The sequence below is a fragment of the Helicobacter trogontum genome (assembly GCF_000765905.2).
Lineage (GTDB): Bacteria > Campylobacterota > Campylobacteria > Campylobacterales > Helicobacteraceae > Helicobacter_A > Helicobacter_A trogontum.
In genome coordinates this window covers 1-115,343 of sequence record NZ_JRPL02000001.1, presented here as the reverse complement: position 1 = coordinate 115,343, position 115,343 = coordinate 1, and the positions used below count along the sequence as shown (strand labels likewise).

Here is a 115,343-nt window from a genome sequence, read left to right as displayed (position 1 = left end):
ATACTAAGACTTAGTCGTCTTTTATCATTTAGAAGCGTATGTTCGACATAATTATTTAATCTTTGAAAGAGGTTTTTTTGTGTATTTTGCGTTGTTTTTTCCGTAATTTTTGTAGATTCTGTATCGGTTGTTTTAGTGGAATTGGGTATTTTTGTATTTTGCAATGTATCTATACTTGCAGAATTTTGAAAAGAAATTTTATTCACAGAATCTGCATGTGGTGGTTTTAGTGTAAAACTCCCCTTTATTTGATTAGAATTGTTAGATATACTAGTGTTATTTGCTAGGCTAAAAGTTGGCTTTGAAGCAGGTGTCGCTTTGAACCCCAAAGATTCTATACATGAGATAATAGAATCAACATCACATTGTTCTTTATTAAATTTTATTACCGCCGTATTGTTTAATATATATACATTTGCTTCTTGTATACCATCTTTTTTTCTCAATTCATTTTCAATACTTGCAGAACAACTTGCACAACGCATGCCAGAAATTCCTAATCGCACAGAATCAAAATTAATATCTTTTGTATGGGTTTCTTTGGATTGCATACTATTCCTTTTTAAATTAATCCTATTTTTTCTCATCAAACTTTATTTTAAAATCCCTATATGGTGTTTGCAATTTATAGATATGAATATATTGCGGGATAAACGTCTCAAGCTCTTTTATCTTTTTCATAATATCTATATAATAAGCTTGAGCTTGCTTGTTTGCACTTTCTTTATTCCGCCATGCAAAGCCTTTATTATATGACTTTATAATTTTTTGCAAATCACCTTTATGGACTTTATGCCAATATCGCAGATTATCAAGTGCAATAGATGATGCAAGTAAGGGATCTGAAATGAGCATTTGCCCTACAACATTACGCAAAAAAGATGAGTCTGCGTATTTTGTATATTTTCTAATAACATTTGGAATATGCGCGTGATAAATTCCTGCAGAAGGATCAGAGAAGTTTATTAAATATTCACCTGCACAAGATTCTCGCCATGCAATTGCTGCCATTAGATAACCAAAACCATGATCCCTACCATAATAGTAAGCATACATGAGTATATCTTTTTGCTCTTGAGTAAAATCTTGCAGTGTTATGCAAGTACCCTCTATTTTTATTGATATTTTTGACTTAGCAGCTAGATTCTGATAGAGCAGCATAGAAACAACATAGCACCAAAATGTAGTGATAAATATTCTCTGCATGCTTAAGCCTTTTTCACTTTTATTTGCTAAAATTATACAATCAATTTACAAAGGCACGAGTATAATGGCAGAGTTATTTATTGAAATTTTCACGGAAGAATTACCCGCAATTCCACTATTAAAAAATCTAAGTAATATCGAAGAAAATTGGAAAAATATCTTAAAAGAAAATCGACTTGAAGCAGAATTTGACTTCTTCTATACACCCCGAAGATTAAGTTTTTTACATAAGGATTTTGCATTAAAACAACCTGATACAAAACTAGAAATCTATGGACCACCACTTGCTATTGCCTATGATTTAAATAATATACCAACAAAAGCTATGCAAAGCTTTCTACAAAAAAATAATATTACGAGTGATATGGTAAAAACAGCCCTTAAAGACGGTAAGGAAGTGCTGTTTTATGAAAAAGAAGTGCTAGGGGTAGAATCAAGTAAGCTCTTAGAAAATATGGTGATTACTTTGCTTTGCTCATTGCAGTTTGGTAAAAGTATGCGTTGGGGAAATTGCAAGGAAAGTTTTATACGACCTATACGAAATATTTGTATTATGCTTGATAATAAAAATATTGCTTGCAATGCTTATGGCATAAAGGGAAATAATCTTATTTTTGCACACAGACAAGCAAAAGATACAGATAACAAACAAAAAAGTTGCTATGTCACAAGTATAGAAACCTATCGTATTTTTTTAGCACAAAATGGTGTGATACTAGAGCAAGATAAGCGTAAGGAGCTGATATTACAAGAAATAAAAGAACTTGAGAATAGACATAATATAAAAGTGGAAATTGATGCTGACTTATTACAAGAGATTGTAGCGATTACAGAATGTCCACATGCAATGCTTGGAATCTTTGATGAAAAGTTTTTAAAGATTCCACAAGAGATGATTATAACTTCTATGAAAGAGAACCAAAGGTATTTTGCAGTATATAAAGATTCAAAACTTTTTCATGGCTTTATAGTGGTAAGCAATTCCTTTGGTGGCGATTTCTCTCTTATTGTAAAAGGTAATGAAAAGGTATTGAGAGCAAGACTTGAAGATGCAATGTTTTTCTACACACAAGATATAAATTCTAAAATGGAGTTTGGAAGCCTTGGATCTATCAGCTTTATGGAGGGTGCAGGAAGCCTTTGTGATAAAATTGCACGAGAGCAAGACATAGCAAATGATCTTATAGCATTACTGAATACAAAATATATAAAATGCGATGAAAGCGAAAAAAATCTTATCATACAAGCCTTAAAATATGCAAAGTGCGATCTATTATCTCAAAGCGTTGGTGAGTTTCCAGAATTACAGGGTATTATGGGATCATATTTTGCAAAAGATAATGGAATGGATTCTGAAGTATGTCTTGCAATAAGAGAGCAATATCTGCCTAATGGACTACAAGCGGCATTACCTAGCAGCAAAATAAGTGCTATTGTCAACATGTCTAATAAGCTTGATACTATTTTTACACTTTTTAATATCAATAAGATTCCAAGTGGTTCAAAAGATCCATTTGCATTGCGGAGACAAGTTGCTGCCATCTTGCGAATAGCACATCAATTTGGGTTTGATTTGAGTATAAAAGAGATATGCAATCTTGCAAGTAAATCTTACACAAATGCAAAGCAAGACATGCTTGTAGAATTTATGATGGAGAGAGTGTATGGAATCTTTCCGGGTGTAAATCCAAGCATTGTGCGTTGTGTATTACTTATGGGATTTGGTGTTGCACAAAGTTTTGATAAAATACTGGCACTTGCATCTTATTTTGAGAGTGCGGATATAAGATCTGTGATAAGCACTTTTAAACGTGTAGCAAATATTTTAGATGATAAGAATCTAGCACAAGATATAGTACTAAATACAGAGCTATTTGAGACAAGTGAAGCAACACTTTATGATAATCTTATGGCATATGAGCGTAAAAAGAATGTAGAAATTATAAATAATACTCTAGATTCCGAGTCATATCTAGCGCAGATAGAAGCACTATTCTCACTTAAAGATGATTTAGATTCTGTATTTGATAGTGTTTTGATTTTAACGGAAGATATGACATTGAGGAAAAATCGCATTGGTCTAATCACACTCGCATTTAAAGCGTTTATGGAGTTTGGTGATATGCGTGAAATCGCAGTGTAGGGTTAGCTTTAGAATCTTAATCTTATTGTGATAGTTGTTCTTTAAAATACAAGTTTGATAGCCAGTTGAAAAGGACGAATCATGTCGTTAAAAAGTGTGCTGGTAGTTTTTTTCTCATTTTATACTTTAGATACAAATATGCTAAAAGAATGCAAAAATGATGCAGACAAAATAAGCGGTTGTGTAGAGAGAAGTTATCATACAAATGGGGTACTTTGAATGCAACACCATATAAAAATGGTAAAGTAGAAGGTATAGGAAAATGGTATCATGAAAATGGCAATATAAGTCTAGAAGTGAGATATAAAAGCGGTAGGCAAGAAGGCGTAATAAAAAAGTATCATGAAAATGGAAACTTACTGGCAGAAGCGCTAGCTTTAGATAATAAAACATATGGAGACATGAAGCTTTACGCTGAAGATGGGAAGTTGCTAGTCTTGATTGAGGTTGAAAATGACATACCTATAAGCGGCAAATGTTTTAATGGTAAAGTTTTAGCAAATAAAGAGTTATCAAATATATGGGAAAACATGCGAGACCACCCTGATGCTTTAACTACCCTGTTAAATGAAATATGTTCGCTTAATCCTTAGATTCTATTTTAATCTTTAGAATCTACTCTTACAATAAGACTATCTGGCAAACATAGAGATTTTATAATTGTTTGCTCAACTAGTCTCTGTTCTCCATTGTCCTCTTCGTGATCAAAACCTAACAAGTGTAAGAATGCATGGATAAAGAGAAGTGAAAGCTCTGCATAAAGATTATGTTGATACAATATTGCTTTATCGCATACTTCACATACGTTAATAATGATGCTGCCTAAACATTGCGATGGTGTATCTTCAGATTCTATTATGTCTTGCGTTATCAAAGGAAAGCTTAATACATCTGTGGGATAATCTTTAGCCATATATTGTTTATTAAGATCTTGCATGGTTTCATTATCTACAAGAATTAGTTCAATATAGAGATCTTGTTTATATAAAGACTCTATGTGTTTATAGAAATTCTCTTGTAATTTTAGAGACTGCTTTATAGTATCTATTTGTATTGTCTGCAAAATAAAGTCTGCTAAAGACTCTATGTAGCCAATTGCTTCTATATTAGACTTTTGAGTAACATTATTATGAGAATCTTGCCATGCTTTTAGTAGTGCTGTGTATATTTGTTGATCTACTTTGCTATATAATTCATTTGAGTTAGATTCTGGTGTATGTTGTATGTAATGTAGATTTTTTAGTTTTTCATACATGTGCGGAAAGATATGTGCTATTTTAAAATGATTCCATATATTTCTACATGGCTCTAGCATAAAAAAATCATCATCATATTCTATTCGCATATTTGCACCTCGCATTCAAGCTGTATACCACTTGTTTCATAAACTTTTTTTCTAGCGAGATGTATGACTTTTATCGCATCATCATAACTTGCCCCACCAAGATTCACTAAAAAATTTGCATGTTTATTGCTAAAGCCTATATTATTAATGAAATAGCCTTTCATACCTGCTAACTCTAGTAATCTACCTGCATAATCATTTGGAGGATTCTTAAAGCAACTTCCACAGCTAGGTTCATGCGGATGAGTGTTTCTCATTTGCGTGAAAAGTGGCAATAAATCATGGCGAAATCCTTTTATTTTATGAAATCTTGCTGCAAAAATGACACCACCACTCTCTCGGTTCCTATATAAGAGTTTTGCCTCTTTTACTCCAACCCATCTACCATTAATATTTAGACTTTGTAGAGTTTCTGCTATCTCATATTGCTTCATGCCTGCATTCATATTGCATAATGCACCAATATTGCCTGGGAGGTTTTTAAGAAATTCAAGCCCACTTAAATCATGCTTTTTAAAAAATAAAAATGCTTGCAAACTTGATACACTTGCCCCCATTTCAATGCAATCATCATTTAAGGCAATATAATTAAAACTATCGCCTAAGATTGCTAGATTCTTTGCATTTGGTGACACAAGTACATTGTTTGCTTTACCTATGATACGCCATTGTGTAGAATCTTTTTCCAACAATGATCGTGTGGTGTGTGTTAAGGATATATCGCAATTTAATGTGGTATTTTTATATAAAATGGGTTTCTTACTTGCCTGCATATTACATTCTACTAGATTTTTAGAATCTTGATGGTAAAAATATGCTCCTATATCAGTTATATCAAAGACTTTCACAAATAATTTTGTGCCAATCTTAAGGCTTGAATATTTTTGAAAATCAATTAGTATATCTTGCATAATAGTTAAGAGATGATGCTAGGAATCATATTAATTACCATTTTGGTAAAGTCCATAAGCATATTTAACATCCATGGCATTGTAAAAATAATCATAGCAACAACTGCTAAAATCTTTGGAACAAAAGCGAGTGTCATTTCATTAATCTGTGTTGTCGCTTGAAAAATACTGATTAAAAGACCCATGATGAGAGCGACAAGCAGGACAGGCAGGGATAAAAAAAGTGTGATTTTATAAGTTTGTATGGCAAGCGACATGAGTTGTTGTTCCATAGAATATACCTTGTGACATTAATATAGCAATTACACTAGCATTCTAGCATGTTTAGGAAAATATGAGAACGTCATACACATGGAATATATCTTTTAATGTAAGCTAATTCGTATTATTAAACTCTATATAAAATCATTTCATACACATAAAATTGAGATTTATCGCATTTTTTATAAAATTTATACAAAAAATTAATAAAAATGCAAAAATATATTGACTTTATTGAAAAAAAAAGATAGAATTGTGTCTTTATTTTAAGTCGCTTTTAGAAAGACCCGTTAGCTCAGCTGGTAGAGCAATTCCCTTTTAAGGAATGGGCCGTTGGTTCGAATCCAACACGGGTCACCATTTAGTCTAAGCTGTGGCCCCTTCATCTAACGGTTAGGATACCACCCTTTCACGGTGGCTACAGGGGTTCGAATCCCCTAGGGGTCACCAAGCTTTAAGATATTGCACTACATTATACAATAATTTCTTTAGGTCGCTTAGCTCAGTTGGTAGAGCGCCACCCTTACAAGGTGGATGTCACAAGTTCGAGTCTTGTAGCGACCACCATGGAGCGGTAGTTCAGTTGGTTAGAATACCTGCCTGTCACGCAGGGGGTCGCGGGTTCGAGCCCCGTCCGTTCCGCCACTTCTATATATAATCATAACTTATTCTGTTTTTACTCATCCTAAAACTGCAATTATTTTTACATTTTTACCTTTATAGATAAGCATGAGTTCTAATATTCCCTCAAGTTGATTAAGGTTTATTTTTTAATTTCTTTAGAGCTTAATGCGTTTAATTGCTTAAAATAAAGCATTGTCGTTCAAAAAAAACTACATACCTATCATTAAATATTAAATTTTATGATAGGAAAAAATTCTTACACGCTTAGTCTTTATAAAACTATAAAAGTTAATTTCTTGGATTAACCTGTGTAAAAAGTCCTGGATTATCCTTGAAGTCTTGTATTGCCTCTTCATATACTTTTTCAATTTTTTCTATACTTAAATCTAGGGCATATTGTTTTGCAGATTCTTTATATTTATCATGCATAGTTGCAAGCTCTTCTTTATGCTCAATCCAATATTCAATCTTGGCACACAAATCATCAATATTATTTGTTTGAAATAAGCTTCTCTCATCAAGGGCGAATTGATTTGTAGCAGAAATTTTGGAATCTGCTATCACGGGCACGATACCAAACGATATTGCTTCAAGACAAGAAATTGCTTCACTTTCAACTTGTGCAGGGTGCACATATAAATCCATTTTAGCAATTTTTTCCATTAATAAACTATTTTCAATATATCCAAACTCATAAGGGCCTTTTAATAGTTTTTCGCATAGCCCTTTGAGATAAGATTCCTTAGGTCCCAATCCATGTAAATGCAGTTTGATAATGTCTGCATACTTACTTTTTGCAATTGCTTTAATAAGTATATCTTGTCTTTTTTCTTTAGAGAGTCTGCCAACAGATGCGATATGGAAGTAGGAATCACTAAGGCGTTCTTCTTTTTCAAGAGTTTGTTTAAATTTAAAACCATTGCTAATAACATATTTTTTACCACCATATCCAACACGATTAAGCTCAGTTTCCATAAGCTTACTAGGGCAGTGAATATGGTGCGAGTAACGATAAAATGCACGATAAAAACGCATATATAAATAGTCATTAAACCATTCAAAATCCATATTCATATTGTAGCTTATATGTTGTGGTTGTGCATGAAATGCGGTAATGTATGGTATACGCATTTTTCTACAAAGATGTAAAGCGACAATCTCAAGCCTAAAAGGCAGATATAAATGCACAATATCTGCACCTTTAAATGCTTCTTTTAATACTGCAGTATCTGCTGATCCAAATATCATGTGTTGTCTTTTAGATGCTTCAGTCACAAGAGGGATATAGCGCTCTTTTACTCCATAAAGCTTCTCACCCTCTTCCCTCATTATTCCTCTTGCCATCTCCCCTTTATCATCAGTAATATTGGTAGCTACTATGCGAACTTCATGCCCTTTTGCAACAAGCTCCCGTGCAAAACGAAATGCCGTCATAGAAGTGCCATTACTTCTATTTCTATAACTATCAACAACAAAGACGATAATCATTGGTCAAACCTTAGTTTAAAGATTTTTTTATCAAATACAGCAATATAAAACATGCCATAAAAGACCTTGATATCAAGTAAGAAACCTTCAACTTTTACCTCACACTTCTTCGTATCATCTTGCAGAGCTTCTGCCTTAAAGATAACTTCGTGTCCTAATTCTATTGGTGCAAGAAACTTAATGTCTGCACCAATAACAAGACTATTTTTCTTATTTAAAGCGGTTAAAGCACAGTGTGAAGCTGCACTAAAGATAAAGCCACTATGAATAAGCCTAGAGTCTACACACATATCTTCAGTTGGGGTAAAGCGAACTTGTGAGATATTATGTCCTAAACCAATAAGTTCACCAGACAATCTAAAGTTAATATCTTGTGCGATACTTCTATCTTCTAAGTGATTGCTTAAAGTAGCACGTACCTCTTTTTCTTCCGTCATACCTTCTCCTTTACAAACTTTAGTTAAGAATATTTGCAGTTGCAAATATTCTATAAAACCTAACTTAATATAAAAATTAAAAACCTAAACAATGTAAAATGATCGGCCGTAGCCATGTTTGTATGAATCCCTAAGTATTATAGCGACTATTTTGCTTTTAAGGGTACTTCTCTTTCTAGCAATGTTTGATAATCATTACATGCTTTTTGATCCCCTTCTCTACAATGTTTAGCCAAAACATCAAGCTTTTTTGCAGCATCTTCATCATGACTTTTAGCAACATTTTGTATGGTAAAATATTGACTTGCAAAAATAAAAACTACCGCTAGGACAAACACTATAAAGCTTTTTGGTCGCAACTTGAACTTTAAGAACTTCACACAACCCCACTTATTTTGTAATAACAGCGAAAGGCGTATTCTAGCATATTTTTTGTTGAGAAAAGAACTTTTACAATGTTGAATAGAAAATTTTAGATTTTTCTTTGTAACTTTAATTGTATTGAAGAAGTGAAAGAGGAATATTTATACTTATTTTTATTTATTAGAATATGAAATAGATAGATGGTATATATTTTGCTTATATTGACATTGTACTAGAACCATACGAAAACTAAAGAAAACTATAAAGCTATATTTTCTTAGAGAAGATTCTATAAATGCAGGAGGCATACAATGAATGACACGATGTTAAATGCTGTAAGCGGAATTAAGACGCATCAATTTGGACTTGATAGTATCTCCAATAATATCGCCAATGTGAATACAGTTGGCTATAAAGCAAATGATCCAGAGTTTAAAACGTTATTTTCGCGTAGCATGGATTCCATGAATGCCTCGACAGTTACAAACAACGATTTTAGCTATGGTGTAACAGGTGCTAGCAACAATGTGATTACAAAAATGGGGAATCTAAAAAAAGCAGATAGTGATACAAGCGTAGCCTATACAGGTAAGGGGTGGTTTGTTGTTGGAAAAAATAAAGAAGGGCAATTTGAGATAGGGGAAGATGATTTTAATGCAAGTGATGAAAACTTCTTTACAAAAAATGGGGATTTTACAATAGATTCTGATGGATATTTGGTAAATTCTGAAGGGTATTATCTCTATGGCGTAAATCTTGGAAAAATCAATGGAAATAATTTCAAAGCTTCACAAGACCCAGAAAAAGACTATAAAGAACTCGCAAAAGGCGTGATGAAGCCAATTTCTATACCACCACAAATTAGTTATCAGCCCGTAGAGACAACAAAAGTAGATTTAAGTGTAAATCTAAATCGCACAGGTGAGCTTAAAAATGTGGTGTTAGCATATACAACCAATGGAATTTTTGATGAAGTGGGCTTCTTTAATCAAGATTTTAATGCACTCGCAAATCGCGATGGCGATATGATACGCCCCAATACTTTTCCAAAAGCAGATATTGAAGTAACAATGCCAGATGGCACGGTGCAAATCGCACATTATGAATATGGTGATGGGACTTCATCGCAGGGTAAATTTCATACAATAGGGCAGTTGCAATACCTTATCAAGAGAGATACAGGACTTGATTTAGAATTAAATAGAAATCCAAATGGATCAATCGATCCAAAAGGTGTGCTTGTGCTAAAAAATAATACAAATACGCCGGTAAAAGTTAAGCTAAGTGGGAATTTCTTTGAGCGACTGCATCTAAGCGGTGAAATGGATAATATGGGTAAAAACGACTATCTAGCAGGCACAAATCTCAGTGTGCCAAGTTTTACAAATACAACTGAAATCTTTGATGAAGGTGGTAAAAAATATGCTATGCATAATGAATACTTCCTTGTAAATGCGGGAGATTCTGAAGGCACACAGCAAATGCCAGAGACTTGGAATGTGCGTAGCTATATACATGAATTTTCAGGTAATCGCATGCTTATTAGCAGTGAGGTAAAAGAGGGTAAAATTTTCTTTGACCCAAGCGGTAAGGCAGAAGCTGATGATATGGAGATTCCATTCTTAGGCAAAAAAAGTGTTAAGCTAACGCTATCAAGAAGCACGAATAAAGTCTATAAAGATTCTGGTGTGAATGATACAGAGCAAGATGGTAAGAATAGGGGCGAAATGTCTAATATTAGAATCAATAATGAGGGCATTATCTCTGTTGCTTTCACAAATGGACAAACAGAAGCGATCGGTCGTGTGGGGCTTGCTATGTTTGCAAACGATCAAGGGTTAAAAAAGGTCGGCGGGAATCTTTTTGCCCTAAATCCTAGCACGATTAATGGCGAAGTAACGCAACTTAGTGGGAATCCAAAGCTTGTGTGGGGGGAAGATTCTAACCTTAAGCAAGGGAAAGTATTGCAAGGCTATGTTGAGACAAGCAATGTTGATGTCGCAGATGCCCTAACAAATCTCATCTTGATGCAAAGAGGCTATTCTATGAACGCAAAAGCTTTTACAACTTCTGATGATTTGATTAAAGAGGCTATCAATCTTAAACGTGCTTAATATATGATATAAATTAATGACTTATCAATATGAAATGCGAAGTCATTAAAAGTTCTTCCTATTACTTCTAGAGTTTCTATCGTATGCAATCCGAAAAGCAACGAGTAGATATTGCTCCTTTGTGTATAGAGTTTATTGTATAGTTATGAAACAAGATAGTAAAATATAAAACTGGGCAATTGAATTAATGAAAAATGATAATAAGTAAAGATTGAGTAATACTTGAATATATACATAATTGAATAATACAATATTGAAATGTTTCAATAGGAATAAAAGAAGTTGTGAAGTTTGGCATATAAATAACGTGTAACCTATTTTAGCTTTAGTATTAAACTAGAGCGATGGAATCTTGCAACTATTTTTTGTATTTATATGTGCTTATAGATGCAATCTTTTGTATGTAAAATTTTTATATATTTTTATATGAGATCTTAAAAAAGATTTTAAATAATAAAAGCTTTTTTGTAGTGCACTAATAAACATTCTTTATATGTCTAGCATATAGGTTTTGTAGTTATGCAAGATTCTTTAGTTTTTTATTATATTGTGGATCTACATATAAAGTAATTTTAAAAGAAATATTATAGACTAAATTAAGACTATGTATAAGCTGGTTAAAGATATAATAAAACAGATGGAGGAAATGGTCGGAGTAGCGGGATTCAAACCCACGACCTCACCCACCCCAAGGGTGCACGCTATCAGGCTGCGCTATACTCCGCAGAATTAGATTCTAACATATTGAGTTTAATATATAGCCTAGAATATTTTTTACATACTAACTATTTTAATCGTTATATTAAGTCATCATAGCTCATAATAATATGATAGCAAATCTCAAGGCTACATATTAAATAAGAAGCTGAGCTTATTATACTCAATAAATAATCTTTTTTAAAACAAATAAACCGAGTGATACAACTAAAATGCAATATTAGTAGTGGCGGACAGGGAGGGATTCGAACCCTCGGTAATCTTGCGACTACGCATCCTTAGCAGGGATGTGGTTTCAGCCAACTCACCCACCTGTCCTCTTGTAGTTTTTATAATAATAAATATTTCCATAAAACAAGTTTTTGGATTAGGGATTCTAACCAATAGAAGCTTAAATTTTACTTAAAATAAAAGGTTGGTTTTCAATTTGTAGTGTAGATATATGTTCTCACAGAAGTTTAGCTTATAAAAGTCTGTTTTATTTGTAGTTATTTAGAGAATCTCTTCAAAGAAATTGAAAAAGATTCAAATTTTTCTTTAGAGACTTTTTGGAATCATAAAGATATGCAAAAATTACGCATACTTCATAAGCAAGGTGCGTATAAAAATCATGATATTTGTAAAAAATGCGTTGAAGATTCTCAATATTAATATGATTTAATTTAATAAGCTCTATATTATCATGATATTAGAATAATTTTGTTTCTATTAATCATAAAGCGAGTTTAGGTTACTTGTTGTTTCACTTTATGTGATGTATGCTTGTACACTTCAGCAAATAGAATGGGTAAGATATTTTAGGGTAGGGTAGGTCAATATATAATTTCAATAATAGTAACTTTTTCTTATTTGCTTCTGCTAATGTGTAAAATTTTAAATAAATAGTTTTCATTATCAAGATTATTACCCATAAAATATAAAAGGTATATTATTTGCTTAAGTTTGGTTATGGTAGTTTAGATGACTGGTATCTGGCCATTTATTGCCATGTGATTTTTTTTAAGGAGCAACGTATGAAAAAAATGTTAGCCTTAGGTCTCTTAAGTCTTTCTCTTGCACAAGCAAAGGTGTTTGTAGGTATTGATGGTGGTTATGTCATGGCAGGTAGTGCCCCATCTGGTAAGACTAACTCTAGCGTATGGAATGGTCACTATCAAGATGCGTGGAGTGTGAGTGCAAATTTTGGTTATGAATCTTTATTTAGTAACCATTTTGGTGCAAGAGCATTTATTAGTGCGGGTTATGGCAATGTGCTTGATAGTGCGTTAACAAATCAATTTATTACAGTTGATGGTAATATTGATTTGATGATAAATTTTGTGCCTAGCTTTGGTATATTTGCTGGTGTTGGTGCGGGTTATCAATACCATTCATTTGGTAATGTATACAAAGAGCATGGCATTCCATTATTTGGTAGAGCAGGTGTAACCTTTGGTATAACAGAGCATTTGCGACTTGACTTAACAGCTAGATTACCAATTATTACATGGGACGCAAAAGATTCTCTAGTTGGGTTACCAATGTTTTCACCACTTACAGTTCAAGCTGGTATTAAATTCTTATTCTAAAAGGTTATATGGCCTTTAGGAGTTTTTACACGTCATGTTATTTGATAATGACATACGTGTGAGTGTGATGTATAGATTCTAGGGTATTCTATAATTTGGGATTTATCTTAGAATCTTATGTTTATTTATGATTTTTTCTTCCATGGCTAAACTTTATATTGAAGCAATTGATATAAACAATATAACAAAGGAAGAGCTATATATCTCTTACACCAATTCAATTATTGCCAACAATAAAAGCCCTTTAATGCTGTATAAATAGTTGTTTAAAGCAGCGATAAATTCTATATTTGAGAAATTGGGCCTTGCTAATCATAAGAGTTAAATGCGGAGTTTTATATTTCAATGAACCAAACTTATTTCTAAATCTAAAGCATATTCTCCTAATCAAATTTTTGACTTTTTATTTTTTTGTATTATAATCCTGACTTCGTCTTTAAGCGATATATCTACATAAAAAAAGGAAAAATATGAAAAAAGTGTTAATTGGTGCTAGTAGTGTATTGTCCCTTGTTTTGCTTAGTGGTTGTTCATCACTTGTTGCTACAAAAGTGGATTCTAATGTGGGTTATTTAGTGCAGTTTAGTGGGAGTGATTTTAATATTGGTGATGTTGTAAGTGCAGAGATGCCTTATGATGCTAAAAATCCAGATATGACTGCTATGGTATTAAATAAAGCTATTGTCGATAATAAATGTGATACTTTATTATTACCTCGTTACGAGATTGTATCAAAAACTTTTGGTGAAAATCTTATAAGAGTTACAGGAAGAGCCGCTACATTTAAAACAAAATAAGTTTGTTACCCCCCCCCTTTTTTTTATTTTTTTGCAAGTTTTAGCCAATGCTAATTCTTGCAATTGATTTGATATTACAACACATTTTAATTCTTATAAGTTTATTAAGGAAATTAAGATGAGTTAGCCATCTTTAGACAGATTCTAAGTTTTAAGCATAGTGATATAAATCAGTGTTAACTACTTACCTTATAAATTCATATTATTTAAATCAAGACTATATTGAAGATTGCATGATATCCTAGAGACAATACTTTTTTGAGATATCTCTTAGATATAATGTAATGAGTTTTATGACTATTCTTTGCAACCTTAGTCCTATTTTCATAGGCTGCTAAGATTACAGTGTATAATGGATAGCAAGCAAATACTAAAATAACAATAAAAGTACATCTTTAATTACAATTGCATTAATGATGTCAATGAAGAACGCTCCACAAAGTGGCACTATAATGAATGCCATATGACTTGGTCCATAATGTGAGGTAACTGTTTGCATATTTACCATAGCAGTAGGTGTAGCACCTAGCCCGAAACCACAATGTCCAGCCGCAAGAACTGCTGCATCATAATCTCTACCACAGAATCTAAATGTAACAAAAACAGCATAAAGGATCATTAACACAGCTTGTGATATAAGTATGACAACCAATGGTAATGCAAGGGCTAGTAGTTGCCAAAGATTTAGTGTCATCATCGCAAATGCAAGGAATAAAGAAAGTGAGACATTTCCCAATACAGAAACCTCTCTATCAAACACTTGGTGAATATTTAGTATTGATAACGCGTTGCGTAGCACTACGCCTGTAAAAAGACAATATACAAATGTTGGGAGATTAAGACCAGGAGCTACATCCTTCATAACATCCTCTAATACCTTGCCTATTAATAAACATGCTGCAATCAATGCAAGACTTTCTATGAAGCTAATAGGTGTAATTAGTCTTTCTTTTGTTGGTGTTTCAAATCCATGCACATTCTCATCATTGTTATTATGTTCTACATCTGGTAATTTAAGGTTGTGTCTTTTAATAAGAAAGCGTGCAACTGGACCACCGATGAGCCCACCCATAACAAGCCCAAAAGTCGCACATGCCATGGCAACACCTGTTGCAGCAGAGAAGTTATAAGGATCTGCCTCAAAAACCTTAGCCCATGCAGCACCTGTACCATGTCCACCACTCATAGTAATAGAGCCACCAAGCATACCAAGTAATGGATCAACGCCCATGATATATGATATACCAACGCCAACAATATTTTGCAAGAAAAGTGCTCCAACAATGATAATAAGGAATATAACAAGCATTTTACCCCCTTTTTTCAATGAGGAGAAATCTGCACTAAGCCCAATTGATGCAAAGAAAGCAAGCATTAAGGGCTCTGATAATGAAGTATCGAATTTAAATTCAAGCTGTAGAGTTTTATAAATTAATAAAATGACAACCGCAGTGATGACACCGCCCACAACAGGTTCTGGTATATTATAATCTTTTAATACCTTTACACGCTCAATAATAAATCTACCAAGCAATAAAATAGCCACCATACACACAAGTGTGAAGTAGAAATTAAAATCAATACTGCTTAAACTTGCATTTTGTGCATCAATGTAGCCTTGCAATGTTTGTTTATTGTGTGTATAGGTTACAGAATAATAATCGCCTACTTTACCAAGCACCTTTAGTTTTGTGTCTATGGGTAGAGTTGCATCAAGTTTACATTGCTCATTTGGCGCGGCATAAAGCGTAGCATTTTGCGTGTTAATTCTGTATTCATCACGCCATGTAGCCATTTTTTCTAGTTTTATATTATTTGTACCACATTTGGTTGCGTAATCTTGTGCGGTTTCAGCTCCATAAAGTGGAAATAATCCGCATAAAAACAAGAAAAGGCATAAAATATGTCTCATAAGAAATCCTTACTATTAAGATTGCGATATCTAGGTTAAATCCTAAATCCTACATTTGTCTATCTTAGAATCAGAAGTTAGATTCTTCATATTACTACACTAAAACTTTATAGCCATCTACATAATGGAGAATTTAACACGAACATAACAGCTTGTTTTAAACAAGAGCAATATTCAAGTAATCTCTATACTAAGACTTACATAAATTTAGAAAGGCTTTTGCAAATTTGGATATATAGTTTTTGCTATTGTGCACCAAAACTTACAAAAACAATAGATAGTAAAATCCAAAAAAGACATATTGTTATAACTCCGGTGTGACAATGTATATAACTATCTTGCCATATTAAGTTAACAAAATATCTAAAATCTAACTATCTACCTTTACGTATTTACTATAAAGCCCATGCACCTCATATAGATTTAACGAATATCTAACATCCATTTAGTTTATATAACCTGAAGTTTAAATTATATAAACTAAATTTTAAATTTAAAGATATAAGCATGTAAAATCTAAAATTTTAAACAAATAAAATATCAGCCAAAGCTTACTTTCATTATAAATCAGTCCTCTATAATCTTATAAAAATAATTACTAAACTACCACTTATATTTCAATAAACTTACAAAAAAGTAACATTCTATATCTTATCACACAACATCTTATTTCAAAAATAAACAAAAGATATAATAAGCATATTAAGCTTTAGCAAATACTAAAGATTTTTGCCATAGATACGGATTTATTTCACACCAAATTTGCTCACCTACTCTGTAGTCACTCTCCTTTTTATTACATACTTTTGTGATGAGGGCTTGTAAATCTTTTGGGTTTCTTACTAAGCTGCATTCTAGAAAATCCTTAGAGTGTGCTATATCCAAAAACCATTCCTTTAATCCATTTTCTTTTTTATCTCTCTGCATCCATTGCACAATAGGTGAAACAAACCCCATTTTACTTTTACGCCAAATAACAGATTCTGGCATAATATCATGCAAGGCATCGCGAATCAATGCTTTTGTATAACCATTTCTAATTTTATATGTGTAGGGTAGGCTAAAAACAAGCTCTACAATCCTATGATCTAAAAAAGGCATACGCACTTCTACGCCATTAATCATAGAATACCGATCGTAATTTCTTAAAAGTGTTTGCAATACGCTTTGATCAAATAATTCGAAAAGCCATTTTGAGAAATAATCAAGTTTTTTAAAGTTCGGATGAGAGTCATAGGGTGCATATAGCTTATTTCTTATCTTTTTGTTAAATTTTGATAAAAGAAATTTGATTCCATCTTTATAAAGTTCTAGTATTTGTTTTGGTTTTTCACTCGAATCATTTAAAGTATATAAGATATTTCTTACTTGTTTCATGTTGTATTTTGCATCCCATAAAGCATGCATTATGTGTCCATAACCACTAAAAAGTTCATCCGCACCATGTCCATCAAGGGTTACTGTGACGCCTTTTTGTTTTATAGCGTGATATGTTGCGATCATTGGAACAGGACTTGTAGTATATAAATCTTCAAAAAGATAGAAATAATATTCTATTTTATCCCAATGAGCTATGGGATTAATCTCTAAAAATTCACCTTGTATATTAATATGGTCGCATACTGCTTTAGCATATTGACTTTCATCAAATGGCGTGTCCTTAAAACAAGCAATACACGCATGTTGCCAATTATTAGATTGCCTTGTATGTTGCGCCATATATTTACTTACATGTGACATGGTGCATATTGTAGCACTAGAATCAATTCCACCACTAAGAGCTGTCCCTAGATTTACATCCGAACGCATTCTTAATGCAACAGAATCAAAGAATAAATGACGAAACTCTGCAACAACTTCTTTGTAAGATTTTGGTGCTCGTGGGTTGTATAACATATTATCAAGTATGTGATAGTATCTTTGTAATTTAAGATCATTTATACCATTTTGTATAGAATCTAAATTAATGGTTGCAAAATGTGCATGTGGAAAGCGTTTAATGCCATCTACTAGCGTATGTTTGCCACATTCATAGCTATATATCCTATTGTGTATCATATCATTAAAATGATTAGAAGGTTTTATTTCTTGTAAAAATGGATAAATTGCTTTCATTTCAGAAGCAAAAATAAAGCTAGTTTCACCACTTTCATTAGTAGTAAATGTATAGAAGAGTGGTTTCTTTCCAAACCTATCACGTGATAGAAAAAGTTCTTTTGTTTCATGATTAAATATAGCAAATGCCCACATGCCATTAAATTTATTTAAACATGCACTACCATAAGCATCATAACTAGCAAGTAAGACTTCACTATCAGATTCTGTGTGAAATATGTATCCCTTTGCTATTAGTTCATCACGTAGTTCTAAAAAGTTATAAATCTCTCCATTAAATATTAGACTATACTTTATGTGAAGATGCGTTGCATTTTTATACGATATGTCCCCCCCCCCCCACATCATTAGTATTTAGAGGAAAGTGCATTGGTTGTGTTGCCCTGTTGCTCAAATCAACAATTTTTAATCGCACATGACCAAGACTTACGTTTCCATTATGAAATACTGCACTACTATCTGGACCTCTATGATTTATCGTCTTTAATGCTTTCTCAAACATCTTTGTATTGCTTGATGGAATTGTGCCTAAAATACCACACATAATTTACCTTTTTATGGATTGAGGGATAAATTATACATTAAAAACAATAACCTTACTATAAGTCAAGGTTTTATGATATTGCAACCTATAAGCTTTGGAAGCAAATGAGTCTAGGTACATACACCTAGCAATTAAAATTAATAAATATAGAATATCAGTCCCAGAGTTATTTTTCTGTAGAATTTAGACGTGAAAGCACTGAGAGTTTATGTACCTCAAGCCCTTCCATTTCTGCGAGGGTAGCACAAGGTGTCGCAAGTTTTTCAATACCTTGTTTTGAAAAAGAAATGAGCGAGCTATGCGTACAAAAGTGTTCTACTCCAAGTGGCGAGAAGAATCTTGCACTACCGCCAGTTGGCAGTGTGTGATTTGGTCCCGCGAGATAATCACCAATTGCCTCTGGCGTGTAGTGTCCTAAGAATACCGCACCCGCAGTTTTAATTTCACCTAGAAGTGAAAAGGGCTCTTTTGTCACAATTTCCAAATGTTCTGGTGCTATAGCATTCATTAATGCTACTGCTTGCTTTAGATTCTCAACAATAATAATCGCTCCTCTTTCTTGTATACTTTTTTGTGCAATAGCTTTGCGTGCTAAACTAGTTAGTTTTACATCAATTTTTTGTGCGACTTCATAAGCTAATTGCCTATCATCTGTGATCAATATAGCACTTGCCATTGCATCATGCTCTGCCTGTGAAAGCATGTCTATTGCAAGGTGATCACTATTTGCATGAGAATCTGCAATAATTCCAATTTCGCTAGGACCTGCTATCATGTCAATATTGACTTCCCCAAATACGAGTTTTTTTGCAGTTGCTACATAAATGTTTCCTGGACCAGTGATAACATCAACTTTTTTAAAGCCTTTACTTGTTGTTTGTGTGTCAGAAAAAAGAGAATCTTTACTCCATTTTGTATCTCCAAAACCATATGCAAACATACCAATAGCACCGATTCCACCAATTTTATAACCCTCTTTGATACCACAAAGATACATTGCCGCAAGTACAAGTTCGTTAATGTGGTTGTGTGGTGTTGGACTTGCCATAATAATTTCTCTCACACCTGCTACTTTTGCAGGGATTGCATTCATTAGAAGTGAACTTGGATAAAAGGCTTTACCGCCAGGGATATAGATACCAGCACGCTCAACAGGCATGATATTTTGTCCCAACATATTTGCATATTCATCATGATAAATAAAACCTTTTGGGGCGTTCTTTGCATGAAACGTATAGATTCTATCATAGGCAATTTGCAATGCATCCTTGGTTTTTGGATCAAGGTTTTTATAGGCACTCAATGTATCTTCCTTTGTGATTTTTAGATCATCAAAAGTCTTTGGATTCCAATCATCATACTTTTTTACAATGTCTAATAGAGCCGCTTCACCTCGCTGCTTAATATCTTGTAATGTCTGTAACACCTGGGGAATAATATTATCCATATCTATATTTGCTCGTTCCAAGAGTATGTTAAATTGAGTTTCAAAATCTTTTTCATGTATGTCTAATATCTTAATCATTTTACATTCCTTTATACTAGTGTTTATCATTTGTTTTCATTATAGCAAACAAACTATAAAGTAGGCTGTTTTTGTAATAATCTTAGCGAAACTTTGATAGAATTTTGCTTTTACTCTGTTATAAAAAAGGCATTATATATATGGAAAAACAAGCTATCGTATTTCAAGACATTACTTTACAAGATAAGACAATAATTAATACATATCTAAAACAAGAAAATTTTATGATTTCTGATATATCTTTTGGGAATCTCTTTATTTGGCGTTTAGCAAGGAAGATAGCTTTTTGTATTCTTTATGATTGTCTTGTTATAGAAACAACTTATACTAATCAAGAACCATTTTGTTTTTTTCCTATTGGTAGTGGAGATAAAAAAGCCGCATTGTTTGCACTTTACAGTTATTATAAACAAAAAGGGCAAAAATTAGTATTCCATTCAGTAGAGAAACAAAATTTAGATGTATTATATGAGGTATTTGGCGATACAATAATGCCTGTTTTAAATCGTGATAGGAGTGATTATATCTATAAAACACAAGATTTAATTGAGCTTACTGGACGAAAATACCATAAAAAAAAGAATCATTTGAATAGATTTTTTGATGAATATCGTGGTTTTACTTTTGAAAATATTGATGAAAATAATACGAATGAGCTCTTAGAGACTTGGAAAAAATGGGATAATTCTGGAAGTGATATTGGACTACAAAATGAGTCAAAAGGTATCATAAGTGTATTTGAAAATTATTCAAACCTGGGGCTTTTAGGTGGACTTTTACGTTTTAATGATAACATTATTGCATTTAGCTTTGGTGAGATAATTTCACAGAATCTTTGTATTATTCATATAGAAAAAGCAGATATTAATTATCGTGGTGCATATCAAGCGATTAATCAGCAACTTCTCTTGCATTGTTTTAGCGATATTACATACGTAAATCGTGAGGAGGATTTAGGGATAGAAGGGCTACGTAAAGCCAAACTATCTTATAATCCAGAATTTATCCTAGAAAAATATGAACTAAGTATTGTGTAAAATATGTGCTTTTAATTGTAAGTTTTATATGAGGTATTTTAGAAGTTAGGTGGTATGATGTTTATTTGTGCAGGTGAGAGTGAGCAATTTGTATTTGCAAAAAATATTGGTATCGGTTTGATTGATAGTGCTATAGGGCTTACAAAAATTTGTTTGCAGTATGCACCAAAAGAGCTCGTATTTTTAGGTAGTGCAGGGTGTTATAATCCTAATTGGAATATAGGCTCTATGGCGTATAGCTATACTGCCACACAAATTGAGCTTAGCTTTTTGGACGATCATGCTTATACCCCAATTGACAATAGTATAGGGCTTGAGATAAACAATAATGTTTCACATGAAACATTTATACAAGGTTTGCATGATGAAATTCAAAAGCTACCACAAGTAGTTGTGAATTCGAGCAACTATATTACCAATACAGATCAATATAATATCATGATGTATCATGCAAACATTACACTTGAAAATATGGAGTTTTTTAGCGTTCTAAAGGTTGCACAATATTTTCAGATTCCATGTATTGGAATCTTTTGTGTGAGTAACTTTGTTGGCAAAAATGCACATAATGAATTTATACAAAATCATAGTTTTGTAAAAACAAAGTTGCATGATTTTATAGCTAACCTTGTTTAAAACCACCATAAGGTTTTTATATACCATGAATTATATAGAATTATTTTAGGCAATTCTATATAAAGAATGAGTAACGATCTATTGATAATATTTTTCTTCTTATCTGTTTGATTAGATGCTGATATACAAATAGTGGAGTGAAGTTAAATAAAAATATTTATTTGCAGGTTGAGCCTATTTACCTAGCTTGGTTAATATCTTAGGCTCTGTGAAAGTCTATATACTTAAGAAGATCATAAACCCTGTAATAACAAGTCCACCGAAAAAAGCAAGTAAAGCAGGTTTTCTTTTATTTTTACAAAATGTAGTGATAATAAGCCCACTGAAATAAAATAAAAGTAATGATACAGAAAAGCTGACTGCTATAATGTCAAAATAAAATCCGCCTTTACCTTTATGCATCAAGAGTAAGATACCATACAATCCACGCTCAATCGCACGCAAAACAGTTGAACCATCTTTTGCTTTTGTTACTGTAATGCTATATTGTATTGAACCCATGCTAGGATTCCCACGTGCCATTCTTAAAGTCGTATTGCTTGGGATCTTGAGATTATTCTCTTTTAGAATCTGTAATATAGTCTCTTGCTCTTTTCCTTTTGGTAGAGGCTGTATTTTTATCTCATGGATAGTAGCCCCTGCTTCTTCTTTAATACCAAAAAGATAAAGCGAACCAGTTATTGCATAAAGTAATGCTGCTGGAAGAAAAAATAAACTAAGATATAAATGCACATTCATCCAAATTTTCTTTTTTTTAAACAAGCGAACCCCTTTGTATAATATTATTGCAATAATGCTGATAAATAGTGAGATGAAAATTCGCGTATTATAGCAAAATTTCAGCATATTAAGCCATTGCCATCATATAAAATTTCATAAATAGTAATATAACTCTGTGTTTCAAATAATCATAATAATTGGATTCTATGATAATTTTGTAATATATACTCTTGCTATATTTTCTAGCGAATCATATGTATTTATAATCTCTTCTTCTATAACTGCATGTAGTAGCTTTGTTAAAAGTATGCCAATTTGCTTTCCTTCCATTGAAATGCCTAGAGATTTCGCAATATCTTGCAATGCGTTGCCATTGATGTTTAATTGTGATAATTTATAACACTCTTTTGTAATAATAATTTCATTTAAATCTTGTGTTAGGGCACATATTTTTTTCATGTTATATGGCGGAGTTTCTACAGAATCTTTCAGACTAGATTCTCTAAAGTTACGTTCATATGTTGTTTGTAAGATTGTGTATAGCAATATTAGTCGTGATATTATCTGTATATCATGTTGTAGTAATAAGTATTTTAATGTTATTTTTCTTTTTTGCGTTGTAAATATATTTGTATCACAAAGAAGCTGTAATAATGTGTGGCTTATTTGTATAGTTTTATTGTCAAAATGTAACTGTTTGCAGATAGCTTTATATCTTTGCAGGTATTCTTGTAATTTTTCTTTATTTTTATATATATCTTTTGAATATGGTGTGGGGCAAAATAGTAAAGAAAGCCGTAGAATAGTGTTTTTTGGTGCAATTTTCAGTGTGTTGTAATTGTGGAGTAATTGCATTGGACTTAAATTCTTTAGATGTGGCAAGATAAATAGAACTATACTTTGATATTCAGGCAATATTTTATATGCATATTGTCCGCATAAGAGTTTTGTGAATTCAGCAAGAATACGTTCATTAGCAATATAGGAAAGTCGTGGAGTAAGCAATAGGGCTGCTTGTTTTGTTTCATTATGAAGTGTAAAGGCAAAGGGCAACACAGAAGTAAAGCGAATAGATCGCATGATACGTAGCGAATCCTCTAAAAATCTTTTTTTTGCGTTGCCTACACATACGATTTTTCTTTCTTGTAAATGCTTGATTCCATTGTGGTAATCAAGTAGTTGTATAAGGCATGATGTGTGTGTGGAATCTAAGATTTTATTATTTAAATCCAATTTCTTGTAATCATTTAAACTAAGTGTAGAGTTTTGCTTCCATGGCACATGTTGTGAGAGTAGTGGATTTAGGATATAATTGTTAGGGTGTATGTTCCATTGTAAAGGCGGTATAACCTTAGCATCTCCTTTTGTTAATATATTGTTATGTATTATTTTACATGCGAGTGCATTTATTGTAAAATCTCTACGAGATATATCTTCTTGCAATGTCTGTGCAAATTGTATAGTTTCTGGTCGTCTTCCATCTTTATATACACCATCTGTACGATATGTTGTAATCTCTACAATATCTCCTGTATTTTTGTCTTTAATTCCTAGAGTGCCATACTTTAAACCAATGGGAATGATTTCAAAGTCTTGATGTAAGTCAAAAATTTGTTGAGTTTGCGTGGGTGTTGCATTACTTGTGATATCCCAATCTTTAGGTTGCAAACCAAGCAAACTATCACGCACACAACCACCTATAATATACGCTTCAAAGTGATGAGCTTCTAGAATCTTTAAAATATTGATCACATGATTTGGTATCTGTATGGATAAAATATAGCTTTGCATACTTACTCAAATTTAAAGAGCATGATGTAAAAATCTAACGAAGCTGCAAAAAATTACGCATGAGTTTAAATCCCATCTCATGGCTGCGTTCTGGGTGTGGTTGTATACCTAGAATATTATCTTGTCCAATAATGCTAGGAAATGAGATTCCATAATCACAAGTTGCAATGATGAAACTAGGATTACAGCACACATGATAGCTATGCACGAAATATAAATAAAAAGAATCTCCCAGCGAAGTACATAAATCATGTGGCTTTTTGATAAAGTTTTTATTCCAGCCAATATGTGGTATTTTTAAATGTGTGCCTTTTGTGGCATTTTCTTTAGCATTACTTTTTGTATAAAGTGTTTGTATGTTTTTATAAACATCAGAATCTAAACTTTCACTATTATACATTTCTGAATCACATGTTGTATTTGCACAAGATGTAAAACTTAGGTTTTTAGATTCTGTATTTTTTGAATCTATATTTGTTTGCATATGCCATTTTATTGAAGCCTCTGAACCAAAAGGTGTAACAAACCCTTTCACTAATCCAAGCCCTTTATATTCACCAAATTCATAACTTTTCTCAAAGAGCAATTGCATTCCAACGCAGATCCCAAGCATATAGCGACCACGCTTTGCATACTCACATAAAGATTCATCTAAACCTCTTACAACCAAGTGCTCCATGGCACTACCAAATGCTCCAACGCCAGGCAGCACGATCTTATCGCATGCTTGTATGTCTTTATGTGAGCTAACACGCACAATAGATTCTGTTGTGGCTACATGCTCCAAGCAGCGTATAACATTTGCGATATTACCTACACCATAATCAACTATTCCAATTCGCAAAACTATAGATCCTCCTCTATGATATAAGGTGTGCCTTCAGCTTTTCCCTTGCCCATAAGAGAGCGAACAACTTCTTGCACTTTTGTTAGTGTTGCGTTTTTTGCAGTTGGTGCTTTATAGTTTTTATCATAAACTTTTTTGAGTAGCGCTATTTTTTCGGAATCTGTTTTTAGATTCTTCATTTTTTCATAAAGTTCGGCTACTTTATTTGCAGATTCTGCACCCATCCAGCCAACAGGTATCATTTTGACATCACCTTGTTTTAGTCGCTCATCTAAGTGTTTTAGCTCTTCTTGGCAATGTGGGCAAAGTGGATCGGATATAATATAAAATACTTTTTTACTTGTTTTACCCTTTAAGCTTACAATAAAATCTTGTGGCAATTTTGCAATCTCTTTCTTTACCGCAGCTTGTGTTTTGAAAGTCATATTGTAATTAGTTATTGATCCAAACTCTTGGACGACTAGCTCTCTATCCTTATCATTACTTGTAAAAAAAGCCTGTGTAATAGGTAAGAAAATGCTTTCTTGGCTATTTGTGACAGCAAGCACTTTATATCCGCTTGAGTTATCCTTGAGTGTTAATAATTTAAGGTTACTATCTTGACTCATTTGTTGTTCTTTTAGAATCGTTGTCACTTGCCCTGTTTGTTTTTGTATCATATCAGTAATTTTACTTGCGTTTGCTAGATTTATACTGATACCTAATATCATCAATGTTGTAATTTTCCTTTTCATACTCATATTATATGCTCCAAAATAAAATATGCTAGTATTCTAGCACGTAAATCATAATAACATAATAATACAATAAAAGCTTACTAAAAACCATAGAAACCTAACTTAGTATCATAAATAAACCTTAATTTCATAGCTTATTAGAGGAATTCTATAAAAATAAAACGAGATTTACCTATATCATACAACATTAGGTGGAATCAAGATATGGTTTTGATCCTCTAAACAATATATATTTATAAAAAATACAAAATACTTTTTATTTTTACATAAAATTTTATTTTGGCACATATTTTGCTTCATACGTTTCAAGTGCGAGGTTTGCACAAATACTCTTTAATAAGGACATTAAATATGAAAAAGACAATTTTGGCGGCTTCAGTTATTTCTGTAGCTTTTTTAACTGGTTGTGTAGATAGCGGTTCAAGTGTAGATAATGCTGCGTTAGTTCCACCTGCGGCAGGTCCAGCTTTAGCACCTTTATCTGTGCCTACTTATCCACCTGTTGGTTACAATGCAAATCCTAGTCTTATGGCTTCAACACCTGTTGGCAATAGTGGCATTGTAGCACAGCCAACAACACCACCAATGGCAGCTCCATCAGTGCAAACCGCATATCCAATGGCAATGCAAGCAGGTCCAGCAGTCCCACCTTCACAGTATGATTATAACCCAGCTCCTCGCTATGATAGAGGTGATTATTCACGTAATACAAGAAGTGGTAGTGGTGGTTATGAGCAAGGGTTTGATAGATCAAATGCAAACAGCTTTAGCGATATGAGAAGAGGAGTAAGCGATAGCGATGTGTCTGTTGGGATTCAGAATTCTCCATTGCTAACTCCAAATAACGTTATTGAAATTCAAGCAGTTGGTATGGGTGTAGCACCAGAATCTACGATTTCTCCTGCACAAGCTTTAGCCTTGGCAAAGCGTGCAGCAATCGTTGATGCATATAGACAAATTGGTGAAAAAATGTATGGTATTAGAATCAATGCAAACGATACAATTCGCGATGCAATTGCACAAAACTCCACTATTAAAGGTAGAGTACAAGCGTTAATTAAAAATGCAGAAATTACAGAGACAGCATATAAAGATGGTTTATGTCAAGTAAATATGGAAGTAAAACTTGATGGTAGAATTTGGCATCGTGTTTTGAATAATGGTTAATTTTTATAAGATAATTGCCAATTTCAATAGAATGTGTTAATATTACGGAATGTAAAAAACAAAAAGGCTTAGAATGTGTAAATTGCGAAGCAGTTGTGCTTATATCGCTAAAGGTTTTAGCGTATGTGTCTTAGGATTGTTTATAGCGGCGTGTTCGTGGAAGAGCGACCACGAGCTTACCAATCCAAAGAATCCAGATGGCATTTATGACCCTATGATGAATGGAGGCACAGCAAGTGCACAAGCTGAAAATGTATTTACTCCGCAAGAGCAAGAACCACAAAACCTTATTACAAGTAGTGTAAAATTACTCTATATTAATACTGCACCTTTCAAGTTCTATGATTATGGAAGGCTTAATACTTATAAAAGCGGACTTGTAAAACTAGAACTTTTTAAGTATGCACAGACTATTGGCAGCATTCGCATTAAGGCAGGGAGAATGTGTGTGCTTACAGAGTGTAGTTATAAATGGCCTATCTCTAAGAAGTTTTTTGGAAAAGTGAGTTATGGCGATTTGTTTGAAGACATTCTATTTGGGCGAGATATTTTTGGTGGCAAAGGGAAGCAGGTAGGTCCCAATGGAGTTTCGGTGCAAAGATTCCAACAATCAGGTGAAATGATTTATTATGAAAGAAAGCCGGGCCACACTTTGTTTAAAAATATGTCCACAGGAGTAACCATTGGGGTTGATGACTATATACCTTTGTCTCCAGATAATGGCATACAAAACACACTTAAACTCCCACAATAATTCCTTTTAAACGACCATTGTAGATCTTATTTTATCTAACATAAAATAAGGTTGTTATTTTTATCTTCCTAACTATTAACATTTTTGTATAAATATGATGAGTTCTATAAACCATCAGACTTGAGTCTAGAGTGATTGCTTTATAACATAAAGGGCATAATCGTATATGCTTTTATGCTAGAATTGCGACATATAGAACTTAACTATATCAAGGAAAAAAATGCTTTCACGAGATATTGTAACTTATTCAAAGGTGCGTTATGAAGTGCGCGCATATATGGTATATCTTTTTACACAAAATATTAAGAATTTTATGCCAAATCCTAGCTTTGAGAACACACTAGAAGGGCTTACACGTATTAAAGATGAGATTAAAGTTTTTGATTCTATGTATATTTTAGACAAAAATGGCACACAACTAAGTGATATTTTGCAGCCCAATGGCTCATTGCCGAATGAAAATAGGAATTTTTCTAATCGTGCATATTTTTATGAAGCCATAGAAGAGAAGCGATGTATTATTACAAACCCCTATCCATCAAGGATTGATGGCGATCTTGTCGTAACCGCTGCTTACCCAGTGTATAATGATATGCATGAATTACTTTTTGTGGTGTGTATTGACATTCATTTGCGTGATGCAATAAAGATTAGTTCGCCCAGTTTATTTTTTGGGATCTTTTCTAATTTTAGTATTGCTATGTATTTTTTATGCTCTGTTTCACTCGCTTTTGTTTCAATTATTTTGATTGTAAAAGGTATAATCAAACTATGGTCAGAAGACTTGTTGCAATTTAATGACTTTAGAGTAGAAGATATTTTTGAATCCACCATACTTTTAACCTTAGCTCTTGCTATATTTGATTTGGTGAAAGCTATTTTTGAAGAGGAAGTATTGGGAAAAAATACTGGGCAGAAAACTTATACAGTGCATAGGACAATGATACGATTTTTGGGCTCTATTATCGTGGCCTTAGCGATTGAGGCTTTAATGCTTGTATTTAAATTTAGTATTGATTCTCCAGAGAAGCTTATGTATGCAGTATGGCTTATTTTGGGTGTTGCAGTGCTTCTTATCGCATTAGCAATATATGTAAAACTTTCTTTTGCAGCACAACAAAATAAAGATTAATAATATGAAGGATAAGATATGTTTCCATTTAGCGATAGTGAACTTTTAGCTCCAGTTACACAAAGTATTAATAGTGTGCGTCCTATGCTTGTAAAAGATGGTGGAGATATTGAAATTGTAGAAATCAAGAATGCATGTGTTTTTGTGCGTTTTCGTGGTGCATGTAGTGGCTGTTCAAGTAAGAATGTAACTCTACATAATGCGATTTTAGCTACTTTACAAAGAGATATTCACCCCGATATTAAAGTCAGTGAGGTTTGATGATAGACTTTTAATACAAGAGTGCAACATTAAAGGTGAGTTAGTCTTCATCGTTTTAGTCAAGAAGTATGCTTTTTTGTGCTTTACAAGTTTATGAATATCTTAGATAGATGAGCAATAAGGCTAAAAAGAATAAACTAAATCTAATGACTTTTTTAAAATTTTTGTTTGAAATCCCTGTGAATCTGCATAAAAGATATAATCTAGGAATTATTTCTTGCAGTTTTTAAGAATCTTCATTGAAATGATAGAAAGATCTGTTTTTATGAGTCAATATAACTTGTCATGTTTTGTATGATGAGGCGTAGTGGAATCTAAGCCTATATTTCTGTAAGTAGTGCTGATATATTAATATAACAATATCAGATTTCCTCTAATAGAATCTAAAACCTTTAATGCAGCACTTTAGTTAAAATATATAGAACTTCCTATTTTATCTATAAAAACCTCGAATGCCCACTGCAAGTTTAAGGTAGCTTGGCAAGCTCATCTAATAATTCTTGCTTAGTGAGCCACTGTGTATTTGTGTTGCTTGCATAGGTAAAATGTGGTGGGAGCTTTTTACCCTTTTCATTTAAGAGCGTTGTTGTATAATCAATTGGCGTTTGAAACATAATGCTGGGTGATATTATAAAAAAGTCATCAAACTCATAAGAAAGATGAGAATCATCCTCGCCTATCATAACTTCGTGGAGTTTTTCTCCCGCTCTTTTACCTATAATTTTAAATGTTGCATGTGGTGCGATAGCATGTGCTAAGTCAGTGATTTTAATACTTTTGATTTTTGGGATAAAGATTTCTCCGCCGTGCATACGGGATAGATTTTTGATTACAAAATAAACACCCATATCAAGCGAGATAAAAAAGCGTGTCATATCTACATCAGTGATTGGCAATTCTGTTGCCCCTTCGCTAACAAGCTTACGAAAAAATGGTACAACACTGCCGCGACTACCAATAACATTGCCATAACGAACAACGCTAAATTTTGCAGCACTATCACCCTTAATATTGTTTGCACTTACAAAAAGCTTATCACTACAAAGCTTTGTCGCACCATAGAGATTGATCGGGTTTGCGGCTTTATCAGTTGAGAGAGCAATAATATGCTTCACGCCTGTTTTCAAACATGCCTCAATGACATTACTTGCACCATGAATGTTTGTCTTAATGCATTCCATAGGATTATATTCAGCAATTGGGACATGCTTTAGGGCGGCTGCATGTATACAGATGTCTACATCTTTTAGAGCAGATTCTAGACGTTGCAAATCACGCACATCACCTAGAAAGTATCGCATACACTTATCATTATAAACCTGTGCCATTTCATATTGTTTCAATTCATCACGACTATATACAATTAGCCTTTTTGGCTTATAATGTTTTAGTGCGATTTCGACAAATTTTTTACCAAAACTACCAGTACCACCCGTGATAAGTATGCTTTTGTTGTTTAACATAGTAAGCCCCTTGCATTAATATTGAGTTTTGCAGAATCTCATAACGTCATTATGATTTTGAAATAATGCTCGTTTGTTCCACTCCAGTGTAAAAAGAATTTTTTGTTCCTTATTGCTAAGATTCTGAAAATCTTTACAAAACTTTTTCATATTATTATTTAGCGTGTGGTATGCCTGAAATGTCATTATGACAATATCGTTTTTTTGCATATCTTTAGCCTCTTTTATATGTATGTTCATATTTTCTTGCGTTTGCTTTTTTATTCGTTGCTGTATAAGTTTAAAATTGTGGCTTTGTATGCTTGCGAGTGCTGTGAGTGCTTTGTGTAAATTTTTTACACATGTGCACAAGTTTGTATCCATATCATTACACGATGCTTCTTGTATATATGATTCAATATCTTTTGCAGTGCTTACATGGCAAGTCATAATAAAAATGCCAAACAAAAAGAAAGCAAAAAGTTTTTTATGCATATCTTGTCACATTAAACCTTATTAAGATTACAAAAACTCATTATAAGCATCACAAGCATCTGAATTTCCCAAATCACATGATTTACTATAAAGTTCTTTTGCTTTTTTTAGATTAAGCTCTGCTCCAACGCCTGTGCGATAGTATCCAGCAAGTTGATAACATGCCTGTGCATTTTTGAAATCACACGAACGAGTAAGTAATCCAAACCCTTGTTTTGGATTTTTCTTAACACCCTTACCGCTTTCATAGAGTTTCCATGCTTCAAAACATGCAGTAGCGTTATCCCCATTACATGCGATTTGTCTTGCGTTTAGAGCTTTTTGTCGTTGATTATGTAGTAAATAGATTTGCGCATAGGCACGACATACCTCGGTGCTATTAAGGTTGCATTGCTTTGAATTTTTATCCGCAAAAGCTAAAGCTTGAGAGCACATCGCTTTGTCATTATTCATACATTGTGTGAGCATTTCTCTAAACTTATCATCGATCTTGTAGATTTGCTGACGGCTTTTAGAGACAACTAATTGCTCATTGTGTGGTGGTGTATCTTGCACCCCTGTTAGTTCATCTACGCGAAGTTCATCTAGGGTATCAAAGCTTTTTTCTTTTTTGGAATCTGTAGTTTTTATACCGCCACTTGGTGTATCTGGACCTATGCGTATTACTTCAACAGGTGGTAAATTATCTGTATTTTGTGCATTTGCAATACAAAAACCAAAGCAACATAGAAATATACTATACATTAGAGCTTTCATATACACCTCGCATCGCAGAATAGCACGAATTATAACATAAAAAACGGATATATAAAAACAATGCCTTGTGAATTCTAGATTCTGATTATTTTATAGATATAAAATGCGTTGTGGAATATGGATGAACCTTTCATTAGATCTTGTGAGTACAGAGTCTATATAATCTAAAAGAGATTCTATAAACAATATAAAAGATACAATACAGCCATAAATAGGGACAAATAAAACATTCTAATAAGCTAACATTTTCACCGCCAAATATATTAAATAACATTAATGTAAAAAGCCCTAAGATCCCAATCCCTTTATTACTTATATAAAGCAAAATAAGAAGCATAAAGCCAATTAAAGCTTGATGAGGTAATGAGGCATGAAATATGTCAAATGCTTGTGCATTGAATGTGTGTAAGAGCGGTATTTGTAGCTCAAATAGTTGTGATACAAAATCTTGTATATTAAAAGCTTGTAGATAAAAATCTATCATGCCAAGAGAGCCACCATATAAAATCACACCATATATAAAGAGGATAAAAGCAACATAGATATTAAATTGTATATTGTTTAAAAATATTAATTTAGGCTTGTTTGGGTGGAGCATAGTGTTTTTAAGAATAAGATTATTATCTACTTGGAAAAGTGCAGGGCGTTTTGATACAGATTGTATAGAATCTAGATTCTTGGTTACTTGAGTGGGTTGAGAAGTGTGAGAGTAGAGATTAATTTGGGCAAGATTGTGTATGGAATCTTTTGGCTGTTGTGCCATATAGTCTGTATTTGCCTCTAAATGCATAGGTTTTAAGCTTGTGTTATTTTTGGTTATTGCTGGAGTTTTAGTCTTAGAGCTTATATGCTTCAAGCACATAACACAGATAAGCACCATTGCAAAGAGGCTTGGTGCATCAAAATATGAGTATATATGTTTTGCAATGCTAATGCCCTCTATTATGGGTAAAAAACATAAAAGACTTAATATCACAAATATACTCATTATTTTTAGATTCAATATATTATGTTTGAGATACTCCTTAGAGGTTTTACATTGTTGTGTTCTGCTATATATGCAACTTGAAAATAAAAATAAGATTGCAAGTATGCAAATACTTGTAATGATCATCTGCTTTCCTTCTTTGTATTGTGTTGCATAGAATCTTTTTTAATGGAATTTATCTTCTGAAGTATTGCTTGAGTGTTTAATGCTGTGTGTTTGATGGTTTTTCTATTATAGGTATAAGTAACATGTAATAAATTATCATTTAGTACCGCAGCAGGATAGCTTACTTCACCACTCTTTTTGGCTGTATCAATCGTGTCTATATAGACAAATTGCCCTCTTATTTTGTCTTGTAAATAATAGAGACTAAGACTTTGCCTATCACCTTTTTTTACATTATCGCCCCACATTGGATTATGTTTGCCATCATTTGTTATAAGTATGATCTCATCACCTACATTCACAAGTAAGATTGAGCTATCATAGTTTTTCATGTTGCTTGTTTCTACATCATGCCATGTTTTTGCATAATCAGTGCAAGTTTGATAATATGTGTTTGTGTTATAGCGATTATTTGTACGATAAAATGCAGCACACTCTTTTTCATTTAGAGCTACAATACTTGGTTGCAATTGTGCTTTTAAATGATTGATGGTTTGAGTAGAGAGCATCTTTGCATTTTTATCAAATATAGCAATGAGTGGAAATTTATGCCACATTTCATGAGAAAAAGCGAGTATAAAGCCACCATCTTTGAGTGGCAAGGCTGGTGTGCGAACTAGATGAGAGTAATTGCCAAATGGGTTTAGGTGGAGCTCTCTTATGAAATGTATTTGTGTTAAATCATCACTAAAATAGAACTGATAGATTCTAGAAGTAGCCCACCCACCAAGACTAACTCCTACTACAAATAAATGTATCTTGCCTTTAGAATCTTTAAAGACTATTGGATTACCTAGCTTTTTGACATATCTACCGCTAACCTTTGTAAGCATTTCTGGTGTCAATAAAACTAATGGATCACTCCATTTAGAATCTTTATTTGATGGTGTTATATCTAAAAAGCTTTGATAGATTTTTACATCCTCTGCCCCCTCTCTTGAACCCGCATAAAAAAGTGTCATAAGCTTAGAATCTTTTGCGACTATTGCACTTGCATGTGCACTTATCTCTTTATTTGGGAGTAGGGATTGTGTGGCTATGAGTGGTAAATTTGCATCACATGAGGAATTTTTGGTTTTGGCAATGAGAAATGGAGTGTATATTTCATGCTTTATATGTTTATGTTTTATAGTCGCACACAGCACAATCACCACAGCACAACAAAAAGTATAAAGGTTTAGAATCTTTAACACTCAAGCCCTTTTTATCTATTGCAATAAGCTATTGAACTTTACTGCTTTTGTATCTTTCATGCAATACTTCAGCACTCTATACTGTTTCTTGTAAGATCCAATGATTAACAAAAGCGATATCAACTTGTTTCACTTGTCCATAATATTTATTTTATTGCAACTATAAATAATACAAAAATTATGACACATGTTTGTAAAAGTTTGAATGTTTAGAAGATTATTTTCCTTTGATTAAAATATTTTTAAAAACATAAATTTTCTACAATTATTTATAATTGCCTCTCATAATCCTTGTTTTGCATTTGCAAATATTGTAAAATTTCTCTTTAAAATTGGATATCAAAATATTAAAAACATTCAACTATTTTTTATAATATCTAATTTTTCTGTATTAAGCAGCACTAATTCTTCCAAGCTTTGCATATTGTTTCGCATTGCACGATTAAGTGCTATGACTTGTTTTCTTCTCTCTATGTTATCTATATCAAATTTAATACGCAAGGACTTAGCAAACATTTCTAAAAAGATCCCTGAAACTCTACCATTGCCCTCACGAAATGGATGCAAGAAATTAAGTTCGTGCCAAAGATTTGCTAATTTCTTTGGTATATCTTCACATTGCATAAAATTATCATTTAAGCCATAAAATATAGAATCTGCATAATCCAAAAGGCAATTTCCGCGACAAAACTGAATCATATATTTACTCATTCTGCCATGAAACCCCAATTCATATCTATCTTTTCCCGCCCATTCAAAAATATCTTGAAATATATAAAAGTGTATATGCTTATATTGTGTATAGTTGAAATCTTTAAAATCCCAAAAAGCAGTATTGCTTTTTAACTCCAAAGCTCTAAATGTCGTGAGTTCTCGCATTTTAGATTCTAAGTCTTTATTATAAAGCCCAAGCTTATTGTGCGTTATAAGACCATCAAAGTTCATATTTAACTCACATAAGCACTTACATTATTAAGTTTAACCGATTTTAGCCGCATAAGCTCGCATTTGCTCTTTTAGTTCTTCCCATTCATCAAGAGGCATTATTTCTCGTATCCACTCATCAGGATCAGTTTCATAGCGATAGTCCTCTTCACCATCCTCATTTGTGCTAGTATATGAAGTAGGTTCATCCCAAATCTCACTTTCCCATCGCTCCATATACCTATCAAAGCCTTCTATTAGCATTTCCACATCCCCATTAGCTTTATCAATGAGTATTTCAACTACAGGAGGCATTTTCTTATCAATAAAGCTAAGATTCCAAGCATGTAAAACAGATTGCAATATAATAGATCCATCACCATAAGAAATATCTAGTAGGCTTTCATCATTGATTTGTTCTTCAAGTTGCTTTAAAATAGATTCCTTACTACCTGTTAAATAAAATGGAATATCCATCTCCTCATCTTCATCCTCACAGTCATCTTCATCGCTATCGCCATATTTACTCTCCCAACTATTTTTAGTCATCTCAAGCATTCTGGCGATACATTCATTATCATTCTCATAAGCTATATTAAAGGCAGTTTTACCATCGTTATTACGAATAAAAGGATTACAATCAATAAGCATTGCCACACCGCCTTCACTACCTAGCCTTGCTGCATGGTGGAGCAGTGTATTGCCATCTTTATCTTGCATATTTACAAACTCTTGATCATCAATGGCTAAAAAGATTTCAAGCTCTTTAATATTGCCATTTTCCATTGCATTTAAGTAGTATTCAAAACTTTGTTTTTCCATCACTATCTTTCCTTAGTAAAATATTTTGCTATTCAATTCCTTCAATTAAAACGAATAGTGCATGAAGGCATAGCATTCTAGTTTAAATTGATATATTATATATACATGTATATACTAAAAATATAACAATATTTTCTTGAATATTTCAAAAAGTAACAAGGTGGACAATCTTTTTCGTCTATGTGGTAGCATTATCTTGCATTTTTTCTCAATCTAATTTGGCACTATGGAGTTTTTTCTCGCGGTTTTTTGGAGGGAGAAAATAATCAAACCTATTATTATTGTGTAAATTGTAATTAAAAAATTCTCAAAGCCATGATATTTAATATTTCCAAGAAGATTTGCTATACCAAATATTAGTTGTGGTTTATAGCAAATTATCCATAAAGTTATCACAGCATTAATACTAGCAAAAAAATCAAGCCTTTCAATATATCCAAACCAATATAAAATAAGTGCAATAAAAGCACAAGCTATACTAAAACATATTCCAAATGGGTTTAGGCTCTCTAATATGCTAATATCTTGAATCAACCTTGAGATAAAATATAATGAGGCAAATAAACCTATGGCAATAATCAACCACTTTAGATTCAAAAGTAAATCTGTATGATGATCACATAGCTTTCTATAAAAGTACAATTGCCATTTTTCTATATGTTCTTTTATAGTTTTGTTGCCTTTATGTTTTAGCTCTAGTTCTTTACTATAGAGTTCATATTTATGAAAATTTGAAGCATCTAGTAAATTATTATCTTTTATCAAAGTGTTTTTAAAAATCCTAAAAGAATCTCTAAAATCATTTGCAAATTTATCTCGTGATTTTTTATTTTCATTTTTCTCTATGTTTTTATTATAATCTTCGTGTTCGTGTTTAATTGTTGATTCTAAATCATCAAAATCAAAATTTAGATTCGCATTGACTATATTTAAATTACCTTTGAATATAGCTTGAGAGAAGCTTGGTGTCTTATAAAATGTTACTTCATAAAAGCTTGCAGTTTTTTCAAACTCGCATTCATGAAAATCGGCATAATCTTGAAAAGTAGAGTTATTGAAATAAATGTTGTCTTTAAAAGCACATGTATTGAAAGTTATTTCCTTAAAATTGCAGTATTTTAGATCTAGTTTGTTTAAAAATACACATTTTTGAAAAATCATATAGTTTGGCAAAGGTTCTTTTTTCATTATAAAGTCGCTAAATATGGTTTCTATAAATCCAATTTTCTTAGTATGCGTTATCATTAGACCTAATTCTTTTTTGAAATCACATCTTTCAAATCCTGCCACATTCTGAAATTTAGTTCCTATGAAGTGTGCCCGTTTTTCACATGTGATATTAAAGACTGCTTGATTACAATTAAATTCAGCTCTATCGAAAATTAATTCTTTTTTAAAAGTGAGGTTCGTAAATCTTATATTTTGATTAAAAGTAGCATTATGAAAACCAACGCGATCTAGAAAAGTGGTATTTGATAAATTTATGATTGTCGTATTTTTTGTGTTCCCAAAAATAGTATGAAGAAATGACGCTGCCCTCTTAAATGTATTGTATGCAAATAGAATATCATTAAAACTAGCCTCGTTGAAATTTACTTCTTGTTCAAAAATACAATTAGCAAACTCAAATTTACCATGAAAGTTAGAATTAGATCGAATCCTATCTGCAAAAGTTATACCTCCAAAATGTACGTTTAATGCAATATCTTTTGTAAAAATAATATCTCTAACTTTACTCTTTCTTATATCAAGCATCTTGATACCACTATTTTGCAGAGTATTGAAATTTATCTCGTCTATAATAGCCCCATCAATACTTATTTTCTCTTCTGTAATAGACATTTTAGCATTTTTAGCCCAGATTCCATATCGTGCCAACTCTTTATTATGTGATATTCTCAAGCCTTCTAGCATTCCTTCATCAATATAATTCACTATTTACCTCTATGATTTTTATTTCATCTTCATTTAGGTTATAAAGGGTATAGACTAGATTATCAATTTTAGATTCTAGTTCTTTGAAAAAATCTTTTATCTTAGATTCTAAGATCTGATCTAATGGCTTTATTATCTTCATAGTATAAAGATTTATTTGTAGAATCATTATGCAGTTAATCCCTTTCTTATATCCTTTAGTTTAGTGCCATAGAGTTTCTATTTTTTTGATACCATTCTTGGCTGATTTTACAATTGCTACTATTTGGCTCTGGATCAGCTTTTTGAATTTTGACATGCATTGGCATAGGAACAAAATCTCCAAATATAAGCGCTTCCCCTGGAACAGATTGCTTAATTTTACTTACAAAATCTTCGGAAAAATATGGAAGAACAGCGTTAATATGTCGCATATCATTTTCATTTTGAATTCTATGTATAATAAAATTTGCACATTGTGATAACACGGTTTCAGAAAGTTCTGAAGGTCTTTGAGAAGAAATAAGCAAATAAAGGGAGTATTTCCTGCCTTCTCTTGCGATTCGATCAAATACATTATCTTTTAATAAATACTTTTGATCTTTTTTGATATATCTATGAGCCTCATCTAAGACAATATGCACTGGATTTTTTCGTCGATTTCCCTCTTCTTGCTTTTTACGATATTCAAAAATTAATCTTGAAATCACACTTGTTAGTGTTTCTAGGGTGTCCCTGCCTAATTCACTTGTATCAATGATGATTAGTTGGGTTTCCCCCCATAGGTAATCAAGATATTGATCCACCCCTTTAATATTTTTATTGTTTATTTCACGCATAAATGAGCATTCTGGATTATTGATAAAATAATCAAGTCGAGTTAGCATCGTTCCCACATAACCTCTTGTTGTTTTAATTCCTCTTGCCTCTTCATCCACAAGAATCATTTCTGCTGCTATTTTAAGAAAAGTGTAATCAAAAAATTCTCCATCTTTGCATTTATGCGTAGATATTTCATTTACATCATCAAAATCAATTCGTTTTTTGATCTTTTCAAGAGTAGTAGATATTGTTTCGTCTTTTGTTCCATAGCTCAAATTACATTTTTTAAGTAGTTTATCTACATCTTCTTTCAAACTTTCTGCCTTGCTATCATCTTTGATTACAGTTGTTATAATCTCTTGAACTTTAAGAATTACAGATTGAAGTGTAGTTATTTTTGCAGTATCAGTTTCTGTTTGCACCAAAATATTATTAGCAAATGAATAAAGTTTATATCTTAGATAACTAATAAATTTTTTCTGTTCCTCTGCTTTATTTGAAGATAATATTTTATGAAATCTATAAACCTCTTGCAATACTTGATCCCAAAATGGCTTTTGTGTAGCATCTGTAGCCATTAAAAAAGCACACCATTCATCCAAAGAAAGTAAAAAATGTGGCATATAAAAAGGCTCGGCGCCATTTTCATTTCCTTCGATATTTGGTTTAAATAGCTTTACTTTTACATCAGGGTGATCAAGTTTAGAAAAAGCTTGTCTATATTCTCCATTCACATCAAAAATAATAACTTTTGATCCAGTAGCAGGCTGCTCTTTTTTATAAATTTCTTGAAGTAAATGTGCGATTGTATTAGATTTTCCACTTCCAGAATTTCCCAATACAGCAGAATGCATACCAAAAAACTTATCCTCTTGAATGTAAATAGGGTGATTGATTTGGTTTTTGCTAACTCCTAAATAAACCCCTTGACCCTCTGTTTTATACTCTTCTTTAGGTATAAGTATATTTTTTAAATCTTCATTGGTTAATAAGCTTACATCGCTATACAAACTGGGATAAATACTTATGCCAAGAGTAAAATTATCATCTTTGTATATGCCTATGGGTTTTAATAATAACTCTCTATTGCTATTAAGGTTAAAATCTTGTCCATTATCTTGCCTATCGGAATCAAAAATTGCAATAACTTCACAAACTATATCTTCTCCCAATGCATTTGATGTTTTTAAATAGCTTCCAATATTTCCAAAGTAATATATCTCACCTTTAATATTAAGCCCACCACCCTTAACATTAGAAAAAATTCTTACTCTAAATTGATTAAATTGAATAGAAACTATTTTACCCACAATCATTTTTATCTCCTGTTACCCCATTCGCTAAACTTGCAAATTTTTTATAAATTTCATCTTCTTCATTTTGTTTGTGTTCTGGAATTAATTCATTTACAAAATAGTTAAAATAATGTATCGTTTTACCCTCATATTTTCCATAAATGACATAAATTCTCTTGTCGTTGATACTAAAAAGCGGAATCTTCCTTGCAAGTTTGTCTTTATCTGCAAATATAACCACAGAAAGAGAGCTATTGGAAGCAAGAGCCCTGTAGATAATAGTATTTATATGCTCATCACTAAAACTATATCCGATGATAAAAAGAACACTATTTGGAAGTGATAGCTTTTTTTAAAATTCTCTGATAAGGTCAGTATAAGGAGATGTAAGGCTCTTGCCTTCTTTAAGTGGGGTTGGATAAATCAAGCAAGTTTCTTTTGGTTTTTGCTCTCCTGGTTTAAGATAAATTTCTTCTATATCAAAAAAAGAGTTATGGTTTTTAGTTTCTACCCAATTTATTGAGCCGTGCAATTTATAGAGATAAATCATATGATTAAGAGGCTCATATTTTTCAATCCCTTCATCCATTTTCTTTGCAAAAACATATTCAAATCTTGCAGGATTGAAGCTACGCTTAAGCCCACCTCCAAAGCCATTGTTGTAATCAATATTGAGATAATCTAAAACATACTCATTAAATAAATCATTATTTGTTGTAAAAACATTTACTCTATTTAAATCTTTGTTGCGATAAGTAACCTTTTTGTAAAATTTCATATAGTTTTCAAAAACTTCTTTTTGATCATCACTTCCACAATTAATGCCAATTTCAATATTAATTTTTTTAAAAATAATTTCTTCAATTTTTTCAATCAAGCTTTTCAAAGTGTTAAATTCTCTATTATCTTTATCTTTATCTTGTAGATTGTTTTTAAGATATGTTTTTCCAGAATAAAGTATTTCCAAGATTTCTTCTAGATTCCTCTCTTTAATTTCATCAAAAATCTTTTTTTCATTATCATTTAAAGTATTTTTTTTATCATCATTTTCTCGAAAAATAGTTTTTTCAATTTTTTCAATCAAGCTGTTTAAAGTGTTAAATTCACTATTATCTTTATCTTGAGGATTGTTTTTAAGATATGTTTTTCCAGAACAAAGTATTTCCAAGATTTCTTCTAGATTCCTCTTTTTAATTTCATCAAAAAACTTTTTTTCATCTTCGCTTAATTTTTTGACAACACACTCTTGTAACTTTTTCATAGTTGGAATTGCACCATTGCTTGTTCCAGCACCAAAAAGAAAATTTACATTTTTGATATTAAACAAATCAAAAAGAATTGCCTTGACCTTTTCTTTCTTGTCTGTATCGTTAATATTTTTTAATAAGTCCTCGGTGCCTTGAAAGCAATGAATAGTGGTAGCTTCAGATTCATTTTCTTGTGCTTTGTCATTTGTTTGATTACTCATATTTCCTCCATTTGTATTTTTAAGTTTATTGTAAAATATTCATTTATAATGCTAACTATTCTTTCCCCTCGATGATTTTTATTTCTTCTTCATTGGTTAAATTATACAATAATACACTAGATTATCGATTTTGGATTCTAGTTCTTTAGTTTCTTTTGCTAGGTATTTAGCTTGAGATTCCAAGATTTGCACTAACAGATAATCAATCATTTATATACCCCCTCATCTTTATAATAATTTCTAATTTGGCACTATAGAGCTTTTTCTAATTGTTTTAATAAAAGAATATAGAACAAAACCAAATGCTATAGTATAGATACCACCAAGAGTGCTTAGCGGGTCTAAAAGCGCTCTTTTGTCTGTGAAGATTCCCATTGCTGGGATAAGAATCTTTGGTGAGATGAGCAAGATACCAATAACGATAAAATACGACATAAATATAAGAATATACCTTATGTACTTTGTGCATAATCCAAGAATAGCTATAAGATAAACAAGTAGTATTATAAGATTTATACCAAGCATATATGATGTATTATTTTCTATAATAGATCTGATATGAATATCATAAAAATCTTTTGCTAGATAGAGATGAGAACATATCGGCTTATATCCTAGATAATAGTCAAAGCCTATAATCACTCCCAAACTCATTAAGCCAAAAAGCCCTATGACTAGCATTAGCGAATGAAAGCTTTTTAGGATATCTGTGTGATGATCACATATTTTTCTATAAAACCATAATTGCCATTTTTCTACTTTGTCTTTCATGGTTTTGTTGTTTTTAGAATCTAGCTCGATTTCTTTGCTATAAAGCTCATATTTATGAAAATTTGAAGCATCTAGTAAATTATTGTCTTTTATCAAAGCGTTTTTAAAGACTCTAAATGAATCTCTAAAGTCGTTTGCAAAATTATCTAAGAATTTTTGGCTTTTCTCGCTATCTTGATTATAGTCTTCATATTCTTGTTTAATTTTGGATTTCAAATCATTAAAATCAAACTTTAAATTTGCATTGACTATATTTAAATTACCCTTGAATATAACTTGAGAAAAGTTTGGAGTCTTATCAAATGTCACTCCATAAAAACATGCAGTTTTTTCAAATTCACATTCATGAAAATCAGCATAATCTTGAAAAGTAGAATCACTAAAATAAGCACTATTTTCAAAAATACATGACCCAAATGTTACATTTTTTATATTTTTATTTTCCAAAATAAACTTTTTTGTAAAATTACATTTTTCAAAAACAAGGCCTTTTTTTTGTAAAAAATCATCTACTATAGTAATTTCATCAAAAATACAACCCTCAAATTTTATACTTTCCAACATGAAGTATTCCTTGTGTAATGTAATCCCTGCTTGAAATTTAGTATCGCGAAATACCACATTTTTATTAAATTTTAAACCATGTAAGTCTTGATGAAATTGAAAATTTTCAAATTCTACATCGTTTTTAAAAGTAACACCAGAAAAAACACTCCTATATTTATTGGGTTGAAATTTTGTATTACAAAAATTAACATCATTTTCAAATATCACTTTATAAAAACTTAATTTTTTTGTAACATCCATATAAGAAAAATCAGCAATATCCTTAAATTCACAATTTTCAAAAAATAAGGATTTAAAACTAGACGTCGAAAAATCAACCCCATTTGTAAATTCACAATTTTCAAAGGAAATTTTTTTGAAGTATGGCCCACTGAATACCGAAACACATTTAAAAATGCAATATTTAAAATTTAAATTATATTTTATAAATGTGGTAAATACTTCTTCTAAGTTTTCAATGCCAAGTATATTATCTATGTTTTCAATGATAAATATATCATCTAATCTTATATCATCAATGGGCAACTTATCATCATGGATACCTTTTATAGTAATGTTGCTTTGATACACTTCTATGTTATCAATTGACGTATTTAGGGTATCTTTGATTATATCTTTCACAACATTAACTTTCATCGCCTTTCTCAACTCTTTTTATCTCTTTATCGGTTAATTGATAGACTAGGACTGATAGATATACTACAAGCTTAAGTTTTTAAAAACTCTTCACATTTTTTACTTACACAAATTTTAACAAATGCTTGTCCAAAATCACTCAACTCTAGTCTATAAAAATATTTACCTATAGTTTTGTGATTGTCGGATTGTTGATTTTTTAAAATTTCTTGTCCTTGAGGAAGTCGTGTGCAATCAACTCCCCATTAATCTCAAAATACATTTCAGGATTCTGGTAATAGCTGCCTGTAAGTAATCCTAAAAATGTAAGATGGTTTTTATGCATCGTAAAAAAAGTTTTATCAATGCTGTATGCAACTTCAATACACTTTTCCCTGTATGCTCTATTTGCATTAGGAATCATATAATAAGTATAATCAATATAAGAATAAATTTTTATAAGGGTTAAAATTTTTGCTTCATCGTTAGAAATTTGTTCCAAAATTTTTGGAAATGCTGGGTTTAAAATTTTTTGTTTTGTTTTGTCAATAGAACTTTGCAAAATATTAAAAAATATTTCACACAATAATGTTTCATCTGGATTGATTGCCAAGCCACAAAGTGTAGGAACAAGAATATTTGGTTGTGCTTCTATCATGTTTTTCTCTTTGACCCCATTCTTTATTCTATTGCACCATTTCTGAAATCTATCATTACCAATACCACATAGAGAAAAGGAAAAAGCAATAATCGTGCAGTTTTTGTCAAATCTTCTAATGTCCCACCTATTTGTTTCACAGTGGGTTGCAATGCGTCTTTATATGCTTCTGTTGCATCAAACTTAAAATCAATATTTATTGCCATAGTATTACCCCTTGTTTTCTATAATTTTTATCTCTTCATCGGTTAAATTATACAATAATACACTAGATTATCGATTTTGGATTCTAGCTCTTTGGTGTCTTTTGTGGGGTCTTTGGCTTTGGAATCTAAAATTTGCTCTACTAGGCTTATAATCTCATCGCTTAAGGCTTTGTTGGTAGAATCTATTTTTGGGATAGGGAGTTTTTCTATATATTGCTTTATCTGTCTAAATGTCTTATCGCCCAAATTTGGCACAATTTGTTTCATATAAAAGTAAGTCATTTTAGAATCTAGCACCGCACATAAATACCTATTATCACTTAGAATAAAATAGCAAGTTTGATTGATAAGCATACCCTGATTATCCTGCACAAAGTAGAGATTCATTTATCACTTATACTAGATTAATCTAAACAGCACCAAGTTTAGATTCTATTCTGTTTATAAGATTCTTAATTTCTTCAAAGTCTTTATTGATATCAAGTTTCTTTATAACATCATTTGCAAAATTTTGTTTTTTTGTATCGTCATTTTTAAGTTTATATTTTGCTTTACTTGTATCCTGATCAAATTCTTTAGCCTTTTGATTTTGCTCTTCTTTCTTTAAACCTTTAATATAATCTTTTAATTCTATCTCATCAACTAATTGTTGCTCTTTTAAAATTTCCAATGGATATAGCATTTCAAACAGATAGTTTTTAAGCCTTTTTCTGTCATCATTATCATCAAGACAATCTATATCTAAAGTATAGATCACATTATATTGTTGTGCTATGATTTTTTTATAAGCTTCTTCCCCTCCGTTGTCATAATCGCATAAAAACAATATTTTTGATTGAGCTATATTGAGTTGTTTAAAAGCAATAGCAAAATGTGGCATATTACTTGCACTTCCGCATACTATGATTTCAAATGGGATTTCTTTTTGTGATAATTTATAAAAATTTTCTATGTGAATCTTATCTAAAGAGCCTTCAACTAGAAGTGTTGGTTTGCTAGATGTTTGTATTTGTTCAATAATTCCCATAGCAGTATTAAAAGTCATCACACCATCGGTAAGATTTTCTATTGCTTGTTTTTTATCTATTTTTTTAATCTCTCCATTTTCCATATAGAACAAATCTTCATCATCACAATACGCTACGCTTGATAAGCTATGTGTTGTCATTATCACTTGACAACCAAACTCTTTTACAACGACATTTTTTAATATATCGATAAGCATTTTTGCCATTTTTGGATTAAGGTGAGAATCTGGCTCATCTAAAAGCAAAACAAGAGAATCTAGTGTTGTATTTTCGTATTGCCACAATACTAAATGAATAATGATTTGTTCCCCTAGCGATAGAGAATCTAAAGGTACTTCTATATCTGTATTCACTTCTCTACAAAATAACTTAATTTCACTTGTAATATCTCTTTTAACTGCAATGTTATATTTAGAATAATATTTTTGTAGTATTTCATTGATTCTATCAAGAGGATTTTTACCAACCTTAGATTCTGCCATTTTATAAATTTCTTTAATTGTTTTATTTTGATTTTCTACTTTTTGCTCTAATGTCCTTTTATAATTTTCAAATTTAATAAAATAGTTTCCAAAAGTATTGACTAAAAGCTCTTCTTCAAAAATCATCGGTTTAGATTCTAAATTTATATCATTAAGACTATTAAGCCAAGCTTCAATCTCATCTTCTGTCATTTCAAATAATAGTTTTTCTTTAGTCATATTATGGCGTTTAAAAAATCCTTCATATCGTTTAAAAATATCTATAATAGTATCTCTCCACACTTTAAAAGTTCGTTTTTCTGCTTCATCTAATTGATTGGTATTATTTTTGATAAAATCCTCCAAACTTATTTGTTTGCCGTGTGTCACTTGAAAATTTCTATTCGCTATAGCAACAATATTGTTGTTTTTCTTAATATCTAAAATAACCCTACAAGCAGTTTGAATACCCTCTAAAGTATATTTATCAAACGTATATGCTGGATTTTTTAAGGCAATATCTGTGATAAATTTAATCTCAAAATGATTAGAAATATCAAAGATTTTCTTGTTGCCATAATCACTAGATAGCGATGATTGATTTATTTGTTCCAAAAGGGCGGTTTTACCTGCTCCATTTTCTCCTGTGATTACTGCAAATTGTGGGATATTCTCCCACTTAAAACCAATTTTGATATTTTTGCAACTCGCTTTTGCTTCAAGTTTTGTAATCATTTTATCTTGTTTCTCTTCTTGCATTGCCTACCCTCCACAATCTCAATCTCATTAGAATCCAAATTATACAGTTTATAGACTAGAGAATCTATGTGAGATTCTAGCTCTTTGGTGTCTGTGGTGGGGTCTTTGGCTTTGGAATCTAAAATTTGCTCTACTAGGCTTATTATCTCATCGCTTAAGGCTTTGTTTGTAGAATCTATTTTGGGAATAGGGATATTTCTTAAATATTCTGGATTTATATCAATATTTCCTAAGCCTCTAATATTATTCAAAAGCATATTAGAATATTTTGAATTTAAAATTCCTAGTATGTATTTTAGATTCATGCTTAAAGAAAGCTCCTCCATTTCTTTTCTTGAGAATCTTGAGAATTTTTTAATGCTACCACTTATGCTGTTGTTTTCTACGCCTTTTAAATCTTTCCATAGAATACATATTCTATTTGTTTGGTCACAAAATATGTTGTTTTTATCGAAAATAGCTTTTATATTGCCAATTTTGTTTATCAATATCTTTTCATTTTCGTATAATTGTGGGAAGGTAGGGCGTCTTAGTTTTGATGGAGAGCGTGGAGTGTTGTATTCTAAATACCTTATTCTTTTTATGGCATATTTTTCTATATCTTTTGCTTCTATGTATTCTTTGCAATGTATTTTATCTTTTACATTGCTAATCAAATCATCTTTTTTGAATTCTCCTTTGGCTGTTTTCTCATCTGCATTTAAAACCATTCCTATACTTATATAACAAAAATCCCCTAAGTTATTTAGATTTTGATGTTTATCTGCTTTTCTGTTTTGTGCTGTTGTGTTAAAAACTAAAGTTTTTTGGTCTTGTATTAAGTCATCATAAGTTTTTTCTAGCGTTGCTTGAATCTTTAGATTCTCATTTGCGTTTGATATGCTTATTTTATTTTTAAATTTTTGTTTTGAAACAAAAATTATACAATTTGTTACTACTGCACTATCAAAAACCTTTATGCCTTGCAAATCTGCAAGTTCATAAAGATTAAAACTTGTTGTTATCATATCTCTTAACACTTTTGCATAAAGCTGATTTGTAAAAGGATAAGGTATTATCATTGCACATACTGCATTTTCTTTGCAAAGCTTTGAAATACCAAGCTCTATAAATGGTATGTATAAATCCCATTTTTGATATAGGCTTTTGTATTTTTTTAAATTATTTATTGTTTGTCTTTGTAGGGCTAGATTTGTGTTTTCTAGTTGAGATGGTGCTGATATATACGGTGGGTTGCCGATGACTAAATCAAAGCCCAAAAAGTCGCCATTGTTATCTAGCACTTCTGGGAATGCAAATCTCCATTCAAAAGCATTTTTATAGCTCTCGCCACTTGTGAAAGAATCTAGCTTTTTACGCAAAGCCATTATTTTACCATAGGAGATGTAAGCCTCGTTTTCTTGCTCTTTGCTAAGTTGTGGATTGCCAAACATATTGAGCGTATAGGATAAGCCATCTAATAAACTTGTATTATCTAAAAGTGAAATGCCATAATTTGTGATATGCGTTTCAATGGCTTTTTCTAGCTCTTGTTTTGTTTTTGGGTCTTTGAGTGTGAGCGTGAAGGTTTGTTTAATCTTTTCAATTTGTGCTTCAATCTCTTGCTTTGATATATTTAGGGTGCTTTGATCAGCATTTTTGTAGCTAGAAACAAGCTTTTGGTACTTTGCTATCTGGTGATTGATATTTGGAATATGTTTGAGTGAATCTTTTAAATCAAAGCGACTTATAAGGCTATTGCCATATTTGATATTTATATCTATATTTGGGAGGGTTTGGAGAGTATTTGTGTTTTTATCATTTTCAAAGATATAGTAGCTATATTTAAGCAGCTCTATCCAAAGGCGTAGCTTTGTGATTTCGCATGAGTTTGGGTTAATATCTACGCCAAAGAGGCAAGATTCTATAAGTGTGCGTTTGTTGTGAAATAATGCCTTTTGAATCCTATGAGATTGTATATTCTCATGAGAGGGGATTTGATAGGTATGTAGTGAGTTTGTAGAATCTTTTATGAGTATTTCATCATTTTCTAGCTTTAAATTTATATCTTTTAAGCGTTCATATTGTCTTGTGCCGCTGCTATCAGTGTGAATCTCGCATAGAATCTTGAGGTGAAATTTTAGCTCTATCATAGCATTTAGCATAGAGACTAGGAAGTGTCCGCTACCAACTGCAGGATCGCAAACTTTTATGGAATCAAATATTTCATTTGCTTCTTTATAGCCACCTTTAGAATCTGTGAGTTTATCTAGTCTTAGCTTTAGAGATTCTAGATCTTTGCAATCCCATTCTTTGGCGGTATTAAACTTTTGTATCACAGCCTTTTGTAAAGACTCTTTGCACATATAGCTTGTAATAAAGCTAGGAGTATAGAAGCTCCCATCTTTATAGCCATTTAGCTTTTCAAACACAAGCCCTAAAACAGCGGCATTTATGAGTTTGTCATGATTTATCTTAATATTATCTTGTATATCTTGTGGCGTGGTGGTGAAGTCATAGGCATGTAAAAAACCAAACAAATACTCTAAAAGAGGCAGGGAGGAATCTTTATTCAGATTATAGCTTTTTTGTAGATTCTTATCTTTGTAGAGGATAGATTGCGGATAGAGCTTGAGTGGTTTAGAATCTAAAAGCTTTATTTCTTTGCCCTCTTTTTCAAGATTGGTTTTATCAAAAAGACTTGAATTGAGATAAGGGATAGAAGCTAAGTCTTTTGGGATATCTTGGCGTTTATCTTCCTTAATCGCTAAGACTTCAAAAAAGAGTGTATTTAGCTTTGTAAAATTCTGCAATACATCTATAGTTAAAAATGGTTTATCTATATGTTTGCAGCTTAAAAGCATGGATTCTAACAAACGCAGGAATAAAAGGCGATTATTCCATGTGGTAAGAAGTGAAAAGATTGTCTCAAAGTCATCTTGTGGAGATAGACTAAAAGCTTTTAAGATAGAATCTAATAGAGTATTGTTTATTAAGCTTGGGGATATACAAGACTTTTTATTTTGGCTTATTTCTTGCAATCCTAAAATATAAAGTAGCTCTTTATAAAAGCTTTCATTAAGCGTATTTGCATCTATATATGTTTTTTGCTTTAATAATGCTTGTGGGCTTAGGACTTGGTATATTAGAGATATGGTGGTATTTGGGTTTGATGAGCTTTTGCTATGGATATGAGAGATTATAGAATCTAGTCGTATGTGGGTATATTTAATTGTGTCTGTCATAGATTCTATGATATTTTGTGCTTCTTTATAAAAATTATTGGTGCTTGTGTCATTGCCTTCTTTATCATCGCAATTCTTATAGGCTTTTTGTAAAGCTTTGTGATGTTTAAATATCTCATATTCTTTTGCATCGATTATAAATAACTCATGTATAGTAGCAATTATTATATGCTTTATATTGTTATTTGTTTTACTTTCCCTTAGATAATAGAGTATTGTTTCACATAATGCCTTGGAGTGCAATGTGTCAGAATGCTTTGGGAATTCTTGTGTATTATTTATTGCCTTAAATTCAATTATTACTTCTATGTCTTTATAATCATTATATATGGCTAGATCTATACGCCCCTTTGTGTTACAATCATAATGAAAAGATTCTCTTAAAAAGTCTCTAAATTTATTCTTTTGATATTCTTCGCTTTCATTTGGATTGGTGGCTAATAGCTGTTGGGTATTATTTATAAAGCCTTGCAATATCTCTTGTGTTGGAGTTATTGTATTGTAGCTTTGTAGGTATTGAGATAGCTCTGTGTTATGATATTGCATGAAAGATTGCCTTAAGATTTATTACCTACTTTGTATTTGCAAAAGGCTTGGAATCTAGCTGTTCATTATTTGTATCTTTTGTGTTGGAATCTTTACTAGAAAGATTTGTAGAATCTAGTATCGCTTCGTTTGGATTAAGCTCATCATAATGCTTACAATAGACTTCAAACATGTCTTTTTCAAGTTGCTCATACCAATTTGTATTAAAGTCTGGTGTGAATGCAGGCATACATACTACTCGTGCAACATTTGATCTTACGCTAATTGGGTTGCTATCATACACTTTTCTTGTATTGACAAATACGATTGGCTGCACTTTTAAATTGAGTTTCTCAGCTAAGATTTTAGCTCCTGGTTTAAATGGTAGAAATGCTCTTTTGCCTGGTCCTCTTGTGCCTTCGGGAAAAATGACTATAGGTCGTTTTTGATTGATTTTTTCTTTTGCTTCTTTTAAGAGCTGAATAATGCCTTTTTTATCTTCTCTATCAATGAGTATCATTTCGGGTAATTTTAGGGCGTAGCCATAGAATGGAAGCTCACCTAATTGCTTCTTTGCTACCCAACAAATATTTAAAGGATGATCTCCCTCAAGACATATAATATCTGAAGCACTTTGATGATTGACTATAACCAATTGCGCATCTAAATCATAGTCTCCTACTCTTTCCATCTTTAACCCATTTGCGGGAAAAAAGTAGCCACAATATCGCCGTGCGACTCTCCCATTATTCTTATTTCTGAAGAAATAAATACCAATAATAACACATGCAAGTCCGAGTGCTATGGTAAAAGTAGCAAAGTAACCGCGTAATTTTTCCATGTTTATCCTTTCTTAATAAAATGACTAAGTAATGTGTAATCGTATAAGCTTAACGCTTGTTTGTGTCATTACGACTAATCCAGCCAACCTTAGAATCAATATTTACTTTATAGTAGCCATTCTTTTTATCTATTGCCTCAAGTTTTGTCGGGTTTGTAATTACAAATAGTTCTGTTGAACTATGCGTTGGTTGTATAAGGACACGAGCATTTGGCAATGTTTTGATACTATAAGTATTTGAAAAGATTCTATATACGATAAAACCGAGTAATAAGCATGAGGTAATGGCAGCAATGTATGAGCGTTTTATTAATGTGATTAATAAAAAGATCCCAAGCATGGCAAATAGGATTATATTTGTGATTTTTATGAATGAGCTTTTTGGGTTGAGGTCATCTCTAATCTCATCATCAAAAGATTCTATATTCACCGCATTTTTAATACTTAAAGGTATAAATTCATGTTTATTAATATCAAAGTAGCTAAACTCTATAGAATCTAGCTCTTTTGGAATCCTAGCAAGCACATTTACACGTGCGACATCATCGCTAAATTTTGTGCCTTGACCAAACTCTTGATCTTTAATATTTGGTAATCTAAAGTCTTCTAAATTACTCCCATGCCCTTCAAGCTCAATAAGTATCATATTATTGTTATCATCATAATTTTCAAGGGTGTAATCAATGATTTTTAGGCTATCTGCTACAACACCGCTATATCCTTGAGTCTTATCTAGGGCTTGTGCTTGAAGATTTATAGGATCTGTTTGCATGGAATCTTGCAAATAGTTGTTTTGCACATGCACAACGAGTGAAGGGATAGTTATCTTTGATTGTATAATCTTGAAGGTATATGTTGCTGTATAGTAGTCATCTTCTTTTTGCCAAGCACTTTCTTTTATGAGCTGCACACTTTGGGATTTTGCATTTTTATCCTGTTTATCAAGCGATGGATTAAACTCCGTATAGACAATACGCGCTTCATCAAGCAGCACAAGACGATATGTGATAGTAATGTATTGCCCTATGTATAGAGTTTGTTCTCTAAGGCTATCTATATCTGTTAGCGTTGTAACATTGAGAATCTTTACTTGCTCTGTATTATCTGTTGTAACCATCGCTTCATCATTCTCATCATTGTTTAAGGCGCTATTGGCTATATCACTTGGAATCTCATCTACTGCATAAAGTGGATTAATGCACATGTATATGATTCCAACAGACAAAATGATATGTTTTAGATGGTTGAAATATGTGTGAGCGTTTTTGCAAGTGAGTATATTTTTTATAAAAATTAATGATATAGATATGAAATAGATGGGGTTTAGCACCGCGTAAAAGCGTGATGGCATTTGTTATGTCCTTTTATATTCTTCAATGATGTTGATAAAGTTTTGTATTATAACATATTGTTATCATTAAGCTTTAAAAAACCTTAATTTTTTATATTTGCTTTTCACAATGTAGTTTAAACTAGATTTATTACAAAATGTTACTGCAATCTACACTTATTTTAAAAAGATAAATTGATATGTAGAATTTTTACCATTTTGTATAATTTACAGACTATACTTTGGACTTGTAAAGGCATAAGTGTCACACATCTATATGTTCTTATGTATTGCATTTTACTTCAATTTAGTATTTATTTTTTATTTTGTAAGGAGCAGATCATGAAAGAGTATTTAGGATTTGGTATCGCAGGTAATTTTGCAAACCATCTAGAACAAGCGGGTGAGGCTAATGATTTTGTGCATGTTGTAAGCGATGAGGAAGGTGCACCAAAGGGCATATTCCCATTTTATATTCCAAAAGATAATACATTTTTAGGACGCTACTGCATTGATAACAAAAAGATTCTGCTCCCAAAAGATACAGCATTGCATGCACAAGCAGAACCAGAAATAGGGCTTGAGTGTGAAGTTGTATATGAGCAAGGAAAAGTAAAGACGCTTATCCCGAAGTTTTTTATGGCATTTGATGATACATCAATACGAAATGATAGCAGTGCGACAAAGATTAGTCAAAAGAAGAACTTTTCTACCGCTTCAAAAGGCTGTGGATTGCGATTACCTATTGATAAATTTGAGGAAGGTGGGATTTGCGATAATTATTCCTTAACTTCCTTTCTCATTTGTGATGGCAAAGCACATCAATATGGTGATAATGCGAAATTGACGCATTATAGCTACTTTTATAAAAAACTCATTGATTGGATAATAAAGAAACTCAATACACAAGAAGATCATGCGGTTCTTGAGAATCTTGATGAGATTATTAAACGAGCTGATTATCCATCAAAGATACTTATTGCTATTGGTGCGACAAGCTACACAGAGTTTGCAGAAACAAGATTCTTACAAGAGGGCGATGAGGTATGTGTGGTCGCCTATAATCACAACAAATACAGCAATGAAAAGATTAAAGATTTAATAGAGCAGGGTGTATTAAGCCTTAAGGATGCATCAATCGTACGTCAGGAAGTGGTTCGCAGTGCGGATTGATATGACGTAATTGATGTGGACTCTAGGGTTTGTAGTTAGAATACACACGTGTGCATATGTGTTTGTGAGCATGAATACTTCAGTGTATTGATATAATTCAACTAGATTGCTATAAAAGATTGCTTGTATTATTTGCTAATTTATTGAACATAATATGCCCAAGCAGTAGGTATAGATCTCTTGCAGAATGTAGTTGCGATGGTAATACTAAGAATGCCTATTTTTAGCTTTATACATTTTTTTGCATAATTGCTATTTAAAATGCAGATTCTAGGGATTTAGATTCTATGTCGCATGATGTAGACCATTATTTTGTTAAATTCTAGAATCTATTAAGTAAAATTCCTCCCCTTGTGTGTTACATGCAGTAGCATAACACAATAAATGTAAGTCCAAATAGCAATATAATGTGTTTTTATCAGCATATATATTACAATATGTAGAATAACCTTAGCGATTATGTTCTTGAGGTGAAAGGGGATAATGTGGGACAGCACATGCAGACGACACAAGAAGAGCAGCAAAAAAAGCTAAAAAGGCTTTATGGGATAGTATGTATAGGTATTATGATTTCTTTTTGGATTATTCCCGCTCCAGAGGGTATGAAAACAGAAGGTTGGCATTTACTTGGGATTTTTTGTGCAACAATCTTGGCAATTGTTTTGAAGGTTATGCCAATAGGTGCAATAAGCATGATAGCCATTGCTATTGTAGCAATCACTTGCGTAACTGCACCAGGTGATACGAAAGCAAGCATTAAGAACGCTTTGAGTGGTTTTAATGAAAGCCTCATTTGGATGATAGGTGTGGCGATCATGATTAGTCGTGCGATTATTAAAACTGGGCTTGGCAAACGTATCGGCTATTATTTTATATCGCTCTTTGGTAAAAATACGCTAGGTATTGCCTATTCTCTTGTGGTCAGTGAAGTTATCTTAGCACCTGTTACACCATCAAATACAGCTAGAGGTGGAGCAATAATTCACCCTATTATGCGTTCTATTGCACACACTTTTAACTCTGAACCTGAGACAAATACGCAAAATAAAATAGGTAAATATTTGGCACTTGTAAATTTTCAAATAAATCCTATTACTTCTGGTATGTTTATTACTGCAACTGCACCAAATCCTATGGTTGTAAATAAAATTGTCGAGGTGGCAAATAATCATGGTATAGAGATTGACATGCATATTACTTGGGGGCAGTGGGCATTATCTATGTTTTTACCTAGTATCGTGGTATTATTCTTGCTGCCGCTTGTTGTGTGGGCTGTCTATCCGCCTGAAATAAAAAAGACAGAAAATGCAAAAGACATGGCTACACAAGAGCTAAGAGCAATGGGTGCTATGAGCTTTCAAGAAAGAATTGTGCTTGGTATATTTGTTATCATGCTTGCATTATGGGCTGGAATTGGTAATTTCTTTGGTTTTAAGATAGATTCTGCTGCAGTTGCATTCTTAGGGTTGGCATTAATGCTTATTAGTGGGATACTAACTTGGGAAGATGTCCTTAAAGAAAAAAGTGCATGGGATACTGTGGTATGGTTTAGTGCGTTGGTGATGATGGCAAGTTTTCTTGGTAAGTTGGGTGTTGTGAGCTATTATGCGACATATCTTGAAAGCGGCGTTAATGCATTAGGTTTTGGTTGGTTTGGTGCGTGTTTGTTGCTTACCCTTCTCTATCTTTACATGCATTACTTTTTTGCCTCTACAACTGCTCATATAGCTGCAGTGTTTGCGGCATTTTATTCAGCTGGTTTGGCAATTGGTGCACCACCTATGTTATATGCACTAATGCTTGCTGCAGCGGGTAATATTATGATGAGTTTAACGCACTATGCGACAGGGACTGCCCCTGTTATCTTTGGCTCTGGATATGCAAGTGTTGGAGAATGGTGGAAAATGGGTGCTATTATGAGTGTTGTTAGCGTGATTGTATTTGGTGTCATCGGTGGTATTTGGTGGAAAATCTTAGGGTATTATTAAAGAATTCTTGCCTTAGAATCTTCTGTATACAGGCATTATGTTTTACACTAATTAGTTTTTATGCGGGTTGTAGTGTGCAGCATACAAAAAAAGATGATAGGGTGGTGTATCTAGGACGACTACATAATTTGCAAATATTGCCAAATACATTACCAAAAAAACCACAAAAAGAGCTTGCTAGAATCTGCGTAAGTTTTACACCTTTTAACGCATCTAAACAATATAGGATTCTAACATTTGAGAATCTTTTGAAAGAGGCATACAAAAATACCGCACAATACACATTCACACAAGTTGGTATATGGCAGCAGAGTTGGAATATGCTTATATGGCAGAAAAAATGTCTTATACTGGGGAATGTAAATGCGAAATAAGTTTTCTACACGAATAGTGTTTTTGCCTATGTTTTTTATGATTCTGCTTTATTCTGGCTGTTATAGCCCATTGCTTCAATTGCAAAGTATTGGGTTGGCACACGATAATGTAATGCCAACTCAAGATAAACAATTACAGAATCTTGCATATGTAGACAATGGTAAAAGTAATGATGCACTCATTTTTTATAAAGAGTGCAGTCATAATGGAAATGCGTGGCTTTTTGAATGTCAAAGTGTAGGTTTAGAATCTATACAACAAGCAGTCTATCTTTACTACCCAAATGCACTTTTAAATCACGTTGCTATGTATTTTTACCCACAAAAAACATACATACGATTTGAAGTGCGTGACCCAAGTTTACTTCAGGATACGCCATAACAAGTCTTGCAATACAATAAGATGTAGGCAGGAGTTTTTGATTACTATTTGTGTGATTTAGAAATGTATTGGGAGCGGCATAGTTTGGATATCTTTAGACAGATAGCCATTCTTGTTTATTTACACTTAGGTATCTACAAGGGATTTGGTGCAAAAATAAGTGTATCCCAAGGTTTATCAATACTAAGCTAGGCCACATGGCATAATGCTTAGTTATTAGGTAAGAGTATGGCACAAGAGGCTTAATATGGCCAGTTTGATTCGATAGCGTCTGTGGTTGGCTTCTTTGCCAAAGTTTCAGAGATTTTGCCAACACTTACAATAGAAATTTTACTATCAGCAATATATTGACTTTCGATAGTGTTATTTTGCTGTATATCGTAGGGGCGGATAACACCGCTTATTTGTATAATCTGTTTTTCACCATTTACAAGCATTTCTTGTTTGCCATAAATAAAGTAATTACCATTTTCCATAACTTTTAAGATTCTCGCTGTAATTGTTAAGGCAAGATTCTGTGATTGAGAATATGTGCCCCCGCCTTGAAAGTTAGTCGCATTGTTAGGTTTTGTTAGCGTATAATTGACTTGATCATTTAGATAAACTGTGTTTGCTTGCTGCTGTGCGTCTTGTCCATTATAAGTCATTTGCGCAGGAGTAATGTTTCCACCACTACTTCCACTATATTTTTTGTCAATTTTAAAATCATTGGTAATGTTTTCTTTGATTTTAATGGTAATCAAATCATCAACGCGCATCGCTCTGCGATCTGCAAATAGTGGTCTTTCTCCCTGTCCAAATAAAGAACCTGGTCTTGAAAACTCTGGCACGAAGTCTTTTGATGGCATATCATTTACATAATCTGGTGCATTCATATCAATTTCTGGTTCATATGCACAAAGCAGTGCAGGGAGCAATAACGCCAAACCTATTTTTCTCATACTCATCCTTTAGTAAAATATTGTATAATTAAAGCAAATTACATTCCCAACAAGGATTTATATGAGTATCAAAGATTCTATAATGGCAGACATTAAAGAGGCAATGAAAAATGGTGATAATGTAAAGAGGGACGCGTTAAGGACACTACATTCAGCGTTAAAACAAGTTGAAATTGACAAAAGGATTGTGTTGAGTGATGAGGATTGCATAGGTATCTTAAAGACAGCATTGAAGCAAAGAGAGGATGCAAAAGAGAGCTACTTAAGTGCAAATCGGCAGGATTTAGCGGACAAAGAGAGTTATGAGATTGAACTTATTATGCATTATTTGCCTAAACAACTTGATGACGATGAGTTGGAGAGCGCAATAAAAGAGATTATAGAAAAGGTTGGCGCAAAGGATTCTAAGGATTTGGGTAAGGTTATGGGTGCAGCAAAAAGTCTTAATGCGGTGGCTACGGGCAAAAGAATATCGGATATGGCAAAAAAGCTATTGCAATAAAACATGATTGGATTGATATTTTGGGAAATAAATAAAAAAGATAATGCAAACAATTTGCATGAGAAGCTTTCATAATTTTTAGAATCCTTAAGATTAATGTGTTGTTTTAGGTGGCTCGAAGCAGGGTTGGCAAGACAAAGAACATTTCAGTTAGTTCATATTGATAGGGCTTTTAAGAAGCCTATATATAATTGCATATTTTTAGAGTTTTATTTTAAACTTATTTATGTCTTTCTACAATAAGATAGTTTGTTGGGCTTTATATATTGTGTTTGCGGTTTGATTAAGGTTGTATTTTGTGCCATGACGGTGGCTCACCCCCCCCCCCCCCTTTTTTTTTATTTTTTCTCATAATAAGTTGTTCTTGCAATACTTCAGTGATATATCTCACTGCATTAGATTCTATATTGTTTTTGAACACATCTTTATTGTTTATGCGGATTTATTGAAATTTGTCATGTTTGATTTATTGTATTTCCTTGTTAAATTATCTATTTTATATCATAGTGTTTTAAGCTTATTGTACTAATCGCTTCTTGACCCATTTTATGCCTTGATTAATTCTTTGATATTAGTGCACATTGTATATTTTTGTTTGGGTTTTATTGTTGAGAAATTTTTGTTGCACAGCTATTGGAGTTGTATCTGATCGCTCTGCTTTTTACATAAATGTTTTATTGGATGTGGGTGAATTTTTCCATATAAACATTATAGTCTTATCCAATTATTTCTGAAGTTATTCATGGGCAAGTAATTTTTAAGCCTCAAACATCAAGTTTAAGAAGCATGTGATTGGTGATGAAGTCGTGTATTGTCTAATAGCGTAAAGAAGCAAATAAACAAAGACTTTATCATAAAACGAGAGATTAGAATAGTTATACACAAAGAATGGTGTCCCGAAAGGGATTTGAACCCATGACCTTAAGATTAGGAATCTTACGCTCTATCCAGCTGAGCTACCAGGACAGTATAATTAATATAAATATGGATGGTGCCGAAGGTCGGACTCGAACCGACACAAGGTTGCCCTTACTAGATTTTGAGTCTAGCGCGTCTACCAGTTTCACCACTCCGGCTATAATGTGGTTTGAGTATTTTTAAGATGGTGCGCTGAGTGAGACTTGAACTCACACGGGTCGCCCCGCCACCCCCTCAAGATGGTGTGTCTACCATTCCACCACCAGCGCAAAACTCATCTCCCTTTCGAAAGGGAGGTGAGTAAGTATTCAGGAATCCCAGATCGCAAATAATTAAGGAATATAAGGATTCACATATATTGCAATAACAGCGAAAACAAGCGTATAGATAACTTGTGCTTCAATCAACGCAATCGCAATAAACATCGTTGTTTGTAATTTAGAACCTAATGCAGGATTTCTTGCAGTTCCAGAGATTGCAGCAGCAGCAGCATGACCCATACCAATACCACCACCAAGTGCAGCAATACCTAAACCAACAACACCAGCAAGAACAGATAGAGCCATTACTACATCGGCACCATTAATACCATCAAGACTAGCTTTCGTGTCAGCAGCTAACGCAAAACCAACACATGCGAAAAAGAACAAAAGCAACTTTTTCATAATCATTCCCTTTTAAAAATAGACTCACACCTTTGTTTTCGGATATGCCCCCTACTTGCAAAGCATGGGGGTTATTCTAACTTTTTTTACCTTAAAATTTGCTAAATTATTGATAAATATGATCAAACATTGTTATAAAATTACTTGCAGGTTAATGTTTTATAATAGAACCAAGGATAATAATAACTTTGTTTCTTTGATAAGTTAGGTTAACTGGCAAGCGTGCTTAAAAGCAGACGCAAAGCTTGCAAACTAGCCATTTTTTGCACAAAGATTCTAGAATCTTTGCTTTCTATATTTGTATGTGACAGATAGTTATGGACAATATTTATTGGCATCCTATCACGTATGAGAACGCAAGTAAAAACCGTGCCAGCAGGTAAATGTAAAAAGTTATCCGGACTATCATCGTGTGTTGCTAATCCGCTCGTAGCAATGGCAATATCAGCTTGAAACAGATCAATTGCCCCTCTTGCCATAGCGCTCACACACGCTTCAGAATATACGCTATGTTCTTTAAAAATAGAATCTTTTATACCTAATATTTGTTGTTTAGATTCAATACTATAAGTTGTTATGCCGCCTTTAAAAACAGAGCTTGCACCACTAATAGCAGTAATCATGGCACTCAAAGTTCCACCCGTACAAGATTCAGCAACACAAAGCTTGTAATTGTGCTGCTGTAATTTTTTGAGTGTGAAAGTTGCAATATCTCCTTTCACAAGTCGATCTGCAAATAAAGATTCTAGAATCTTGAAAAATGCTGCTAAATCATGTGTAGAGCCTTGTGCTATTATGCCATATTCTTGTGATAATATAGTGGGCAAGATACTTTTGCCTAGATTGTCTTGTTGTTCTAGATTCTTACAATCTCCTTGCATAGAAGTATGATGTAAAGGCAAAGAATTTGCAAGTTTGAGTAGCACAGAGCAGTCTTTTGCATATTGCGAAATTATCTGCATAGCACTACTTTGTTCAAAACCTATAATTTCGAAATACATTTCATCATTGTTAAGTTTGTCAGTTTGCATGTTTCAAATCTTTTATAATATGATTTTCAAGAAAAGAGTATTTTTTGCTGCTTGTATGAGAGCACTACTAACATCACTGGTTTTATCCCTAGCCTTTTATTCATTGGATAAGGACATTACATCTTTTCTAAGTGATGAGAGCATCTCCATGATATATTTTGTATAAAACATACCCTACTTTTTCTCGTCTTCTTTGCAGTCTTTTTTGTCTTTTTTATCCTTCTCTTTATCAAAGATTTTGAAGTCTTTATTTTTTTTAATAAAGTTTGATTGTTGAGAGTATAAATGCACAATATTAGGATCAGCAAGTAAACATACAGAGTTTTGATCCTTATCTTCATAATCCACTTTACTTAATAAGTCTCTAGCTATATTGAGTCTTGCACGCTTTTTATCGTTAGAATCTACAATCATCCATGGGCTATATGGTGTGTGTGTGCGTGAAAACATTTTTTCAAATGCCTCCGTGTAATCGTCCCACAGGTTTAATGATTTTGCATCAATTGGGCTTAATTTCCACATTCGTAATGGATCGTTTTTGCGTCTTTCAATACGTCTTTTTTGTTCTTCTTGTGAAACATTAAGAAAATATTTAAAAATCATTGTACCACTTGCAACAAGCATTTGCTCTAAATTACTTACTTGATAAATAAATTCTTTGTATTCATCTTGAGTACAAAAGCCCATAACCTTTTCAACACCAGCACGATTATACCAGCTTCTATCAAAAAATACGATTTCACCACCTGATGGCAAATTGGTGATATATCGCTTAAAATACCATTCAGTTTTTTCTTGCTCTGTGGGCTTATTTAATGCAACAATGCGACAACCACGAGGATTAAGGTGTGAAGTAAGCGCCTTGATCGTCCCTCCTTTGCCAGCACCATCTCTACCTTCCATTATAATGACAATTTTTTGATTTGTCTTCTTAACCCAATTTTGTAACTTCACAAGTTCGATTTCTAGCTTACGCAATTCTTTTTCATAAAATTCATTTTTGAACAAATGGCGTTTATTAATTACTTTCTTTTTGCTATATACGTCTTGTGGATCCATTGACTCTTCAGGTCGAACGACAATTTGCTTTTTGCTCATTATAAGCCCCTTTATTTTTAAAGTAAATAGAGCATAGCATACTCAATATTTTATTAAAATCTACTTAAAATAGCTACGAGATGGTGCGTAGGTGTGCGTTTTTGGATAAATTATGGAATCATTTTTTCTTTGTAGTTTTGTTTGACTTATGTTTTGTGTTATTTGGGGTTTCGTGAGTTTAAATGATTGAGATTGTTTGGCATGTGTCCCAATATCTCTCATTTACACTCTTTGTCTTATTGTGTTTCATGGGTTTAGCTATCATGGTGAAATAGCAGTTAATTTTTTGCAGCCTAGATAAACCCATATAAAGTGGATATTGCATGTTTTTGAGATAGGTATTATCTTATTTAGGTATGCTTAAAGCAAGATTTTATCCACAAGTTTATAAACAAAGTGGGCACTAATCTTTGCACTAGATTCTAAAAATTCATCAAAACTTTGGCTAGCCTCTCCGTCTGCACTATCGCTAATAGAGCGAAAAATGCAATATGGAATCTTGAAATTATCGCATACACACGCTACGCTTGCACCCTCCATTTCCACTGCAATTGCATCAAATTCTTTTACAATAGAATCTTTTATTTGTTGGTTGGCAATAAATTGATCTCCGCTTGCTACAACACCCTCTTTTATACTAAGATTCATATCTTTTGCGACTTCTTTTGCTTTGTCACACAGATATTTATCACTTTCATAAAACAGCTTACCCTCTGGTATAAAACCCTTAGCATGTCCAAATGCTGTGATATCAACATCATGTTGGCAAAGTTTTGTTGCAAGTAGCAAGTCTCCGACATTTAAGCCCTTTGCTAGGCCGCCTGCAACACCGCTAAAGATGATTTTTTCGCAGCCAAATCGCAAGATCATTGTGGTTGCACTGATTGCTGCATGCACCTTGCCTATCTTGCTATAAGCGATAATAATGTTTGCATCTTTGTATGCAATTTTATAATACACATTCCCAGCAATCTCCATGCTCTCATACTCTTTATACAGTGCTAAAAGCGGCACGATCTCTTCACGCATAGCACCTATGATACCTATTGTCATGTTGTTCCTTTTTGCAAAACTAAACTCTGATTATAACATAATATAAAAATCCTTTGATTTATGTTTGGTTTTTGTGTATTTTGCACCCCATTTTAGCGTGAAGTAGAGTTTGGCATGGGACTAAGAAATAGTAAGAACTTGTCTAAAACTATGCTAAAATAAGCCCTGCAAGACTTTTTTGGCTTTATTGGCCATACGACTATAAAAGGAAATATTTATGAAAATTAGTCCTCGCTACGTTTTGCCTAATCTTTTTACGGCAGGTAGCATATTTTTGGGTATTATGGCGATTTTTATGGCACATAAGGGCTTGGTTCAAGCGGATTCTAAGGCTTTTACAACAGCGTGTTGGTATATCTTGTTCTCCATGGTGCTTGATGGGCTTGATGGTCGTGTGGCTCGTCTTACAAATACTGCTAGTAAGTTTGGCGTTGAGTTTGATTCTCTTGCTGATATTGTCGCTTTTGGTGTTGCCCCAGCGGTGCTATTATACTTTTATGTGGGGTATGATTATGGTCGTTATGGTGTGGCAATCAGCGGTCTATTTGTAGTGCTTGGGGCGATTCGGCTCGCAAGGTTTAATATCACAACAAATGTTGAGACAAATTCATTTATAGGTTTGCCAATCCCCTCTGCTGCAGCTATTTTGTGTTTATGGATTATTGTGGTTGAGCAGCACAAGGTGAGTTTTTTTGGCTGGATTGAATTTTTACGCACACATACTTATATTTTTCTTGTATTTGCTTTTTTCATCGCAATTCTTATGGTAAGCAATATTCGCTATCCAAGTTTTAAAAAGGTGCAGTGGAATCTAAAATATTTTGTCGTGCTATTAATTGCTCTTGCATTTGTTGTAGCACAGCCTTCTTTGGCTTTGTGTATATTCTTGAGCATGTATATTTTTTATGGAGTTTTGCGTTGGATTTTTATTGTTCTTTTCAGGATTGTAATGCGAAAGAATGATAACGAGGAAAGTACAAGGAGGTTAGGGGAGGATAATGCTAAACACAAAGAGTAGTTTAAATCTAGCCAATGATGGTATCCCAAAGCTCTTTTTTAATTATTTCATTCCTATGCTTTTAGCCATGCTTGCCATGGCTAGCTATTCGACTATTGATGGTATTTTTGTTAATAAGAAGCTTGGCGATGATGCTATGAAAGCAATCGTTGTAGTATGGCCTCTTTTTCCTGCAATGATGGCATGTTCGCTTATGTTTGCTTTAGGTGGAGCAAGTCTTATTAGCTATTATCTTGCAAAAGGCAGAGCACATATTGCAAGAGCTATTTTTAGCAGCATTGTATATTTATTATTGCCATTATCCCTGATATTTGGTGCTTTGGGCTATATGTATGCGAGCATTGTAATTGATTTTTTTGCACAGAATCTAACACCAAATGTGCATGGCATGGCAGTTGATTACTTGCGTGGGACATGTGTAGGACTTTTTGGAATTATTTTGCATCCTGTGCTTGATATGTGTGTGGTAAATGACAAACGTCCTAGATTTGCCATGTTTGCCATGTTTCTTGGGGCGATTTGCAATGTTATATTTAATTATCTTTTTTTATTTGTGTGGGAGTTTGGCATTATTGGTAGTGCATACGCTACAACCTTAGGACATATTATTGGGTCTTGCGTATTGTTGTGGCATTATGTAGAACCCAAATATAGAGCATTAATGCTTGGCTTTTTTAATTGTAATTTTGCAAGTAAAATACGCATTTCATTGCCTTTTATTTGTGAGAAAAAGGGGGAGCTGTATTTTGTAAAAGTATTTGATTGGAAACTACTTGGACGTGCAATTAAATATGGTTCGCCCTATGCAGCAAGTGAAGCAAGTGTTGGTATTGTCATGTGGCTTTATAATCAGATTCTAAAGGATACTGGGGGAGAGTCTGTCCTTGCGGTATATAGTGCTATTCTTTATGCTGGATTTAACTTCTTTACTATTACGATGGCACTTGCAGAATCCATACAGCCCATTGCGAGTTTCAACTATGGTATGCGGCTTTTTAGTCGTTTAAAAGAGGTTTTAAGATTCTATATTTATGTGGCACTAGGTTTATCTTGCGTATTGTATGCGTTATTTTTTATTTTTAGTGATTTTATTATTTCTTTGTATTTAAAGGATTTGGAGCTCAAAGAACAAAGTAAGGTAGCATTGAATATTTATTCTATTGGTTATATCTTTATGAGTTTAAATCTTGTTATTGCGCTTTATCTACAAGCATTGCAACAAGCTTTAGCCTCCTTTATAGTTACAATAGCCTACACACTTGCATTCATCATTGTATTGTTGCCAGTTATGACGTATTTTTATGGAATCATGGGTGCGTGGATCGCATATCCTATATCAGAATGTTGTGCCTTATGCGTGAGCGTGGGCGTGTTGTACTATGTTACAAAGCGAATGAGCAGGTAGGTCGTTTATATTTTATGTGACTTATATTGCATAGATATGGGGAGTTAGTTGTACTCTTGTTCTTGCTTGTGCTTTGGTTTGATTTAAAATGATTGTTATCTTGTGGCTCTAAACTATGTAAGAACGAGTGTTAATTGGATGCTTCTAATATAATCCTTATATTAACATCTTTGCCTAAAAGTTCTTTTGGTGTTGTCTTGGCAATATCAAAATCAAAGCGATTAATGCTGCCATATAACTCTACCCCTATGACATTATCTCCATAGCTAATATAACAACCACAATCTGTATCAGAATCATTTGTCTTTAAGTGTGGATTTTGTAATGGCGTATTTGTTGCTTGTGGCATAAAAGGATTATCATTTTTGCTTTTTTCTTTTAATACTAGGCTTGGGTTACGGATCGGTCCTGTGATTTTTACTTTGAAAACCACCTCTTTTGTGATATTGTTTATGGTTAGTTTGGTGCGTAAAAGATTATTTTTGAATGAGATAGATTGCAAGGTTGCCTTTTTGGTGCTAAAAAAGTCTGTTGTAAGTAACTCTTCATCTCGTGCAGCATTATAGGTATTAATGCTTGCAATTACAACTTCACCTTGCAGCTTTTTAATTCTGTTATCTTCAATGTCAAGTGTGCCAGAAAACTCTTGGAAATGTCCTATAGTGTCTGCTACACTTAAGTGCTTAACACCAAAACTAACGCTTGAATGTGTCTCATCGATAACGTATTCTTTTGCATAAAGAAATAAGCAAGACAATAGATATAAAGCAAAAAATTTATTCATATGGACACTCTTTGGAATTTAAAATGCTAGATTCTAACACATCTAAGTATAAAAAAAGTTAATTCACTATTTGAACCAATAGACTAAAAATATATAAAGATATGCAAAGAAAGCTAAAGCTATTGCTGCAAAAAATAGCTAATTGATGCAAATCCAGCTAGACCACATGACTTAATCTCTTCAAGCCTTGAGTCATTATTTATTCCACCTAAAGCAAAGGCATTTCTTTTTAATTCAATAGGCAATGCTTGTAGATATGATAAGCCTAATGCCTTGTTACCTTTGTCATAAAATATAGGGCTAATTGTAGCATAATTGACTCCAAGAGATAGGGCATTAGAGAGATCTTTTGTGTTATGAGTGCTTACAAATATAGGGCAAGGTTTCCTATCTAGCCTAGACTCTATTTTTTGGTAATTAGTTAAGGTGTGATGAAGTGGAGCTATAAGGCGTGAAAGCATTTCTGTGTTAGATAATAACTCAATAGCTTTTGTGCCACTTTTACATGAATGCAGGAATGAATCATGAATAATTTTTAATTTATCTTGTAATGTGATATCGCTCTGCAGAGAGCATAACGCAAAATAGCTTTGTTGCAATGCTAGACATATATTATCATGCAGGAGAGGCAAATCAGATTCCTTAAAATGTATGCCTAGTGCAAAACCATGCAGCCACAAGAGCACAAGAGTTTCTATCTTATACATAGAAAGATTTAGCAAGAGTGTTATATTATGACTTTTACAAAAAGCAAATATTTCAAGTAACATACGATATTGATCTGAAGATAAACTATCATGATTGTCATAACGGAATGCAACAAAGTTCAATGTCATATTCTTAGATTCTAGCATCATATAAGCATGTTGTAGCTTTGTAGAGATTTGTTTTGTGGCAGTCTCATCCATACATTCATAATACGCAGGTGATAGAATAAGATAGGTTTGCATCAAATTAAAAGGATATTGTGTCAAATATTAAATCGTGGTTTCTTAACACAAGATAAAAAAGTGTGCCACAAAAGATGCTAAATAAGATATTTTTAAATACAATGTGTAAGAATAACACAAAAACAATACCAACAAGACCATAGATTCCAAGCTCTATATTATCTAATTGCAACATATCCTTGCATGAATAAATAAATATCATGGCAATAAGACTGGGGGGCAACAGAGTGCCTAAATCTGTAATAACCTTAGGAGTCTTGTTGCGAAAAATAAAAAATGGTAAGAATCTTGTTAATGCGGTAAGAAATGCTATAAATAAAATCGTTATATAAAGCATGTTATCCTCTCATTTTTAGAAGCTAGAAATTTAGAACCTAATCTCATGTAAAACCCTTTAATCTTATCCTTGACTTAGAATCTTCCATAATACTTTCATGCCTTCACTTAAATCGTGTCTAAAATGTTGCATAATGCCTGGCACAATGATTGCCAGAATCACTAAAGCTACCCCAATTTTTACAGGGAAACCAATCACAAGGAGGTTAAATTGTGGGTGCGTCTTCATAATCATACCAAAAATGATATCAGTTAAAAGTAATACAGCAATAATAGGAAATGCCATAGAAAAGCCAATAAGAATCATATTGGCAAATGACTTTGTAAAATATGCGACAACATTATCGCTTAGCATGAAACCTCCAAGAGGTGTATCATTGAGTGTGCGTGCGATAATATCGAGTAAAAGGTAGTGAAAATTAAAGTGCAATGCTACAAGGATTGATAAAAACACAACAACTTGAGAAACTATGGGTTTTGTAGTCCCACTCATAGGATCATACGCACTAGCCATTGTTAATCCCATAGAAAAACTTGCTAAATCACCTGCAAATACAATTGATGAAAAAATAATTTGCAACACAAGACCGCAGGTAAAACCTAAAAGTATTTCAAATAAGCCGCCAATCATGAAAGTTGTCAATGTGGGATAGGCAATTATGTCTGTTACCATTGGCATAAATACAACCGCAAGTACAAAGGCAAGTGCAGCACGCACGCTTACAGGTAGAATCTGATTATCAAAGAAAGGAAAAAACGCAAGAATGCCACCAAAACGCAATAACAGCATTAAGAAAGCCATAACATTTGCATTTGTGATATAGGGGAGAAAATCAAGCATAAACAGCCCTCAAAGCATAAGATTTCATATTCTACGCATTATTCTTATAATTGCCAATTATTAAGTGTGAGATTATAGCATGAGATTATAAAAGTTTTTTAGAGTTTGGCTGTGGTGATAAAATGCAGGTATAAACTCTTGATTTCAAATTTACACTTGTTAGATTTAAGATCAAATTTTAGCTTCTTTATGCATGTTACAATGGCTTTGTGAGGCTTATTGTTATGTTTTTATTCAAATAAATTTTTACTTGATATGTATTTTGTGCAAACATTTTATGGTTTGTATAAAGATTCTAGAAATGTGTCTTTGTGAATCTGAATTTATCTTATCGTAATTCTTGCTTTTTTAATGATTAAGTGGAATAGTTATTGCATGTAACGTACAAAGGTCTTTGGTGTTGTAGTCTTGGGGTTTCTTTATGTAGTATGAAACTCGTTTTTATTGACAAAATGTGTTTCTAACAATAAATTTATTAATTTTTTGCTAGAATCTCACTTTTAGCAGAATCTCGCAAGATAACAAAGAAGTAGGGCGTGAACAAATGACAGGAAGTTTAGATTGATAGATATACCCTTTTTGAGTAAGCAAGGAAGTTGAATGATTGAGAATCAGGCAAAACAACTAGAAACTATGATGAGGAATAAGGTCAATACAAAGTATATTGCTATTACCTCAGGTAAAGGTGGGGTTGGTAAATCTACCCTTAGTGCAAATCTTGCATATAAGCTCAATAAGCTAGGGTTTAAGGTTGGAGTATTTGATGCAGACATTGGGTTAGCAAACCTTGATCTTATTTTTGGTATCAAAACGGATAAAAATATCCTCCATGCGATGAAAGGTGAGGTAAGTATCGATGAGGTTGTGTATGAGATAGAGCCAAATTTATACCTCATACCTGGCGACAGTGGTGAAGAGATTCTAAAATATGCTGGCAATAATCTTAATATTGTGGAGAATTTTATACAAGAGAGCAATATCCTTGATACATTGGACTTTTTATTAATTGATACTGGAGCTGGTATTGGTCCGCTTAACCAATCTACATTGCAAGCATGTGAGCACATCATTGTAGTTACTATGCCAGATCCATCAGCAATTACAGATGCATATGCCACTATTAAGCTTAATGCACACACAAAGAAACAAATTTTTATGGTTATTAATATGTGCAAAAGTCAAAAAGAGGCTCTTGCGGTTTTTGATCGTATGGAGAGTATTACAAAAAAACATATACCACACCTCACACTCAAGTTTTTAGGCGGACTTGAGTTAAACTCTGCGGTAAATAAAGCTACACGGAATCGCGCATTGATTACAAAGATAGAGCCATTTAACAGTGTGTCTGTAGGGATTGGAGATATAGCTGCGCTTCTAGCACATGAGATTACAGACATAGAGCATAATATGCTTTTAGAATCTAAGGGATTTAAGAGTTTTTTCAAGCGTATGCTTGGGTATCTATAAGTCTACATGTTGCCTAAAGAATGGTAGTCATGAACATAGGATTCTACCGAGCAGGTTTAATTGGTGATAACATAGTGGTGCTGCATGCTATCTATGCCCTGCGATATTTATATAAAGATGCCAATATAGTAGTTTATACTAATTCCGTTGGAGGAAAAGGGATAGACCTATATAGGCAATTTACCTTCATAGATTCCATAGTAGATGTGGAATCTATGAGCAATGAAATGCTCATCAACAATATTAATCTAAATAACTTCGATGTATTTATCCTTACACAACCAAATAGATCCAAATGCAAACTTTTAGCACAAACGACATGCAAACGTATAATTACTTTTATGACTTTCACAAATAGCCTTAATGATCGTTTTGAGAGCATCTTTGTTTCCAAACTAAATCATATGCCACAATATAAACGCATGTTAAAGCTTGTTAGAAAGATAGATCCTAAACACTACGATGATAAGATAGACACGATTGATTACTCTCCGATTAGATTCAAAAGCAACGATAGTAATAAGGCGAGAATACAATCGTTTGTAAAAGCTAATAACATACAGCAAAAAATTGTTATAGTTAATCCATTTGTGCGTAGCACGTTTTGTAATCTCACTTTGCACGGCTATAAAATACTATTGCACAAACTATCAGAAATGTATCCAAACCTACATTTTGTTATACCAACATATGAGGGCAACAATAAAGGTAATATGGAATTATCAAACCTCCAAGTATTGGATAATGTATCTATATTTTATAATAATGACGATATTATAAATCTCGTGGCATTGTTAGAAGAGAGTATAGCTCTTATTAGTCCTAGCACTGCAATTAGTCATCTTGCAAACAATCTTAATGTGCCCTTAATTTTGTTGTGTAGCAAGAGAGATAGCCATCTATGGTCTGGTGATAATATGAATCCTAACTATTTTGTGATTCTACATAAAGTCATGCAAAAGATGAATGAGACTGATGATGCCGTAGCGATTAAAAAGATTGTAGAAAAGCTAGAGGATATAATTCACTTGACACAATATAATAAGATTGTTTAATTTAATGTTGCAAGGAGATTGCATTCTAATTATTTTGACAAACACTAGGATGTAGATTGCTATCAATTAATATCCTTTTGTTGTTAAAGGATGTCCCCAATGCAAGTTAAGATACAATACGAATGATGTCCAACCTACATTATTTATATCTCCGAATTGTTTCAAATAAGATAGTCAAAGGGTTATCCACCCTGGTGATAACGAGTGACAATACGACTATTATACTGATACTTTAAAAAATTCATATAGAGCAGTAGTTATTGCAAGAGTTAGCATATAACAATGATGTATGATGGCTGTTATCACTAGGATTGAGTTGAAATGCTAATTTTGGGAATAACCAACTTATGTCCTATTTACGCCTTAGATAGCCTTCTTGTGCCAATAAATCAGCGATTTTTGCAAATACTGGTGCAGCAGTTTGTCCTGCATAATAATCTTCATTTGCCTGTGAACCATAGGTGACTACACCAATAGTATATGTTTTATTACCATCGCTTGCGTATCCAAAAAATGAGCCATTATAAATTGTTTCCCCATCTTTTTTCTCTCGTGCTGTTCCAGTTTTGCCCCCTATAATAAGCCCTGCAACATCAGCCCTTTTACCTGTGCCTTCTTTGACCACACGATGCAGAATTTTTTGCATATATGCAGCATTTTCACGACTAATAATTTGCTTAGGTGTTTCTATTGTTGGATAGAAAATCTTTGAATCTGGGGCTATGAAATGCTTTGTTACATGCGGAGTTACAAGAAAACCGCCATTATTAAAAGGTGCATAGCTGCGTAGCAATTGTATAAAAGTCATACGTAGCCCATACCCATAGCTTGCAGTCCCTTTTTCTACCTCTCTATTAAGGATGTTTGGTTTGGGTAGCAGACCTGTGGCTTCGTTGGCTATATCGATACCTGTACTTTCTCCAACGCCAAAGGTTTTAAATAGATCTTGCATTTGCTTTCCGCTTAAATTGCGTGTAAGTTTTGTCATGCCAATATTGCTTGATTTAATGAGAATCTGTTCAGCTGTTGCACTCTTTAATGGTGTGGTATCTCGTATGGTGTAAGTGCGTAATTGATAGATCCCATCATGCAGATCAAATGTTTCTTGAAAATTAATCCATTTTTTGTTTGCAAGATATGCAAATACAAGTGGTTTAATAGTGCTTCCTGGTTCAAACGAGCGTTCAGCAGCTGCTACACGCATTTTATTTGCTATATCCTTGTCCCTTTTGCCTATATTTGGATTAAATGATGATGATGAGGCAAGAGCCAAAATCTCTCCTGTGGTTGGATCCATAATGCCTGCTACAATTTGTTCGGCTTTATATTTTTTGTGTGCCTCATTGAGTATATCTTGTATTCTTGATTGTAGGGTCAGTGGTATGGTAAGTTGCACTTGAAATCCATCTGTTCTTTCATATGCCTTTGCATGATGGTTTAATATGATATTTCCACCTTTGTCTGCCATACCTACAATTTTACCATCACGTTTTGGAGACAAGATTCCATCACGATATTTTTCAACACCTGATTGTGCTATAAGCTTCATTTTATCATCATATGTTCTTTCATTTAATGTTTTTTTGCCATAGTTCGTAAAACCTAATAATGGTTGCATAAGATTTGAAAATGGATATGTTCTCTCTATTTGCTCAACAGCAATATCAAGCCCTCTATCAATTCTTGTACTCGCATTATTTTTCACATCAGAATTGTATGTAAAAATTGGCGTATAGCATTCCCTTGATAAATCTATATCTTTATTTTTATAATCCACTAATAGTATGTTCAACTTTTCAAGTGCTTTGTTTTTTGTTATCTCACCATTCTCAAATGATTGCATGGTGCGTAGGACTTCCACATCAAGCGGTGTTTGGCTACCTTTTTCGTGTGTAATTTGAGCACGTGCATACAAAGTTTTAATTTCTGAATCTTGCAAACTTGTTTTATTAATATATGTAAAGGTGCATTTTTTGTACACACCTAAACGTGCAAGTTTTTGATTTAAAATACGTAGATTTGCCGCGTCAATAGCATTTACGTTTGTGGCAATTAATGTATTGCCGCCTTTTTCTATCGAACGTTGCAAGGCTTTTATATCAAAGTCAGCATAGAGATGTAGGAGTTGAAATAATAATTCTCTTTTTTCTTCGTAGATGGAAGGAACATATATATTCACTCTATACAATTTTTTGTTTGTCGCAAGGACATAGTTGTCTAGACTTGAGATTTGCCCACGCATCGCAATATCTACATCTGCTTTTGTAGACCAAGGATAATCTCTTGATGCTTTGTTGTAGGGGTCCATATTTGGTGGTTTTGCAAGAATTTTTGCATATACTGCAAGTATAAACACAAGAAAACAAAGACCAAAGACTATAAGCACTAAAAAAAGTCTCCATGCTTTTTGTGTTTTTGCCTCCTCGCTTACTTCTTCATCTTCATTTTCACGTTCTATCTCTTGGGCTTTTGGTGCTATAATCTTGTTTTGTTCAATTTGACGATTCTTGCGTTCAGTCTTTGAAAGAGATGTGATTTTAAATGAGTTTTCTCCCGGTGTATCATATAAACGAAATCTGTTTTCTGCAATCCCATCAAGCATAATTGAATCGATACTATCTTGCTTGTTATCCCCTTTTATTTGGTTATTGTGGAGATAATTTTGGGTGTCTCGTGGTGTTTTAATACGAACAGAGTCTGCTGAGGTATGCACTTCATCATTGTCCAAAAGCAGATTGGTATTTAGATTATCGCCAGTGAGAAGATGTATATTTGCACCGCTACCCTGTAGCCTTTGTGTTGTCGCGAGAGCCTCATTGGGAGTGTCCATTTTATCCTTATTTAAGGAGTGTGTGTATGCTAAATTACGAGATGAATCTTCATTGCTTTTGGAAGCTACAATTTTCTCACGCATCTAAAAGCAGCAAACCACTGATGTCTATATAAATAATTAAATTTGTGTGCGTAAAATTTCTTTATACGCACTGATTGCTTTGTTTCTCACCTCAAGCATAAGTTTCATGCTAGTCTCTGCCTTACCGATAGTGATAGCTGCTTGATGCAAATCCTTAACCTGCCCACTTGCCATATCTGCTAATGCCCTATCTGATACTTCTTGTGAAGCGTTGAGTTCATCAAGAGACTGCTTTAACAATGATGAAAAATCGCCCTGCTTTCCTCTAACTTCATTGCTTACATCTGTTAGAGAAATATCAGCAATACCAGGTGCTGCAATATGTGTAACTTGTGCCATTATTTCTCCTTAATACCAAAAATTATGCTTGAAACATAGTGATAGCATTGCTTGCCATGTTTTTTGCACTTTGAAACGCTGCTACATTTGCTTGATATGCTCTAGTAGCTTCCACTAAATCGGCCATTTCGACAACTGGATTAACATTAGGGTATGCAACATAACCTTGTGCGTTTGCATCAGGGTGCGTTGGATCATATTTCATCAACGGCTTATTGTCATCTCTTACGATTTTGTCGATATATACACTCGTAATTGGTGGTACTGGCTTTTTTCCATACTCACCTTCTTCGAGTGGATCTTTATATTCCATAAGGTTGTTGTCCTTTGCTAGTCTCTTATTGAGTTGCTTATTAAAGTCAAAAGCACGAAACACAACTTCTTGTCGCCTATATGGTCCACCTTCATCGGTTCGTGTAGTGTTTGCATTTGCAATATTTGCAGAAATAACATTTACACGCACTCTCTGTGCTGATAACCCATAACCACTAATGTCAAAAGTACTCATAAACATAACCAATCCTTTATTGCTAACCTAAATATATTACGTATTTATACATTACAAATTCTTACTAGATTCCAAGGCATACGCAAAAATTCCTTTATGTTTTTTCAATGCCGAAGTAAGTGCTTGATACATAACAGAGTTTTTACCCATTTCGCTTGTTTCTACGTCTAAATCTACGCTGTTTCCATCATTCCTTGCGAGGTGTCCATCCCGAAAAAACAACGAACCAGTCAGAGGATCTGTAAATCCACCAGGCAAGTGCTGAGGCAAAGCTCGGGTTAGTTTTAAGGTTTCAGTTCGAGACTTATTGTCAAAAATCTGACTCGCTTTTTCGGCAAGCATATCCTCAAAATGAACATCTCTAGGACGATAGAAGGGCGTATCCACATTTGCCATGTTGCTTGCAATAAGGTCTTGTCTCAAAGAGCGATAATCAAGTGCACTATACACTAGACCATATGCCTTCGATGTTTCAAAAGAAGTCCCTAATGCTTTCGATAGACTTTCCATAGTATTCTCCCTAATATCCATGTAAAATTCAGAATTAAGATGTGCTAAGCAAATCCAATTCCAAAAATACACCTAACCGAAAAACTACAACATTCTATCCCTTTTTTGTAAATAAGGCAATAGTTCGTAGTTGGAATCTTGCAAGGATTGTTGCTAGAGGTTGATTCATTGCGTGTTTTAAAGTCGCATCATGGATGTTCTGAGTTTTTTAAAAAGAGAGGGGGCAAGCAAGATGCTTATGGAGTTGTGTTGATATCTTTAATGTATATAGAGTTGGTGATGGATTTATGCTTCCAATTACTGTTGTGATTGTATGCGGACACAGCCTTCTTCATGCAGAAACAAGAATCTTGTTTGGAGTATTGAATCTCAGAATAGCATATGGGAGGTGTGTGTTGCATGGTGTAATTGCTAATCTATAATACAGTCTAACCTTGTTAAGAACTATATTGATAATGTAAAAAACACCTTTTATTTCTCGTGTTTAAATGTTTGTTTATATTTTTCAATTAATACTTAGAGGTATTGAATCAATAATGAAACAATGCAAGATGAGATCAATAGTTCTAGCTGTTGTATATTTTGAGACAAATGGATTCTATGTAAATTCAAGTGAGGCCTATTTTTCAATATGATTTCCTTTTTATAAGGAATAAAAAAAGTAAAAATAGAGTTTTTTGTACCCTTCATATTGACTTGACAGCCTTTTTTTATTAGAATTTTGTTTTTGTTTTTACAACACTGCGATATTTTACTTTATGATAGCAATTGGGCATGGCAATGCAATGTATAAGGTTATCTATCGGCAGTGCCAGTCTTCAACTATATTATAAAGGAAAAATATGCAAAAGATTAGGCTCAAATTAAAAGCTTATGATCACAGGGTGCTTGATCGCTCGATAGCAGCTATTGTCGGTGCGGTGAAGAGAACAGGCTCTGAAATTATTGGACCTGTACCATTGCCAACTAGAAAAAGACGATATACGGTTTTACGGTCTCCACATATTAACAAGGATTCTAGAGAACAATTTGAGATACGTATACATAGTAGGATTATTGATATTATGTCTGCGACGGGAGAGACTGTTGATAGCCTCATGAAACTTGACTTAGCCCCAGAGGTTGATGTTGAAGTAATGTCAATGGACAAATAAGTTTTAATATCTATCAATAAGGAATAACATGGAATTTATAGTGCAAAAAGTAGGCATGAGCCGTATTATTGCTACACCTAGTCAAGCTGTAACGCTACTAAAAGTGTTAAATGCTAAAGTGTGTAAATTAGAAGAGAACGGTAGAGCTTTAGTTGCTTACTCAAAAGGAAAAACATATAACAAGAGTATCGAGGGTAATCAAAAAAAGTATAATCTAAGTAAAGAGTTTAATCGCTTTGCTACATTAAAAGTTGCGAATACCGAAATTGGTGATTTAGATACATCTAATCTTGGTGATGGCGGTATTGTAAAAGTGAGTTTTAAGACGAAGGGTCGTGGTTTCAGTGGTGCTATGAAGCGTTGGAATTTTCAAGGTGGTCCGGCTGCACATGGTAGCAGGTTTCATAGAAGGCTTGGTTCAATTGGTAATAGGGAATGGCCAGGTCGTGTACAACCTGGTAAGAAAATGGCAGGACATTATGGTGATGAGCTTGTGAGTGTACGTAGTGAAATCATTTCTTTTGATGCACAAAGCGGTATTCTCGTGTTGAAAGGTTCTGTAGCAGGATACAATGGTGCTTACGGAAAAATCACTATTTTAGATAAAAAAGGCGGCAAGTAATGAGTAAGGCAATTATGTTAGATAGCAAGTTTACCAAAGGTGCTGAAATAGCATTACCTGAGCGTTATGCAGAGATTAAAGAGCACAATTTATACCTTTATGTAAAATCATACCTCGCTAGTCTTCGTGCGAATAATGCACAGGCAAAAACAAGAGGTAAAGTAAGTGGTGGTGGCAAAAAGCCATGGGCACAAAAAGGTGGTGGTAGAGCTCGTGCTGGTAGCATTACATCTCCTGTGTTTGTTGGCGGTGGTGTGAGTCATGGTCCAAGTAACAATAGAAATTATGATTTGAAGATCAATAAAAAGCAAAAAAGATTAGCACTTGAGTATGCTTTGCAACAAAAAGCTAATGAAGGTAGACTCTTTGTTGTGGAATCTATCAATGTGGAAAGTGGTAAAACAAAAGATGCGTTTGCACAATTTAAGGCATTAGGGCAAAGAAGTGCATTATTCGTTACGCAAGTAAGCAATGAAAAAACATTTCTTGCATTCCGTAATTTACAATCATGTTATTTGGCTGATGCGAGTGAGTTAAACGCATATCTTGTAGCAGCATTTAGAAGCGTTGTGATTGAAAAAGCGGTGTTTGATGAACTTGTAAAAAGAGGTTAAAATGGCAGATATAACAGATATTAAAACGATTTTATACACAGAAAAATCCTTAGGATTGCAAGAAAGCGGTGTTATGGTTGTCCAAACTTCTACACGCATGACAAAAAACAGATTAAAGCAAATTTTTAAAGAGTATTTTGGTTTTACACCTTTAAAGATCAATTCTTTAAAACAAGAAGGCAAAACAAAGCGTTTTCGCGGGAAAGAAGGTCAGAGAGCTGATTTTAAGAAATTTTATGTAAAGATTCCAGAGGGTGCGAACATTGATTCGCTCGCCGTATAGTTTTAAGGAGTAAACATGGCAGTAAAAACATATAAACCCTATACACCTAGTAGGAGATTTATGTCAGGCTTGAGTTCTGCTGATATTACAGCAAAGCCTAGCGTAAGAAAACTCCTTGTTAAACTTCCTGTAACTGCAGGACGGAATAATAATGGTAGAATTACGAGCAGACATAAAGAGGGTGGTGCAAAGAAACTTTATAGAATTATTGATTTTAAACGCAATAAATTTAATGTTGAGGGGCGTGTTGCCACAATTGAGTATGATCCATATCGCAATTGTCGCATTGCACTTATTAATTATAAGGATGGTGATAAGCGCTATATTATTCAGCCAAGTGGTTTGAGAGTGGGCGATTTGGTTATTGCAGCTGAAGGTGGACTTGATGTAAAAGTTGGTTTTGCCATGAAGCTCAAAAATATCCCTATAGGAACAATTGTTCATAATATTGAGTTGCATCCAAAAGCAGGTGGTGCAATTGCAAGGAGTGCAGGCGCATCTGCGCAAATTATGGGACGTGAAGGTAAATATGCAATCCTGCGTATGCCAAGTGGAGAAATGCGTTATGTTTTAGAAGAATGCATGGCGACAATTGGCAATGTAGGTAATGAAGATTTTGCAAATATCTCTATTGGAAAAGCGGGTAGAAATCGTCACAGAGGTATTCGTCCACAGACTCGTGGTAGCGCTATGAACCCAGTTGATCACCCACATGGTGGTGGTGAAGGTAAAACTGGTTCAAGTGGGCATCCTGTATCACCGTGGGGTACACCTGCCAAAGGCTATAAGACAAGACGCAAAAAAGCAAGTGATAGACTTATCATATCAAGACGAAAAAAATAAGGAAATAATATGGCAAGATCGGTTAAAAAAGGTCCTTTTATAGATGCTCATCTTGAGAAAAAGGTAACAAAAGCAAAAGCTGCAAAAGATAACAAGCCAATTAAGACGTGGTCAAGAAGAAGCACTATTTTACCAGAAATGATAGGATTGACCTTTAGTGTGCATAATGGTCGCACTTTTGTCCCTGTGTATGTTACAGAGAATCATGTAGGCTATAAGCTTGGTGAATTTGCACCAACGCGAACTTTTAAAGGACATAAGGGTAGTGTTCAAAAGAAAATTGGTAAGTAATGAGGGATAACAATGGCTAAAAAACAAAATATGAAACAGACAAATGGTGGCGTGGCAATTTTGCGTTATGCACGCCTATCGCCTACAAAAGCACGTTTGATAGCAAGAGAAGTGCAAGGCATGAATGCCGAGGTTGCACTAGCAAGTTTGGAATTTACTCCAAATAAAGCAGCAAAGGCTATTTACAAAACATTAGCATCAGCACTTGCAAATGGCGGGTTTGAACCTACTGGTGCAGAAGTTACCTCGTGTAGAGTTGATGCAGGTCCTGTGTTGCGCCGTTTTATGCCGAGGGCTAGAGGTAGAGCAACTCCAATACGTAAGCCTATGGCACATATTTATGTGGAAGTTAATGCAGTGAAAAAAGTAGCTAAACAAACAAGCAAAAAAAGTAAAGGTGAGGTTAAGTAGATGGGTCAAAAAGTCAATCCAATCGGACTAAGATTAGGTATCAATAGAAATTGGACTTCAAGATGGTTTCCAAGTGCTCAGAACACACCAGAGAGAATTGGAGAGGATCATATTATCCGTAAATTTCTAAAAAAAGAGCTTTATTATGCTAGTGTAAGTGAAATTGTTATTGAACGTATGGCAACAAAACTTCGTGTAACTGTTGTGGCGGCAAAGCCAGGATTAATTATTGGCAAAAAAGGTGCTGATATTGAGAAAGTGAAAGAGACATTAAAAAAACTTGTTCACAAAGATGTTGCTATCAATATTAAGGAAGTCAAAAGAGCCCAAGCGAATGCACAACTTGCAGCAGAGAGCGTTGCAATGCAACTTGAGCGTAGAGTTGCGTTTAGACGAGCAATGAAGAAAGTTATGCAACAAGCAATGAAATCTGGTGCAAAAGGCATTAAGGTGAAGGTTTCAGGTCGTCTAGCGGGTGCTGAAATGGCACGAACAGAGTGGTATATGGAAGGTAGGGTTCCTTTACATACACTACGTGCAAAAATTGATTATGGCTTTGCTGAAGCAGCAACGACTTATGGAATTATTGGTGTGAAGGTTTGGATTTTTAAGGGCGAGGTTTTGCAAAAAGGTATCCAGACCGAGAGAGAAGAGTCGAGAGATTCTCGTGCAAAAGCTAAAAGGAGATAGATTATGTTAATGCCAAAAAGGACTAAATATAGGAAGCAGATGAAAGGTAGGAATCGTGGTAAGTCTTACCGCGGTAATGCCCTTGCATTTGGTGATATTGGTATCAAAGCACTTGAACATGGCAGAATAGATTCAAGACAGATAGAATCTGCAAGGATTGCTATGACTCGCCATGTGAAGAGGGCTGGTAAAGTGTGGATAAGGGTTTTTCCTGATAAACCTCTGACTGCGAAGCCACTTGAAGTAAGAATGGGTAAAGGTAAGGGTAGCGTTGAAAAGTGGGTTATGAATATTAAACCCGGTCGAATTATTTATGAAATGATTGGCATTGATGAAGCTACAGCACGTGATGCCCTTGCATTGGCACAGAGTAAATTGCCATTTAAAACAAAAATTGTAACGAGCGAGAGTGAAAATGAAATATACTGATTTGAAAGATAAGGAGTTGTCTGAATTGAGACAGCTATTAAAAGATAAGAAAACAGAGTTATTTACTTTAAAAATCAAGCTTAAAACAGCACAGCTAACTAAGCCTAGTGAAATTAGCATTGTGCGTAAGGATATTGCTCGTATTTCAACAGCGATATCAGCAAAATTCAATTTAGAAGAAACTAATTAAGGAATTCGCTATGAATGAGAAGCAAGCGCATAAAAGAGTAATACAAGGCAAGGTTGTGAGTATTGCGGGCAACAAAAGTGCGGTTATTTTGGTAGAACGAAAGGTTGTGCATCCAAAATACCGCAAAATTGTAAAAAGATTTAAAAAATATATCATTCATGATGAAGATTGTAAGACAAGAGTTGGTGATGTGGTGAGTGCAATTGAATGTAAGCCTATCTCTAAACATAAAGCTTTCACATTGAAAGATATTGTAGTAGTAGGAGTGTCAGAATGATACAAAGTTTTACAAGACTAAGCGTTGCTGACAACAGCGGTGCAAAAGAAGTTATGTGTATCAAGGTTTTGGGTGGTAGCCATAAGCGTTATGCAAGTGTAGGCGATGTCATTGTCGTGTCTGTTAAAAAGGCTATCCCAAATGGTAAAGTAAAAAAGGGACAAGTATTAAAAGCTGTTGTAGTTCGTACAAAAAAAGAGATCTATAGAGATAATGGCTCTCTTGTGCGTTTTGATGATAATGCGGCAGTGTTGCTGGATGCAAAAAAAGAACCAATTGGTACTCGTATTTTTGGTCCAGTTAGTAGAGAAGTGCGATATGCGAATTTTATGAAAATAGTATCGTTAGCTCCGGAGGTATTATAGTGAATAAGATAAAGATTAAAAAGGGCGATATAGTAACAGTCATCGCTGGTGATGACAAAGGTAAAAGCGGCGAAGTTCTTGCTGTTTTTCCAAAGAAAAATACTTTGATTGTTAAAGATTGTAAGGTAGCAAAAAAGGCAGTAAAACCGACAGATGATAATAAAAAAGGTGGTTTTGTTGCAAAAGAGATGCCTATACATATTTCTAATGTGAAAAAATCGTAGGAGTGAAATATGTATGCTTTAAGAGAACGATATAAAAATGAGATAAGAGAAGAACTTAAAAAGGCATTGGATATTAAAAATCCCATGCTTCTACCGAAATTAGAAAAAATTGTTATAAGTGTGGGTGCTGGTGAGTATGCCAAAGAAGCAAAGATTATGCAAAATATTGCTGACACTATCTCTTTGATTGCAGGGCAAAAAGCGATTATTACAAAAGCGAAAAAATCTGTTGCTGGTTTTAAAATGCGTGAAGGGATGCCTATGGGTGTGAAAGTTACACTACGTGGTAATATGATGTATAACTTCTTGGAAAAACTCATAGTTATTGCATTGCCTAGAGTGAAGGACTTTAGAGGGATACCCCGCAACGGTTTTGATGGTCGTGGTAATTATAGCTTTGGTTTGAATGAGCAGCTTATGTTTCCTGAAGTTGTTTATGATGACATTATGGTAACGCATGGTATGAATATTACACTTGTAACAAGCACGAATGACGATAAAGCAGCCTTTAAGCTTTTAGAATTACTTGGTATGCCGTTTGCAAAAGGGAGATAATTTATGGCAAAGAAATCTATGATAGCAAAAGCAAAGAGAAAAGCAAAATTTAGTGTTCGCAAATATACGCGTTGTCAAGTGTGTGGTAGACCACACTCTGTATATCGTGATTTTTCTTTGTGTCGTGTGTGTTTAAGAAAGATGGGCAATGAGGGATTAATCCCTGGTTTAAGAAAAGCAAGCTGGTAAGGAGATATAAGATGGTCAATGATATTATTGCAGATTCTCTTACACGAATTAGAAATGCAGCAATGAGAAAACTTGATAGTACTGAGTTGTATTATGCAAAAATTGTTGCAAGCATCATGGAAGTTTTTAAGCAAAGAGGCTTTATTAAAGACTACAAGATTAATGATAAAGATGGAAAACAAAGTATTTTTGTGCAACTTGCTTATGATGATTCTGGTGTTTCTGTTATTAACGAGGTTGCCCGTATCAGTAAGCCTGGTAGAAGGGTGTATAAAACTTCTAAAGAGTTGAAAAGATTTAAAAATGGTTATGGAATCATAGTTGTAAGCACAAGCAAGGGTGTGATTGCAAATGATGAGGCTTATAGGATAAATGTTGGAGGCGAGGCCCTCTGCAGTATTTGGTAGGAGTAGAAATGTCAAGAATTGGTAAGAAGCCTATCAATATCCCAGATGATATTGAAGTGAAGGTTGATAACAGTAAAATTATTTTTAAGGGTAAAAAAGAGAGCAAAGAACTCGAAACATATGGTCGAGTTGGTATTAAGTTTGAGGATAAACAGCTATCTTTTTCATTACTTGATGATATGCCTCAGTCTCGTGCATTTTGGGGGACTTATCGTGCATTGGCAAATAATATTGTCATAGGTTTACACGAAGGATTTACAAAAACACTTGAGATCAATGGTGTAGGTTACAAGGCGAATGTGAGCGGTAAAGTTTTGGAGCTGGCACTTGGTTTTTCTCATCCAATTAAGTACCCTATTCCTGAAAATGTTGAAATTGGTGTCGAAAAGAACATTATTACAATTAAAGGAAGCGACAAACAACAAATTGGGCAAATTGCTGCAGAGATCAGAGAATTTAGACCGCCAGAACCATACAAAGGTAAGGGTGTAAAATATAGTGATGAAGTAATATTGCGTAAAGCAGGAAAAACTTCTAAAAAGTAATAAGGTGAGGATATGACAACTAAAGTTTTGGAGAAGAAAAAGATTTTAAGAGAGAAATGTAAAAAGCGTATCCGTTCTCAATGCAGTGGAAATGCTATAAAGCCAAGAGTGAGCGTATTCCGTTCGAATAAGTATTTCTATGCACAAGCAATTGATGATAGCAAAGGACATACAATTGTAGCAATTGATAGTCGAGCGTTAAAGGTCGGTAACACGAAAGAAGATGTAAGTAAGATGGGTGCTGAATTTGCTAAGTTACTATCGGAAAAAGGTATTAATACCGTTGTATTTGACAGAAATGGCTATTTGTATCATGGCGTAGTTGCTGCATTTGCTGATGGCTTAAGAAATAATGGCATAGCTCTATAAGGAGAAAAAAGTGGAAATTAATAGAGAAGAATTTAGTGAAGTTGTAGTAAACATAGGACGTGTAACTAAGGTCGTTAAAGGTGGTAGAAGATTTCGATTCAACGCGCTTGTTGTTGTTGGTAATCGCAATGGCTTAGTGGGATTTGGTCTAGGCAAGGCTAAAGAAGTCCCTGATGCTATAAAAAAAGCAATTGATGATGCATTTAAAAATATTGTACAAGTTAATATCAAGGGGACAACTATAGCACATGATATTGAGCATAAGTATAATGCAAGTAGAATCTTGTTAAAACCTGCAAGTGAGGGAACTGGTGTTATCGCTGGTGGGAGTGCACGTCCTGTTATAGAGCTTGCTGGTATAAAAGATATCTTGACAAAATCACTTGGCTCTAATAATCCATATAATGTGGTACGTGCAACTGTTGATGCTCTTGTGAGAATCAAGGCGTAAAGGAGAATATATGTTGGAAAAAATTAAACCAGCTGAAAATAGCACAAAAGATATTAAGAGAGTAGGTCGAGGACAAGGTTCTGGGATGGGCAAAACTGCCACTCGTGGTGGTAAGGGGCAAACTGCTAGAACTGGCTATAAAGCAAAAAGAGGCTTTGAAGGCGGGCAGCAACCTTTACAGAGAAGATTGCCAAAAATTGGTTTTAACTCACATGTGGAAAAGCCATTTGTTATCAATGTTGAAAAACAAAAAAAAGTTGCAGCATTAGATTCAATTACTCTTGAGAGTTTGCGTACAATCTGTACAATCCCAAGATATGTTACAAAGGTTAAACTTATTGGGGTGAGTGCAAAGAATCTTAAATCTAAGATCAGTGATGAAAGTGTTGTAGTAACTGGACAAGCTTAATGAACAAAAGTATTCTTAATAAAATTCTTATTACTCTTGCATTCCTGTTTGCCTATAGGATGTTATCTTATGTCCCTGTTCCTGGTGTTGATGCTGAAGTTTTAAAACGCATTTTTGATAGCAATGCGAGTAATGCACTTGGGCTTTTCAATATGTTTAGTGGTAATGCCCTAGAGCGTGTCAGCATTATATCGCTTGGTATCATGCCCTATATTACAGCATCAATTATTATGGAGCTCTTGTCAGCAACATTTGCAAATATTGGTAAGATGAAGAAAGAGCGTGATGGTATGCAACAGTATATGCAGATAATCCGTTATCTTACGATATTTATTACGATTGTACAGGCAATCAGCGTATCTTATGGTCTGCAGAGTATTGATGGTGGCAGTGCGATTATGCTGCACAACATGACGCTGTTTGTTTCTATTGCTGTGGTTTCTATGCTTGCTGGGACAATGCTTCTTATGTGGATAGGTGAACAGATTACGCAAAGAGGCATTGGTAATGGCATTAGCCTTATTATTTTCGCTGGTATTGTATCTGGAATTCCAGGTGCGATTGGTGCTGAGTTTAGTGCAGTGAGCGAAAATGAGAAGAGTATATTGCAGTTATTGCTTGTGTTGGCAGTGATTCTTGTCACCGTATTTGTTATTATTTATGTTGAGTTGGGTGAAAGAAGAGTTCCAATTTCTTATGCACGTAAAGTTATTATGCAAAATCAACATAAGCGCATTATGAACTATATTCCAATTAAAATAAACCTAAGCGGTGTGATTCCGCCTATTTTTGCTTCGGCTTTACTTGTTTTTCCATCAACCATATTGCAACAATTTGCAGGAAAGCAGGTTGCTGAGAATCAAGCTAATAGCGATTCTTGGCTTGTTATGATTGCTGATTATATAAGCCCATCATCTTATTTTTATAACATCATTATGTTTGTATTTATTATATTTTTTGCATATTTTTACTCATCTATTGTCTTTAATGCAAAAGATATAGCAGATAATCTTAAGCGACAAAATGGGTATATCCCTGGACTTAGACCGGGAGAAAATACGGCAAGTTATCTTAATAAGGTGGCTGGACATTTGACATTTTGGGGTGCTCTGTATCTCGCGATTATCTCCACTATTCCATGGATTTTACTAAAGGGTATAGGGGTGCATTTTGTATTTGGCGGTACGTCTGTGCTTATTGTTGTTCAAGTTGCTATTGATACGATGAGAAGGATTGAAGCACAGCTTTACACGAGCAAATATCAAACCTTAAGTGCAGTGGGAATCTAATCTTATCATGGGCATTGCAACGCGAAATAAGAACGAGTTGGCATTGTTAGCACAAGCCAACAAAGTGGTCGCTTTGACACTTGAATATGCAAAAACAATAGTAAGTGAAGGTATGAGTCTTTTAGAGCTTGACAAGGCTATTGAAGACAAGATTCTATCTTTAGAATCATTGCCAAGCTTTAAAGGATTATATGGCTTTCCTAATGCGGCATGTATATCTGTTAATCAGGTTATTATACATGGCATTCCAACAAACTATCGTTTGAAACAAGGGGATATTGTTGGTATAGATATTGGTACAAAATATAAAAATTACTATGGGGATGGTGCAATCACAATTGGTGTAGGCAAGGTGAGCGAGAAGGATATTAAGCTTATGGAGTGCTCTTTGCGTACGCTTTATAATGCGATAGATTCCATAAAAGTGGGTATGCGTTTTAAAGAGATCAGTGCTATTTTACAAGAAAATATTGAAAATATGGGGTTTGTTCCTTTGCTTGGATTTTGCGGACATGGTATAGGCACGAAGCCACATGAGGAACCAAGCATCCCAAACTATTTAGAAGATGGAGTGAAAATGGGTGGTCCCAAAGTTAAGAACGGAATGGTATTTTGTCTTGAGCCTATGGTGTGTCAAGAAAGTGGTAAACCTGTTATTTTAGATGATAAGTGGTCGGTTGTAAGCAAAGATGGCTTAAATACCTCTCATCATGAGCATACGATTGCAATTATTGATGGGAAAGCAAGAATTTTAACGGAGTTATAAAATGGCAAAAGATGATGTGATTAAAGTAGATGGTAGAGTAATCGAGGCATTACCCAGTACAACCTTTAGAGTAGAATTAGAAAATAAGCATGTGGTGCTTTGTCATATTTCTGGTAAAATGCGTATGCATAATATTAAGATTCTGCCTGGTGACAATGTGCAGATAGAATTAACGCCCTATAGTCTTGATAAAGGCAGGATTGTTTTGCGTTATCCACGTGATTAAGCTCATTTTGATTGATAGATTACACCAAAAAATGAGTATGCATTGGTAGTGAGGTAACACTGCTATTCGTGTTTTCGCCTTTTAGGCTGTTATGAGTCTATGTTGAATGCTTTAGTTCATTGTGTTAAAAAAGATTGTAAAGAATTGAAAATAAATAATTAGGCAATACGTAAAGTGTTTTATGAATTCTAATACCTTAATATCACGCTTGTCTGTAATAAAAATAGGCGACTTCTAAAGTAATTTTCAAGTTAAAGCAGTCGTTTCTCATAAGTATTACTCATTTATTGTTTTCTAGCTCTTGTTATCAATTTTTATTGCTAATTCACTTGTTGTAATTAGATTTAACAAAAAAAATGATATAAGAATAAGATGATAATAAGTAATTAGATACTTATTTTAAACCATAAAAGATAAGTAAGTGTGATAATCATGAATTTCTATAAGTAAAAACAAGAGTAAATTGGTATAGAGATAAGTTTTGATATCGCACTTTACTAAGCACTCGCAGTCATGAAGTAACGACTAATTAAGATTGTGCTACTAATCACAGATTCTCTTAATATTTTTAAATCAAAAGATAATCCAAAACCTCTCAAGGATGCATACGTTGTATCGATGAATTGTAAGATATAATGTGTTATTAGATGAGGCTTATACATGTGAGACATGTGGTAAAAGGTTTAACTAAAAAACCGCAAGATTCTAATTTAGAATAATACGAGCTGCATATCAAGGTGAGTTTATTGTCTTTTGCGCCTATAATCTATTGGCATTGAAGAGCAATATCGATAGATGTAGATTTGTTTTTTGATTGTTGAAATGATATGAGTTTTAAGCGAGGGATTATTATGAGGTTTCAAAATACTACTTAAGTGGTTCGAGATTTATGTAGTTTGTTATGATGTTTGGAGTTAGAGGCATTATTTTTTAAATAAGTAATAGAAAATATATAACCTATAAATTAATTTTTTGCATTAATTCTAAAAATTACGAGAGGTTAGATCCTAGATTTGTTGTGTCACAATTGGTTGTTAAGGATTCAAAGAGTTATAAGACAATATTTATAGTGCTGTGAGATTGTGGGGTAGCCTCTAGAATTAGAATACCAACTAGTTGATATCAGAGTGCTTGAGGTTCATATGCTGTGGTTATTATTGAATGGCACAGTGTAGCATGTGGTGCCATTGCTTGGTTATGTTTCCAATAAAATTAAAAAAATATTGTTTAGATATTGACAAATATGAAAAAATGTGATAAAATTCACTCTCCAATGCATGTAATTCTTTAGTTGGAATATTGGTTCTATAGCGATATGTGCTGGTTTAGCTCAGTTGGTAGAGCAGCTGCCTTGTAAGCAGCAGGCCGGGGGTTCGAGTCCCTTAACCAGCTCCATTTTTATCAAACTCTAATATTTTTTAAGTTCGGTTATTTTAACTTTGAATAAGCATCAGTGTTTGACCAGTTTTTTAGCATTTGTGGTGAGTTACTCAAGTGGCCAACGAGGGCAGACTGTAAATCTGCTGACTATGTCTTCCGTGGTTCGAATCCACGACTCACCACCATTGTTTATTTAGTCGCGGGAATAGCTCAGTTGGCTAGAGCATCAGCCTTCCAAGCTGAGGGTCGCGGGTTCGAGCCCCGTTTCCCGCTCCATTTATGTGAATAGATTGTTATCGATTTATTAACGACTGGGAGCTGAAAACTTAGTAACTTTAGGATTTTTTCTAAACGCTTTTGTTTCTCTCTATGTTTTTCGTTTTAAATCTCTATGATTTTCTAATCAGAATTAAAATTTATTTATTTCTTGCCCATATAGCTCAGTGGCAGAGCACTTCCTTGGTAAGGAAGAGGTCGGCGGTTCAATCCCGCTTGTGGGCTCCAGTTTTTCGTTGGTTTTTGAATTTTTTATTCAATAGTTGTGTTTAATTTTATTTTAGGAGATAGTTATGGCTAAAGAGAAATTTAATAGAAGTAAGCCGCATGTAAATGTGGGAACTATTGGGCATGTCGATCATGGTAAGACGACTTTAAGTGCTGCAATCTCTGCTGTATTGGCAACTAAGGGTCTTGCAGAGCTTAAGGATTATGACAATATTGATAATGCACCAGAAGAAAAAGAGAGAGGTATCACGATCGCTACTTCTCATATTGAGTATGAGACAGAGAATAGACACTATGCACACGTGGACTGCCCAGGTCACGCGGATTACGTAAAAAATATGATTACAGGTGCTGCACAGATGGATGGTGCAATTTTGGTTGTATCTGCTTCTGATGGTCCTATGCCACAAACTAGAGAGCATATTCTACTTTCTAGACAAGTAGGTGTACCATACATCGTTGTATTTTTGAATAAGCAAGATATGCTTGATGATCCAGAACTACTTGAATTAGTAGAGATGGAAGTAAGGGATTTATTGAATGAGTATGAGTTCCCAGGAGATGATACACCTATTGTTGGTGGTTCTGCATTGAAAGCCCTTGAAGAAGCAAAGGCTGGCACTGTTGGTGAATGGGGGCAAAAGATTTTGGATCTTATGGCTGCCGTTGATAGCTATATACCTACACCAAAAAGAGATGTTGATAAAACTTTCCTTATGCCTGTGGAAGATGTGTTTTCGATTGCTGGTCGAGGAACAGTTGTTACAGGTAGAATTGAAAGAGGTGTCGTAAAAGTAGGTGATGAAGTTGAAATCGTAGGTATCCGAGATACTCAAAAAACTACTGTTACTGGTGTTGAAATGTTCCGCAAAGAGATGGATCAAGGTGAAGCTGGCGATAATGTTGGTGTACTTTTGCGTGGAACCAAGAAAGAAGAAGTAGAAAGAGGGATGGTGCTTTGTAAACCTGGTTCAATTACTCCTCACAAAAAGTTTGAGGCTGAGATCTATGTTCTTACAAAAGATGAAGGTGGAAGACATACTCCATTCCATAACAACTATCGTCCACAATTCTATGTGCGAACAACAGATGTTACAGGTGCAATTATCCTACCAGAGGGAACTGAACTCGTAATGCCAGGAGATAATGTTAAAATCACTGTTGAATTGCTAAATCCTATCGCGTTAGAACTTGGGACAAGATTTGCTATCCGTGAAGGTGGTAGAACAGTTGGTGCTGGTGCTGTAACAAAAATTATTGAATAGGAAAAGTTATGGCAAAGGGTAATTTGGTTAAAATTGGATTAAAGTGTTCTGAATGTGGCGATATTAATTATAGCACCACGAAGAATGCAAAGACAAATACAGAAAAACTGGAGCTTAAGAAATTCTGCCCAAGATTGAATAAGCATACAATACATAAAGAAGTGAAGCTAAAAACAAGTTAATTTTTTATGGTTTTGTATGTTATGTCCCATATTATGGGGCATAGGAATTTTAGATTTCTAGTATTTGTTTGTAAAGGTCAGTAGCTCCAATGGTTAGAGCATCGGTCTCCAAAACCGAGTGTTGAGGGTTCGAATCCTTCCTGGCCTGCCATTATTTGATTGAATATCAAGGTTTTTATAGTGAAAATAAAAAAATATTATAAAGAATCTAAGGATGAGTTAGGAAAAGTTATTTTTCCAACAAAAGAGCAGGTGCGAACCGCATTTGTTTCCGTTGTTGTCGTTGTTTCTATAATTGCCTTGTTTTTGGCGGTTATAGATGTTTTTTTTCATTATACGATTTCACGTATAGTATCTTAGGAATTGTTGCTGATAAGTAAGGAATAACTAATGGAATTTCAATGGTATGCAATACAAACATATTCGGGGAGTGAGCAGTCTGTAAAGAGAGCTATAGAGAATCTTATTGAGCAGAATAATGCCTCTCACCGTTTGAAAAACATAGTTGTTCCCACTGAGGATGTTTTTGAAATTAAAGACAAGAAGAAGAAAACAGTGCAAAGAAGCATTTATCCAGGATACGTGTTCGTATATATTAATTTGGATACAGAGCTTTGGCATATGATTCAGTCATTGCCAAGGGTTGGTAGATTCATTGGAGAGAGCAAAAAGCCCACACCTTTAAGTGAAGCAGACATTCAGAATATCTTAGATAAGATTGAGAATAGACCTGCACCTCGCCCTAAAGTTTCATTTGTTACTGGCGAGTCTGTTCTAATTACAGATGGACCTTTTGCTAACTTCACTGGTGTCGTGGAGAGCTATGACATAAAAACTAAGAAGTTGAAACTTAATGTTTCTATTTTTGGTCGTAACACTCTCACAGAGATTAATGATGTGCAAGTTGAAAAAATTCTTTAACATTTTTTAAATAAGGATAGACAATGGCAAAAAAGATTGTTGGCGAATTAAAGTTGCAGATTCCAGCTGGCAAAGCAAATCCATCTCCTCCAGTGGGTCCAGCTCTCGGACAAAGAGGTGTTAATATTATGGAATTTTGTAAGGCTTTTAATGAGAGGACAAAGGATATGGGCAACTTTAATATCCCTGTTATTATCACTGTATATCAAGATAAAAGTTTTACATTTATTACCAAAAAGCCACCTGTGACAGACTTGATTAAGAATGTTGCAAAATTGACAAAAGGTTCTGATAACCCTTTAAAAAATAAGATTGGTAAACTTACGCAAGTGCAACTTGAGGAGATTGCAAAAACAAAGATGGAGGATTTAAATACCACCGATATTGAAGAGGCAAAAAAGATAGTTGCAGGTAGTGCTAGAAGCATGGGTGTTGAAATAGTAGATTAATTTTGGAGAGTTGTATGAAGAAAAAAATGTCAAAACGATTGCAAGCTTTATCTCAAAAAATTGATTGTGATAAAACTTATGATATGGAATCTGCAATAAACATAGTAAAATCTCTTGCTTCTGCGAAATTTGATGAAACTGTGGAAGTTGCTTTGAGGCTTGGTGTTGATCCACGTCATGCTGATCAGATGATTCGTGGTGCAGTTGTGTTGCCACATGGTACTGGAAAAACAGTGAGAGTTGCTGTGTTTGCCAAGGATTTAAAAGCTGATGAAGCACGCAAGGCAGGTGCTGATGTGGTTGGAGATGAGGATTTAGCAGATCAGATTAAAAATGGCAACATAGATTTTGATATGGTAATTGCTACGCCAGATATGATGCCACTTGTCGGTAAAGTTGGTAGGATATTAGGACCAAAGGGTATTATGCCGAATCCAAAAACAGGAACCGTTACTGCTGATGTAGCAAAGGCAGTTGCAAATGCAAAGAGCGGACAAGTCAATTTCCGTGTAGATAAGAAGGGAAATATTCACAGCCCTATTGGTAAAGCGAGTTTTGATAATAATAAATTGCTTGATAACTTGGTTGAATTTGTAAAAACTATTAATAGGTTGAAGCCAAGCACTGCAAAAGGAAAGTATATTAGATCAAGCAATCTTTCTTTAACAATGAGTCCATCAGTCAAAGTGGATTCACAAGAGCTTATGGATGTGAAATAAAGACCTATAAATCTTTTTATCTTGGGCTAGAGACTACTGGGGCGTAAAGCTTAAAAATTACCCCGTATAGGTTTGAAGGCTGAAAGGAGGATGTATGACTAGAGAAGAGAAAGGGCAACTTGTAGCAGGTTTAACCGAGAGTTTCAAGAATGCTAGTGCAATGATTATTTGTGATTATAGAGGATTGCAAGTAAAACAATTAGAAGCTTTACGTAGAAGTTCTAAGGATTCTGATATTTGTGTGCAAGTTATTAAAAATAAACTTGCGAATATTGCACTAAAACAAGCAGGTTACAAAGAAACTGAACTTAAGGACACAAATATTTATATTTGGTCAAATGATCAGATTTCTTTATCGAAGGTTGTGTGCAAATTTCAAGAAGCAAATAGCGAGAAATTTAGTGTTAAATTTGGTTATTTCGATGGCGAAATCGTGGATTCTAAGCATATTACTGCGGTGTCTAAATTGCCAAGCAAAGATGAATTGATTGGCATGTTGTTGTCTGTATGGACGGCACCTGCAAGATATTTTGCGACAGGATTAGATAATTTAAGAAAACAAAAAGAAGAGCAAGGAGCTTAATATGGCAATTTCAAAAGAAGATGTGTTAGAATATATAGGTAGTTTGTCTGTTTTAGAGTTATCAGAGCTAGTAAAGGCTTTTGAAGAGAAGTTTGGCGTAAGTGCCGCACCAACTGTTGTTGCTGGTGCAGTGGCTGGTGGAGGTGCTGGTGCTGCAGTAGAAGAAAAAACAGAATTTGATGTTGTACTTGTTGATGCAGGTGCGAATAAAATTAATGTTATTAAGGCTGTTAGAGAAATTACTGGTCTTGGCTTGAAAGAGGCTAAAGAGGCAACAGAAAAGACACCAAACACGCTTAAAGAGGGTGTAAGCAAAGAAGATGCTGAAAACTTTAAGAAAAAACTTGAGGAAGCTGGTGCAAAAGTAGAAGTAAAATAACTTTTAGCCTTGCATTGTAAGCTTTTGTAAGCCTATCTTTGGTGGATATCTCATCTACCTTTGGATAGGCTTTTTTGCATTTTTATAAATATTCTCTCTATTGTATTATGTATAGTAGGCTAGCGAGAGTATTTGGCTCTTAAAAAACTTTGAGGTAAGAGGGTTAATATGGGCAAACGACTAACAAACACGAGATTAAGAGTTGACTTTTCAAAAAGCCAAGATGAGCTTGATGTTCCTAACTTATTGATGTTGCAAAAGGATAGCTATGATTCTTTTTTGTATTCAAATGATAATAGGGAAAGTGGGATTGAACGTGTATTAAAGTCTATTTTTCCAATTCAAGATAGTGCTGGTCGTGTGACTTTGGAGTATGCAGGCTGTGAATTCGGTAAACAAAAATATACTATTACCGAAACGATGGTAAGAGGATTAACTTATTCGATTCCATTAAAAATTAAGATTCGTCTTGTATTGTGGGATAAAGACGATAAGGGTGAGCAAGTAGGGGTTAAAGACATTAAAGAGCAAACCATATATGTACGTGAGATCCCTCTAATGACTGATAGGGTATCATTTATTATTAATGGTGTTGAAAGAGTTGTGGTAAATCAGCTTCACAGAAGTCCGGGTGTTATCTTTAAAGAAGACGAATCAAATACTTCAGCAAATAAACTGATATACACTGGACAGATTATTCCAAATATGGGTGCATGGCTATATTTTGAATATGATGCAAAAGATATCATGTATGTAAGAATTAATAAACGTAGAAAAATGCCTGTTACAATTCTTTTCAGAGCTTTAGGTTATAGTAAGCAACAAATTATACAAATGCTTTACCCTATACTTGATGTTTCTGTAAAAAAAGATAAATTCTACATACCTTTTAACCCCAATGACATTGAGGGGAGTCTTGAATATGACTTGATAAATGAGAAAGGACAGGTTGTTTTACCTGCAGGGAAAAGATTCAATAAGAAACGTATAAGAGACTTGAACGAACAAAATATCAGTTATGATAAAGTAGAGTTTTCCATAACCAACCTTTTAAATACTTATCTTGCAGAGCCAGTTGTTGATAGTAAGACTGGCGAGGTGATTCTTGACACACTTTCACCTTTGAATGAGGCCAATGTAAAGAAATTATATGATAATAAGATAGTGGAGTTTAAAATCATTCATGATACTGCACCAGGCTATGATAACTCGATTATCAATTCATTCCTTGCGGATATGGAAAGCTTAAAAAATATTCGTCAAACAGAGAAAATTGATGATGAATGCGATTTAGCAGCTATCAGAATATATAAGGTTATGCGTCCAGCAGAGCCTGTAACAAGAGAAGTGGCACATAAGTTTATTGAACAGTTATTCTTCGATCCTTCTCGTTATGACTTAACAGGTGTTGGTCGTATGAAGATGAATCATAAATTAAACCTCAAAGTGCCAGATTATATAAGCGTTCTCACTTATGAAGATATTATTGAAACTGTGAAATATCTTATGCAGGTTCGTAATGGTAAGGGCAGAATTGATGATAGAGATCACTTGGGGAACCGAAGAATTCGTGCTATTGGTGAGTTGCTTGCAAACGAGCTTCATGCTGGACTTGTTAAGATGCAGAAATCAATCAAAGATAAACTCACACAACAAACTTCTTTTGAAAATGTGATGCCACACGATTTGATTAGCTCCAAGATGATTACAAGTGTGATTATGGAGTTTTTTGCAAGTGGTCAGTTATCGCAGTTTATGGATCAAACAAACCCATTATCAGAGATTACACATAAAAGACGGCTTTCAGCATTGGGTGAGGGCGGTTTAGTTAAAGAACGCGTAGGCTTTGAGGCAAGAGATGTGCATCCAACGCATTATGGTAGAATATGTCCTATTGAAACACCAGAAGGGCAAAATATTGGGCTTATTAACACATTGTCAACTTTTACAAAAGTAAATGATTTAGGCTTTATTGAAGCACCTTATAAAAAAGTAGTTGATGGAAAAACAACAAGCGAGGTGGTATATCTCACCGCTACACAAGAAGATGGCAAGGTAATTGCACCTGCAAGCACAAAGCTAGATTCTGAAAATAAAATTGTTGAAGGTCTTATAGAGACACGTTGTGGTGGTGAGATTTCTTTGCGTAAGACAGAGGATGTTGAGTTAATTGACTTGAGTGCGCGTATGCTTGTTGGTGTTGCTGCTTCTCTTATTCCGTTTTTAGAGCATGATGATGCTAACCGTGCGCTTATGGGTTCTAACATGCAACGTCAAGCTGTGCCTTTGCTAAAACCAGATGCACCTATTGTTGGGACAGGTATTGAGAGTGTTATTGCACGAGACTCATGGGCAGCGATTAAGGCAAGACAGGGCGGTGTTGTAGAAAAGGTAGATGGTAAGAATATCTACATACTTGGTGAAAATGAAAATGGGGCTTATATTGATAGCTACTCTATGCAAAAGAATATGAGGACCAACCAAAACACGAGTTTTACACAACGACCGATTGTAAAAGTTGGTGATAAGATTGAGGCTGGACAGATTATAGCAGATGGTGCAAGTATGGATAGCGGTGAGCTTGCATTGGGTAAAAATATTCGTGTCGCCTTCATGCCTTGGTATGGTTATAACTTTGAAGATGCGATCGTTGTGAGTGAAAATATCATTAAAGATGATGCTTTTACTTCTGTGCATATATATGAAAAAGAGATAGAGGCACGAGAACTTAAACATGGAATTGAAGAGATTACTGCAGATATTCCGAATGTACGAGAGGATAGTATTGCTCACCTTGATGAAAGTGGTATTGTAAAAATTGGAACTTATGTAACAGGCGGCATGATTCTAGTTGGTAAGGTAACTCCAAAAGGGGATGTTAAGCCAACTCCAGAAGAGCGATTATTGCGTGCAATTTTTGGAGAAAAAGCTGGACATGTTGTCAATAAGTCTCTTTATTGTCCTCAAAGTATGGAGGGTTATGTTGTAGATGTAAAAATCTTTACAAAGAAGGGCTATGAAAAGGATGCAAGAGCAAGACAGGCATATGAGGATGAGAAATCTGATCTAGACATAGAGCATCATGAGCGTTTAACAATGCTTAATAAAGAAGAAATGCTTAGAATCTCGTATGTATTGTCAAAAGAACCACTAAGTGCTGAAGCAAAAATTAATGATAAGGTCTTTAAAAAAGGCGAGTGTATCCCCAAAAAAGAGTTTGATGATATCAGTCGCTTTGCCTTAAATACGCTGATTAAGAGTTATTCTAAAGAAATCCAAAATCAGTATGAGCATATCAAGAATAATTTCTTAGAGCAGAAGCGTGTTCTAGGTGTTGAACATGAAGAAAAGCTTGCAATTCTAGAAAAAGATGATATTTTGCCAAATGGTGTTGTAAAGCTTGTAAAGATTTATATCGCAACAAAGAGAAAGTTAAAAGTCGGCGATAAAATGGCGGGTCGACATGGTAATAAGGGTATTGTCAGCAATATCGTGCCAGCAGTTGATATGCCTTATACAAAAGATGGTAAGCCAATAGATATTATTTTGAACCCTTTGGGTGTTCCAAGCCGTATGAATATTGGGCAAATTTTAGAAGTGCATTTGGGGCTGATTGGTAAGCGTTTTGGTGAACAGATTGAGGATACATTAAGAGAATCTCAATATGAATTTAGTGCAGAGCTTAAATCCAAAATGATTGAGATTGCAAAAGCTGTTAATGAAGATGATTCTGTAGTGAAAATTCTAGAATCTGCAAGCCATGATGACTTACTTGCATACGCAAGAGATTGGAGTAAGGGTGTAAAATTTGCCATTCCAGTATTTGAGGGTATATCTCAAGAAAAATTCAATAAGTTGTTTGAAATGGCAAAGATTGATATGGATGGTAAGACAGAGCTCTATGATGGTAAAACTGGTGAAAAAATCAAAGAGCGTGTTAATGTTGGTTATATGTATATGTTAAAGCTTCACCATCTTGTTGATGAAAAAGTACATGCAAGAAGTACTGGACCTTATTCACTTGTAACGCAGCAGCCTGTTGGTGGTAAGGCACTTTTTGGTGGACAACGTTTTGGTGAAATGGAAGTGTGGGCATTGGAAGCTTATGGTGCAGCACATACACTCAAAGAAATGCTTACCATCAAGTCTGATGATGTCAATGGAAGAAGAGAGGCTTATGAAGCAATCACAAAAGGCTATCCTATTGGAGATTCTGCAATACCTGAAACTTTTTATGTTTTGACGAAAGAATTGCAGTCTTTGGCACTTGACGTTAATGTCTATGGCGAGAATCAAGATGAACCTTTAGTAATTAGTGAAAAAGAGAAAGAGAGACCAAAAGATTTTAGTTCTTTTCAAATAGTTTTAGCAAGTCCAGAGAAAATACGCTCATGGAGTAGAGGTGAGGTTAAGAAACCAGAAACGATTAATTACCGGACATTGAAGCCAGAGAGAGATGGATTGTTCTGCACAAAGATCTTTGGACCAGTGAGGGATTATGAGTGCCATTGTGGTAAATATAGAAAAGGACGCTATAAAGACGTAGTATGTGAGAAGTGTGGCGTGGAAGTTACGACTGCAAAAGTTCGTCGTTCAAGAATGGGGCATATTGAACTTGTAACACCAGTAGCACATATTTGGTATGTAAGCTCACTTCCTAGTCGTATAGGCACATTGCTTGGTGTGAAAATGAAGGATTTAGAGCGTGTGCTTTATTATGAGGCATATATTGTTAAAAATCCAGGTGATGCATATTATGATAATGAGCTTACCAAAAAAGTCATGAAATATGATGTGCTTAATGAAGAGCAGTTTAAGAATCTTAATGGACGATTTGAGCTCGCAGGATTTGAAGCGCAAATGGGTGGTGAAGCAGTAAAAGAATTGTTAGAAGAGCTTGATTTAGTAGCACTATTAGAATCATTGAAAGCAGATATTGCTTCTACAAATTCTGAAGCAAAAAAGAAAGCATACATTAAACGCTTAAAAGTCGTGGAGAGCTTCTTGCATTCAGGTAATCGTCCTGAATGGATGATGCTTAGCGTATTGCCTGTATTGCCACCAGACCTACGTCCTTTGGTAGCCCTTGATGGTGGTAAATTTGCAGTAAGTGATGTAAATGACTTATATCGTCGTGTTATTAATCGTAACTTGCGATTAAAAAGGTTGATGGAGCTAGATGCACCAGAGATTATTGTACGCAACGAAAAAAGAATGTTACAAGAAGCAGTTGATGCGCTTTTTGATAATGGTAGAAACTCAAATGCCGTGAAAGGTGCAAACAAGCGACCATTGAAATCCTTATCAGAAATTATCAAAGGAAAACAAGGAAGATTCCGCCAAAACCTTCTTGGAAAGCGTGTGGATTTCTCTGGTAGAAGCGTTATTGTTGTTGGACCAAACTTACGCATGGATCAGTGTGGGTTACCTAAAAACATGGCTATTGAACTATTTAAACCGCATTTGCTTGCAAAGCTTGAAGAAAAAGGACATGCAAAAACCATTAAAACTGCAAAACAAATGATTGATCAAAAAACCAATGAGGTTTGGGAATGTTTGCAAGAGATTATTGAAGGGTATCCAGTAATGCTTAACCGTGCACCGACATTGCATAAGCAGTCAATTCAAGCATTCCACCCAAAACTTATCGATGGAAAGGCAATTCAGCTGCATCCGCTTGTATGTTCTGCATTCAACGCGGATTTTGATGGTGATCAAATGGCGGTGCATGTGCCACTTTCAAAAGAGGCTATTGCAGAGTGTAAGATTCTTATGCTTAGTTCAGTAAATATTTTGCTACCAGCAAGCGGTAAACCTGTAGCAGTGCCAAGTCAAGATATGGTTTTGGGACTTTATTACTTAAGTCTTGAGAAGCCAGATTCTAAAGGGGAGCACAAACTTTTCTCAAATTTCAATGAAATTGAGATGGCAATGGAGTTTGATGAGCTTGATATACATAGCACGATACGTGTGGTGCATGAACGACATGTTATTACCACTACTGCTGGTAGAATGGTCTTACGTTCCATCTTGCCAAGCTTTGTATCGCCACATTTGTGGAATCGCGTTCTGAAAAAGAAAGATATATCAAACCTTATTGATTGTGTATATAAAGAGAGTGGTATCGGCGGTACAGCTGTGTTCCTTGATAATCTAAAAGATTTAGGATTTAGGTATGCGACTAAGGCAGGTATTTCTATTGCGGCAGCAGACATCATCATTCCAGATTCTAAGCCTAAAATGATTTCAGAATCTAAAGAGCGTGTGCATGAGATTCAGTCTCAAGCGGAGCAGGGTGCCTTAACCATACAAGAACGCTACAACAAAATTATCGACGTTTGGACAGAGACGAATGATAAAATGGCAAAAGAGATGATGGAAATTGTAGAAAAAGATAGAGGTGGTTTCAACCCTATTTATATGATGGCAGATTCTGGAGCTAGAGGTAGTGCAACACAGATTAGACAATTGTCTGCTATGCGTGGTCTTATGGCAAAGCCTGATGGTAGTATCATTGAGACACCTATTATTTCAAACTTTAAAGAAGGTTTGAATGTGCTTGAGTATTTTACTTCAACGCATGGTGCAAGAAAGGGTCTAGCAGATACCGCACTTAAAACTGCAAATGCTGGTTATCTTACAAGAAAGCTTATTGATGTTAGTCAGAATGTGAAAATTACAATGGAAGATTGTGGTACGCATGAAGGCGTAGAGATCACTGATATTGCTGTTGGTAATGAAATGATTGAAACGTTACAAGAGCGTATTGTAGGAAGGGTTACTGCTGCAGAAGTGCATGATGGAATCTCAAAAGAAGTATTGGTACAAGAGGGCAAGCTTATTACAGAAGAGATTGCAGAGCAGATCAAAAATGCGGGTGTACGTGCAGTAAATATTCGTACGCCTATTACATGCAAAGCGCCTCGTGGTATATGTGCTAAATGTTATGGACTTAATCTTGGTGAAGGTAAGATGAGTATCACAGGAGATTCTGTTGGTGTTATTGCTGCTCAATCGATTGGTGAACCTGGAACACAGCTTACACTTCGAACATTCCACGTTGGTGGTACAGCTAGTAGAAGTCAAGAGGAAAATCAGATTATTGCCAATAAAGAAGGCTTTATTCGCTATTACAATATCAAAACCCATAAGAATAGGGAAGGTAAGAACATTATTGCAAATAGGCGAAATGCATCTGTGTTGCTTGTTGAACCAAAAATTAAAGCACCTTTTGATGGTGAGTTGCAGGTTGAAACTGCACATGATAGAATCATTTTAGTTTTAAAAGGTGCAAAAGAGCAAAAAACCTATGAGCTAGGTAAGGCTGATATTGCGGCACAAAGAGAATTGGCAGGTGTTATTGGTGAGATTGAGGGAAAAATTTATATTCCACATAACACAGGTTATAAGGTGAAAGCTGGGGATAGTATCGCAGATGTTATAAAAGATGGCTGGAATGTGGGTAATCGCATTCCGTATGCGAGTGAATTGCATATCCAAGACAATGAGCCAGTTTCACAAGATATATATGCGAATGCAGATGGTGTTGTGAAATATTATCGCCTTGTGTCTGATGAATTGGAAAGATACCATGAAGTAAGCGTTGGCATGATTGTGAAAGAAAAGGGTATTTTTGCGGTGATTGCAGATTCCAATGATAGAGAGGCATGCAGACATTACATTGCTAGAGGTTCTCAGATTGAGACCGAAGATAATGCGCATGTGACAAAAACAACTCGTATCTCAAATAAAAATAATGATAAAGATGCGGTTGTTGCTTCATGGGATGCTTACAACACGCTTATGATTGCAGAGCAATCAGGAACTATACGATTTAATGATGTTGTAGCGGGTACGACAGTGATTGAGAAAGAAGATGAAAAAACACATATTAAATCACTCACTGTGCAAGAGTACATTCCGCAAGGGTATAAGCCTGCAATTGTTGTGACGGATTGCAATGGTAAAGAGATAGTCTATAACCTTGAGCCAAAAAGCGTGTTACTCGTGAGTGATGGAGAGAAGGTTGAGGTTGCTGATGTATTAGCTAAAGTGCCAAAAGCAACTGCAAAATCAAAAGATATTACAGGTGGTTTGCCGCGTGTTTCTGAACTATTTGAGGCGAGAAAACCAAAAGATATTGCAGTGTTAGCAGAGATTGATGGACATGTGAGTTTTGGTAGGGCGATACGTGGTAAAGAACGGATTGTGATTACTGCTGATGATGGTAGACAGGCTGAATACCTCATTGATAAGTCGAAGCAGATTTTAGTGAGAGAGGGTGAGTTTGTACATGCAGGTGAGATGCTTAGCGATGGAACTATTAGTAGTCACGATATTTTAAGGATTAATGGTGAAAAAGAGCTGCATAAATATGTTGTGGGTGAAGTACAACAAGTATATCGTAGACAGGGTGTTGGGATTGCTGATAAACATATCGAGGTTATTTTATCCCAAATGCTTCGCTACTACAAAGTGCTTGATAGCGGAGATACAAAGTTCATTGAAGGAGATCTTGTTAGTCGTAGACATTTTAAAGAAGAGAATGAAAAAATACGGAAAATGGGTGGGAGTCCAGCGATTGCAGAGCCCATCTTGCTTGGTATTACTCGTGCTGCAATTAGCAGCGACTCTATTATTTCGGCAGCTTCTTTTCAAGAAACTACGAAAGTTCTCACAGAGGCAAGTATCTCTGCGAAAAAAGATTTCTTAGAGGACTTGAAAGAAAATGTTGTTTTGGGTCGTATGATTCCAGTTGGAACGGGCTTGTATAAGGATAAAAAAGTGATGATTAGACACAATAAGGATAATTCCTAAGTTTAATCTAAACATTTTTTAAGTATAATAGCCAAAAGTTTTGTAAATTTTATTATAAGGATGGATGTGTGCCAACAATTAATCAGTTGATTCGCAAAGAAAGAAAAAAGGTTGTCAAAAAGACAAAGTCACCAGCGTTAGTAGAGTGCCCTCAAAGAAGAGGTGTGTGCACGAGAGTTTACACAACAACGCCAAAGAAGCCAAACTCAGCTATTAGAAAGGTGGCTAAGGTACGCCTTACAAGTAAGTTTGAAGTCATTAGTTATATACCGGGTATTGGTCACAATCTGCAAGAGCACTCTATAGTATTAGTGCGTGGCGGAAGGGTTAAAGACTTACCAGGTGTTAAGTACCATATTATTCGTGGTGCACTTGATACTGCAGGTGTTGCAAAACGATCTGTTTCACGCAGTAAGTATGGTGCTAAAAAAGCAAAAGATGCAAAGAAATAATTTTGAAGTATAAGGAGCAGTGATTCAATGAGAAGAAGAAAAGCCCCCGTTAGAGAAGTTTTGGGCGATCCAATATATGGCAATAAAGTTGTAACAAAGTTTATCAACAAGATGATGTATGATGGCAAGAGAAGTGTAGCAGAAAAAATTATTTACGCAGCTTTTAATAGAATTGAAGAAAAAAGCGGTGAAAAAGGTATTGAAGTTTTTGAGAAAGCATTGACAAACATTCGTCCTCTTGTAGAAGTGAGAAGCAGAAGAGTAGGTGGGGCAACTTATCAAGTACCAGTGGAAGTACGTCCAGAGAGGCAACAAAGCCTTTCTATTCGTTGGCTTTTGGAGGCTACAAGAAAACGCAATGAACGTACAATGATAGAACGCTTGGCGAATGAACTTATGGATGCAGCCAGTGACAAGGGTGCAGCATTTAAGAAAAAAGAAGATGTGCATAAGATGGCAGAGGCAAACAAAGCGTTTGCACACTATCGCTGGTAGTTTAAGGATAATAGATGGCTAGAAAAACCCCTTTACATAAGATACGCAATATTGGTATTGCTGCACATATTGATGCGGGAAAAACGACAACTTCTGAAAGAATTTTATTTTACACAGGCGTAAGCCACAAGATTGGTGAAGTACACGATGGTGCAGCAACCATGGACTGGATGGAGCAAGAAAAAGAAAGAGGTATTACTATTACTTCCGCGGCGACCACTTGCTTTTGGAAAGATCATCAAATCAACCTTATAGACACTCCTGGGCACGTCGATTTCACAATCGAAGTGGAACGATCTATGCGTGTGCTTGATGGTGCTGTAGCGGTATTTTGTTCTGTTGGTGGTGTACAACCGCAGAGTGAGACTGTATGGCGACAGGCGAACAAATATGGTGTGCCTCGCATGGTGTTTGTAAATAAAATGGATAGAATCGGTGCAAATTTCTATAATGTAGAATCACAAATTAAAGAGCGATTGAAGGCTAACCCTGTACCAATCTGTATTCCTATTGGATCTGAGGATTCTTTCAAGGGCGTTGTGGATCTAGTGTTAATGAAAGCTATCGTATGGAATGATGAGTCTATGGGTGCGAAGTATGACATAGAAGAGATTCCAGCAGATTTAGTAGATAAGGCAAATGAGTACCGAGAAAAGCTTGTAGAATCAGCAGCTGAACAAGATGAAGCTTTAATGGAAAAGTACTTGGGTGGTGAAGAGTTGAGTGAAGCAGAGATTAAAAAAGGGATTAAGATAGGTTGTCACAATATGAGTCTTATCCCTATGCTTTGTGGCTCAAGCTTTAAGAACAAAGGTGTGCAAACATTGCTTGACGCGGTTGTTGATTATCTTCCAGCACCAACTGAAGTTGCTGAAATCAAGGGTATTGAGCCAAAGACAGAAGAAGAAGTGCTTGTAGAATCTAGCGATGATGGCGAATTTGCAGGACTTGCATTTAAGATTATGACGGATCCATTTGTTGGGCAGCTTACATTCGTGCGTGTGTATCGTGGTAAATTGGAGTCTGGTAGTTATGTGTATAACTCTACGAAAGGCAAAAAGGAAAGAGTAGGGCGACTTTTGAAAATGCACTCTAACAAGAGAGAGGACATTAAAGAAGTTTATGCTGGGGAAATTTGTGCTTTTGTTGGCTTGAAAGAAACATTGACAGGTGATACACTTTGCGATGATAAAAATCCTGTGATTTTAGAGCGCATGGAGTTCCCAGAGCCAGTTATACACATTGCGGTTGAGCCAAAGACAAAGGCAGATCAGGAGAAAATGGCAGTAGCGCTTGGTAAGCTTGCTGAGGAAGATCCTAGCTTTAGGGTAAGCACACAAGAGGAAACTGGTCAAACACTTATCGGCGGTATGGGAGAGTTACATCTTGAAATCATTGTTGATAGGTTAAAGCGAGAATTCCGCGTTGAAGCAGAAGTTGGACAGCCTCAGGTTGCTTTTAGGGAGACCATCCGAGGTACTGTTACACAAGAATGTAAATATGCAAAGCAATCTGGCGGTCGTGGACAATATGGACATGTGCATATTAAACTTGAACCAAAAGAAGCAGGTAGTGGTTATGAGTTTGTAAATGAAATCAGCGGTGGTGTAATTCCAAAAGAATATATCCCAGCTGTTGACAAGGGTATTCAAGAAGCAATGCAAAATGGTGTGTTAGCTGGTTACCCAGTGGTAGATTGTAAAGTAACGCTTTATGATGGAAGTTATCATGAGGTAGATTCAAGCGAGATGGCATTTAAGATTGCAGGTTCAATGGCGTTTAAAGACGCGTGTCGTAAAGCAAATGCTGTATTGTTGGAACCTATGATGAAAGTAGAAGTAGAAGTGCCAGAAGAGTATATGGGTGATGTTATCGGTGATTTAAACCGCAGACGTGGGCAGATTAATTCTATGGACGATAGAATGGGATTAAAGATTGTTAATGCGTTTGTGCCATTGGCTGAAATGTTTGGTTATTCTACCGATTTGCGTTCAGCAACACAAGGTAGAGGCACTTATACAATGGAATTTGACCATTATGGTGAGGTGCCTAGCAATATTGCTAAGGAAATTATGGATAAACGTAGCAATTAATTTTATCTGACTGCCTTTATAGGCACTTTTTATGATACGGTCTGCAAAAAATCTAGACTTCTTAAGATAAGATTTAAGATTTACTGGTTTAGCTGCAGTGTCAATCTTCTTGGGGAGCTGTGTCTCCCTCATATCTTTTCACTCTTTTTTATTTTGATTACTAACTCATTTTATGGTGATGTTGTGCATTAATGTTGTATAAAAGTTTAGAGTTAAATATATGATAAAACTTTTTACTAAAATTCATAAAAATCGCATAAAACTCTTGATAAATCGTTTTTTCTTCTTCTTGCATGATTATTGCATGGCTTAATACCAACTTTATGATTATATTGTCTTAATGTGTGATATTATCTAAATTTTTATGAAAGGATTTTGCATGAGTGGTAAGATAACTCCTCAAGATAATTCTGCAAATCAGCAGAATGTAAATAAGGGAACTTCTAGCGTAAATAGACAATATTCTCAAGCTCAAGGGAATAGAGGTGCATAGCTTAACCCTAACAATCAATCTAAGAAGTAACCAAAATTTAATCTGTGTTGTTGAATTATAATATGGCAGTCGGTTTGATTTTTAAAGATTGCCATATTTAAACACAGCTTAAGATAGTTTCTATCTGCTTTATAGCTTTGAGCAGCATATTCTAGCTTAATGATAACAGCATAGTTTTGAAACTATACATAAAATTTTTATCTATCCAATCAATTCATATATATACAGATATCGAGATGCACCACATATTTAAACTATCTGCGTATGACTTAATTGCAATTTTATATACCCTAAGGCTTGTTGTATTTATTATTTGATTATGTAGTTACATATTTCATGTTTATTTTTAGATTCATGGAGGATTTAAGATCTTAATCGATAGTTTTATATGTTGTTTGAGTTTTGCCTTATGCTAGCTAAATATATTTGATAAGATGGCGACCCTTGAAGGATTTGAACCTTCGTCTCCGCCGTGAAAGGGCGGTATCCTTGGCCTCTAGATGAAAGGGTCAAAAAAGATTTATATTGTAGCAAAATCTAATTAATATAAAAATAAAGTCTTTAAACTCAATGTTATGAAAGTTTGTAATAGAATATTATTCGAGGTTAAGAATCTGTAACCGAAGTTACAGATACAAAACAAGAAAAGACATAAAGTCTCAATCCAACATAAACAAAAATCATTCCAAAAAATACTACATATATAAAATAATATGATTTTTTACATCGTAACCCTGTTATAAAAACTTGTTTTTTGATATTTTAAGCCTGTAGTCTTGCATATAAGAATGTTGTGTAAGATCATAAATCTTGCAAACACTTAAAGCCAATATAATTTAAAAAATAAAAATAAATTAAGCTTAAATGCTTTTTATAGCCAATATAGAATGTTTTTCTCTCTTTAATTTTGCGTTATTTCTCTAGGGTTTAAGACTAAAGATTAGTTTCTAAATTCTTTAATATATTAGACCATTAGTTTAGTTTTATTAAGAAATATATGATATAATTTTTTGTATCAATTGTTGATTAAAACCTTATTTGCGCTTGAATAAAAAGATATGGGATTTAAGTTCCATGAGAAGTTTTATCAGCCTTATACCTTGAGAGAAGTTTTTTGTGAGATTTTTCAAGTTATTTATGTAGGTTTTATCGTCGAAAGATTTTGATTTGTAGGATAGCTATTCCAAACTAAAATAAGTAAAAGTTGTTTAAGTATATAATGGAGAAGATATAATGATGACAAAAGATCATATCTTGCAAGTTGCCATTCCTATGCTATATCAAAAAGGCATTTTGCATTTCTCACTTAATGAATTTTTGCAGAATCATCATATTTCAAAAGGCTCCTTTTATCACTTTTTTAAGGATAAGGATGCTCTTGTATATGAGGCACTTTGTAGGGACGCCCAAAACTATCGTTATAAGACAGAAAAAGAGCTCTATGCTTGTAAAACCCTAGAATCTAAGATGCGTAAAATATTTGAAGCATACTGCATTGATAATACCTATAATAAGCAGTTTTGTAAATTTTATGAGGATATGTTTTTATATGCGGTTACATCGCAAAATACACTTTTTACGCGTTATATTGAAAATCTCAAAGAGCATACACATTATCTGATCTTGCAAAGCATTGAGACCACGCAAGCAAGTAAGGTAAAAAAAAGCAGAATGCGTGATTTAAGCGAATTTTTATCGCTTGGGATTGATGGCTTCTGGCTATTGCAAGGCGTAATAGGTAAGACTTGGGAGGAAAAAAATGTAGAAATTGAACGTTTTATCAAGGCGTTGTGCGTGTTTGTAGGACAAAATCAAAGTTTTGAAGATTTGAAATTGGAATCTAGCTCTACGTAATAGTAGGGCAGCATGTTTAGATTCTAAACTATAATAAAAAGGTGTAAGCATGATTCAAAAAATTATAATAAGTAAAAATCTTGCATGGATTTTAATTCTTATTGGCGGAATTTGTGAAGTGGCGTGGGTAAGCGGACTAAAATATGCTGATACATTGCCTTTGAAGGTTTTAACAGGTGTTGGCATTGCTTTTTCCTTTACTTGTGCGGTATTGGCGATGAAAAAGCTAGAGGTTGCTATTGTGTATAGTGTGTTTGTGGGTATTGGTACAGGCGGTGTGGTGATCGCTGAGATTGTGGTGTTTGGGCAAGAGGCTTCGTTGGCAAAAATTGCTCTGATTTCAACACTTATGCTGGGTGTCTTGGGTTTAAAATATAGTGTAAAGGAGAGCGAAACTATACAAAAAATACATGATCATTTGCCCGAAGAGCTTGAATCTATTGTAGTAGATTCTACATTGAGCGATACAACTTCTAAGAGAGATTAACTCATGTTGAATCTCAAGCATATAATCTAGATTTTAAAAAGGATGATAAATGATATATTGGGTTTTACTTGTTATTTCTGGTATGTTTGAAATAGCTGGTGTATGGACGATGAAAAAGATTATTGATACCAAAAATAAGCTTTATATTCTGTGTCTTGCTGTAGTGTTAGCTGGGAGCTTTAGTTGTTTATCTATCGCTATGAGAGAGATTTCTATGGGTGTGGCGTATGCAATCTGGACTGGTATTGGTTCTGCTGGTGGTGTGCTTGTAGGGATTATATTTTTTAAGGAGGATAAATCATTTTTAAAGATTTTTTGTGTATGCGTGATTATTGCCTCTAGCGTAGGATTGAAGGCATTGAGTTAGACTTCATATAAACTCATTGTATATTCTCAAAATAGCTAGGAATGACAAGTAGGGTTTTTGAAAGGTTAGTGCAGGCTTGCGTGCTTGTTAGTTGGAATTATATGAAGTTTATATAGCGATCTTGCACTAAAGAACGGAGATGTAAGTTTTATTGCATCATGAAATTTTAAGTCAGACTCTAAAGTGGATAGAGATTTATCTTAAAAATTAGCAATCTATTACTAATTTTTATAAATGCAATATTAATTATGCAGAGTGTAGGTTTATTTTCTAAAGATAAAAACTAGGCTAATTGATTGTTTGTTGGGTTTAAGTAGATGTTAGATTCTATAGGATTTTTAGGTATATATACAACCGCTTTATTGACTAGATTGTATCTAAGAATGTAGTCTAAGCAATTTATTATAAATACCAATTACAAACCCTAATCCATACAAATTAATGAATTTGCATACTAATGCAATGTAGACTCCCATGTTGTTGTATTAACGCTTCGCAATTTATGCCAATGACATTATAATCAGGCAAAGCTTTTTTAAGTGTTTGCAATGCAGCAAGATCTGTAGGCTTATTATAAGTTGGCATAAGCAAAACTTTTTGATTTAAAAATAAAAAATTCACATAACTTGCAGGAAGATTTTTAGTGGGCAGGCTATTTGCAGCTTGGTTTTTAGCATTTCCAGATTTAGGAGAATCTTCATCTTGCGATACTGCATAATCGCAAAATGGTAGTGCTACAAGCTTTAGATTATGTGTTTTTGCAAGCTGTTCTAGCTCATGCTCCATAGCATTTAGCTCACTAAAATGCGGGTTATTTAAGTCATCACATTTGATATAAACAATGGTATCTTCATTGATAAATCGTGCGAGTGTATCAATATGGCTATCTGTATCATCGCCAAGTAAAAACCCATGATTAAGCCATAAAATATTATCTACATGTAACGCATTTTTTAAGCGTTCTTCAATTTCTTCTTGATTTAAATGTGGATTACGATTTGCCTCAAGTAAGCATTGAGTATTGGTAAGCAAGAGTCCATTACCATTGTAATCAATGCTTCCACCCTCAAGTATCATACCATGAGTTTCCATGTGTTCAAAAAAGCCTATTTCATGTAATTTGCTGTTGAGTTGATTATCAAGGTTTGCGGGATATTTTAGCCCCCAACCATTAAAGCCAAAGTTTGCATAGCTTTGCTCTTTTTCTGTTGCGTGGTTGATAAATTTATCAAAGATTCCAAGTGTATTTGTCTTTGTTTTGTTGCCCAAGACTGCATTTGTTATTTGCGTTAAAACCTGTGATTGCTGTTTCTTAACAGAGATTGCGATGCTATCTCGAGCCCATAAATCATTACTTTCTAATTCAATAATTTTACATGGATATGCTTTTGTTTCCAGCATAGATAGAAAATCTTGTAATCGTGTTTTTGCTTGATTGTCGTTTGGATGCACGATAAGGAATAATGGCTCAACTTTTAGAATCTCTGTAATCAAGCTTTCATAGCATTCTTGCACATCTTCTAAATTTGCATTAAAATCACAAAACATATGTGGATAGATTAGGACTATCCCCTTTTGCTCTTCCCATTCTGCAAACATATCATACCTCCCATAAATTTACATAGAAACGCTTATTCTTTGATACAATTATACATTAAAGCAATAAAGAAAATATAGAAATTAAAGAGAAAGTATGCGGATTTTAAGTATTGAATCAAGTTGTGATGATAGTGCACTAGCTTACACAGATGGCAATAATGCAAAACTTTTGTGGCATGAAAAAATTTCCCAAGAGGATTCTCATAGTTGTTATGGTGGGGTTGTCCCAGAACTCGCCTCAAGGCTTTTTGCACGTGATTTAGTCCAATTATTAAATAATTTTAAACAAAAATTTTCTTTTAGCAATATAAGCTATATTGCGGTGACAAATGAGCCAGGTTTATCTATTTCCCTTTTAGAGGGGGTGATGATGGCTAAAGCTTTATCCCTTTCATTAAAGATTCCATTATTAGGCATTAATCATTTAAAAGGGCATATTTATTCTCTCTTTATAGAATCTTATAAAGAGATTTTCCCTCTTTGCGTTTTACTTGTATCAGGTGGGCACACTATGCTAATTGAGTGTTACAGCTATAATGATATGCGAGTTGTTGCAAATACACTTGATGATAGCTTTGGGGAGTGTTATGACAAAGCAGCAAAAATGTTAGGACTTGGTTATCCAGGTGGTATGATTATAGATTCTCTAGCTAAACAGGCCTTGAGCGAAAACATTGCTCCAGTAGCCCTACCTATTCCGCTTATTAATCAAAATATGCAATGTTTTAGTTTTTCTGGTTTAAAAAATGCGTTTCGATTGCAACTTGAAAAGATGGCGTTAAAAAATCTTATACAAGATTCACAATTATATGACAAAAATGAATATGTAAATCAGATAAAAAATAGTATCGAAGCAAAGGCGTTGGCATTAGGATTGCAAGAGAGTGCTACCACCCATCTTATCCATAAATGTAAATTTTATATGAAACAAAATGATCACATAAAGCATTTTGCTATTGTTGGTGGTGCGAGTGCAAACTCGATGTTAAGAGAAAAGATACAAATATTAACAGCGCAATTTCATAAGACTTTATTGATGAGTGAGTTAAGATATTGTAGCGATAATGCAGCGATGATAGGCAGAGCCGCGATAGGCAAAATCAGACATGAAAACGCCATGAGTGCATATAAACAAATAAATCATGGACAACCAGATTCCAAAAAAGATACCTTGCCTTTAAACAAGATTTGGCATGACAAGGACACAGAATCTAAAAATTTTGCTCCAAATTCATCTAATTCATACGCAATGCAGAAGTTAGATACCATCAATTTACATACAATATCTCATGCACACGCCAATAGCAATGATAGAAACAATCAATATAATCCACTCTCTCTCCAAATCTCTCCACGTAATACAGAGATCAAGATAACATCTTAAAAATGGAAAGTTTTTTGCTTATAGTTGTAAAATACTTCTAAGGATAGAAACATGCAAACAGGATATTATGGCGCAACAGGCGGTATGATTACGCAGTTTAATCGACTCGATGTTATCTCAAATAATTTGGCAAACCTTAATACAAATGGATTTAAACGTGATGATGTTGTAATCGGCGATTTTTTGCGTATGGTGCAAGGACACCAAGATACTTTGCCTATACCAGATGAGACAAAGGCAGCAGCGAAGTTTATAAACCGCACAATGACTCGCGTCCCTATAATAGCAGAAGAATACACAGATTTTAGTGTTGGCGCGATGGAGCAAACAGAAAATACGCTCGATTTTGCATTAAAAGCTCCAAATACATTTTTTGCAGTGCAAACACCAAATGGCATTGCCTATACAAGAAATGGTAGTTTTAGCATAAGTGATGATGGCTATCTTGTAACACAGGAGGGATTCCATGTGTTATCGCGTGATGGTATTGATAATGAGGGCGGAATCTTAATGAATGCTAATATGCAAATTAGTGTAGATGGAAATGGAAATATAAGCTTTAAAGAGCTTAGTAATGAGGGCATGGCTGATAATATTGCTGGTGGGAGTTTAGCCATCGTTACTTTTGATAATCCGAAGTTTTTGAAAAAGATTGGTGGTAGTCTTTATATTGAAGAGAGAAAGGAGCCTAATAATACAGATTCTGAAGGTTTGGCAGGGGCAAATCTCGCCTATAATAGTGGTGCGGTTGCGCAAGGCTTTTTAGAAAAAAGCAATGTCAATGCGGTGTTAGAAATGACAGGCATGATTGAGACAAATAGGCTTGTTGATATGTATTCTCGTGTGATGAAAACTCACATGGATGAATTGAATGCAGAGGCAATAAATAAGCTTGCTGCTAGAGGATAAGTGATTTAAAACATGGGGTTTTACGCCATTTTATTTAAGAAAGACTTAAGTGATTTTTAGCAAGAAAATTCTACTTTTTTGCTACAATTATACAATTAAGATTCTAAAAAGGCGTGTGTTGCAATGGCAAAGTTAAGGCAGAATGTCGCTGTTAAGTCAAAACTATCATCAACGCTAAAAAGTTGGTTGCCTATTCTCCAAAGCCCTATTAATGAGCTAGAAGAAACGCTAGGTAAAATTAGTGAGGATAACCCATATATAGAGATTCAATCAGCACTTACTTCAAGCCTACAAACAAAACTCACACCACTTAAATCTCCGCAAAGAGGTATGCATAATACTAAAAATTCGATGGGTGATAAGATTGAACTGCTTACGATTTATGAAAAAGGACTTATCGAAACATTGCAAGAGCAAATCAATCCCCCACTTTTTCCAACAAAAAGAAGCCAAGACATTGCATTCAGTATCATTGATAATCTCAATAGTGAGGGCTTTTTTGATTGTGACATGGAAGAGTTATTAGCTGATTTAGAACATATTGGCATACAGAGTGATAGCGATGAGGTAGAGAGGGTGCGAAAACGATTTTGTCACCTAGAGCCAGGGGGGATTGGTGCAAGAGATTTACAAGAGAGCCTTATATTTCAGCTTGATGCAAGTGATTTAGAAGATGGGGATTATGATCTTGCTTTACGGATTATAGAGAATCTTGAAAATCACATAAAATACAAAAAGTATAAAAATTATGACAAAGTTATGCAAGTTATTCGTGGTTTTAGGCGTGTTCCTAGCCTTGATTTCCATGAAGATTCTAGTGCAGTCATTGCTGATATTATCATTACGCAAGAAGAAAATAGTATTGAATTAAGCCTTAATGATTCCTATTACCCAAGTATGATTATTGAAAAACCGCATTTTAAAGATGCACAGGAAAATCCGTATTTTAAAACTAAACTCAAAGAGGCAAGAGATCTTGTTGATGCACTCGATATGCGTAAGGCAACGATACGCAAGATTGGACTTATGATTATTGAATATCAATATGATTTCTTTATGGGTGGAGAAATAAAACCTATGAAGCTTAAGGATCTAGCCGATGAGTTTGGACATTCACCAAGCACAATCTCTCGTGCTATTGCAAATAAATTCTTAGAATGTAATCGTGGCATATTCCCCATTAAAAGCTTTTTTACAACTGCTGTTGATGGTGATACCTCTAATGCAAGTATTAAGGATTTCTTGCTTGAACTCATACGAAATGAAGATAAGAAAAAGCCGCTATCAGATATAAAGATATTGGAACTAATAGAAAAGAAGTTTGAACTAAAAATGGTGCGTAGAACGATTACAAAATATCGCAAACAGCTTGGGATATTGGGCTCAAGCCAACGTAAAAGAATGTATGCAATAAGCATGTAGTCATATTATTTTTATGATTTGCTGCTACATATTGTCTCTTACATAAACGTTTTTGCAAGATTCTACCTGCAGATTTTAAAGACATAAGATTTAAAAAAGATTAAAGAATGAAGGGCTTATTAGAAATCAAACATACATGTGCCTTTAGTCTGCTTGAGGTTTTAATCTTTATAATCTTGCTTTCAATACTATCTACTATCATGTTAAAGCCCTATACAACAGAAGCCCTAGCTCTACGCCAAGCAGGGTTACACATTCAAACTTTACAACAACAGATAAACCAAACGGCATACTATGCGTTTTTACAAAAGCAACCTCTAGATACACAAGCTCTACAGACACTCTTACAAAATGCTCAAATAAACACACGATTCTTTTCGTTTACATGGCAAAATAATCGCTATACTCTGCAAATAGGAAAAAAGAAGCTCAATATGTCAGTAAAACAAACAAATGCAAATCATTATGTCATCACCTGTAATCCTGCACACGAGCTTTGCAGGAAACTATACCATAGAAAACATGTCAAATAACATGCAAAAAATCACATGAAAACTACAGATAGAAATATTCTGTTTGTAAATAATATGGTTTATTTATTATGAGCCTATCCACTTTTTACATCATTTAGCTTCAATAAAATGTTTATATAAATCCTTCATCTAGCCCATGCAAATTAACTACGACAATAGTAACTTACCATACTTGTTGTATTATTATGCTATAATGCAGAGTTTTGAATTTTTCCCTATTTAATTTATGATTTTGCAACATAGAATCATAAAAATAAGGACTTTAGATTTTAATATATAAGGAATTAATAATGCTTCGTTCATTAAGCGGAAAGCTCACCCTTGGAGCAGTAGGACTATTTTCTGTTATTATTGTTATCATTAGTTTTTTTAATTTTAATAAGACGATGAATGACGTAGCACAGCTGTATCATAGCATTCAAATGCAGACATTAGAATCAGCTTATCGCACCATATATATTAGCATGGTTGATGAAGGCCAAGAGCATTTGAGAGTATTGGCAAGAGATATTGTTAATACTGATAAAAACAATATTGTGCAGCAAAGAATTCTCTTGAGCTCAGTTTCATCACTAGTTAAGTATCCACTGGTATTTGTTGTTTATGAGGACGATGGAAAGGCGATTTTGTATGATTATAGTCCAGATGGCACAACAAAGCTTTCAGCAGAGTGGGAAGATGTAGATGGTAAAGATTTGCGTAAGCGACCATGGTATGTGGAGACAAAAGCAAAACAAGCAGGCATTATCACATCTGTATATGCAAGTGAAATAGGTAGGTATAAAGGTGAGCGTTTTGTGACTGCTACTGCACCACTTTTTAAAGATGGGAAGTTTATTGGTGTTGTTGGTTTTGATATTAATGTCAACAATTTTCAAGAGAGAATTTTTGTGAGTCCAGAACTACCTTCAATGAGTGTGTTTTTGACAGATAGAGATGGATCGATTGTTTTACATGAAGACATGGAATTTGTCAAAAGTGGAGCAGGAAAAGAAGTGGAAGATACCCTCAAAGGTGCACTTGCAAAAAACAAAGAAGGCTCTATTGATTATTATTTGACCTTGAGAAATGGGCAAGTGCTTGATAAATTTGGATACTATAAACAATTTCCATTTGGTTGGACAATGGTTGTCACTGTCGATAAAGCTGATTATGCAGCTGCCATCACTAAAAGCCTTGTGCAGACAATGATTTTAGCAGCAATTGCGATTGTGTTAGGTGCTATAGCAATTTTCTTTTTCATTAGATTCTTTACAAATCCAATCAATGCGATCAAAGATTCTCTTGTTACATTCTTTAAGTATCTTAACCACGAAGTCAAAACTGCCCCACAACCTCTTACAATTAATTCACGCGATGAAATAGGTGAAATGGCTCATGCTATTAACGAAAACATTGAAAAAACAAAACTTGGATTAGAACAAGATTCTAAAGCGGTTGCTCAATCAATAGAAACTGCAAAAACAATAGAGGCAGGAGACTTTAGAGCAAGGATTATAGAAACACCACATAATCCACAGCTAAATGAATTAAAAAATGTGTTCAATCATATGTTAGATGACTTAGAGAAAAAAGTAGGAAGCGATACAAATGAAATCGCAAGAGTATTTGATAGCTATGTGAGTTTAGACTTTACTACAGAAGTAAAAGATGCAAGTGGTAGAGTAGATATAGTTACAAACACTTTAGGTGAAGAGATTCGAAAGATGCTTTATACAAGTCAAGGCTTTGCTAAAGAACTAGAATCTAAATCAAAAGATTTAGAAGAAGCAGTAACTGCACTT

General features: G+C 34.1%; 115 protein-coding genes, 15 tRNA genes and 2 pseudogenes (1 of these 132 running past the window's edge). 73 read left to right on the top strand and 59 right to left on the bottom strand.

Translation table 11 applies throughout. From position 1 onward, the window contains the following. A protein-coding gene (locus LS81_RS00645; protein WP_052096636.1) for a heavy metal translocating P-type ATPase crosses the window boundary here: on the bottom strand, nucleotides 1-551 show its beginning. It extends 1,960 nt beyond the left edge of the window; only the first 551 of its 2,511 coding nucleotides appear in the window; it begins with the start codon at nucleotides 549-551; its stop codon lies off the left edge, out of view. A gap of 22 nt (nucleotides 552-573) precedes the next feature. Further along, a complete protein-coding gene (locus tag LS81_RS00640) occupies nucleotides 574-1,206 on the bottom strand; it encodes a hypothetical protein (RefSeq protein WP_034347655.1) in 633 nt (210 codons plus the stop codon). 64 nt (nucleotides 1,207-1,270) lie between these two features. On the opposite strand from LS81_RS00640, the gene glyS reads away from it, so the two are divergent. The 3 genes from glyS to LS81_RS00630 all read left to right on the top strand — a co-directional run bounded on the left by glyS (nucleotide 1,271) and on the right by LS81_RS00630 (nucleotide 3,942). Beyond that, nucleotides 1,271-3,349 (top strand): glycine--tRNA ligase subunit beta, encoded by a 2,079-nt coding sequence (gene glyS, locus LS81_RS00635; RefSeq protein ID WP_034347654.1) that lies wholly within the window; start codon nucleotides 1,271-1,273, stop codon nucleotides 3,347-3,349. A gap of 81 nt (nucleotides 3,350-3,430) precedes the next feature. Next, nucleotides 3,431-3,568: a hypothetical protein gene (locus LS81_RS11805; protein WP_233715832.1), complete on the top strand. Its 138-nt coding sequence runs from the start codon at nucleotides 3,431-3,433 to the stop codon at nucleotides 3,566-3,568. Continuing rightward, nucleotides 3,565-3,942, top strand: coding sequence for a toxin-antitoxin system YwqK family antitoxin (locus LS81_RS00630; RefSeq protein ID WP_233715831.1), 378 nt, complete (start codon nucleotides 3,565-3,567; stop codon nucleotides 3,940-3,942). Before LS81_RS11805 ends, LS81_RS00630 begins: the two co-directional genes overlap by 4 nt. 8 nt (nucleotides 3,943-3,950) lie before the next feature. Here the strand turns inward: LS81_RS00630 and ybeY are convergent, their stop codons facing one another. The 3 genes from ybeY to fliQ are packed head-to-tail and all read right to left on the bottom strand — an operon-like array spanning nucleotide 3,951 to nucleotide 5,877. Further along, on the bottom strand, nucleotides 3,951-4,694 hold the full coding sequence (ybeY, locus tag LS81_RS00625) for an rRNA maturation RNase YbeY (RefSeq protein WP_052096635.1): 744 nt from the start codon (nucleotides 4,692-4,694) through the stop codon (nucleotides 3,951-3,953). Then, the gene (locus LS81_RS00620) at nucleotides 4,685-5,605 is read right to left on the bottom strand and encodes a UDP-N-acetylmuramate dehydrogenase (RefSeq protein WP_034347653.1); all 921 of its coding nucleotides are present in this window, start codon (nucleotides 5,603-5,605) and stop codon (nucleotides 4,685-4,687) included. The genes ybeY and LS81_RS00620 overlap by 10 nt, the downstream gene beginning before the upstream one ends. Nucleotides 5,606-5,610: 5 nt before the next feature. Continuing rightward, a complete protein-coding gene (fliQ, locus tag LS81_RS00615; protein ID WP_034317965.1) occupies nucleotides 5,611-5,877 on the bottom strand; it encodes a flagellar biosynthesis protein FliQ in 267 nt (88 codons plus the stop codon). A gap of 273 nt (nucleotides 5,878-6,150) precedes the next feature. Between fliQ and LS81_RS00610 the strand changes: the two genes are divergently transcribed. From LS81_RS00610 to LS81_RS00595, 4 genes are all read left to right on the top strand, one after another. Continuing rightward, nucleotides 6,151-6,226, top strand: a tRNA-Lys gene (locus tag LS81_RS00610). A gap of 15 nt (nucleotides 6,227-6,241) precedes the next feature. Beyond that, nucleotides 6,242-6,316 (top strand) — tRNA-Glu (locus LS81_RS00605). Nucleotides 6,317-6,357: 41 nt separating this feature from the next. Further along, nucleotides 6,358-6,433 (top strand) — tRNA-Val (locus LS81_RS00600). A 1-nt stretch (nucleotide 6,434) separates the two neighbouring features. Then, a tRNA-Asp gene (locus tag LS81_RS00595) sits at nucleotides 6,435-6,511 on the top strand. Between the two features lie 267 nt (nucleotides 6,512-6,778). Here LS81_RS00595 and LS81_RS00590 read toward each other — a convergent pair. The 3 genes from LS81_RS00590 to LS81_RS00580 all read right to left on the bottom strand — a co-directional run bounded on the left by LS81_RS00590 (nucleotide 6,779) and on the right by LS81_RS00580 (nucleotide 8,795). Next, nucleotides 6,779-7,978 (bottom strand): glycosyltransferase, encoded by a 1,200-nt coding sequence (locus LS81_RS00590; protein ID WP_034347652.1) that lies wholly within the window; start codon nucleotides 7,976-7,978, stop codon nucleotides 6,779-6,781. Further along, complete coding sequence (locus tag LS81_RS00585; protein ID WP_034347651.1) at nucleotides 7,975-8,415, bottom strand: thioesterase; 441 nt, start codon at nucleotides 8,413-8,415, stop codon at nucleotides 7,975-7,977. The genes LS81_RS00590 and LS81_RS00585 overlap by 4 nt, the downstream gene beginning before the upstream one ends. A gap of 146 nt (nucleotides 8,416-8,561) precedes the next feature. After that, nucleotides 8,562-8,795: a hypothetical protein gene (locus LS81_RS00580; protein ID WP_034347647.1), complete on the bottom strand. Its 234-nt coding sequence runs from the start codon at nucleotides 8,793-8,795 to the stop codon at nucleotides 8,562-8,564. A 294-nt stretch (nucleotides 8,796-9,089) separates the two neighbouring features. Between LS81_RS00580 and LS81_RS00575 the strand changes: the two genes are divergently transcribed. Continuing rightward, entirely contained in the window at nucleotides 9,090-10,892 is a 1,803-nt protein-coding gene (locus LS81_RS00575; protein ID WP_034347645.1) for a flagellar hook-basal body complex protein, read from the top strand. 647 nt (nucleotides 10,893-11,539) lie between these two features. Here the strand turns inward: LS81_RS00575 and LS81_RS00570 are convergent. Beyond that, nucleotides 11,540-11,616 (bottom strand) — tRNA-Pro (locus LS81_RS00570). Between the two features lie 220 nt (nucleotides 11,617-11,836). Beyond that, nucleotides 11,837-11,927: transfer RNA gene (locus LS81_RS00565), tRNA-Ser, on the bottom strand. Nucleotides 11,928-12,622: 695 nt separating this feature from the next. Here LS81_RS00565 and LS81_RS00555 point away from each other — a divergent pair. Then, entirely contained in the window at nucleotides 12,623-13,177 is a 555-nt protein-coding gene (locus tag LS81_RS00555; protein ID WP_034347644.1) for an outer membrane beta-barrel protein, read from the top strand. A gap of 470 nt (nucleotides 13,178-13,647) precedes the next feature. After that, a complete protein-coding gene (locus LS81_RS00550; RefSeq protein ID WP_034347643.1) occupies nucleotides 13,648-13,974 on the top strand; it encodes a hypothetical protein in 327 nt (108 codons plus the stop codon). A 370-nt stretch (nucleotides 13,975-14,344) separates the two neighbouring features. On the opposite strand, the gene gltS is transcribed toward LS81_RS00550, so the two are convergent. From gltS to hisD, 4 genes are all read right to left on the bottom strand, one after another. Continuing rightward, on the bottom strand, nucleotides 14,345-15,586 hold the full coding sequence (gltS, locus tag LS81_RS00545) for a sodium/glutamate symporter (protein WP_162846237.1): 1,242 nt from the start codon (nucleotides 15,584-15,586) through the stop codon (nucleotides 14,345-14,347). Between the two features lie 1,002 nt (nucleotides 15,587-16,588). Further along, nucleotides 16,589-18,349, bottom strand: a complete 1,761-nt coding sequence (gene asnB, locus LS81_RS00540; RefSeq protein WP_237022180.1) for an asparagine synthase (glutamine-hydrolyzing) — start codon at nucleotides 18,347-18,349, stop codon at nucleotides 16,589-16,591. Further along, nucleotides 18,318-18,545, bottom strand: a complete 228-nt coding sequence (locus LS81_RS00535) for a hypothetical protein (protein WP_034347543.1) — start codon at nucleotides 18,543-18,545, stop codon at nucleotides 18,318-18,320. The genes asnB and LS81_RS00535 overlap by 32 nt, the downstream gene beginning before the upstream one ends. A gap of 166 nt (nucleotides 18,546-18,711) precedes the next feature. Further along, nucleotides 18,712-20,070 (bottom strand): histidinol dehydrogenase, encoded by a 1,359-nt coding sequence (gene hisD, locus LS81_RS00530; protein WP_034347544.1) that lies wholly within the window; start codon nucleotides 20,068-20,070, stop codon nucleotides 18,712-18,714. A 140-nt stretch (nucleotides 20,071-20,210) separates the two neighbouring features. Here hisD and LS81_RS00525 point away from each other — a divergent pair, with 140 nt between their 5' ends. Further along, nucleotides 20,211-21,107: a DUF2156 domain-containing protein gene (locus LS81_RS00525; protein WP_034347545.1), complete on the top strand. Its 897-nt coding sequence runs from the start codon at nucleotides 20,211-20,213 to the stop codon at nucleotides 21,105-21,107. A gap of 57 nt (nucleotides 21,108-21,164) precedes the next feature. Next, nucleotides 21,165-21,743, top strand: a complete 579-nt coding sequence (locus LS81_RS00520) for a phosphorylase family protein (RefSeq protein ID WP_034347546.1) — start codon at nucleotides 21,165-21,167, stop codon at nucleotides 21,741-21,743. A 216-nt stretch (nucleotides 21,744-21,959) separates the two neighbouring features. Here LS81_RS00520 and LS81_RS00515 read toward each other — a convergent pair whose 3' ends face one another. The 4 genes from LS81_RS00515 to LS81_RS00500 all read right to left on the bottom strand — a co-directional run bounded on the left by LS81_RS00515 (nucleotide 21,960) and on the right by LS81_RS00500 (nucleotide 25,841). Beyond that, a complete protein-coding gene (locus tag LS81_RS00515; protein WP_034347547.1) occupies nucleotides 21,960-22,505 on the bottom strand; it encodes a hypothetical protein in 546 nt (181 codons plus the stop codon). A 162-nt stretch (nucleotides 22,506-22,667) separates the two neighbouring features. Next, nucleotides 22,668-24,254, bottom strand: coding sequence for a CCA tRNA nucleotidyltransferase (locus tag LS81_RS00510; protein WP_034347548.1), 1,587 nt, complete (start codon nucleotides 24,252-24,254; stop codon nucleotides 22,668-22,670). A 34-nt stretch (nucleotides 24,255-24,288) separates the two neighbouring features. Continuing rightward, on the bottom strand, nucleotides 24,289-25,098 hold the full coding sequence (locus LS81_RS00505; RefSeq protein ID WP_034347550.1) for an imidazole glycerol phosphate synthase subunit HisH: 810 nt from the start codon (nucleotides 25,096-25,098) through the stop codon (nucleotides 24,289-24,291). Between the two features lie 2 nt (nucleotides 25,099-25,100). Beyond that, nucleotides 25,101-25,841 (bottom strand): disulfide isomerase, encoded by a 741-nt coding sequence (locus LS81_RS00500; RefSeq protein WP_233715829.1) that lies wholly within the window; start codon nucleotides 25,839-25,841, stop codon nucleotides 25,101-25,103. 810 nt (nucleotides 25,842-26,651) lie between these two features. Between LS81_RS00500 and LS81_RS11800 the strand changes: the two are divergent. From LS81_RS11800 to LS81_RS00480, 4 genes and pseudogenes are all read left to right on the top strand, one after another. Further along, nucleotides 26,652-27,005, top strand: a pseudogene (locus LS81_RS11800) (LPP20 family lipoprotein); the annotation flags it as partial. Nucleotides 27,006-27,078: 73 nt separating this feature from the next. Continuing rightward, complete coding sequence (locus tag LS81_RS00490) at nucleotides 27,079-27,759, top strand: HP0838 family lipoprotein (protein ID WP_034321248.1); 681 nt, start codon at nucleotides 27,079-27,081, stop codon at nucleotides 27,757-27,759. 220 nt (nucleotides 27,760-27,979) lie between these two features. Beyond that, a complete protein-coding gene (locus LS81_RS00485) occupies nucleotides 27,980-28,891 on the top strand; it encodes a PDC sensor domain-containing protein (protein ID WP_034347553.1) in 912 nt (303 codons plus the stop codon). 18 nt (nucleotides 28,892-28,909) lie between these two features. Further along, nucleotides 28,910-29,152, top strand: coding sequence for a NifU family protein (locus tag LS81_RS00480; protein ID WP_034347555.1), 243 nt, complete (start codon nucleotides 28,910-28,912; stop codon nucleotides 29,150-29,152). 467 nt (nucleotides 29,153-29,619) lie between these two features. On the opposite strand, the gene pseB is transcribed toward LS81_RS00480, so the two are convergent. From pseB to LS81_RS00380, 20 genes and pseudogenes are all read right to left on the bottom strand, one after another. Beyond that, nucleotides 29,620-30,615, bottom strand: coding sequence for a UDP-N-acetylglucosamine 4,6-dehydratase (inverting) (gene pseB / locus LS81_RS00475; protein ID WP_034347557.1), 996 nt, complete (start codon nucleotides 30,613-30,615; stop codon nucleotides 29,620-29,622). Between the two features lie 15 nt (nucleotides 30,616-30,630). Beyond that, entirely contained in the window at nucleotides 30,631-31,089 is a 459-nt protein-coding gene (locus LS81_RS00470) for a hypothetical protein (RefSeq protein ID WP_233715305.1), read from the bottom strand. Nucleotides 31,090-31,116: 27 nt separating this feature from the next. Further along, complete coding sequence (locus LS81_RS00465; RefSeq protein WP_237022179.1) at nucleotides 31,117-31,833, bottom strand: tetratricopeptide repeat protein; 717 nt, start codon at nucleotides 31,831-31,833, stop codon at nucleotides 31,117-31,119. 145 nt (nucleotides 31,834-31,978) lie between these two features. Then, the gene (locus LS81_RS00460; RefSeq protein ID WP_237022178.1) at nucleotides 31,979-32,833 is read right to left on the bottom strand and encodes a hypothetical protein; all 855 of its coding nucleotides are present in this window, start codon (nucleotides 32,831-32,833) and stop codon (nucleotides 31,979-31,981) included. 122 nt (nucleotides 32,834-32,955) lie between these two features. Then, nucleotides 32,956-34,191 (bottom strand): exo-alpha-sialidase, encoded by a 1,236-nt coding sequence (locus tag LS81_RS00455; protein ID WP_034347563.1) that lies wholly within the window; start codon nucleotides 34,189-34,191, stop codon nucleotides 32,956-32,958. 357 nt (nucleotides 34,192-34,548) lie between these two features. Continuing rightward, complete coding sequence (locus LS81_RS00450; protein ID WP_052096626.1) at nucleotides 34,549-35,136, bottom strand: Fic family protein; 588 nt, start codon at nucleotides 35,134-35,136, stop codon at nucleotides 34,549-34,551. Between the two features lie 33 nt (nucleotides 35,137-35,169). Further along, a complete protein-coding gene (locus tag LS81_RS00445) occupies nucleotides 35,170-35,937 on the bottom strand; it encodes an ankyrin repeat domain-containing protein (protein ID WP_034347565.1) in 768 nt (255 codons plus the stop codon). 687 nt (nucleotides 35,938-36,624) lie between these two features. Beyond that, nucleotides 36,625-37,047 (bottom strand): annotated as a pseudogene (locus LS81_RS12565) (pentapeptide repeat-containing protein); the annotation flags it as partial. Nucleotides 37,048-37,858: 811 nt separating this feature from the next. After that, entirely contained in the window at nucleotides 37,859-38,041 is a 183-nt protein-coding gene (locus LS81_RS00435) for a hypothetical protein (RefSeq protein ID WP_034347567.1), read from the bottom strand. A gap of 28 nt (nucleotides 38,042-38,069) precedes the next feature. Beyond that, nucleotides 38,070-39,989: an ATP-binding protein gene (locus tag LS81_RS00430; protein WP_034347568.1), complete on the bottom strand. Its 1,920-nt coding sequence runs from the start codon at nucleotides 39,987-39,989 to the stop codon at nucleotides 38,070-38,072. After that, nucleotides 39,976-40,209: a hypothetical protein gene (locus LS81_RS00425; RefSeq protein WP_052096628.1), complete on the bottom strand. Its 234-nt coding sequence runs from the start codon at nucleotides 40,207-40,209 to the stop codon at nucleotides 39,976-39,978. The genes LS81_RS00430 and LS81_RS00425 overlap by 14 nt, the downstream gene beginning before the upstream one ends. Nucleotides 40,210-40,320: 111 nt before the next feature. Beyond that, complete coding sequence (locus LS81_RS00420; RefSeq protein WP_052096629.1) at nucleotides 40,321-41,436, bottom strand: Sec1 family protein; 1,116 nt, start codon at nucleotides 41,434-41,436, stop codon at nucleotides 40,321-40,323. Between the two features lie 240 nt (nucleotides 41,437-41,676). Continuing rightward, nucleotides 41,677-43,410, bottom strand: coding sequence for a pentapeptide repeat-containing protein (locus LS81_RS00415; RefSeq protein WP_104696414.1), 1,734 nt, complete (start codon nucleotides 43,408-43,410; stop codon nucleotides 41,677-41,679). A 199-nt stretch (nucleotides 43,411-43,609) separates the two neighbouring features. After that, nucleotides 43,610-44,047, bottom strand: coding sequence for an Abi-alpha family protein (locus tag LS81_RS00410; protein WP_034347570.1), 438 nt, complete (start codon nucleotides 44,045-44,047; stop codon nucleotides 43,610-43,612). A 23-nt stretch (nucleotides 44,048-44,070) separates the two neighbouring features. Continuing rightward, a complete protein-coding gene (locus tag LS81_RS00405) occupies nucleotides 44,071-44,253 on the bottom strand; it encodes a hypothetical protein (RefSeq protein ID WP_034347571.1) in 183 nt (60 codons plus the stop codon). 42 nt (nucleotides 44,254-44,295) lie between these two features. Beyond that, on the bottom strand, nucleotides 44,296-44,640 hold the full coding sequence (locus LS81_RS00400) for a TaqI-like C-terminal specificity domain-containing protein (RefSeq protein ID WP_034347573.1): 345 nt from the start codon (nucleotides 44,638-44,640) through the stop codon (nucleotides 44,296-44,298). A 22-nt stretch (nucleotides 44,641-44,662) separates the two neighbouring features. Further along, nucleotides 44,663-46,501 carry an AAA family ATPase gene (locus tag LS81_RS00395; protein WP_034347575.1) on the bottom strand — a complete coding sequence of 613 codons (1,839 nt, stop codon included), beginning with the start codon at nucleotides 46,499-46,501 and terminating at the stop codon, nucleotides 44,663-44,665. Beyond that, nucleotides 46,474-50,271: a DUF7149 domain-containing protein gene (locus tag LS81_RS00390; protein ID WP_052096630.1), complete on the bottom strand. Its 3,798-nt coding sequence runs from the start codon at nucleotides 50,269-50,271 to the stop codon at nucleotides 46,474-46,476. The genes LS81_RS00395 and LS81_RS00390 overlap by 28 nt, the downstream gene beginning before the upstream one ends. A 25-nt stretch (nucleotides 50,272-50,296) precedes the next feature. Further along, entirely contained in the window at nucleotides 50,297-51,091 is a 795-nt protein-coding gene (locus tag LS81_RS00385) for a lysophospholipid acyltransferase family protein (protein ID WP_233715828.1), read from the bottom strand. A 49-nt stretch (nucleotides 51,092-51,140) separates the two neighbouring features. Beyond that, a complete protein-coding gene (locus LS81_RS00380) occupies nucleotides 51,141-52,295 on the bottom strand; it encodes an SH3 domain-containing protein (RefSeq protein ID WP_233715827.1) in 1,155 nt (384 codons plus the stop codon). 468 nt (nucleotides 52,296-52,763) lie between these two features. On the opposite strand from LS81_RS00380, the gene LS81_RS00375 reads away from it, so the two are divergent. The 4 genes from LS81_RS00375 (at nucleotide 52,764) to LS81_RS00360 (ending at nucleotide 56,338) form a co-directional block, all read left to right on the top strand. After that, nucleotides 52,764-53,594 (top strand): DUF5718 family protein, encoded by an 831-nt coding sequence (locus LS81_RS00375; protein ID WP_034347577.1) that lies wholly within the window; start codon nucleotides 52,764-52,766, stop codon nucleotides 53,592-53,594. 497 nt (nucleotides 53,595-54,091) lie between these two features. Next, nucleotides 54,092-55,582, top strand: a complete 1,491-nt coding sequence (locus LS81_RS00370) for a DASS family sodium-coupled anion symporter (protein ID WP_034347606.1) — start codon at nucleotides 54,092-54,094, stop codon at nucleotides 55,580-55,582. Between the two features lie 74 nt (nucleotides 55,583-55,656). Next, nucleotides 55,657-55,956, top strand: coding sequence for a hypothetical protein (locus LS81_RS00365; protein WP_233715826.1), 300 nt, complete (start codon nucleotides 55,657-55,659; stop codon nucleotides 55,954-55,956). Next, on the top strand, nucleotides 55,946-56,338 hold the full coding sequence (locus tag LS81_RS00360; protein WP_034347578.1) for a hypothetical protein: 393 nt from the start codon (nucleotides 55,946-55,948) through the stop codon (nucleotides 56,336-56,338). The genes LS81_RS00365 and LS81_RS00360 overlap by 11 nt, the downstream gene beginning before the upstream one ends. Nucleotides 56,339-56,580: 242 nt before the next feature. Here the strand turns inward: LS81_RS00360 and flgH are convergent, their stop codons facing one another. Further along, nucleotides 56,581-57,279: a flagellar basal body L-ring protein FlgH gene (gene flgH, locus LS81_RS00355; RefSeq protein ID WP_034347580.1), complete on the bottom strand. Its 699-nt coding sequence runs from the start codon at nucleotides 57,277-57,279 to the stop codon at nucleotides 56,581-56,583. Nucleotides 57,280-57,340: 61 nt separating this feature from the next. Between flgH and LS81_RS00350 the strand changes: the two genes are divergently transcribed. Then, nucleotides 57,341-57,781, top strand: coding sequence for a GatB/YqeY domain-containing protein (locus tag LS81_RS00350; protein WP_034347585.1), 441 nt, complete (start codon nucleotides 57,341-57,343; stop codon nucleotides 57,779-57,781). Nucleotides 57,782-58,064: 283 nt separating this feature from the next. Here LS81_RS00350 and LS81_RS11160 read toward each other — a convergent pair whose 3' ends face one another. From LS81_RS11160 to LS81_RS00315, 9 genes are all read right to left on the bottom strand, one after another. Further along, a complete protein-coding gene (locus tag LS81_RS11160) occupies nucleotides 58,065-58,202 on the bottom strand; it encodes a hypothetical protein (RefSeq protein ID WP_161976735.1) in 138 nt (45 codons plus the stop codon). A gap of 468 nt (nucleotides 58,203-58,670) precedes the next feature. Then, nucleotides 58,671-58,747, bottom strand: a tRNA-Arg gene (locus LS81_RS00345). A gap of 23 nt (nucleotides 58,748-58,770) precedes the next feature. Then, nucleotides 58,771-58,857 (bottom strand) — tRNA-Leu (locus LS81_RS00340). A 27-nt stretch (nucleotides 58,858-58,884) separates the two neighbouring features. Continuing rightward, a tRNA-Leu gene (locus LS81_RS00335) sits at nucleotides 58,885-58,968 on the bottom strand. A 63-nt stretch (nucleotides 58,969-59,031) separates the two neighbouring features. Next, complete coding sequence (locus tag LS81_RS00330) at nucleotides 59,032-59,364, bottom strand: F0F1 ATP synthase subunit C (protein ID WP_034317336.1); 333 nt, start codon at nucleotides 59,362-59,364, stop codon at nucleotides 59,032-59,034. Between the two features lie 209 nt (nucleotides 59,365-59,573). Then, complete coding sequence (locus tag LS81_RS00325) at nucleotides 59,574-60,395, bottom strand: CinA family protein (protein ID WP_233715910.1); 822 nt, start codon at nucleotides 60,393-60,395, stop codon at nucleotides 59,574-59,576. A gap of 174 nt (nucleotides 60,396-60,569) precedes the next feature. Further along, nucleotides 60,570-61,493, bottom strand: a complete 924-nt coding sequence (ppk2, locus tag LS81_RS00320; RefSeq protein ID WP_034345634.1) for a polyphosphate kinase 2 — start codon at nucleotides 61,491-61,493, stop codon at nucleotides 60,570-60,572. 60 nt (nucleotides 61,494-61,553) lie between these two features. Further along, nucleotides 61,554-61,715: a hypothetical protein gene (locus LS81_RS11155; RefSeq protein ID WP_158659410.1), complete on the bottom strand. Its 162-nt coding sequence runs from the start codon at nucleotides 61,713-61,715 to the stop codon at nucleotides 61,554-61,556. A 138-nt stretch (nucleotides 61,716-61,853) separates the two neighbouring features. After that, nucleotides 61,854-62,546 (bottom strand): 5'-methylthioadenosine/adenosylhomocysteine nucleosidase, encoded by a 693-nt coding sequence (locus LS81_RS00315; RefSeq protein WP_034345637.1) that lies wholly within the window; start codon nucleotides 62,544-62,546, stop codon nucleotides 61,854-61,856. A 217-nt stretch (nucleotides 62,547-62,763) separates the two neighbouring features. Here LS81_RS00315 and pssA point away from each other — a divergent pair, with 217 nt between their 5' ends. Both pssA and LS81_RS00305 read left to right on the top strand, forming a co-directional pair. Next, the gene (gene pssA / locus LS81_RS00310) at nucleotides 62,764-63,564 is read left to right on the top strand and encodes a CDP-diacylglycerol--serine O-phosphatidyltransferase (RefSeq protein WP_052096506.1); all 801 of its coding nucleotides are present in this window, start codon (nucleotides 62,764-62,766) and stop codon (nucleotides 63,562-63,564) included. Next, the gene (locus tag LS81_RS00305; RefSeq protein ID WP_034345640.1) at nucleotides 63,545-64,969 is read left to right on the top strand and encodes an MATE family efflux transporter; all 1,425 of its coding nucleotides are present in this window, start codon (nucleotides 63,545-63,547) and stop codon (nucleotides 64,967-64,969) included. Before pssA ends, LS81_RS00305 begins: the two co-directional genes overlap by 20 nt. A 130-nt stretch (nucleotides 64,970-65,099) precedes the next feature. On the opposite strand, the gene LS81_RS00300 is transcribed toward LS81_RS00305, so the two are convergent. The 4 genes from LS81_RS00300 to fliR form a co-directional block, all read right to left on the bottom strand. Continuing rightward, nucleotides 65,100-65,753: a YceI family protein gene (locus LS81_RS00300; RefSeq protein ID WP_034345642.1), complete on the bottom strand. Its 654-nt coding sequence runs from the start codon at nucleotides 65,751-65,753 to the stop codon at nucleotides 65,100-65,102. A gap of 119 nt (nucleotides 65,754-65,872) precedes the next feature. Next, nucleotides 65,873-66,703, bottom strand: coding sequence for a thiamine phosphate synthase (locus LS81_RS00295; protein WP_034347094.1), 831 nt, complete (start codon nucleotides 66,701-66,703; stop codon nucleotides 65,873-65,875). Nucleotides 66,704-66,707: 4 nt separating this feature from the next. Continuing rightward, nucleotides 66,708-67,040, bottom strand: coding sequence for a branched-chain amino acid transporter permease (locus LS81_RS00290; RefSeq protein ID WP_034345645.1), 333 nt, complete (start codon nucleotides 67,038-67,040; stop codon nucleotides 66,708-66,710). A gap of 63 nt (nucleotides 67,041-67,103) precedes the next feature. Then, nucleotides 67,104-67,880 (bottom strand): flagellar biosynthetic protein FliR, encoded by a 777-nt coding sequence (gene fliR / locus LS81_RS00285; protein WP_034345647.1) that lies wholly within the window; start codon nucleotides 67,878-67,880, stop codon nucleotides 67,104-67,106. 600 nt (nucleotides 67,881-68,480) lie between these two features. Between fliR and LS81_RS00280 the strand changes: the two genes are divergently transcribed. Both LS81_RS00280 and LS81_RS00275 read left to right on the top strand, forming a co-directional pair. Next, nucleotides 68,481-69,347 (top strand): P-loop NTPase, encoded by an 867-nt coding sequence (locus tag LS81_RS00280; RefSeq protein WP_034317353.1) that lies wholly within the window; start codon nucleotides 68,481-68,483, stop codon nucleotides 69,345-69,347. A gap of 20 nt (nucleotides 69,348-69,367) precedes the next feature. Further along, nucleotides 69,368-70,402, top strand: coding sequence for a glycosyltransferase family 9 protein (locus LS81_RS00275; RefSeq protein WP_237022177.1), 1,035 nt, complete (start codon nucleotides 69,368-69,370; stop codon nucleotides 70,400-70,402). A 352-nt stretch (nucleotides 70,403-70,754) separates the two neighbouring features. Here LS81_RS00275 and LS81_RS00270 read toward each other — a convergent pair whose 3' ends face one another. Genes LS81_RS00270 through flgB form a run of 4 tightly spaced genes read right to left on the bottom strand, consistent with a single transcriptional unit; the run spans nucleotide 70,755 to nucleotide 74,673 of the window. Continuing rightward, nucleotides 70,755-73,316: a peptidoglycan D,D-transpeptidase FtsI family protein gene (locus LS81_RS00270; protein WP_034345649.1), complete on the bottom strand. Its 2,562-nt coding sequence runs from the start codon at nucleotides 73,314-73,316 to the stop codon at nucleotides 70,755-70,757. A 36-nt stretch (nucleotides 73,317-73,352) separates the two neighbouring features. Beyond that, nucleotides 73,353-73,655 (bottom strand): flagellar hook-basal body complex protein FliE, encoded by a 303-nt coding sequence (gene fliE / locus LS81_RS00265; RefSeq protein WP_034317358.1) that lies wholly within the window; start codon nucleotides 73,653-73,655, stop codon nucleotides 73,353-73,355. 22 nt (nucleotides 73,656-73,677) lie between these two features. Then, nucleotides 73,678-74,169, bottom strand: coding sequence for a flagellar basal body rod protein FlgC (gene flgC, locus LS81_RS00260; protein ID WP_034345651.1), 492 nt, complete (start codon nucleotides 74,167-74,169; stop codon nucleotides 73,678-73,680). Nucleotides 74,170-74,214: 45 nt separating this feature from the next. Further along, entirely contained in the window at nucleotides 74,215-74,673 is a 459-nt protein-coding gene (gene flgB / locus LS81_RS00255; RefSeq protein WP_052096507.1) for a flagellar basal body rod protein FlgB, read from the bottom strand. 842 nt (nucleotides 74,674-75,515) lie between these two features. Here flgB and rpsJ point away from each other — a divergent pair. The 40 genes from rpsJ (at nucleotide 75,516) to fusA (ending at nucleotide 104,511) form a co-directional block, all read left to right on the top strand. Beyond that, nucleotides 75,516-75,827 carry a 30S ribosomal protein S10 gene (gene rpsJ, locus LS81_RS00250; RefSeq protein ID WP_034319700.1) on the top strand — a complete coding sequence of 104 codons (312 nt, stop codon included), beginning with the start codon at nucleotides 75,516-75,518 and terminating at the stop codon, nucleotides 75,825-75,827. 28 nt (nucleotides 75,828-75,855) lie between these two features. After that, entirely contained in the window at nucleotides 75,856-76,449 is a 594-nt protein-coding gene (gene rplC / locus LS81_RS00245; protein WP_034319703.1) for a 50S ribosomal protein L3, read from the top strand. Next, nucleotides 76,449-77,063, top strand: a complete 615-nt coding sequence (gene rplD / locus LS81_RS00240; RefSeq protein WP_034345654.1) for a 50S ribosomal protein L4 — start codon at nucleotides 76,449-76,451, stop codon at nucleotides 77,061-77,063. The genes rplC and rplD overlap by 1 nt, the downstream gene beginning before the upstream one ends. A 1-nt stretch (nucleotide 77,064) precedes the next feature. Continuing rightward, a complete protein-coding gene (locus tag LS81_RS00235) occupies nucleotides 77,065-77,346 on the top strand; it encodes a 50S ribosomal protein L23 (protein WP_034319708.1) in 282 nt (93 codons plus the stop codon). 15 nt (nucleotides 77,347-77,361) lie between these two features. After that, entirely contained in the window at nucleotides 77,362-78,189 is an 828-nt protein-coding gene (gene rplB, locus LS81_RS00230) for a 50S ribosomal protein L2 (protein WP_034345658.1), read from the top strand. Nucleotides 78,190-78,198: 9 nt separating this feature from the next. Next, a complete protein-coding gene (rpsS, locus tag LS81_RS00225) occupies nucleotides 78,199-78,480 on the top strand; it encodes a 30S ribosomal protein S19 (RefSeq protein ID WP_034319713.1) in 282 nt (93 codons plus the stop codon). 12 nt (nucleotides 78,481-78,492) lie between these two features. Next, complete coding sequence (gene rplV, locus LS81_RS00220) at nucleotides 78,493-78,891, top strand: 50S ribosomal protein L22 (RefSeq protein WP_199769756.1); 399 nt, start codon at nucleotides 78,493-78,495, stop codon at nucleotides 78,889-78,891. Continuing rightward, on the top strand, nucleotides 78,892-79,581 hold the full coding sequence (rpsC, locus tag LS81_RS00215; protein ID WP_034319715.1) for a 30S ribosomal protein S3: 690 nt from the start codon (nucleotides 78,892-78,894) through the stop codon (nucleotides 79,579-79,581). Between the two features lie 3 nt (nucleotides 79,582-79,584). Then, the gene (gene rplP / locus LS81_RS00210; RefSeq protein WP_034319718.1) at nucleotides 79,585-80,010 is read left to right on the top strand and encodes a 50S ribosomal protein L16; all 426 of its coding nucleotides are present in this window, start codon (nucleotides 79,585-79,587) and stop codon (nucleotides 80,008-80,010) included. Next, the gene (gene rpmC / locus LS81_RS00205; RefSeq protein WP_034345660.1) at nucleotides 79,997-80,200 is read left to right on the top strand and encodes a 50S ribosomal protein L29; all 204 of its coding nucleotides are present in this window, start codon (nucleotides 79,997-79,999) and stop codon (nucleotides 80,198-80,200) included. Before rplP ends, rpmC begins: the two co-directional genes overlap by 14 nt. A gap of 10 nt (nucleotides 80,201-80,210) precedes the next feature. Continuing rightward, a complete protein-coding gene (gene rpsQ / locus LS81_RS00200) occupies nucleotides 80,211-80,477 on the top strand; it encodes a 30S ribosomal protein S17 (RefSeq protein ID WP_034319724.1) in 267 nt (88 codons plus the stop codon). Then, nucleotides 80,474-80,842: a 50S ribosomal protein L14 gene (gene rplN / locus LS81_RS00195; protein ID WP_034345662.1), complete on the top strand. Its 369-nt coding sequence runs from the start codon at nucleotides 80,474-80,476 to the stop codon at nucleotides 80,840-80,842. The genes rpsQ and rplN overlap by 4 nt, the downstream gene beginning before the upstream one ends. Beyond that, nucleotides 80,842-81,066 carry a 50S ribosomal protein L24 gene (rplX, locus tag LS81_RS00190; RefSeq protein ID WP_034345665.1) on the top strand — a complete coding sequence of 75 codons (225 nt, stop codon included), beginning with the start codon at nucleotides 80,842-80,844 and terminating at the stop codon, nucleotides 81,064-81,066. The genes rplN and rplX overlap by 1 nt, the downstream gene beginning before the upstream one ends. A gap of 9 nt (nucleotides 81,067-81,075) precedes the next feature. Next, the gene (gene rplE, locus LS81_RS00185) at nucleotides 81,076-81,621 is read left to right on the top strand and encodes a 50S ribosomal protein L5 (RefSeq protein ID WP_034345667.1); all 546 of its coding nucleotides are present in this window, start codon (nucleotides 81,076-81,078) and stop codon (nucleotides 81,619-81,621) included. 3 nt (nucleotides 81,622-81,624) lie between these two features. Beyond that, nucleotides 81,625-81,810: a type Z 30S ribosomal protein S14 gene (locus LS81_RS00180; RefSeq protein WP_004086455.1), complete on the top strand. Its 186-nt coding sequence runs from the start codon at nucleotides 81,625-81,627 to the stop codon at nucleotides 81,808-81,810. Nucleotides 81,811-81,821: 11 nt separating this feature from the next. Then, nucleotides 81,822-82,217 (top strand): 30S ribosomal protein S8, encoded by a 396-nt coding sequence (rpsH, locus tag LS81_RS00175; RefSeq protein ID WP_034319733.1) that lies wholly within the window; start codon nucleotides 81,822-81,824, stop codon nucleotides 82,215-82,217. Nucleotides 82,218-82,225: 8 nt separating this feature from the next. Next, nucleotides 82,226-82,762, top strand: a complete 537-nt coding sequence (gene rplF / locus LS81_RS00170; protein ID WP_034345670.1) for a 50S ribosomal protein L6 — start codon at nucleotides 82,226-82,228, stop codon at nucleotides 82,760-82,762. 12 nt (nucleotides 82,763-82,774) lie between these two features. Next, nucleotides 82,775-83,131, top strand: coding sequence for a 50S ribosomal protein L18 (gene rplR / locus LS81_RS00165; RefSeq protein ID WP_034345673.1), 357 nt, complete (start codon nucleotides 82,775-82,777; stop codon nucleotides 83,129-83,131). A 10-nt stretch (nucleotides 83,132-83,141) separates the two neighbouring features. Further along, entirely contained in the window at nucleotides 83,142-83,582 is a 441-nt protein-coding gene (gene rpsE, locus LS81_RS00160) for a 30S ribosomal protein S5 (protein ID WP_034319743.1), read from the top strand. 10 nt (nucleotides 83,583-83,592) lie between these two features. Next, nucleotides 83,593-83,991: a 50S ribosomal protein L15 gene (gene rplO / locus LS81_RS00155; RefSeq protein WP_034319746.1), complete on the top strand. Its 399-nt coding sequence runs from the start codon at nucleotides 83,593-83,595 to the stop codon at nucleotides 83,989-83,991. Then, nucleotides 83,991-85,280, top strand: coding sequence for a preprotein translocase subunit SecY (gene secY, locus LS81_RS00150; protein WP_034345676.1), 1,290 nt, complete (start codon nucleotides 83,991-83,993; stop codon nucleotides 85,278-85,280). Before rplO ends, secY begins: the two co-directional genes overlap by 1 nt. Before the next feature lie 7 nt (nucleotides 85,281-85,287). Continuing rightward, entirely contained in the window at nucleotides 85,288-86,046 is a 759-nt protein-coding gene (gene map / locus LS81_RS00145) for a type I methionyl aminopeptidase (RefSeq protein ID WP_104696500.1), read from the top strand. A gap of 1 nt (nucleotide 86,047) precedes the next feature. Continuing rightward, a complete protein-coding gene (gene infA, locus LS81_RS00140) occupies nucleotides 86,048-86,272 on the top strand; it encodes a translation initiation factor IF-1 (RefSeq protein ID WP_034319756.1) in 225 nt (74 codons plus the stop codon). 1,319 nt (nucleotides 86,273-87,591) lie between these two features. Next, nucleotides 87,592-87,667: transfer RNA gene (locus LS81_RS00135), tRNA-Thr, on the top strand. 85 nt (nucleotides 87,668-87,752) lie between these two features. Next, nucleotides 87,753-87,837, top strand: a tRNA-Tyr gene (locus tag LS81_RS00130). 14 nt (nucleotides 87,838-87,851) lie between these two features. After that, nucleotides 87,852-87,928 (top strand) — tRNA-Gly (locus tag LS81_RS00125). Nucleotides 87,929-88,081: 153 nt separating this feature from the next. Next, a tRNA-Thr gene (locus LS81_RS00120) sits at nucleotides 88,082-88,156 on the top strand. A gap of 65 nt (nucleotides 88,157-88,221) precedes the next feature. Beyond that, nucleotides 88,222-89,421 (top strand): elongation factor Tu, encoded by a 1,200-nt coding sequence (gene tuf, locus LS81_RS00115; RefSeq protein ID WP_004086477.1) that lies wholly within the window; start codon nucleotides 88,222-88,224, stop codon nucleotides 89,419-89,421. A gap of 8 nt (nucleotides 89,422-89,429) precedes the next feature. Then, complete coding sequence (gene rpmG / locus LS81_RS00110; protein ID WP_034319761.1) at nucleotides 89,430-89,603, top strand: 50S ribosomal protein L33; 174 nt, start codon at nucleotides 89,430-89,432, stop codon at nucleotides 89,601-89,603. Nucleotides 89,604-89,677: 74 nt separating this feature from the next. Next, nucleotides 89,678-89,754, top strand: a tRNA-Trp gene (locus LS81_RS00105). Between the two features lie 26 nt (nucleotides 89,755-89,780). Next, nucleotides 89,781-89,963: a preprotein translocase subunit SecE gene (gene secE, locus LS81_RS00100; RefSeq protein WP_034319806.1), complete on the top strand. Its 183-nt coding sequence runs from the start codon at nucleotides 89,781-89,783 to the stop codon at nucleotides 89,961-89,963. Nucleotides 89,964-89,993: 30 nt separating this feature from the next. Beyond that, nucleotides 89,994-90,524, top strand: coding sequence for a transcription termination/antitermination protein NusG (nusG, locus tag LS81_RS00095; protein ID WP_034345679.1), 531 nt, complete (start codon nucleotides 89,994-89,996; stop codon nucleotides 90,522-90,524). 23 nt (nucleotides 90,525-90,547) lie between these two features. Then, nucleotides 90,548-90,973: a 50S ribosomal protein L11 gene (gene rplK, locus LS81_RS00090; RefSeq protein ID WP_034319765.1), complete on the top strand. Its 426-nt coding sequence runs from the start codon at nucleotides 90,548-90,550 to the stop codon at nucleotides 90,971-90,973. A gap of 14 nt (nucleotides 90,974-90,987) precedes the next feature. Next, the gene (gene rplA / locus LS81_RS00085) at nucleotides 90,988-91,692 is read left to right on the top strand and encodes a 50S ribosomal protein L1 (RefSeq protein ID WP_034345682.1); all 705 of its coding nucleotides are present in this window, start codon (nucleotides 90,988-90,990) and stop codon (nucleotides 91,690-91,692) included. A gap of 94 nt (nucleotides 91,693-91,786) precedes the next feature. Next, the gene (gene rplJ, locus LS81_RS00080; RefSeq protein ID WP_034345685.1) at nucleotides 91,787-92,275 is read left to right on the top strand and encodes a 50S ribosomal protein L10; all 489 of its coding nucleotides are present in this window, start codon (nucleotides 91,787-91,789) and stop codon (nucleotides 92,273-92,275) included. Nucleotide 92,276: 1 nt separating this feature from the next. Next, on the top strand, nucleotides 92,277-92,654 hold the full coding sequence (gene rplL / locus LS81_RS00075) for a 50S ribosomal protein L7/L12 (RefSeq protein ID WP_034319770.1): 378 nt from the start codon (nucleotides 92,277-92,279) through the stop codon (nucleotides 92,652-92,654). Nucleotides 92,655-92,822: 168 nt separating this feature from the next. Then, complete coding sequence (locus LS81_RS00070; RefSeq protein WP_034345687.1) at nucleotides 92,823-101,471, top strand: DNA-directed RNA polymerase subunit beta/beta'; 8,649 nt, start codon at nucleotides 92,823-92,825, stop codon at nucleotides 101,469-101,471. A gap of 68 nt (nucleotides 101,472-101,539) precedes the next feature. Continuing rightward, nucleotides 101,540-101,923 carry a 30S ribosomal protein S12 gene (gene rpsL / locus LS81_RS00065; protein WP_034345690.1) on the top strand — a complete coding sequence of 128 codons (384 nt, stop codon included), beginning with the start codon at nucleotides 101,540-101,542 and terminating at the stop codon, nucleotides 101,921-101,923. Nucleotides 101,924-101,950: 27 nt separating this feature from the next. Beyond that, nucleotides 101,951-102,418, top strand: a complete 468-nt coding sequence (gene rpsG, locus LS81_RS00060; protein ID WP_034319775.1) for a 30S ribosomal protein S7 — start codon at nucleotides 101,951-101,953, stop codon at nucleotides 102,416-102,418. Nucleotides 102,419-102,432: 14 nt separating this feature from the next. Next, entirely contained in the window at nucleotides 102,433-104,511 is a 2,079-nt protein-coding gene (gene fusA / locus LS81_RS00055) for an elongation factor G (protein ID WP_034345693.1), read from the top strand. A gap of 160 nt (nucleotides 104,512-104,671) precedes the next feature. Here the strand turns inward: fusA and LS81_RS12290 are convergent, their stop codons facing one another. Together LS81_RS12290 and LS81_RS00050 are read right to left on the bottom strand one after the other, a co-directional pair. Then, nucleotides 104,672-104,806: a hypothetical protein gene (locus LS81_RS12290; RefSeq protein WP_267892495.1), complete on the bottom strand. Its 135-nt coding sequence runs from the start codon at nucleotides 104,804-104,806 to the stop codon at nucleotides 104,672-104,674. A gap of 633 nt (nucleotides 104,807-105,439) precedes the next feature. Continuing rightward, nucleotides 105,440-105,515 (bottom strand) — tRNA-Glu (locus tag LS81_RS00050). A gap of 722 nt (nucleotides 105,516-106,237) precedes the next feature. Between LS81_RS00050 and LS81_RS00045 the strand changes: the two genes are divergently transcribed. The 3 genes from LS81_RS00045 to LS81_RS00035 are packed head-to-tail and all read left to right on the top strand — an operon-like array spanning nucleotide 106,238 to nucleotide 107,712. After that, nucleotides 106,238-106,858: a TetR/AcrR family transcriptional regulator gene (locus tag LS81_RS00045; RefSeq protein ID WP_034345695.1), complete on the top strand. Its 621-nt coding sequence runs from the start codon at nucleotides 106,238-106,240 to the stop codon at nucleotides 106,856-106,858. Between the two features lie 49 nt (nucleotides 106,859-106,907). Next, nucleotides 106,908-107,345: a DMT family transporter gene (locus LS81_RS00040; RefSeq protein WP_034345698.1), complete on the top strand. Its 438-nt coding sequence runs from the start codon at nucleotides 106,908-106,910 to the stop codon at nucleotides 107,343-107,345. Nucleotides 107,346-107,397: 52 nt separating this feature from the next. Then, a complete protein-coding gene (locus LS81_RS00035; protein WP_034319809.1) occupies nucleotides 107,398-107,712 on the top strand; it encodes a DMT family transporter in 315 nt (104 codons plus the stop codon). 438 nt (nucleotides 107,713-108,150) lie between these two features. On the opposite strand, the gene LS81_RS00030 is transcribed toward LS81_RS00035, so the two are convergent. After that, nucleotides 108,151-109,311 carry an agmatine deiminase family protein gene (locus tag LS81_RS00030; RefSeq protein ID WP_034345701.1) on the bottom strand — a complete coding sequence of 387 codons (1,161 nt, stop codon included), beginning with the start codon at nucleotides 109,309-109,311 and terminating at the stop codon, nucleotides 108,151-108,153. A gap of 94 nt (nucleotides 109,312-109,405) precedes the next feature. Here LS81_RS00030 and tsaD point away from each other — a divergent pair, with 94 nt between their 5' ends. From tsaD to LS81_RS00005, 5 genes are all read left to right on the top strand, one after another. Continuing rightward, the gene (gene tsaD / locus LS81_RS00025; RefSeq protein WP_233715913.1) at nucleotides 109,406-110,695 is read left to right on the top strand and encodes a tRNA (adenosine(37)-N6)-threonylcarbamoyltransferase complex transferase subunit TsaD; all 1,290 of its coding nucleotides are present in this window, start codon (nucleotides 109,406-109,408) and stop codon (nucleotides 110,693-110,695) included. Nucleotides 110,696-110,746: 51 nt separating this feature from the next. Beyond that, nucleotides 110,747-111,604 (top strand): flagellar hook-basal body protein, encoded by an 858-nt coding sequence (locus LS81_RS00020; protein WP_034319790.1) that lies wholly within the window; start codon nucleotides 110,747-110,749, stop codon nucleotides 111,602-111,604. Nucleotides 111,605-111,727: 123 nt separating this feature from the next. Then, the gene (locus tag LS81_RS00015) at nucleotides 111,728-113,026 is read left to right on the top strand and encodes an RNA polymerase factor sigma-54 (RefSeq protein WP_034345703.1); all 1,299 of its coding nucleotides are present in this window, start codon (nucleotides 111,728-111,730) and stop codon (nucleotides 113,024-113,026) included. Nucleotides 113,027-113,133: 107 nt separating this feature from the next. Further along, nucleotides 113,134-113,559 (top strand): hypothetical protein, encoded by a 426-nt coding sequence (locus LS81_RS00010; protein ID WP_034345706.1) that lies wholly within the window; start codon nucleotides 113,134-113,136, stop codon nucleotides 113,557-113,559. A 290-nt stretch (nucleotides 113,560-113,849) separates the two neighbouring features. Continuing rightward, a partial coding sequence (locus LS81_RS00005; RefSeq protein WP_138069862.1) for a methyl-accepting chemotaxis protein occupies nucleotides 113,850-115,343 on the top strand: 1,494 nt, incomplete at its 3' end.

Excerpts from the sequence above, each read along its gene's own strand:
- LS81_RS00460 (WP_237022178.1), bottom strand. The coding sequence starts at position 32,833 with ATGAGTATATTTGTGATATTAAGTCTTTTATGTTTTTTACCCATAATA.
- LS81_RS00370 (WP_034347606.1), top strand. The coding sequence starts at position 54,092 with ATGCAGACGACACAAGAAGAGCAGCAAAAAAAGCTAAAAAGGCTTTAT.
- rplK (WP_034319765.1), top strand. The coding sequence starts at position 90,548 with ATGGCAAAAAAGATTGTTGGCGAATTAAAGTTGCAGATTCCAGCTGGC.
- LS81_RS00585 (WP_034347651.1), bottom strand. The coding sequence starts at position 8,415 with ATGACGGAAGAAAAAGAGGTACGTGCTACTTTAAGCAATCACTTAGAA.
- rplJ (WP_034345685.1), top strand. The coding sequence starts at position 91,787 with ATGACTAGAGAAGAGAAAGGGCAACTTGTAGCAGGTTTAACCGAGAGT.
- flgC (WP_034345651.1), bottom strand. The coding sequence starts at position 74,169 with ATGTTTATGAGTACTTTTGACATTAGTGGTTATGGGTTATCAGCACAG.
- LS81_RS00420 (WP_052096629.1), bottom strand. The coding sequence starts at position 41,436 with ATGAGTAATCAAACAAATGACAAAGCACAAGAAAATGAATCTGAAGCT.
- LS81_RS00350 (WP_034347585.1), top strand. The coding sequence starts at position 57,341 with ATGAGTATCAAAGATTCTATAATGGCAGACATTAAAGAGGCAATGAAA.
- rpsH (WP_034319733.1), top strand. The coding sequence starts at position 81,822 with ATGGTCAATGATATTATTGCAGATTCTCTTACACGAATTAGAAATGCA.
- LS81_RS00020 (WP_034319790.1), top strand. The coding sequence starts at position 110,747 with ATGCAAACAGGATATTATGGCGCAACAGGCGGTATGATTACGCAGTTT.
- flgB (WP_052096507.1), bottom strand. The coding sequence starts at position 74,673 with ATGGAAAGTCTATCGAAAGCATTAGGGACTTCTTTTGAAACATCGAAG.
- LS81_RS00470 (WP_233715305.1), bottom strand. The coding sequence starts at position 31,089 with ATGCATAAAAAACTTTTTGCTTTCTTTTTGTTTGGCATTTTTATTATG.
- rpsQ (WP_034319724.1), top strand. The coding sequence starts at position 80,211 with ATGAATGAGAAGCAAGCGCATAAAAGAGTAATACAAGGCAAGGTTGTG.
- fliE (WP_034317358.1), bottom strand. The coding sequence starts at position 73,655 with ATGGCACAAGTTACACATATTGCAGCACCTGGTATTGCTGATATTTCT.
- ybeY (WP_052096635.1), bottom strand. The coding sequence starts at position 4,694 with ATGCGAATAGAATATGATGATGATTTTTTTATGCTAGAGCCATGTAGA.
- LS81_RS00270 (WP_034345649.1), bottom strand. The coding sequence starts at position 73,316 with ATGCGTGAGAAAATTGTAGCTTCCAAAAGCAATGAAGATTCATCTCGT.
- LS81_RS00520 (WP_034347546.1), top strand. The coding sequence starts at position 21,165 with ATGTTTATTTGTGCAGGTGAGAGTGAGCAATTTGTATTTGCAAAAAAT.
- LS81_RS00070 (WP_034345687.1), top strand. The coding sequence starts at position 92,823 with ATGGGCAAACGACTAACAAACACGAGATTAAGAGTTGACTTTTCAAAA.
- LS81_RS00410 (WP_034347570.1), bottom strand. The coding sequence starts at position 44,047 with ATGATAGAAGCACAACCAAATATTCTTGTTCCTACACTTTGTGGCTTG.
- LS81_RS00330 (WP_034317336.1), bottom strand. The coding sequence starts at position 59,364 with ATGAAAAAGTTGCTTTTGTTCTTTTTCGCATGTGTTGGTTTTGCGTTA.
- pssA (WP_052096506.1), top strand. The coding sequence starts at position 62,764 with ATGAAAATTAGTCCTCGCTACGTTTTGCCTAATCTTTTTACGGCAGGT.
- LS81_RS00180 (WP_004086455.1), top strand. The coding sequence starts at position 81,625 with ATGGCAAAGAAATCTATGATAGCAAAAGCAAAGAGAAAAGCAAAATTT.
- LS81_RS00480 (WP_034347555.1), top strand. The coding sequence starts at position 28,910 with ATGTTTCCATTTAGCGATAGTGAACTTTTAGCTCCAGTTACACAAAGT.
- tsaD (WP_233715913.1), top strand. The coding sequence starts at position 109,406 with ATGCGGATTTTAAGTATTGAATCAAGTTGTGATGATAGTGCACTAGCT.
- LS81_RS00445 (WP_034347565.1), bottom strand. The coding sequence starts at position 35,937 with ATGGAAAAACAAAGTTTTGAATACTACTTAAATGCAATGGAAAATGGC.
- rpmC (WP_034345660.1), top strand. The coding sequence starts at position 79,997 with ATGAAATATACTGATTTGAAAGATAAGGAGTTGTCTGAATTGAGACAG.
- LS81_RS12290 (WP_267892495.1), bottom strand. The coding sequence starts at position 104,806 with ATGCAAGAAGAAGAAAAAACGATTTATCAAGAGTTTTATGCGATTTTT.
- LS81_RS00640 (WP_034347655.1), bottom strand. The coding sequence starts at position 1,206 with ATGCAGAGAATATTTATCACTACATTTTGGTGCTATGTTGTTTCTATG.
- LS81_RS00525 (WP_034347545.1), top strand. The coding sequence starts at position 20,211 with ATGGAAAAACAAGCTATCGTATTTCAAGACATTACTTTACAAGATAAG.
- LS81_RS00485 (WP_034347553.1), top strand. The coding sequence starts at position 27,980 with ATGCTTTCACGAGATATTGTAACTTATTCAAAGGTGCGTTATGAAGTG.
- glyS (WP_034347654.1), top strand. The coding sequence starts at position 1,271 with ATGGCAGAGTTATTTATTGAAATTTTCACGGAAGAATTACCCGCAATT.
- LS81_RS00400 (WP_034347573.1), bottom strand. The coding sequence starts at position 44,640 with ATGAATCTCTACTTTGTGCAGGATAATCAGGGTATGCTTATCAATCAA.
- hisD (WP_034347544.1), bottom strand. The coding sequence starts at position 20,070 with ATGATTAAGATATTAGACATACATGAAAAAGATTTTGAAACTCAATTT.
- LS81_RS00450 (WP_052096626.1), bottom strand. The coding sequence starts at position 35,136 with ATGAACTTTGATGGTCTTATAACGCACAATAAGCTTGGGCTTTATAAT.
- rplD (WP_034345654.1), top strand. The coding sequence starts at position 76,449 with ATGAGTAAGGCAATTATGTTAGATAGCAAGTTTACCAAAGGTGCTGAA.
- rplC (WP_034319703.1), top strand. The coding sequence starts at position 75,856 with ATGGAATTTATAGTGCAAAAAGTAGGCATGAGCCGTATTATTGCTACA.
- map (WP_104696500.1), top strand. The coding sequence starts at position 85,288 with ATGGGCATTGCAACGCGAAATAAGAACGAGTTGGCATTGTTAGCACAA.
- LS81_RS00235 (WP_034319708.1), top strand. The coding sequence starts at position 77,065 with ATGGCAGATATAACAGATATTAAAACGATTTTATACACAGAAAAATCC.
- rpsS (WP_034319713.1), top strand. The coding sequence starts at position 78,199 with ATGGCAAGATCGGTTAAAAAAGGTCCTTTTATAGATGCTCATCTTGAG.
- LS81_RS00500 (WP_233715829.1), bottom strand. The coding sequence starts at position 25,841 with ATGAGTATGAAAAGGAAAATTACAACATTGATGATATTAGGTATCAGT.
- rplF (WP_034345670.1), top strand. The coding sequence starts at position 82,226 with ATGTCAAGAATTGGTAAGAAGCCTATCAATATCCCAGATGATATTGAA.
- LS81_RS00395 (WP_034347575.1), bottom strand. The coding sequence starts at position 46,501 with ATGCAAGAAGAGAAACAAGATAAAATGATTACAAAACTTGAAGCAAAA.
- LS81_RS00535 (WP_034347543.1), bottom strand. The coding sequence starts at position 18,545 with ATGTGTGGTATTTTAGGCACAATTCCATCAAGCAATACAAAGATGTTT.
- LS81_RS00280 (WP_034317353.1), top strand. The coding sequence starts at position 68,481 with ATGATTGAGAATCAGGCAAAACAACTAGAAACTATGATGAGGAATAAG.
- LS81_RS00290 (WP_034345645.1), bottom strand. The coding sequence starts at position 67,040 with ATGCTTTATATAACGATTTTATTTATAGCATTTCTTACCGCATTAACA.
- LS81_RS00405 (WP_034347571.1), bottom strand. The coding sequence starts at position 44,253 with ATGGCAATAAATATTGATTTTAAGTTTGATGCAACAGAAGCATATAAA.
- LS81_RS00300 (WP_034345642.1), bottom strand. The coding sequence starts at position 65,753 with ATGAATAAATTTTTTGCTTTATATCTATTGTCTTGCTTATTTCTTTAT.
- LS81_RS00010 (WP_034345706.1), top strand. The coding sequence starts at position 113,134 with ATGAAGGGCTTATTAGAAATCAAACATACATGTGCCTTTAGTCTGCTT.
- LS81_RS00590 (WP_034347652.1), bottom strand. The coding sequence starts at position 7,978 with ATGATTATCGTCTTTGTTGTTGATAGTTATAGAAATAGAAGTAATGGC.
- rplB (WP_034345658.1), top strand. The coding sequence starts at position 77,362 with ATGGCAGTAAAAACATATAAACCCTATACACCTAGTAGGAGATTTATG.
- rpsG (WP_034319775.1), top strand. The coding sequence starts at position 101,951 with ATGAGAAGAAGAAAAGCCCCCGTTAGAGAAGTTTTGGGCGATCCAATA.
- ppk2 (WP_034345634.1), bottom strand. The coding sequence starts at position 61,493 with ATGAGCAAAAAGCAAATTGTCGTTCGACCTGAAGAGTCAATGGATCCA.
- LS81_RS00360 (WP_034347578.1), top strand. The coding sequence starts at position 55,946 with ATGCGAAATAAGTTTTCTACACGAATAGTGTTTTTGCCTATGTTTTTT.
- LS81_RS00015 (WP_034345703.1), top strand. The coding sequence starts at position 111,728 with ATGGCAAAGTTAAGGCAGAATGTCGCTGTTAAGTCAAAACTATCATCA.
- rpsC (WP_034319715.1), top strand. The coding sequence starts at position 78,892 with ATGGGTCAAAAAGTCAATCCAATCGGACTAAGATTAGGTATCAATAGA.
- rplN (WP_034345662.1), top strand. The coding sequence starts at position 80,474 with ATGATACAAAGTTTTACAAGACTAAGCGTTGCTGACAACAGCGGTGCA.
- LS81_RS00510 (WP_034347548.1), bottom strand. The coding sequence starts at position 24,254 with ATGCAAAGCTATATTTTATCCATACAGATACCAAATCATGTGATCAAT.
- pseB (WP_034347557.1), bottom strand. The coding sequence starts at position 30,615 with ATGTTAAACAACAAAAGCATACTTATCACGGGTGGTACTGGTAGTTTT.
- rpmG (WP_034319761.1), top strand. The coding sequence starts at position 89,430 with ATGGCAAAGGGTAATTTGGTTAAAATTGGATTAAAGTGTTCTGAATGT.
- LS81_RS00375 (WP_034347577.1), top strand. The coding sequence starts at position 52,764 with ATGAAAGAGTATTTAGGATTTGGTATCGCAGGTAATTTTGCAAACCAT.
- LS81_RS00490 (WP_034321248.1), top strand. The coding sequence starts at position 27,079 with ATGTGTAAATTGCGAAGCAGTTGTGCTTATATCGCTAAAGGTTTTAGC.
- flgH (WP_034347580.1), bottom strand. The coding sequence starts at position 57,279 with ATGAGAAAAATAGGTTTGGCGTTATTGCTCCCTGCACTGCTTTGTGCA.
- rplA (WP_034345682.1), top strand. The coding sequence starts at position 90,988 with ATGAAGAAAAAAATGTCAAAACGATTGCAAGCTTTATCTCAAAAAATT.
- rpsJ (WP_034319700.1), top strand. The coding sequence starts at position 75,516 with ATGCAAAAGATTAGGCTCAAATTAAAAGCTTATGATCACAGGGTGCTT.
- LS81_RS00435 (WP_034347567.1), bottom strand. The coding sequence starts at position 38,041 with ATGATTCTACAAATAAATCTTTATACTATGAAGATAATAAAGCCATTA.
- rplV (WP_199769756.1), top strand. The coding sequence starts at position 78,493 with ATGGCTAAAAAACAAAATATGAAACAGACAAATGGTGGCGTGGCAATT.
- LS81_RS00295 (WP_034347094.1), bottom strand. The coding sequence starts at position 66,703 with ATGCAAACCTATCTTATTCTATCACCTGCGTATTATGAATGTATGGAT.
- LS81_RS00325 (WP_233715910.1), bottom strand. The coding sequence starts at position 60,395 with ATGCAAACTGACAAACTTAACAATGATGAAATGTATTTCGAAATTATA.
- rplR (WP_034345673.1), top strand. The coding sequence starts at position 82,775 with ATGACAACTAAAGTTTTGGAGAAGAAAAAGATTTTAAGAGAGAAATGT.
- LS81_RS00465 (WP_237022179.1), bottom strand. The coding sequence starts at position 31,833 with ATGTATAGTATATTTCTATGTTGCTTTGGTTTTTGTATTGCAAATGCA.
- infA (WP_034319756.1), top strand. The coding sequence starts at position 86,048 with ATGGCAAAAGATGATGTGATTAAAGTAGATGGTAGAGTAATCGAGGCA.
- fliQ (WP_034317965.1), bottom strand. The coding sequence starts at position 5,877 with ATGGAACAACAACTCATGTCGCTTGCCATACAAACTTATAAAATCACA.
- LS81_RS00390 (WP_052096630.1), bottom strand. The coding sequence starts at position 50,271 with ATGCAATATCATAACACAGAGCTATCTCAATACCTACAAAGCTACAAT.
- LS81_RS00030 (WP_034345701.1), bottom strand. The coding sequence starts at position 109,311 with ATGTTTGCAGAATGGGAAGAGCAAAAGGGGATAGTCCTAATCTATCCA.
- LS81_RS00380 (WP_233715827.1), bottom strand. The coding sequence starts at position 52,295 with ATGTGCATTAATCCACTTTATGCAGTAGATGAGATTCCAAGTGATATA.
- LS81_RS00430 (WP_034347568.1), bottom strand. The coding sequence starts at position 39,989 with ATGATTGTGGGTAAAATAGTTTCTATTCAATTTAATCAATTTAGAGTA.
- LS81_RS00575 (WP_034347645.1), top strand. The coding sequence starts at position 9,090 with ATGAATGACACGATGTTAAATGCTGTAAGCGGAATTAAGACGCATCAA.
- LS81_RS11155 (WP_158659410.1), bottom strand. The coding sequence starts at position 61,715 with ATGAGAGATATTGGGACACATGCCAAACAATCTCAATCATTTAAACTC.
- nusG (WP_034345679.1), top strand. The coding sequence starts at position 89,994 with ATGGAATTTCAATGGTATGCAATACAAACATATTCGGGGAGTGAGCAG.
- secY (WP_034345676.1), top strand. The coding sequence starts at position 83,991 with ATGAACAAAAGTATTCTTAATAAAATTCTTATTACTCTTGCATTCCTG.
- LS81_RS00040 (WP_034345698.1), top strand. The coding sequence starts at position 106,908 with ATGATTCAAAAAATTATAATAAGTAAAAATCTTGCATGGATTTTAATT.
- LS81_RS00275 (WP_237022177.1), top strand. The coding sequence starts at position 69,368 with ATGGTAGTCATGAACATAGGATTCTACCGAGCAGGTTTAATTGGTGAT.
- rplP (WP_034319718.1), top strand. The coding sequence starts at position 79,585 with ATGTTAATGCCAAAAAGGACTAAATATAGGAAGCAGATGAAAGGTAGG.
- LS81_RS00555 (WP_034347644.1), top strand. The coding sequence starts at position 12,623 with ATGAAAAAAATGTTAGCCTTAGGTCTCTTAAGTCTTTCTCTTGCACAA.
- LS81_RS00315 (WP_034345637.1), bottom strand. The coding sequence starts at position 62,546 with ATGACAATAGGTATCATAGGTGCTATGCGTGAAGAGATCGTGCCGCTT.
- tuf (WP_004086477.1), top strand. The coding sequence starts at position 88,222 with ATGGCTAAAGAGAAATTTAATAGAAGTAAGCCGCATGTAAATGTGGGA.
- rplO (WP_034319746.1), top strand. The coding sequence starts at position 83,593 with ATGTTGGAAAAAATTAAACCAGCTGAAAATAGCACAAAAGATATTAAG.
- rplL (WP_034319770.1), top strand. The coding sequence starts at position 92,277 with ATGGCAATTTCAAAAGAAGATGTGTTAGAATATATAGGTAGTTTGTCT.
- LS81_RS00045 (WP_034345695.1), top strand. The coding sequence starts at position 106,238 with ATGATGACAAAAGATCATATCTTGCAAGTTGCCATTCCTATGCTATAT.
- LS81_RS00305 (WP_034345640.1), top strand. The coding sequence starts at position 63,545 with ATGCTAAACACAAAGAGTAGTTTAAATCTAGCCAATGATGGTATCCCA.
- LS81_RS11805 (WP_233715832.1), top strand. The coding sequence starts at position 3,431 with ATGTCGTTAAAAAGTGTGCTGGTAGTTTTTTTCTCATTTTATACTTTA.
- LS81_RS00415 (WP_104696414.1), bottom strand. The coding sequence starts at position 43,410 with ATGAAAGTTAATGTTGTGAAAGATATAATCAAAGATACCCTAAATACG.
- LS81_RS00550 (WP_034347643.1), top strand. The coding sequence starts at position 13,648 with ATGAAAAAAGTGTTAATTGGTGCTAGTAGTGTATTGTCCCTTGTTTTG.
- LS81_RS00385 (WP_233715828.1), bottom strand. The coding sequence starts at position 51,091 with ATGGAAAAATTACGCGGTTACTTTGCTACTTTTACCATAGCACTCGGA.
- fliR (WP_034345647.1), bottom strand. The coding sequence starts at position 67,880 with ATGCTTGATTTTCTCCCCTATATCACAAATGCAAATGTTATGGCTTTC.
- LS81_RS00620 (WP_034347653.1), bottom strand. The coding sequence starts at position 5,605 with ATGCAAGATATACTAATTGATTTTCAAAAATATTCAAGCCTTAAGATT.
- rplE (WP_034345667.1), top strand. The coding sequence starts at position 81,076 with ATGTATGCTTTAAGAGAACGATATAAAAATGAGATAAGAGAAGAACTT.
- asnB (WP_237022180.1), bottom strand. The coding sequence starts at position 18,349 with ATGATGTGGGGGGGGGGGGACATATCGTATAAAAATGCAACGCATCTT.
- fusA (WP_034345693.1), top strand. The coding sequence starts at position 102,433 with ATGGCTAGAAAAACCCCTTTACATAAGATACGCAATATTGGTATTGCT.